We start from the raw sequence: 113,976 nt of genomic DNA on the forward strand, positions 1-113,976 counted from the left end.
GGTCCCTTCGTCGCGTGGCTCGGCGCGGACTGCGGCGTGAAGAGCTGCCCGTCGCGTGTGACCGGGCCGAAGTTCTATTTCCACTCGGTGCAGGACGGCTCGTTTTCAGCGACCGACGCCAGCGCGACCGCGGCGCTCGGCCGCGCGTGCGGCAAGAAGCCCGCGGCGATCGTCGTGACGGCCGGCAGCGGCGTGAACGTCGCTCAGACGGCGAAGAACCTCGTCTGCGCGCGCGCGCTGGGAGCCACGCGGGAGGCGATCGAGGGCGAGCTCGCGGCCAAGCGCGCGGACCTCTGCAGCGGCGCGGCGACCTGCGCGCTGTCGAGCACCTTCGAGGCCTGGCTCGACGCGGCGCTCCCGGCTGAGCTGGGGAGCGCCGTGAAGCCGTGAAGGATGCAGGTCTTTCGAGGCCGCGGCGCACGGCGACCCGGGCCGTCATCCGCCGTCCTTCTCCGTGAAGCCGAGCACGTGCATGCCGAACGAGGTCGCGAGGAGGATCGCCGCCTCGAGCGGGATGCGGGCGCCCTTCACGTTGTTCTTCGCCGGATCGATGAACAGATCCTGGGCTCGAGGGAACTGCGCGTTTCGAAGGTCGCAGTTTTCGAAGCGCGTCCCCGCGAAGCGGCACTCCTCGAACACGGCCCCGGCGAGGTCTGTCGCGGCGAACACCGATTCGGTGATCGCGCACCGCTCGAAGCGCGTTTTGCGCAGCGCGAGCGAATCCATGATAACATAACGCAAGTCGCAATCCTCGAACGACACGTCGGGGAATTTCGCGATGTTCGTCCAGTCGACGCCCATCAGCTTGCAGGAGTTGAACGCGACGCCGCGGAGCGAGAGCATGGTGAGGTCGGCCTTGGTCAGATCGCAGCTCTCGAAGACACAGTTCTCGAGCCGAACGCGCGTCCAGCGGCTCTCGCCGAGCTTCGAACGCCGGAACACACAGCCGCAGAAATCTCGGCCGCTCAGGTCCGCTCGTTCCAGGGTGAGCCCATCGAACGTCTCACCGTCAAAGGAGTCCTTCCCTTCGAACGGATTTAGCTTTGCTGGAGAGATTTCTCCACCGCCGCCAGCGCCGGGCTTGGGCTTATCTCCGCTGATCGATCGTCCTCGTCCGGCCATTCCCTGCTCCAGTCCACCAAACGATTTCAGACATGGTGTCATCGTTTGATGGTGGGCGTCAAGGCGCGCACCCGGCGCGTGACTCGGTCGCATGGTGGTTGAACAGCGGTGACCGCCGAGCGCGTCGCCTGTGGACACGCGCGCGCTCGGCGGGGCCCCGGCGCGGCTCAGGAGAAGCCGTCGATGGCCGCGTTCAGCGTGGCGCTGGGCCGCATCGCGGCGAACGTCTTCTGATCGTCGAAATGGTAGTAGCCGCCGAGGTCGACGGGCTTGCCCTGCGCGCCGATCAGCTCGCCGTCGATCTTGGACTCGTTGTCCGTCAGGGTCTGGGCGAGCTTGCCGAACTTCGCCGCCAGCTCCTTGTCCTCGGTCTGCTTGGCGAGGGACTGCGCCCAGTAGAGCGCGAGGTAGAAGTGGCTGCCGCGGTTGTCGATCTCGCCGACCTTGCGCGCCGGGCTCTTGTTGTTCTCGAGGAACAGGCCGATCGCCGTGTCCAGCGCCTTGGCGAGCACCTTGGCCTTGGCGTTGTCGGTCTTGTTGGCGAGGTCCTCGATCGAGACCTGCAGCGCAAGGAACTCACCGAGCGAGTCCCAGCGCAGGTAGTTCTCTTTCTGCAGCTGCTGGACGTGCTTCGGCGCCGAGCCGCCGGCGCCGGTCTCGTACAGACCACCACCGGCCAGCAGCGGCACGATGGAGAGCATCTTGGCGCTGGTGCCCAGCTCCAGGATCGGGAACAGGTCCGTCAGGTAGTCGCGCAGCACGTTGCCGGTGACGCTGATGGTGTCCTTGCCCTCCTTCATGCGGGCGAGCGTGAACTTGATCGCTTCCACCGGGCTCTTGATCGGGAGCTCCAGGCCCTTGGTGTCGTGCTCGGGCAGGTAAGCCTTGACCTTGGCGATCAGGTTCTTGTCGTGGGCGCGGTTCTCGTCGAGCCAGAACACCGCCGGGGCGCCGGTGGCGCGCGCGCGGGAGACGGCCAGCTTGACCCAATCCTTGATGGCGATGTCCTTCGTCTGGCAAGCGCGGAAGACGTCGCCGGCCTCGACCTTCTGCTCCAGCAGGGCGTTGCCGGCGGCGTCGACGACGCGCACCGTGCCGCTCTCGGCGATCTTGAAGGTCTTGTCGTGTGAGCCGTACTCCTCCGCGGCCTGCGCCATGAGCCCCACGTTCGGCGAGGTGCCCATCGTGCGCGGATCGAACGCCCCGTGCTGCTTGTGGAACTCGATCGTCGCCTGGTAGATGCCGGCGTAGGAGCGATCGGGGATCGTGAACTTGGCGTCGTAGAGCTTGCCATCCGTGCCGTACATCTTGCCGCTGGAGCGGATGGCCGCCGGCATCGAGGCGTCGATGATCACGTCCGAGGGCACGTGCAGGTTGGTGATGCCGCGGTCGGAGTCGACCATGGCGAGCGTCGGGCGCTGCTCGTAGAGGGCCTTGATGTCCGCCTCGATCGCCGCCTTCTCGTCTGCCGGCAAGCTCTGGATCTTCGTGTACAGGTCGCCGATGCCGTTGTTCGGGTCGAAGCCGACCTTGGCGAGCGCGGCCGCGTGCTTCTCGAGCGCCTCGGCATAAAACACGCTGACGGCGTGCCCGAAGAGGATCGGGTCGCTGACCTTCATCATCGTGGCCTTGAGGTGCAGGGAGAACAGCACTCCCTGCTTCTTCGCGTCCGCCACCTGCTCGGCGTAGAACGCGCGCAGGGCCTTGGCGCTCATCACGCTGGCGTCGACGACCTCGCCCGCCTGCACCTTGACGCTCGCCTTGAGCACGGTCGTCTTGCCGCCGGCGACGAGCTCGATCTTCAGCTCCTGCGCCTTGTCCACCACGACCGACTTCTCGCTGCCGTAGAAGTCGCCGCTCGACATGTGCGCGACGTGGCTCTTCGACTCACGGCTCCACGCGCCCATCGAGTGCGGGTGCTTCTTGGCGTAGTCCTTGACGGCCGGCGAGGCGCGGCGATCGCTGTTGCCCTCGCGCAGGACGGGGTTCACGGCGCTGCCGAGCACCTTGGCGTAACGCGCCTTGATCGCCTTCTCCTCCTCGGTCTTCGGCTCGGAGGGATAGTCCGGCACGGCGTAGCCCTGCTGCTGCAGCTCCTTGATGGCGGCCACGAGCTGCGGAATGGAGGCGCTGATGTTGGGTAGCTTGATGATGTTGGCGTCTGGCGTCTTCGCCAGCTCGCCGAGCTCCGCCAGGTGGTCGCCTAGCTTCTGGTTGTCCGTCAGGCGCTCGGGGAAGTTGGCGAGGATGCGGCCCGCCAGGGAGATGTCGCGCGTCTCGACCCGGACCCCGGCGGCCTTCGTGAACGCCTCGACGATCGGGAGGAGCGAATAGGTGGCCAAGGCCGGCGCCTCGTCCGTCTTCGTGTAGATGATGGTAGAATTTTTCGTTTCCACTGTTTTCTCGAGGGTTGAACGGGTCGGGATTATCGGGAAGGTTTCGCCGGACGCCAAGGGCCCGTCGCACCGGCAGAATGCCCGGCATCGAAATTTGCGCAAGCCGCCCCTGGCTCCGGGCCGAGTCGCCGCCGACCAGCCCCCGGATGCACGAGCGGCGGGCCGCGGCAACGCGGAACGGGCCCCAGCGGTGCGCGGCCGCGGGAGAGGGAGCCAGACCCCGGCACCGGCACGCTCTCGGCTATGCCGCAGCGCGCAAATACAAGAAGCCGAAGCGCCAAGCTCTCCGCGCGGGAATACGCTTCTCCCGCGAGCGGGTACCGAGTGTCACCACGAACGGTGACAGTCGCGCGGCATCAGGCCAGCGCTCGCCGACGATCTCGTCATTTCGCTTCTTTCGATGAGCCGAAGCTACACCCTGCGGAGCCGATGAACGTCCGTAGGCCCGCGCTCGGCCTCGACTCACCTCGCCTCGCCATGGATTCGCCCGGCCAACGTCGCCACGTGCGCCACCAGATCCGGCGGCTTCACCGGCTTGGCCAGGTGCATCTGGTATCCGGCCTTGAGCGCCCGCGCGCGATCCTCGGCGCGCGCAAACGCGGTCAACGCCAGCGCCGGCACGCTCCCCCCACGCTCCTCCGGCAACTGCCGTACCTTCTGGATCAGCTCATACCCGCCCTCGTGCGGCATGCCGATGTCGCTCACCAGGACCATCGGCTGGTCTCGCTCCAGCTCCGCCAGGGCCTCGACGACCGAGCCCGCCGTCCGCACCTCCGCCTGGCACTCCGCCAGTATCCGCAGGAGCAGCTCTCGCGTGTCCGGCTCGTCATCCACCACCAGCACCCGCACCCCCTTCAAATTCAAGAGCTCCCCGCCACGAGGCCATGATGGCCGGCGCTGCGGCGCCGAGGGCGGCTCTCCTCCGGCCAGCGCCGCCACGTGCTTCACCTCCAGCGGCAGCTTCACCGTGAAGCTCGCCCCCTGGTCCTTCCCTGCGCTGGCCGCCTCCACCGTCCCCCCGTGCAGCTCCACCAGGTGCTGCACGATCGAGAGACCCAGACCCAGCCCGCCGTACTCGCGCGTGGTCGAGGCGTCTGCTTGCCGGAATTGCTCGAAGACGTACGGCAAAAACTCCGGTGCGATGCCGATCCCCGTGTCGCTCACCGCGAGGCGCGCGTACGACCCCTCGCGGCGCAGCGACACCCTCACCTGCCCGCCCTGCCGCGTGAACTTCATCGCGTTGCTGAGCAGGTTCCACACGATCTGCTGGAGGCGATTCGGGTCCCCGATGACGTGTTCTCCTGGCGACTCGACGCTGAGCTCCAGGCGGATCCCCTTCGCCTTCGCCGCCGGCTCGGTCGACTCCAGCAGCGTTTCGAGCATCTCGGTCAGATCGACCGCCTCCACGTCGAGGCTCAGCCGCCCGCCGATGATGCGCGACATGTCCAGCAGATCGTCGATGAGCTTGGATTGCGCCCGCGCGTTCCGCTCGATCGTCCCGAGCGCCCGGCCCAGGATCTCGTCCGATGGGCCGCGCATACGGAGCAGCTGCGACCAGCCGAGGATCGCGGTGAGCGGCGTCCGCAGCTCGTGGCTCAGCAGCGCCAGGAACTCATCTTTCAGCCGCCCGGTGCGCTCGAGCTCCGCCCGCGCCGCCTGCTCGCGGGAGAGGAGCATCTCCCGCTCCGCCTCGGTCCGCTTTCGATCGCTGATGTCCGTGGAGATCCCGCAGACCGCGTACGACCGGCCCGACTCGTCGAAGAGCGGACACTTGATCGCGATGTACGTGTGGAGCCCATCGTCCTGCGGCACGATCTCTTCCATCTCCAGCGGCCCCCCGGCCGCCACCACCTGCCGATCGAAAGCGCGAAGCGCCTCGGCGCACTCCGCGGGGAACAGATCATAGTCGGTCTTGCCGGCGATCGACCGCGCGGTCACATGAAACAACTCTTCGTAGCGGCGGTTGATCATCAGATAGCGTCCTTCGAGGTCCTTGACGTAGATGACCGCCGTGGAGTTGTCGAAGATGGCCTGAAGCAGGTGCTGGCTCTCGCGCAAAGCAACCTCCGCGCGCCGCCGCTCGGCGTTCTCCGCCTCGAGGGCGGCGTTCGAGCTCGCCAGCTCGGCCGTGCGCTCTCGCACCCGCTGCTCCAGCTCCTGGTGGGCGCGCACGAGCTGCGCGTTCTTCGCTTCGAGCTCCTTCTGCGCCTCGCGCAAGCTCAGGTGCGTCCTGATCCGCGCGAGCACCTCTTCAATCTCGAACGGCTTGGTGATGTAGTCGACGCCCCCCGCCTCGAACCCCACGAGCTTGTCCGCCACTTCTCCGAGGCAGGTCATGAAGATCACCGGGATGTCTCGGGTGCCCTCGGCCGCCTTCAGGCGCCGGCAGGTCTCGAACCCGTCGATCCCGGGCATCACCACGTCCAGCAGGATCAGGTCGGGTCTCATGAGGCTGGCCCGCTTCAGGGCCGCCTCCGCGTCCTCGGCGGCGAGCGCCTGATGACCTGCGGATTCCAGATGATCCACGAGCAGGGCCAGGTTGGCGGGCATGTCATCCACGACGAGGATCGTGCCCTCACGAGCACCGGGCGCGGAGGCTCTGCTCATGACAGTTGACCGTCGGCCACCGCCGCGCCGACCGCGGCATGCTCCTCGACGAACTCCTGCAGCTTCCGCATTTGGTACGTCCGCGCCAGCGTCTGGAGCTGCTCGAGCCAGGGGCCGAGCCGCGGCTCGCTTTGCTGCATCCGCTCCGCCTCCGCCAGCACCTTCCGGATACGGCCCGACGCCACCAGTTGCGATAGCAGCGATAGCTGTTCGGCCGAGGGCGGCACCAGCGCGCTATCCCCCTTCACCGCCGCGGGGACCGTGGCGTTCACCGGTTCGTGCGTCCATTCCACGCGCAGGAAACGCGCGATCTTCTCGAAGAGCAGGTTGGCATGCACCGGCTTCGGCAAGAAGTCGTCCCAGCCGGCGTGGGCCCCCTTCGGCTGTTCGGCGGCGTTGACGTTCGCCGACGAGGCCAGGATCACCACCCCGTCGAGCTCGGGCATCTGCCGCAGGCGGCGCGTGGTCTCATAGCCGTCCAGGCCTGGCATGGCCAGGTCCATCAGGATCAGCGCCGGCCTGTGCTCCAGGGCCAGCCGCAGCGCGGATTCGCCGCCGTCGGCCTCGACGAGGTCGAAGCCTATGGGCACCAGCAGATCGCAGAACAGAGCGCGGTTGCCGGGGTTGTCGTCCACGACGAGGATCTTGCGGCGCTCGCCGCGATAACCGGTGATCGTGGCCCACGCCAGGGCCTCGTCGGCGGCCGCGGAAGAGAGCGCCTCGGCGAGCGTGAGCGTCACGGTGAACGCGCTGCCTTTGCCGAGCTCGCTCTCGACATCAATGGTCCCGCCCATATGCTCGATGATCCTCTTGCTGATGGCGAGGCCGAGCCCGGTGCCCTCGCTCTTCACCCTCTGGTCTCCCACCTGCTCGAAGGGCTCGAAGATGCGCGCGAGGTGCTCCGGGGCGATGCCCGTGCCCGTGTCCTCGATCCGGAAGCGCACGTCGCGCTGCCCATCTCCGCCCTCGCCCAGGGCGTCGACGAGCAGGGTGACCGCGCCGCGCTCCGTGAATTTGATGGCGTTGCCGAGCAGGTTCAGGAGCACCTGCGTCAAGCGCTTCTCGTCGGCGTACACGGCGGCGAGCGCCGGGCCCCGCACCTCGTGGGTGAACGCGGTGCCCCTCTGTTCGGCGCGCACGCTGCAGAGGTCCACCACGTTGTGCACGAAGGAGGGGAAGTCAAACCTCCGGGGGACGAGCTCCATCTTGCCGGCCTCGATCTTCGCGAGATCCAGGAGGTCGTTGAGCAACGCCAGGAGGTGCTCGCCCGATTTCTTCACGATCTGCACCCCTTCGCGGCTCTTCGGCGAGAGCTCGGGCGCTCGCATGAGGAACTGAGCGTAACCCAGGATGCCATTGAGGGGCGTGCGCAGCTCATGGCTCATGCTCGAGAGGAAATCGCTCTTCGCTCGATTGGCGCGGTCGGCCGCCTCCTTGGCGATCCGCAGCTGCGCCGTCCGCTCCTGGATCTTGACCTCCTGGTCCCGGTACAGCACCGCGTTCTCGACGGCGATCGCCGCCTGCGAGGCGAGCACCGACAGGAGCTCCACGCGCGCGGGAGGGAACGCCGACGGCACGTCGCGGTGCTCCAGGTACAGCACGCCCACCACGTGGCCCCGATGCGTCAAGGGCAGCGCCAGCAGCGAGAGCACCGCGTGCAACGCCAGGTACGGGTCGCCGGCGAAGCGCGCGTCGGACCTCGCGTCGCCTGTCACCACCGGCTCGCCCGTGCGGGCCGCGTATTGCACCACCGCGACGGGCACGTCGTGGCTCTGCCCGAGGGGCTCCGACAGCCCTGCCTCGATGCGGGTCCCCTCCACCCAGAGCCGAGCGACGACCGAGAGCGCGTCCCCTTCGCTGAGCACCAGGGCGCCGCGCTGCGCCCCCGCGTTCTCCAGCGTGAGCTCCATCAGCCGGCCCACCACGCGCCCCGGGTCGAGCTCGCCCGAGAGGGCCTGCGCCGCGCGCACCGCGGTCTTCACGTCGAAATGCGCGCCTGTCGACCTGCCCGTGGTCGTGGTGGTCGCCATCACGGTCGTACGCTCCGAGGCCGACTCGTGCAGGGACGCCTTCAGCAAGGCGGGATACCTCGCGTTCAGATGGGCGACAACCGCGTCAGCACCCCAGCGCGCGTAGGCGTCGCGCGCCTCGCGCAGGTACATCGCCCCGACGTGGGTCTTGCCCGCCTCCAGCCGAAACTCGGCGGAGAGCTGGGCTGCCAGGGCCTCGATGTGCAGGAAGCGGTGCTCGCGGGCCAGCTCGATGGCCTCGTCGTACCTGGCCGCCGCCTCATCGGGCTTGCTGAGGACGCGGGCGTATTCGGCCTCGGCGAGGCGCAGCTTGTGGAGGAAATTGGCCTCGCAGCCTTCGGTGAAGTAGCGCAATCGCGCGAGGCTGTGCTCGATGTGCTGCCGCAGCCGCGCCCGCTCCTCGTCCGTGACGGCGACGGGCCAGCGCTTCGCTGCTGCGAGCGCGAGGAAGAGCGCGATGTCCGTCACCATCGGGATCCCGAGGAGGTCTGCCTGGAATTGCTCCGCCTCCCGCATCCTCGACAGCGCCCGCTCCCACTTGCCAACAGCGCAGAACAGATATCCTTCCAGCGTACGAGCGAACCCTCCGGTGTACCTGTCCCCGTCGGCCAGGAGGGAGCGCGAACCTCGTGGCAATGGCTCCTCCTCCAGGAGGCGCTCGGCGCCGTCAGGAGACATCAAGACCTCGCAGAAGGACGCGACCAGCTCGAAGTGGTGTCGCCCGACGGCGTCCCCTGCGCGCTGCACCAGCTCCCAGCGCGCCTTGTGCTGCGCGTCGACCTGGCCGAGCGGCAGGCCGCGCCACAGCCGGTAGTAGAGCAAGTCGCACAGGAGCCCCCAGCTCGTGCCTTGAAACGACCCGATCTTCAGGCCGGCAGCGATGGCTTGCTCGTAAACGGGGGACGCTTCATCGATGGGCCTCGAGTGGCCCAGGTAGATCCCCTTGAGCGCGAGGCACTCGGGGAGCATCGCGGAGCCGACGCGCTCTGCGGCGCGCACCCCGGGCGTGAGCCAGCGCATGGTACGGCGATACATGCCCGTCGCCACCGACCACGCGTTGGCGAAGCTGCAGATCATGAGGGTGGCAGCAGGCGTGAGCGCGTCCCGCCGTATCGCCTCGGACACGATGCGGGCGATGACGAGCGTATACAGCATCGGCCGGCCGCCGTAGATCGCGCAGAGCTGCGCCTGCGTCATCAGGGCATCGATGAGCCGGTGCTCCAGCGACGGATCGACCTGCATTCGATCGAACCCGTCCGGGTCACGGTCCAGCCATTGATCCAGCTCGGTGGACTCTTGCAGGAGCGCGACCTGACACGCCTCATCCGTGTCGGGGAACGTGATGCCCTGCTTCGCGAGGGCGGCCATCCCGAGCCCGATTCCGCGCGCGTACTGGCCCGTGGCGACACAGCAGCGCGTGCGGATCTCCTGCGCCGACAGCCAGGCGACCTCCGGCAGAGGCCTGTCCAGCAAGGCGAGCGCCCGCGCCTCGACGTCGTCGAACTCCCGCAGCAGATAGGCGGCCTCCAGGCGCTCCAGCCCGATCTCCGCCGACAGCGCGCGCTCCCGCTCCCAGGCGCGTCCGCCGAGGAGCGCCTGCGCGCTGTCCAGCAAGTTGGCCATCAATCGGTAGGAGCTCGCCGCCTTCGCGCAGCGAGCGGCCTCCAGGTTCAGCCGCGCGAGCTCCTTGCGCTCCTCCACGGACTCGAGCCGCGCCGAGCCCAGGTTCAGGTGCCGCACGAGCTCCAGGAATTGCTGGACCGTGCCCCCTTCGGCGAGATGACGCGCCTGGAGCCGCCGGCCGATCTCCAGGTGCGCGAGCACCCGCTGCTCCGGCGAGATCCGCTCGTAGCTCGCCTGCTGAACGCGGTCGTGCAGGAACCGGTACGCCGCGTCCATCGCCGCCGCGCCAATGACGCCGAGCGCCTGCGCGGGGCGGTAAGCCCCGTCGACCGGCACCACCAGCTCCGCATCCAGCGCCGGCCATAACGCCCCCGTGACCGGGGCGCGCTCCCACCCGCTGAGCCGCTCCAGATCCTGCAGGTGGAACGTGTGGCCTGCGCAGGCCGCGAGCCCCAGGAGCTGCTGCGTCGGCTCGGGCATCTCACGCACCTTGTCTGTCAGGAGCGCGACCACGTTATCGGTGACGCCCGCCCTCTCGAGCGACGATTGATCCCACCGCCACGCCCCGCTCTCCGGATCCCTCACCACCTGCTTCTGCCGGTGCAGCGAGAGCAGCAGCTGCTCCAGGAAAAAGGGGTTTCCGCGGGTCTTGCGCGAGAGCACGCGCGCCAGCGGCTCCACCCGCGCGGGCTCGCTCTCCAGCGTCCGCGAGCACCACTTTTGCACCTGCTCTCCCGACAGCGGGCCCACCGTCATCCGCGACACCTTGGCCTCGCTCTTCTCCACCGCCTCGACGAGCTTCCACAGCGGGTGCTCGGGCGGCGCCTCGTTGTCGCGGTACGCCGCGATCACCAGCAGCGATTTGCGCTCCACGTCCGTGAGCAGCGTCTGCAGGATGATCAGCGTGGCGCTGTCGGCCCACTGCATGTCGTCCAGGAACATCACGAGCGGCGGGTTCGGCGCCGTGACGGCTCGCACGAAATTCAGCCACGTCAGCTTCTGCCGGTTGAGCACCTGCTCGCCCTCGACCGGCGGCACGGGCGGCAGCTTGCCCATGACCAGGTCGAGCTCCGGCACCACGTCCGCGATGAGCCGCGCGTTGTCCCCGACCTCGCGCCGGATCCGCTCCTGCCAGGCCTCGAGCACCGCTTCCGAGCTGGAGAGCCATTGGCGCATCAGCGCCCCGAACGCTTGCGCCAGCGCCGCGTAAGGCGTCGACCGCGCGAGCTGATCGTGCTTGCCCGCGATCAGGAGCCCGCGCCCCGCCTGCGCGATATCCCTGTAGACCGTCCGGACCAGCGCCGTCTTGCCGATGCCCGAGGGGCCGCCGACGAGCAGGAGCTCCGTCATGCCCTGCGCGGCGCGCGCAAAGGACTCGCCCACCCGCTCGACATCGCGCTCCCGTCCCACGAGCACCTGTGGCAACCGGAGCTTGCGCGAGAAGTCTTTTCTTCCCAGGCCGAACGGCTCCACCGTGCCCCGCTCGTCCCATCGACGGAGGGCCTCCTCCAGATCCTCTGCCGCGCCGCGGGCCGTCTGGTAGCGCCGCTCGGGATCCTTGGCCAGGAGCTTCGCGACGATGGCTGCCACGGTCCTTGGCACCTCCGGGGCGACGGCGTCGAGCGGAGGCGGGTCCTTGGCCAGGTGCGCGTGCACCAGCGAGAGCGGATCGCGCTCCGTGAACGGCAGCCGCCCCGACATCACCTCGAAGAGCGTCACCCCCAGCGAGTACAGGTCCGTGCGCGTATCGAGCGCGCGCGCTGTGCGCCCCGTCTGCTCCGGGGAAATATAGACAAGCGTCCCCTCCAGCGCCTCGGGGATGCTCGCCTCGGTGGCCTCCTGGGACAACAGCGAGGCGATGCCGAAGTCGAGCAGCGTGACCCTCTCGCAGGCCTCGTCCACCAGCACGTTTTGCGGCTTGATGTCCTTGTGCATCACGCCAGCGGCGTGCACCCCCTCGAGCACCCGTGACAGGAGCCGGCCGAACCGCAGCGCGGCCCCGACCGGCACGCGCCCCTGCTTGGCGAGCAGGCGATCGAGCGAGCCGAGGCCAGGATCCTCCAGCACCAGCGCCGCCGCGCCGCCCCGCTGCTCCAGCGCCCGTGCGCGCGCCACCCCGGGCACCTGTGCGAGCTGCACGAGCACCTGGTGCTCGTGGATCAGCCGCCCCATCACACGCGGACTGGCCACCTCGGCCACGGGGATCTTGATTGCCACGCGCGCCCCCGAGGGGACATGGACCGCGCGCCATACCCGTGTCTCGTTGCCGTCGTAGATTACCTTTTCCAGCGTGTAATCCCGCAGCTCCATCGTTGCCCCCCTCGCATCCTTCAGGGGCGCCGCTGTCGGATCATCATCGTAGTGCCGAGCAGGACGGAATGCGACCGGCGATCCTCCCTCCGGGGAATTTTTCGGGCAGCCTCTGCTGGACGATAAGGCCGTGGTCGTCTCAGCGCTTGCCGGCGACCGAGCGTGTTCCTACGCGAGCTGTCCCCCCGCACCAGTCAGCTTGTCAGCCACCATAAGCGCCGAGCAAAACCGGACCGAGCCAGACGGCCGAGGGCATCGTTGTTCACCAAGCTCGTTCGGTCGCGCTCAGGCCACACGGCTACTCTCGCCGCACTCCTCTTTTTTTCGTCGTTCGCCTTGCGCGTGCGCTTCGCTCGTTGCCGGCGGGAGGCTCGGCGGTCGCCGCCGCGCGCCTGCGGAACTCGGCGACGAGCATGTCGACGAAAAGGCGGACGCGCGGCGAGAGGTGGCGCTTGCTGGGGTAGACGACGCGAAGATCCTTGCGGTTGATCGACCAGTCGGCGAGCACGCGGACGAGGCGCCCCCTGCGCACGTCCTCGGCGCAGAGAATGCTGGGTACGGGCGCGATCCCGACACCGGTGCGAACGGCCTCGTGCAGCATGGCAAACGAGTTCATCGAGAGCGTTCCGCGGACGTCGGCGCGGCGCACCTCGCGCCCGCGCTCGAACGTCCAGCGCGTCACGCGCGATTCGCCGTAGACGACGCACGTGTGTTCGTCGAGATCGGCAGGCGACTTCGGCCTGCCGCGCGCCTCGAGATACGATGGGGTCGCGCACAGCCACAGATCACCTCCCGTCAGCCGCTGCGCGATGAGGCTCGAGTCGTCGTCGGAAGCGAAGAGCATGATGGCCACGTCGAAGCCGTCTTCGATCGGGTTCACGGGACGGTCCGAGGCGACGATCTCGATCTCCACGGCCGGATGGCGTTGCGTGAACGCCGCTGCCACGCTGGCGAGGAACGATTGGCCGAACAGGAGCGGCGTCGCCACCCGCAACACGCCGCGTGGGGAGGACTCGAGGTCCTTCACCGCGGCGTTGGCCTCTTCCATCTCGGACAGGATGCGCGCGCAGCGCTCGTGATAAGCGGCGCCGGCGCTCGTCGGCCGCACCACGCGCGTCGTGCGCTCGAGGAGCCGCACGCCGAGCGACGCTTCGAGGCGGGCCACACGCTCGCTGACCGTCGATCGCGGCAGCCGCAGCGCTTTCGCCGCTGCGCTGAAGCTCCCGAGCTGCGCCACCTCCACGAACGTCGCCATCGCGTCGAAGTCGAACATTGTGCAGCCTGGTCGAACAGGCTATTCGCCGGTCGCTGCCTGGTCAAGCGCAGCGGGAGAACGTACCGTGGCTCTTGACATGGCCACGGCTGGCAGCGAAGGAATGGAGAACCCCATGATCCTCATCTGACCGTGGAGGTGTGCCGTTTCGCGGGCCAAAGGCGAGCACCTTCCTGGAGTTCGCGCGCGATTCGCGAGCCGAGCTCGGCTGACAGACGCTCTACTGGCGATTGCCATCCACGAGGTACAGCGATGCAAGACGAAACGCATGTCGAGGATTGGGGAGAGCTCTTCGTCACGCGCAAGTGCTGCGGCGCCGGCACGTGCCGGAACTACGCGCCGGAGCTCCTGGGCGAGGTGGCGCCGGCCAGCGACCTCCGGGAAGGCCGCCGCCTCTCGGTGCTGCCGGGCTCCTACGAGGACGGCGCCTTCACGGGTGTGCTGCGGCAGCCGCGGAGCAAGGAAGATCTGATGGCGGCGCGGACGGCGGCCGCGGCGTGCCCGTTCGGCGCCATCAAGCTCAAGCCGGGCGCGGCGCGGGCTCGTCGGGGCGATCTCGGGTCACCTTGGCGCGGTTTTCCACGGCCCATCGAGGATCATGTCTGGGTCATCGGACAGCCATCCATCAAGAACTTCGGCGCCGTGTCCTATTTCATCGAGCGCGACGGAGGCGGGGTGCTGATCGATCCCCCGAAGCCGAGCGAGGAGGTCTTCCGATGGCTCGCGGAGCACGGCGGCGTGCGATGGCTCTTTCTGACGCACCGGGACCACACGAACCACCACGCCGAGTTCGCCAGCCGCTTCCCGGGTTGCCGCCGCATCATCGGCGCCGCAGACGTGAACCTCCGTGAGACCAAGTACATGCCCTCGACCGGCGACGTGGAGATCAAGCTCGGGAACGAGCTCGGCCCGCTCTCGATCGAGGGGCAGTCGCTCTCGAGAGAGGCGGCCAGAGAGGCCGAGATCATGATATTGCCGCAGCCCGGGCACACGCCGGGCTCGCTGTGCCTCCTCTATCGAGGGCGCTTCCTGTTCACCGGGGATCACCTGAGCTACTCGCGCTTCCTGGGTCAGCTCGTGGCGCATCGATTGCAATGCTGGGAGGATTGGGAGCGCCAGGTCCGCTCGGTGCGGTATCTGCTCGCGGCGGCCGAGGCCGGCTGGCTGAGGTTCGCGTGGGTGTTGCCGGGTCACGGGGAATGGGCCCGCCTGCCGGGCGAGGGGAGAGCGGCCGAGACGGCCACCGAGCTCCGCCGCGTCATCACGTCGATGGAGCAGAAGCCAAAGGGGTATACGCCGCTGAGCCGCTGGATCCTGTACGTTCAGAGCCGGATGGCGCCCGAGAAGACGCTCGGCCGCGCGCTACGCGCGATCGGCGGCGGGAGCGACGCCTGGGTCTTGCCGCGCGGCGCGCGGAGCTCGCTCACCGATTTCGATCCCGACAAGACGCAGGTCGCCCTGCGCCGGCTCTATCTCCTCGGCGCCGCCGCGCTCCTGGCCGCCGCCGGGACCGCATGGCTCACCGCGCGCCGGGACATGAGCGCCCTTTCTGGTCGCTCCTAGGACGCTAATCCCACGGCTTCTCCCCGTCAGCGGTTGTCCGCGCGCGCGTCCAACTTCATCGAGCCGGCGATCTGCCTCGTTGTCACGTTGAACCGATTGAAGAGGTTGACCAGCCCGATGTGCAGGGTCAGCGCCGCGAGCGCCGGCTCGTCGTAATGCCGCGCGGCCTCCTCCCAGACGGCGTCGGGCACCGGATCCGCGCGGTCGCTGAGCCTCGTCGCGGCCTCGGCGAGCGCCAGCGCGGCGCGCTCCGCGTCGGTGAAATAGGGCGCCTCGCGCCACGCCGCCACGGCGAACATGCGCTCGTCGGTCTCGCCCGTCTTCTTCATCTCGCGCGCGCCTATGTCGACGCAGAAGCCGCACCCGTTGATCTGGCTCACCCGCAGGTGGACGAGCTCGAGCGTCCGCGCCGGCACGCCGCTCTTCTTCACCGCGCCGATCAGGGCGTAGATCGGCTGCATGACGTCGGGGATGACCATCGCGGGGTTCTTCATCCGTGCTTTCAGCATGTTCGTGCTCCTCCCGAGGGGCTCGGGTGTGCTCGCCAACCGTGACAGGACGCAGAACGTCCGTTCGCGTCGTCACATCGGCTAGGGTTCGTCCGTCACAGCCATGACGAAGCACGACGAGGGAGTGTGACCGATGGATGAAAATAGTTGGCTGGCGGAGCGGTTCGAGGCCCACCGGGCCCACCTGCAGGCCGTGGCGTACCGGATGCTCGGCTCCCTGAGCGAGGCGGAGGACGCCGTACAGGAGTCCTGGCTCCACCTGAGCCGCGCCGACACGAGCGGCGTCGAGAACCTGGGCGGGTGGCTGACGACGGTCGTGGCGCGGGTGTGCCTCGACATGCTGCGCTCGCGCAAGGCGCGGCGCGAGGACCCGATGGCCGCGCCCGACCCCGCCGTGGACCGCGAGGCCGGGACCGATCCCGAGCGCGAGGCGGTGCTGGCCGACTCCGTCGGCCTCGCGCTGCTCGTGGTGCTCGACACGCTGACCCCCGCCGAGCGGCTCGCGTTCGTGCTCCACGACCTGTTCGCGGTCCCCTTCGAGGAGATCGCCTCCATCGTGGGCCGCTCCCCGGCCGCGGCGAGGCAGCTCGCGAGCCGCGCCCGCCGCCGCGTGCAGGGCGCGCCCCCGTCTCCGGACGCCGACGTCGGCCGCCAGCGCGAGGTCGTCGACGCCTTCATCGCGGCCATGCGCGGCGGCGACTTCGACGCGCTCGTGGCGATCCTCGATCCGGACGTCGTGATCCACGCCGACGCCGCGGCCGAGCCCCCGGCCGGGGGCGAGGTCCGCGGCGCGCGCGCCTGGGCCAAGCAGGCGATCCCGGCCGCGCGCGGCGCCAGGTTCGCCCGCCCCGCCCTCGTGGACGGGACGGTGGGCATCGTCTTGGCCCCGCAGGGGCGGCTCTTCCGGGTGCTCCGCTTCACGCTGGCGCAGGGGAAGATCGCCCGGATCGACGTCGTGGGCGACCGCGAGCAGCTCCGCGATCTCGACGTGTTGGTCCTCGACGGCGGACCGCACCCGGAGATCTAGGCGTGGACCCGATCCCATCTCTCGCGGTGGTCATTCACCACCTCATCCGCTCAGTAAGGTGTTCCGTCCTTGTGCGTGTAGACGTACTTGCCGCCCACCTTGCGGACGGCGAGATCCTCGTCGGGATACTCGGCCCTGTCTTCGGGATCGCGGTTGCTGATCTCGAGGTAACGCGCTGGCGCGGCGCTGCGGTTGACGAAGTGATGCCCGTTGCGCGCGCCGGCCGGAAAACCCGCGCACTGACCCGCCGTGAGCACCTGCTCGCCGTCGTCCGTGCGCAGCACCACCTCGCCCTCCAGCACGAATACGAGCTCGTCCTCGTGAGAGTGGTAGTGCCGCAGCGCCGACTCCTTGCCCGGGAAGAGCGTGGTGAGGTTGACGCCGATCGTCGTCAGGCCGAGCGCGTCGCCGAGCGCGCGCTTCTCGCGCGGCGTGACGCGCGCGCGAAGCGACTCGGGGTACGTCGAGCCGGTGCGGGGCTCGAGATCGCTGGGGTTCAGGGCAGGGCGTTTGAGGGGCATGATCATCTCCGAGCAAAGCGGCTGCGCTCAGCGGCCGCGCTGTGTGGGCATGAGCGTGGAGGCGAGCGTCGCCGGGCTCAAGGGGATCGCGGGCGCTCACGACCAGCCCCGCACCCCGATCCTCTCCCGGAGGGAGAGGGAGGAGGCTATCGGGAGCGCCGTCACGCCGGCCAGGCGCGCGCGGCCAGCAGGGCGGCGCGGCGCTCGGGAACCTGGAGCAGGACGCGATCGCGGACGCGGGCGAGCACTTCGGCGGGCGCGGTCTCGGGGGAGCCGGCGTCGAACGGCGGCTGCGGATCGTATTCAATGCTGAGCTGGATGGAACGAGCGACGTCCGCGCCGGCGACCTCCGCCACGAGGGTGAGCGCGAAATCGATGCCAGCGGTGACGCCGCCGCCCGTGATCACATTGCCGTCGCGCACGACCCGCGCCGCTTCGGTCTGGATGCCGAGCTCGGCGAGCAGCGGCCGGAACGCCCAGTGGCAGGCGGCGCGTTTGCCATCGAGCAGGCCCGCGGCGGCGAGCAGCAACGAGCCCGTGCACACCGAGGTGACGTAACGCGCGGCGCGACCGAGGCGCTGGACATGCGCGACGAGCTCCCGATCACCGAGGGCCGCCGTCAGGCCGTAGCCCCCGGGCACGCAGATCGCGTCCGCTTCGGTGATGTCGGACAGGCGGGCGAGCCCGCTGAAGGTGAGGCCGCTGTCGGCGGACAGCGAGCCGCCCTCGCGGGAGGCCACCACGAGGCGCGCGCCGGGCAGGCGCTGCAACACCTCGAACGGGCCCGTGAAGTCGAGCTGCGTGAGCCGGGGATACAGGATGAAGACGATCGTGAACGGCCTTTCCATGGCGCGCCTCTCTGCCGGAGTTGACCGAACCATCCCACGATGGCAGCTTGGCAGAAAGGACAAACAGTCCTCCTTTCCTGCCAAGCCCATGCCCCACGCGCCTACGTGGCCGAGACCGGCGTCACCCCCGCCAAGGCCGTCGAGCGCCTCCGGGTGGAAGCGGCGCGCTCCCCCCGTCCCGCCTGCCCCGATCGGATCAGCACGCGCCCCCTCTGAATCGTCCCACCCCCGCTCCAACGGCGTCGTCAGGAGCCGCTGAGACGCTCCTTGGCGCGCGCTCTCACGAACATCGCTCCGTCGCGCGCAAGCCCCGACAGCACCTCGGCGGTGGCTTGCCGGTGGTCCGCGACGGCGTAGCGGACGTGCGCGTTTTCGTCGGCGGCGCGCCGCCTCAGGATGTCGAGCGGACAGTCGGCGCGCCATACGATGTGACGGCGCACGACGAAGTCCGGGTCGTGTTCGAGGTCGAGCAGCAAGGACAGTGGACATGTCTCGTTTCTGCCAACCTGCAAGCGCACATACGAATCGGCGTCACGCGCGAGCTGCGATAACACGCGCTCGGGCGTGCTCGGATTCTGCGCGACCGCGCCGCGAACGAAGACGCCGGCGGAGTCAGCCAGCTGGGCGAGTAGCTTCTCCGGTGTGAGCGGGTGCTTTGCGATCTCCTCATGGTTGTCGGGCAGGGCGCTCGCGTTGACGAGGATGTCCGGCGTCACGCCTGGATGCGTGAACACGACGCGACGCAACCATTCGCTCGGAGCAACGCACCATCGGCGTAGCCACGCTTCCGGACAATCGGGTCGCTTCGCGAGCTCGCGCTTCACCCTGTCGTCGTCGTCGTTCGCAAGGGCTGCGAACTGTTCGGCGCTCAGCGCGCGGCGCTGCGCCACGCGTCGACGAACATCCGCGCGCGGGTCGCGCAGCAAGCGCTGCAAGTGCGCGGCATCGAGCGCTTCGTGGGTCGCGAGCACGAGGCGCACGACGGGAGGCGGATTGTCTGTGATCTGGGCGTAAAACGCGGCGGGAAAGTCCGGGCGTCGCAGGAGCGCGAGCAAGACTGGTTCGTGCGAATCGGCGAGAAGCGCGGGCATCTCCGCGTCGTCCCACGGCAGCGACGCGGCGGCGGCGACGCGATAAGAAGGGGATCGGTGGCGCGCGAAGGCACGCAGTGTGTCGAGCGAGAGACCCATGCGCGTCTCGGCGACGAGCCGCACGGCTGCGTCGGCGTCGTGACGGAAGCGTTCGAGCCAGCCGCGCGGACATTCGCGATGCGAAGCGACGGCGCAGCGTGCCTGGCCTCCGAGCTCGGCAAACTCGGCGAGCACGGAAGCGGGCACCGCCTCGTTGCGCGCGATTCGCGCGAGATCTTCGCTGAAGTGATGCGGAATCGCCGCGGCGTGTTTTGCGATCGCGCGCACGTTGCCGTCGCCGTCGGTCCAGAGCAGGCGGCGGAGCGGCTCGTCACAGCCTGGATGGGCGGCGACAGCGCACCGGACGGCGCGCGTCGGGTCACGCGCGAGTCGAGCGAGGACCTCGCGTGGAGCACCCGTGCGGCGGGCGAGGGCGCGACGAACGCCGATGGCCTGGTCGGCGGCGAGCGAGAGGAGCGTCGCGAGCGGCGTGTGCGGGTGCAGCGCCGCCTTGACGCGCAGACCTTCGTCGGGGGAGCGCGCGAGCGTTTCCAGATCATCGGCGCTGAGCTCTGCAGTCCGTCGCTTCATTCACAGGGATATTTAGCAGACCCCCCGCGCCAGCACAGGTCCGTCCCGCAGGCCCTATCCCTTCGCGCCGCGCGGCCGCAGCCAACTCAGAATCTGGCCCCCGCCGCGACACGGACCGTCGCGAGCTTTCCCTGCTCCAGACCGAACCCGAGCGGCTCGTCCAGCGCCACGAGCAGCCCGGCCCGGAAGTACAGGCCCGACGTGGGTGGCTCCACCCCGACGAAGGGCTCGGCCGCGAGCTGCAGCTTGTCGGTCTGTGTGAGCGGGAACGCAGCCTGGAGCCGCGCGCCGACCCCGAACCCGCCCACGCTGCGCAGCTCCGCCTCGTTGCTCTGCTCGATGAAGAACTCCGTGTCCCCGCCGCCCGTGGGGATGGCGAACATCGCCACGAGATCGCTCCGCACATAGAGCGCCTCGATCGGGCGCAGCTCGATGCCGCCCCGGGCCCGCAGCGGGACGTGCTCCAGGAGCGCCCGCTGCGTGTCGAAGTACCCCCGCACGGCCAGCGCCGCCGCCGCGGCCGCCTTCGTGTCGTCGGACGGATCCTGCGTGATGGGGATGGAGGCCGAGAGCCCACCGACGAGCATCAGCATGGGGGAAATGTTCGCGGCGTAGTGAAGTCCTATCGAGGGATTGCCGAAGAAGAACCCCTCGAGCTCCGGCGCGACGGTCGCCGCGTCGCCCTCCGCCGCGTCGCCCTGCCCCGGGCCGGGCGCGCTCGCGTGGCTGCTCCCGTACGCAAACGGCAGCTCGGCGTCGAGGTGGAGCCCCGCGACGAGCTTGATCTGGGCGACCGCCGCGAAGGACGCCACGAAGGACTTCCCCTCCCACGCGCCGCTCGTCCCGTCGCCGCTCACGGCTTCCCAGTCGGGGAGGTTCGCCTCGATGGTGCTGGTGAGCACGTCCGCCTCCACGCCGAGGCGGAAGCCATAGGACTTCGCCCACTGCCCTTCCGTGACGGTCTCCTCGGCGAGCGCCGGCGGGGTGAACGAGAGCAGGAGCGAGAGGGCGGCGAAGGGCGAAGCAAGCTGGCGCATGCGGACAGGGTATCTATTTTTCCGGACCGAGGCCATCCAGCCGCCTCGTCGAGCGGACCTCGGGCCGCGCGCTCCGGGCGAGCGCTACAGGCAACCGCTGGGCACGCTGCCCCAGTGGCTCTTGGCGACGACGAACCCGTCCGGACCCGACGTCGAATGCGAGCCGCACAGGCCGTCGGCGTCGGAGATCACGGAGTCGATGCCGATGCCATACTCCCAGTATTTGACCTCGAGGCTCGAATCGTGGGTCGAGCCGCTTCGCTCCGGAATGGAGGGGACGAGAATGCCGCTCGAGTCGAAGAACTCGAAGCCCGCGATGGAAATCGAGAGCGACACGTTTCGTACCTGGCCGACGCAGGTCGTCCTGCACGTGGGATAGCCGACGGAGCTCTCTTTGGTGAAGCCCGATGGGCAGCCGGCCGAATAGTTGCAGTAGCCGTTGCACGTGACGGGCAGGGGCCCCGGTAGGTCGACGCACTCGTACTCCCCGGTGCCCTGGATCGTCTTGCGCTGGGTCTCGAACCCCCCTGACGTCACCGACGTTCGGCTGCCGAGCTCTCGATACACGTAGTAATCGTTCTTGAACGACTCTTCCTGCGTACAAAGGCCGCCGTTGCAGTGCGTCGCCGCGGCCATCACGATGGGCTCCTGGCCTTGCAGGAGAAAGCGCTCCCCCGCGATCTCGACCGTATGGCGTTCGCCCCCCAGCTCGCCTATCAATTGCGCCTTCGTCAGGGCGAGCTCGTCGGGCGAGCCGATCGACACGCCGGCCACCCTGGTGATCCGGCCGTCCTCGTCCCGTTCGACCGTCGTGGTGCCCATGTCGAGCTCTTCGGCCCGCCTGGCGACCCAGCCGAGGGCGTCGTGCTGGCTCGCGAAGCGCAGCCCGTCGGCAGCCGCGGCCCGCTCGAGCGGGGAGGCGTCCTCCGCTTCGGTCGCTTCGGTCGCTTCGGCGCTGCAGCCCATCATGAACGCCGCGGCGAGCAGAGATGCGGCGCGGTAGGTTCGGCGAGAATTGTTGGTGAGGTGCCGGTGCATTGTGTCGGTCATGGTGCGATCCTCTGTGGCCCTGAGTAATCACACTCCGTGCCACGTCTCGCTTCGCTTCGAGGGCCCATGACCTGGCCAGGTGCTTCGCGGACGCGATCCCGAGGAGCGCGAGCACGGGCTGGTCCTGCGCAAGTTGCGCAGGAACCTGCGCAACTTGGGCGGCGCTGCGCGCAAGGTCAGTAAGCGAGCGTGCAGGTGTTTCCGGCTCCGCACTCTTTGGAGGTGACCGCCGCGACGACCTGGGACGCCGGCATCGGCGTGTAGCGGTACGGGATCTCGAAGACGGTGCCCCTCGAGGCGTTCAAGTCGTCGCCCGTCCCCTGGTTGCCGATCCCCTTCCAGCCTCTTGGACTGCCCATGTCCGTCCAGATCGACCTGTTCTCATCGTAGACGCAGTTCTCGGCGATGAGCGCCATGTCCTTGCCCACGCCGTGGATCTGCCCGCCGCCGGTCTTGTGATAGTTGTTGAGCATGTGCACGTTGCCGTACCGCCCGCGAGGCTGGCGTGAATCGACGCGCTCGCCCCAGTGGCTGTTCATGTACGTGATGTGCAGCTTGCCCACGCTCGCGGGCTCGTCGTCGCTGCCGGCGATCAGGTTCGAGAATCTATGCTCCTTGGCGTACGTATAGTAGAACCGCGCCCAGGAGACGGTGACGTAATCGGCTCCCTGGGTGATGTCGCAGTTGCCGTCCTGGCCGTCGGAGATATCCAGATGGTCCAGCCAGACGTGGTGGGCGCCGTTCCCCGTGTAGACGGCGTCTGCGCCGCCCTTGCACTCGTCGTAGCTGGCGCAACGCGCGCCCCGCACGGCGAGGTTGCGGATGATGATGTTGTGCACGTCGGCGCCGCTCATCCGGATGTTGCCCGCGATGGTCACCCCGGGGCCGACGCCGATGATCGTCTTGTTGGCGCCTGGCGCGAGCGTCCCGCTGTAGTTCCCGGGCTTCACGAGGATGATCGCCGGGGTCGAGCCCTTCGCCGCGTTTTGGCGCTCACTCATCGAGGCCACCGTGATGGCCGACATCAGGTCCGTGCCGCCGCCGGTCGTGCCGCCGGCGACGCTCGCGAAGCCCGGAACCGGATCCGTGATGTGGAGGTCCCCGACCGGGGTCGACGCGCCGGTGCCCTCACCACCGGCGCCCGCTCCACCCGTGTCCGCTCCACCAGCGCCCGCTCCACCCGTGTCCGCTCCACCCGTGCCGGCCGCTTCCCCGGTGACGCCGCCCGTTGCGCCGGTGGTGGCTCCGGCGCCGCCTGTGCCGGCCGTGGTGGTACCGGAACCGCCGGTGGCCGTCGTGCCACCGCCGCTGGTCGCCCCGGCCGCGCCGGGGGGTCCTCCAGAGCCCGAGCCGGGGCCGGACGCGACCTCGGGATCCGTCGAGCTGCAAGCGATCAGCAAGCCGAGAATCGAGAAGGAGGCGAGTCGATACGAGTGGGTCATGGTTCCTCTGCGGGTGCTTGAAGCCAAGCTTCTTTCCCGCAGGTTGCGGGGCGCCCCCGCCGGCCGTCACAAATCGCCGGGACGCTCTCGAACCGCGATCCGCGTCGAATCCTTGAGAGCGCCGAACAAAATCGGACCGAGCCAGGCGGATGAGGCATCGGTATTCACCAAGCTCGTTCGGTCGCGCTCACGGCACGACGCCCTCCCCCACCATCGCTCACCGTCGTGGTCGTGGTCGTGGTCGTGGTCGTGGTCGTAGTCGTGGTCGTGGTCGTGGTCGTGGTCGTCGACGGCTCGTTCGCGAACGTAAACGTCTTCCGGGAAGTGGCATCTCTCCCTCCGCGATGTTGAGCGGAACGGAAAGCGGCGCTCGATGTGGCCAGTCAGGCGGAGGCGGCGACAAGCGCCGACCGAGGGTTCGGCAGAACGTTTACGTCCACGGTCGTGTCGTCGACGACCACGACCACGACCACGACCACGACCACGACCGCGTTGGTGACCGAGGGGGCGGGGGCTGGCATTGTGCCCTCCCGCGCGCCCCGACTCCCCTCACCGCTCGACGCGGTCGAGCCAGGCGCGCGCGTCCTTCTCCAGCAGCGGATCCCCGAGCCGCACCGACAGCTCCAGCAGATCCTCGAACTCCCGCCGCGCGAGCGCGTCATTGCGCGCGTTCTTCAGCAGCATCGCCGCCGCCCAGCGCCCCTGCAGCACGTCGTGCCAGTAGCCCTGCTCCTCCGCCCGCGAGATGAGCGCCTGCAGCCGCTCCCGCGCGTCCCCCGCCCCCGCCACCCCGTCGAGGTACGCGAGATACATCCGGTTCGAGGCGGCCACCCGGTCGTACCCCGCCTCGTCCGCACGCTCCAGCGACTCCGCGAAGAGCGACCGCGCCCGCTCGTGCTCGCCCAGCCGCACGCACGCGTAGGCCAGGTTGTGAAGGTTCACAACCCCGTCGAACCGCAGCCCGAGCGCCCGGTCCAGCTCGATCGCGCGCTCACACGCCTTCGCCGCGGCCCGGAAATCCCCCGCGTAGAGCTCGATCGTCACGAGCAGCTTCGCCCGCACCGCCTCCGCGACCCGATCGCCCGGGGCGGCCGCCTCCCAGCGCGACATCGCCTCCAGCGCCCCGGGCCGATCCCCCGAGGTCGCCCGCGCCAGGGCGACCGACTTGAGCGCCCGCGGGTCGTCCGTCGGCCCGAGCGCGGCGAGGTCGAGCGCCGCCCGCCGCGCGCGCGCGAGCTGCCCCTGAAGGCACGAGACCTCCACGTCGACCGTCAGCGCCTCCTGCAGGAGCTCGCGGCGACCTACCGCCATCTCGACCACGTCGTCGAGCAGGTCGTGCGACAGCCGGAACAGGTTGGTCGCCCCGAGCGCGCGGGCGAGCTCGATGCGCAGCTTCACCCGGAGCTCCAGCGAGCCGACCGCATCGACGCGCGCAAGGATGCGGTCCGACGCCGCCGGCAGCGACGGCGCGCGGCGCGCGTGGCCGGCGGCCTTCGAGAGGATCTCCACCCACCGGCCGAGCTCGTCGGGATCGCGGCGCGCGACGTCCGAGAGCTCGAACGCCCGCGTCATCGCGCCGATCGCCGCGTCGAACTCGCCCCGGCGCACGCGGACCCCCGCCGCGCGCGCCAGGTGCCCCGCCGCGCCGTCCGCGTTCCCGAGCGAGAGCGCCCCGTCCGCCGCGCGGCCGAAGTGGCAGTCGACAAGCGCGAGCACCGCCGGATCGTCCCCGCCCACGCGCTCGAGCCACTCGGCCGCGAGCCAGTGGCCGAGCGCCCGATCCGCGTCCGTCAGCATCTCGTAGGCCGCGTCCCGCACGAGCGCGTGACGGAACGCGAACTCCGGCTCGCCGCGGAGCATCGACTCCGGCCGCGGCTCGAGCAGCTCGCGCTTCTCGAGGGTCAGGAGCCACGACTCGAGCTGCGGCACCTGCCCGCCCCCGCCGAGCATCGCCTCCAGACCCCCCCGCCAGAACACCTCGCCCATCACCGCCCCGGCCCGGAGCACCCGGCGCGCCTCGGGCTCGAGCGCCGCGATCCGCGACTGCATCATCGCGAGCACCGTCTCCGGCACCTCCCCCGCCCGCCTGTCCGCCGTCGCGCGCACGAGCTCCTCGAGGAAGAACGCGTTCCCCGCCGACCGGTCGATGAGCGCCGCGAGCTCGGCCTCCGGCGGCGCGTCGCCGAGGACCTCCCGCACGATCCGCTCGCACGCGCGGCGCGACAGCTCCCCGAGCCGCATCTCCGTCGCCTCGCGATCCTGCCACAGGCCCGGGAACGCCTCGCGCACCCCGGGGCGCGCCAGCGCCAGCACCATGAGCGGCTGGTGCCGGAGGAACCGGAGCGCCGCGTCGAGGGTGTCCACCGTGGCGCGATCGCAGAAGTGCAGGTCGTCCAGCACGATCAGCACCGGCTGCGCGTCGCACTCGGCCCGCAGGAAATCGAGCCACGCCCGCCGCGCCTGCTCCTCCATCACCGCGCGGTCCTGCCGCGCCGCGCGCAGCGCCGGGCTCTCCGGGAACGGCGCCCCGACGAGCTCGCCGAGCAGCTCCGTCACCCGCTCCCGCGAGGCCTCGCCGACGTGCCGCGCGACCCGCGCCGCGAGCTTCTCCCGCCGCGCCTCGGCGGGCTCGTCGTCGAGCAGGCCCGCCGCGCGCCGCACCGTCTGCGCGAGCAGCCCGAGCGGCGCCCCGCCCCGCATCGGATCGCCGTGCGCGCGCCACACCGTGACCGGCTCGCTGCGCGCCTCGACCCGCCGGACCAGCTCGTGCGCGAGGCGCGACTTGCCGACGCCCGCCCCCGCCGTGACCAGCACCACGCGCGCCACCCCCTCGGTGGCGCACTCGTCGAGCACATCCTCGAGCGCGCGGAGCTCCCGCTCGCGCCCCACGCAGGTCGTGGGCTTGCCGAGCACCTTGCGCCCGCCGTCCTGCGGCTCGCGCGCGCCGAGCAGCGTCGGGCCCTGGCTGCCCGCCGCGATCTCGAAGCGGTCGCCGAGCAGCGCGGCCGTCATCTGGTCGATGAGCACCGGCCGGCCCGAGGACGGATCCTCCGCGGCGTGGCGGACCCGCGCGTCGAGCAGCGCGCCCGCGCGGTCGATGACCTGCCCCACCGCCTGCGTCCCGGCGATGACGTCCCAGCCCGTCGCCAGCGCCACCCAGGCCCCGGGCAGGAGCGCGTGGATCGAGAGCGCGCAGCGGGCGGCGTTGCCGGCGAGATCGGTCGGCGAGCCCGCGCCCGCGACGACCGCCGCGACCGAGCCGTCGGCGAGCACCTCGAGGACCGCGCCGTGCGCCTGCGCGGCCTGCCGGACCTCGTGGAACGGCGTTGTCGGCGGCGGCGCGGGCCGGGGCTTCGCCGGCGGCGCCGGCGCGAGCAGGCCCTCGGGCAGCGCCTCCTTGCTGCCGGAGACGACGGTCGCGTGGTGCCCCGACAGCATCGTGTCGCTCGCCCGCTGGGGGCCCGCGATCGCCTGCGGGCGAGCGGACGGGGGGCCGCGCCTGCCGGCGCTCATCTCGGCCGCGAGGACGACGCTGACGAGCCGCCGCTCGCTCTTCGTCAGCGCGGGCGTCGGCAGGCCGTTGCCGGTGGACATGTTGCCCTCCACCACGCTCAGCATCCTGAGCTCGGCGGCGACCTCGCCCGCGTCCGCGGGGCGCTCCGCGGGGTTCTTCGCGAGCAGCCGGGCCACGAGCAGATCGAGCGGCGGCGGGATGTTCGGGCAGAAGGTGCTCGGGCGCGGCGCGGCCTCGAAGAGCACCTTGGCGAGGACGGACAGCGGGTGCTGGGCGACGAACGGCGACCGCCCGGTGAGGCACTCGAACAGGAGGCACCCGATCGAGTAGAGGTCGGCGCGCGCGTCGACGTCGACGTCGCCGCGGACGCGCTCCGGCGCCATGTAAGCGGGCGTGCCGATCGCCGAGCCGGTGAGGGTGAGCTCGTACGTCGCGTCGGCCTGGCGCGCGATGCCGAAGTCGATGAGCTTCGCGCTCCCGATGTCGCCGCCGGGCAGGAACACGTTGGTCGGCTTGAGGTCGCGGTGCACGATGCCGCGCGCGTGGACGGCGGCGAGCGCCTCGGCGACGCGGCCGACGAGCATCAGGCTGTGCTCGATCCCGAGCGGCCCGCGCGACAGCCGCGCGCCGAGGTCCTCGCCCTCGAGCCACTCCATGGCGAGGTAGTAGAGGCCGTCCGCCGTGACGCCGTGGTCGATGTAGCGGGCGACGACGGGGTGCTCGAGCTCGGCGAGCAGGCGCGCCTCCCGCTGGAAGCGCACGACGTGCTCCCTGCCCTGGTTGAAGATCACCTTGAGCGCGACCGCGTGGCCGCTCTGCCGGTCGAGCGCCCGCCACACCGCGCCCATCCCGCCGGAGCCCGCGAGGCGTTCCAGCTGGAAGCGGTTGGCGAGGACGTGACCTGAATGCATGGCGCAAGTATCGGTGTGCAGACCTCCGCGGTCCAGGCGGCCGGGCGCGCGTGGACCGCGAACCGTGGGCCCACCGCCCACGCGGAGCGCGAGGATACTCGTCCCGCGGCGCGGCTACGAGCCTCGAAGGCCCACCGCCGCCGCCGGCCCGACGGGAGCGCGGCCCTCCCTCGCCGGCCGACGGCGCCGCCCACGCCCACGCGAGCGCGCCTGTCGCGCTCGCATGGGCGCGCGCGGGGCCCCGCGCCGCCCGCGCCGCCGCGGCGGAGACGTCAGCTGGCGAGGCGCTCGAGCCGAGCGTCGACCTCGCGCTCGGCGTTCAGCCAGTCTTCAACGGGGTTGTTCCGGAAGCCGGCCCTCTCGGCATATCCATAGGCCACCTTGGCGATCAGGCCGTGGCGCTCCTCGCGCGACAGCCGCGGGCGCGGAGGCGCGGCCTTCGGGGCCTTCGGGGCATCGGCGCTCGCGCGCTCGGCGGCGAGCTTCACGGCCGCAGAGGGCCTCTCGACGGCGGCGGGAGCAGAGACCGCGCTCTCGGGCTGCGCCGAGGCGACCGGGGCGGCGACCAGGCTCTGGGCCCGGGTGGTCTTCGTGCGGGCCGGGGTCTTGCGCTTCGAGCTCATCTCGTCGTCTCTCCTTTCGGGTACACGGGTCGACTAACCCAGGTCCGCGCGTACGCACAAATTTTGAGCACGTAGTTCCTCGGCGCCCGGCCGCCGCCGGTCGGGATCTCCCTTCCAAGAGAGCGTGGTTCGCGGTAGAGTGGATGTCGCTGACCGGGTGAGATCACCCGGCATGTGTCAGCCATCATCCCTCGTTGTTCGTCGCCGCCTCGTGGCCGACGTTCATCCGCCATCGTCCATCTATCGTCCAGCCATCGTTCCCGTTTTCGCTCACGGCGGCCCATCCCCGGTCGCCGCCTGCGCTGAGGACAGCTCGGTAATCCAGAAAACGGCAGGCGCGTCGCTCGCCGTCTGCCCATGAATCGAGGAGATGCGATGTGGAAGAAAGCGCGGCCCCTTCCCGGCGCACGGAACACCTCTGCTCGTCCGGCGGCGGGATGACGCGCGTCGTCTGGGTCGAGGACGACAGCGAGGTGCGGCTCATCGGCGCCTCGGAGCGCTGGGCGCGCGCGATGGAGCAGCTGCGCCGGCTGGCGGAGCACGAGCGCGCGCCGCTGCTCATCACGGGCGAGCCTGGCACGGGCAAGGAGCTCTGCGCGCGGCTGCTTCACGCGGCGAGCCCGCGCGCGGGCGGTCCCTTCGTCGCGGTGAGCGCGGCGCGGCTGCCGGCCGAGCGCCTCCGGGAGGAGCTCTTCGGCGTGGCGGCCGGGGCCGACGGGCGGCCCGCTGCGCGCCCCGGGCTGCTCGAGCTCGCGCGGGGGGGCACGCTGTTCCTCGACGAGATCGGCGCGCTCCCGCCCGAGCTCCAGCCGCGGCTCCTGGCCGTCCTCGACGGGGAGCCGCTCTGCCGGATCGGCGGCGGGGAGGCGCTGGTCGCGGACGTGCGGGTCATCGCCGCGACGAGCCAGGATCTCGCCGCGCGCGTCCTCGAGCGGTCGTTCCACGAGGCGCTCCACCGGCGCGTCGGCGGGCTCGCGCTCTCGCTCCCCCCGCTGCGCGAGCGCGACGGCGACGTGCGCAGGCTGGTCGAGCACTTCCTCCAGCGCCAGAGCGGCGCGACGGGGCTCGCGAGCGCCGGGCTCTCCCCGCGCGCGCTCGCGCAGCTCGAGGCGTATCCCTGGCCGGGGAACGTCCGCGAGCTGCGGAGCGTCGTCGAGCGCGCGTTCCTCCGGGCGCACGGCGCGCCGCTCGATCTGGAGCACCTGCCGCTGGAGATCGGCGCGGCGACGCGTCCCTCGGCGCCGCCGCGCTCGGGCCCGCCGGGCGCGCTGCGGCCGTCGCCGCCCGCGCGCGGCAGCGCGTCGCTCGGCGAGGCCGTGCGCCGCCACATCCTCGCGGTCTACGCGGCCCAGGGCGGCAACGTGACCCACACGGCGAGCGCGCTCGGGATCACGCGGGTCTCCCTCCGCCGGCACCTGCGCCAGTACCTCGCCGCGGACGCGCGCGACAAGGAGCCGCTGAGCGATCGCTAGGGCCGCGCGCCAGGAATCCCGCCAGAGAAACCGGTCGATAGCGACCGGCAGCATCTGCTGGTTGGGCCGCTTGGATGAGAACAGCGTATCTGCGATTGAACGATGCATGCGATGCTGGCGCCGTAGGATGTCGCGATTGGTGGTATCCGTTCGTGTAACCACGTCGTGACGAGCGCTGAGCCAGGGGCGCAGAGTGCCGGGCATGGCAGAAGAGCATTCTCGGGTCCCTCGGGAGGAGTGGCGGAAACGCGTCGAGCGGTGGCGTGACAGCGGGCTGACGGCGGCCGAATTCGCCGGCGAGCTCGGCATCAACCCGCGCACGCTGATGTACTGGAAGTGGCTGCTGGCGCGCGACGACAAGGCCTCTACGCCTGCGCTCGAGCGCAGACAGTCGCCGAAGCAGGCGCGCGCGTCGAAGCAGGCCCAGCTGGCTGCCGCGGTGCCGGTGGCTGGGGATCGCGCCGGCTTGATCGAGATCCAGTCCGCGCCAGCGGACGCGCGGTTCGGCTCGCGAGCTGGGCGCGATGGGGCTCCTCTGAGTCAGCGCGCGCGCCGGTAGTGCAAAGATGTGCAGCTGCAGGGATTCCTGAGTCCCCCCCTACACTAGGTGGGACGTTTTCGGTAGCGGCCCACGGGACAAGTCGGCTCACGTTCGAGGAGACTTGGGTCTCCTGCGTCGCCAAGGTTGATGTGAGCTTGTCTACCATCAGCGCAACGTCAAACCGGGTGCCTGCAGCTGCAGTGCCAGCGCGTAGGCAAATGCAGCTCTTCGCGGGTGGCCACCTCGACGTCGAACCCTGCGCCCACCACGCAGACGTCGGCTTCGATATTCGTCGCATTCATCGCGCGAACATACAGGAAGCGCGCAGGTTTGTCCTGGCCCCCCGCCTGCGCGCTCCGAGGATGATGCGCAGGATCAGCCGCCTCCGTGCCCGACCACCACGATGGTGTTGTTGGTTCCGGTGTCGACGACGTCGGAGGCGTCGAAGACTTTCGCCGTGCAGGACTGCGAGCCAGGGCCCAGCAAGATGGGCTGCCCGCTGTAGTTGGCGAAGTTGTTCAGCGTCAGCAGGTCGTTCGTGCAGCGCAGCGGCGTGCCCACGATGATGTTCGGCGCGCCCACGCTGATGCCCAGGGGAGCGCTGCCCGACAGCACGTTGTGATCGGCCACCAGGCCTTTGCCCATCCGGTGATTTGCCGGATGCTCCCGGCTGCGGACGGGCCAAACGATGCCACTCGGCGGCGCCTGCGCCACACCACCTTCGCCGTACTTGCGGGTCGTTCGCCTCCTGCTCCGGGTGCATTCGGAGCCTGACGGGACGTCGGGATCGTCAATTCAACGCGAAATGGCTCCGTGGCACGAAAGCTCCATGTGCTCGGCGTGACGGGCAAGCACGGCTCAGGCAACGCTCCGCTCGTACCCGAACGATGGGTGCTGCCCACCCATCTCTTGGTTACGGCGTCGGATCAGCGAAGGATCCTCCGAAGATATCCGAGTTGCCGAAAGTGGGCGGACAGTCGGTGTTGGGCCTCGGCGTGGGAACCGTGCCTCCGGTGCGCAGCGACTGACGGAAGGCATCTATCGCGGGGCAGTCTGCGGCCTTACGCACGTCGTTCCAGACAGCAACGCCGAAGTCCCTCGTCGCCGCCGCGTACACGTAGTCGCCCAGAAACTCGGCCACAAGGTCGTTCTGGCTGGAGCCGCGGGGATCGCCTGGATCACCGCGATGCAACTCAGAAAGCCCTGTCGGCGCGCCTCCCACTCCGATGTCGGCGTGGAGCACCACGCCTACGAGGCTCCGCGAATCTGTCGTGTTGTTACGGAACGGGGTACGGAACGCGTTGTAGACGATATAGAGATCTGTTCCATCGGGAGAGAGGGCAGGTGCAGTATAATACCCGCGGTCGCCGGGGCTCTGGATCGTCGTCGGCCCGGACCAGGTCGCCCCACCATCGGTCGAGTGGCTCGAGCATGACACGCTCATTGTTCAAGCCATCTCGGCCGTCGACCCACGTGTCCACGATCTCGTCCGTGGCGTCGTCCCCAGTCGGCGCACCGTTCGCGATATCGACATTGGGAGCGCCAGCGAGATCATTGCGTGCGCCTGCGATGCCATCCATGACGCAGCGGCCGATCACCGGATCGATAAAGAAGCACGGATCGGTGATACGAAAGAGCTCCCGTGGCCGTGTGAAACTTCTCCCGCCGTCGAACGACTGGACCAGCATGTGCGCGCCGTGCGGAGGTAAGAATCGGAAGGGTGACTGGAGCTGTTCGTAGAATACATAAACCACGCCGATGCTATCGGTGCGGATGGTGCAGCCGGACTGCCCCCACATCGTCGGCGGGACGTTGTGCGCAGGGGTCACTTGCTTCTGCTCCCAGGTATCGCCGCCATCGGTCGAGCGTATCACTGTCAGCGGCGCCGCCGCGCCCTGTTGACCTCGGAACTGGGCAAAGCAGACGTAGACGTTGCCGAAGAACGGACTGCTCTCGGCATTGTCGGCCCAGATCTGCTCCTTGTCGGCGAACGTCGTTGAGCTCTGACGCTGCGAAGCGATGACAGGAGGCAGCCAGTTGTTCTGGTCGGCGACTATCTCGGGAGTAAGCTCCGGGTCTCCGTCGATGCGGGACACGGCGACGGCTTCGAAGCCCCTGAACGCCTGCTCGCCGCGCTCGCCACTGAAGTTGGCGGTCAGATTGGCATAGTACAGACGCGAGCCATTGTCCCACGAGAATCCGTTCGGACCTGGGCGAGGACCAAAGGCGACCGCCGGATCGCCGTCGGAGACCAGCCCGTTCTCGAAGTACTTGGGCAGCGTTCCGATTGGCCCGACATGCGGTGTACATTTCTCGGGTCCAAGACAATCTCTGGCCGTCCAGCCAGTGTAGGTCGGCTGCGTCCAGGTCTGGCCACGGTCGAAGGAGAAGTAGACCCCGGAGGAGCCGACCCCCTGGGTGAACGGGCAGGTCGTCGGATCGCCGGCGTTGCACGCCTCCATATCGATATTGTCGTTCGCCCCGGCCGCAACCACGTTCGGATGGTTGGCATCCACCGCGACTGTCGGTTCATTCTGCTTGTTCTGCGAAAAATGCGAGACCGGGCTGCCGACAGAGACGAGCGTATCACCCCCTTGCGCGAACGCGGGGGCCGCCAATCCCAGCGTCAGATGCGCGTAGAGCACCACTCCAAGATGGCGGGCTATGCATGGGTGTCGCATGACCGATCCTTTCTCTTTATAAATCGACTGTCGACGTGGACGCGAAGTCGCGTCCGCGACAAGGCGCGCTGAGAAATCCCGCCTCGACGCACCGCTATCGTGGGGTGCGGGACCTAAGAGCCGCAGATGTAAGGCGCTGCTATAGCGTACGACAATTCAGCGTCAAATTTTTACGCAGAGTCGCCAAATTCACTTCTCGCGCGCCTTCCTACTTTGGACAAGGCACGTCCGCGGCGTTGGCGCGAGCCTTTGAACCGGAGGCACCGCTCTGTCGTCCCGGCTGGGGAAGCGAGCATGCCCTCGTCACCGTCGCGGCCGTTGGAAGAGGAGCTGGGACGATCAGCGCCCGCCCACTGCGCATTCGCGCTCTCTGGCGGTGCCGACAGTGAGGCAGTCCCGGGCGTGGAGCTGCGTACGTTCGCCCCCGATATCGCCGACTCAGGGAACACCGCACGACCTCCGGCACCCGTCCGTCCGAGCCAATATGAACAGGTCTAGGGAGGCGCATGAGACCCGGCGACGGATCGGTCACGGCGAGCGCCCCAGGCCCTGGGCTTGACAATTGGGCCCGGGTTTGGGCCCACGCCTTCCGACAATGAGGCAGCCCTGAGGTCAAGGGCTTGAGCGCTCTCTTTGCGCGGCTGGCGGGCTTCGGCTCGGCAGCGGCGGCGCTCAGCGTCGTCAGTGCAGGTCGCTTCGGCATGGATGTCTCCCTTCGCCCTGGTCGGGCGTCGTTCCGCTTATGCTTGAGCGCCTCGTCGCGTCCGCAGGAGCGAGCTGTGGCTCGATCGACGATCCGCATTCACAGGCCGGCGGTCGCCCTGGTGGCCTGGATGCACACGGGGGTCCGAAACGGGACCGTGGAGGCGCATTCTAGGGGACGGCATGTTCGACCCACAGGCCGATCACCCGGAAGGCGTCCGCGCTCATCCACGTGGCCCTCTTTCACGCTCCCAGCGTGACGCGCTCGTGGCGCACGTTCCCGTCGGGGGAAAGTCAGTGCATCGAGGCCCTCCTTGAGGTCGAGACCGGCCTCGAGCGAGCCGTTGCCCGAGTGGCGCCGAGTCCCTTGTCGATCGAGCGCTGCCGGCGGCGCGCCTTGACCGAGGCCTCCTTCATGCTTTGCGCCTGCTGCTCGATTGACTGTGCTTGCAGCCGCAGGCCCTTGGCCGAAGCGACCGCTGCGCTCTGCGCATCGTAGACCGTGCCGTCGCGCCACATGGCCCACAGCACACCCGACAACCGCCGCGCCAGCGCCACGACCGCGACGTGGCGACCCCGGCGCTCGTCGATGGCGTTTGCCCATTGGCGCAGCGGGTCGTCGCCGCTCTTGTGCCGCAGGATCGTGTGCGCAGCCTGCGTCAGCAGCACGCGCAGATAGGCGTTGCCTTGCTTGGTGATCGCGCCCAGCCGCTGCTTGTTGCGTCCCCCGGAGGTGTCCTCCGAGGGGACCAAGCCCAGGTAGGAGGCGAGCTGGTGGGCGTGGTGAAAGCGCTTGGCTTCGTCCACCACCGAGACGAATGCGGCGGCGATGACCAGCCCCACGCCGGGTGCCGTGGTCAGCCGCACGATCACCGGCTCGTGGGTGCACAGCTGCTCGAGCGCGGCATCGGCCAGCGCGATCTGAGGGGTGAGCATCTCCAGCGCTGTCACCAGGGGTCCAACGAGCTGGCGAGTCTCGGCCGGCAAGGCTGCCGCGCTCAGCACCGTGAGGAATCCCTCGGTGGTGCACCTCGCGAGCTTGTGTCCGCAAGCGCGCAGGATGCCGCGCACGGTGGTGACGTACTGGGCCCGCGTCTCGACCAACGCGCGCCGGACAGCCAGCTGGTGGCGAATGGCCCGCCGGTGAGGCGACAGCACGTGAGCGAGTGGAATACCCCCGCGCTCGACGGCGTGCGCTAACGCCTCGGCATCAAGGCGGTCATTCTTGCGGCCGTGCTGGCCGATGCCGAGCTGACGAGCTCGCGTGGTGTCGACGACCAGCACGTCGTGACCCCAGTTGCGCAGCGTGTCGTGCACCGCCCAGGCCTCGCGGCAGGCCTCGATCGCCACCCGGGCCGGCGAGGACGACGGGCCGAGGAGATCCTCGAGCGAATCGAGCGAGCGGACCGTGCGTCGCAACACCACGGCCCCGCCCGCCACCTCGCAGAAGGAGATCTCATGGACCCCCAGATCCAGCGCTACACTTCGCATGGCTGACCTCTCCTGGGCCCCCGTCGTCTGCGTCTTCGAACGCGTGGGGGTGCCCGCAGGCAACCCTGCAGGCGAGAGGTCAGCCACATTGCTCGCTGCTCCGAGCGGCTCTTTCTTGCGCGCTCCTCTCCGGAGCCTGGAGCCCCCGCCGGAGGCCTCCGTCCGCCCATCGCCCGCAGCTTTGTCCGGCTGGAGCGCGCAGGGGGAGTCAAGGGCGGCGGAGCCGGCGAGCTCCGCTCGCGAACCCTTGACGCCTCCGAGCACTCCAGCACGCTTTGCTGCTGCCGATGGGCCGACCTCCACGGTGCTGCGGGCTGTCTTCGCAGGCCCCGCCGCGCGAACGCGTCGCGCAGAGGCTCGGGTCGGTGCAGTTGGCATCATGGGTCCAGGCGCCCCGTGGGCTGCCTCATCCCATCTAGGGGCTGCGATCCGTCGTCACGCCCCCCTGAAACCCCGGGGTTGCGACGGATCGCGACGGTTCGCCACCGCGGAACAGTCCCGCCAGGAGCCGAACCTGAACGCTCCACCGCGCGGCGCGCAGGGAGCGCTCAGAGACCGAGGGCGCCGATCATCTTCTCGGCGTAGCGCTTGCCCAGGGTGACCTGCGCGTCGTGGCCGAAGTGGAGGTTCCAGGTGTCGGCAGGATCGATGGCGAGCCCCTCCGCCGAAACGGCGTAGGCCTTGGGGATCAGCCCCGGGAGCTGGTTCACGAGCGAGTTGTGTTTTGCGCACGACCCCGAATGCAGGAGCTCTCCCGCAAGGAACGGCACGTCACCGATACCGAGATCGGCGCGCAAGTCCGAGACGAGCGTCTTCACCTTGCCGGGCCACGCGGGATCGCCGCAGTTCGATTCGCCTTGATGGAACAGAATCCCCTCGATCACGCCGCCGATCTCCTGCGCCGCCTTCGCGCGCGACAGGATCCAGCTGTACTTGCTCCCCCCCGCCTTCATGAACGTCTCCACCTTCTCCCCGCTGATGGCGGACGGGACGAGGCCGACGGTGTCCTGGGCGGGGTAATGATCGAGGATCGTCCTGGAGAAGTAGTCGCCGGGCCCGATCGCTCCGTTCCAGCATTCGTGGAGCGGCGGGGCAGCGACGTCCCACGCGCCTTCGACGCGCCCGGTCGCGGCGCAGGCATCGAAGCCGAGGACCTTGATGCGGGGATTCTCGGTCTTGTCTGCGGCCAGGGCCTTCGGGTACCCGGCCATGTTCGATTGCCCGAGGAGGAGGAAGACATGAAACACGGGCTCGGCCGATCCTCCGCCGCTGCTCCCGCCGACGCCCGGATCCTCCGCGCCGCCTGCCCCCGGGGTCCCTCCGCCCACCCCACCTGTGCTCGGCCCCGCGGCCCCTCCGCCCACCCCGCCTGTGCTCGGCCCCGCGGCCTCTCCGCCCACCCCGCCTGTGCTCTGCGCGCTCCCCTCTGCGGGCCCTCCGCCAGCGAGAGCCCCTGTAGACGCCGAGGACACGACGCTGGAGGGCGCGCCGCCTGCCCCGCCGGTGCCTGCGGGTCCGGGCTCTTCGACCGGAGCATCTGCTTCACTGCAGGCAAGGAGCCCGATGAGCGAGAACGCGATGCGCGAAGGCGTGAGCCCGAGAGACCATCGAAGTATGCTTTTCATGAGGACTTCTCCGACAGCTGCCGCTTGCCCACGACGAGTCGAGCTCTCGCGCCCGGCGGGAGTAGGACGCGACCGATGCCCCCACGCCGTTGCTCGCGAAAGGAGTCGGCGCTGAGCTCGATCCCGATCCCCAGGACGAAGGGCCCGGTGCGCATGACGCTATCCAGGGCAAAGCGGAAGGATGCCCAGACAAATGTGAACGCTCACATCAGCGGTGTCAACCCGAATCAGCCGGCCGGTGGCCCGCCGCCCGCCTCGACATCACATCGTTATGGCGTCTTATGGCGTCCTGGCGGTTCAAAAGACCCCACCTTCGGCCAAAGTACTCCATCCCCTCGGCTCCGCGCCGCAAGGCCCAGTTGGCACCAGGCGGCCCGCGCGCCCCTCTCCTCAGGACGGCTGCGCGAGGCCGAGCTCTCCCTCCGGCTCGACGGGCAGCTCGACGATGAACGTGGTCCCTGAGCCCAGCTGACTGCGCAGATCCACGCGCCCTCCATGCGCTCGCACGATCTCCCGGACAAGGTACAGCCCGAGGCCGAGGCTCTGCGCTTGATGAAGCCCCGTCGCGCGCTCGAACGCCTCGAACACGCGCCGCTGGTCGGCCTCGGAGATCCCGATGCCCTGATCCGAGACCGAGAGGCGAGCGACGGCCCCGTCCCCGTCGGCGACGATCCGGACCGGCTTTCCGGCGCCGTACTTCATGGCGTTCGTGAGCAGGTTCGTCGCGACCTGCTCGAGCCGCAGCCGATCCCACCGGCCCACGACGGCGCGCTCCGCCCGCACGTGGAGCGCACATCCAGCCAGCTCGGCCTGCTCGCTCAGCCGTCCGACGACGTCCCGCACGAGCGCCGCCAGATCCACCGGCTCACGCGTCAGGGCGAGCCGCCCCTTCTGGACGCGTGAGAGGTCGAGCAGGCTGTCGATCAGCAGGTTGAGCCGGCCGAGCTGGCGCTTGAACGACGTGAGGGACGACGACAGCCAGGACGCGGAGACCGCCTCTTGCTGCTTGATCGATCGCGCGAGCGCGTCGAGCTTCAGATGGAGGCCAGTCAGCGGCGTCTTCAGCTCGTGGGCGAGGAACGCCGTGCGCCGCTCCGCGGCCTCCGCCGCCGCCCGCGCCTCTCGCTCCCTGGCGAGAAGGAGCGCATTCTCGAGGGAGATGGCCGCCTGCGTGGCGAGCAGCTCGAGGGCGAGGAGCCGCTCGGGCGTGAACGCGTGCGTCGTGAGGTTGTTCTCGAGGTAGAGCAGACCGAGCACCTCGGCCTGCCGCAAGATGGGGACGCAGAGGACCGACCTCGGAGTGTGCCGGACGATGTACTCGTCCCCCGAGAACCTGCCCGCCTTCGCGGCGGCGTCATCGAGGAGCACACGCTCCTTGGTGAGCCGCACGTAGTGGAGGAGCGAGGCAGGGAGGAGCGGAGAGGACGATACCGGCAACGACTGGAGAACCCTGGTCACGGTCCCCTGTCGCTCCTCGATCGCGGCTTCCGCCTCGATCGTCAGGTCGCCGTCCCGCACGAGGATGAGGCAGCCCTTCTGGGCGCCCCCCTGCTCGAGGACGGACTCGAGCAGGGTTCGCAGGAGCTTCTCGAAGAGGATCTCGCCCGAGATCGTCTGCGATGCCTTGACGACCGCGAGCACGTCGAGCAGCTCCGTGCGGGCCGCGAAGGTGGCGGTCGGCTCGAGCGGCCGCCGCTCGAGGAGCTGCGGATAGCGCTGCTCGAGCTGCTTCACCTTGCCGTCGGCCCCCCAGCGCACGTAGCACGAGCGGGCTTCACGCAGGTACGTATCGGAGAAGCGCTCGAACCCTCGCGCTCGATAGAACTGGGACGCGAGCTCGTAGGCGAGCGCCTCGACGTGGACGAAGCCGCTCTCGCGCGCCGAGCGGATGGCCTCTTCGTAGAGGCGCATCGCGTCGAGGTCCCGGCCCTCGATGCGCGCGACCTCGGCGGAGACCAGGGCGTAGCGGCTCTGGAAGTTCTCGGGGCAGCCCGCGGCCCAGCGCCTCAGCTTCTGGAGCGGCTTCTCGAGCGCCTGAGCGAATCGCCGCCGCTGCTCGGCCGGCGCCTGCGCGTGGAGCGCCGTCACCGTGAGCGCGTGGTAGAAGTGGTGCGTCACTTCCATGGCGAGAGATGCCGCCTGCCCCTGCATCAGCGCGGCGGCGGCCGCGGACTCCAGCGCTTCGGCGTGACGCTCGTGCGTGAACGCGGCGATCTGCTTCATGATATGATAGATAGCGATTCCAAGGCCGAAGCCCGCCTTCTGGCAGATCGCGACCGAGCTCGCCTCGTCGAAGGCGCCGCTGTCGAAGCTCGTCGGCGCCCGCGTCGCTCCCTTCAGGCTCGCCGCGAGCTGCTCTTCGAGCCGGACCACGTGGTACACCACATCGTTGTGGGTCTGCCGGGCGAAGGCGGCGTATTTCCGCGCGACCTCGATCACGCGGTCGAGCGGGTCGCCGTTCTCCAGGACGAGCCACACCATGTTGTACGTCAAATAGCCGGCAAAGATGAAGTCTCCGACGTCGAGGCAATCGAGGAATGCCTTGTCCATGAGCGGGATGCTCGTCGCGTAGTGCCTGTACCAGATGCTGATGACGCCCGCGTGGTGGAAGAGCAGCCTCCCCTTCAGCATGGCCGTGACGCTCTTGAATTTCTCGTTCAGCCTGAGCGCCATCTCGGAGAACTGGAACGCGCCCGAGACGTCGCCGAGGATGGACACCATGACCGCGGCGTAACAGCTGTAAACGAAGGAGGACTCCTCGGCGTGTCCGTGCTGCAGGGACGCGTTCACCCCCTTGGCGGTGAGCAGCGGCCAGAGCGCCGGTCGCACGGAGAACATGAGGGGGGCCGATTCGGCGGCCAGGCTGATGAACGCCCGCACGTCCTCGTCGGTCGCCACGGGCGCATCGACGAGATCGGCGATGTGACGCCCGCGCAAGGCGATCGGGACCTGACGGATCTCGGCCTCGACGGCGGCCTGGATCTCCTCGTCGGCCTCCGGGAGCGTCGCCCCGTAGAGCCGCAGGGCCTCGATCATGACCGTCATGGCGTCGCGGTGTCGCCCAGCGATCTGGTAGAGCCGCATGCGCAGCCGGTGGGCCCTGGCGCGGTCGGGCCTGGAGCGGGCATTCTGGAGGATCAGATCGAACAGCCCGTCGGCCGGCTGGAAGTTGCCGGTGATGGACTCGCATTCGGCGAGCTCCAGGTAGAGCATGAGCGTGTCCTCGTACCGCGCGCTCCAGGCGTCCGCCGGCAAGAGAGACGTCGCCTGCGCCAGGTAGCTGCGCGCCGAAGCGTAGGCGACCGAGGCCTTCGCCTTGATCCCTGCCAGGAGGTTGAGCCGGCAGAGCGCCTCCTTCTCGCGTGGATCGGTGATGAGATGAGCGCCGTGATTGAGCTGGGTCGCGACGTCGAACGCCCGCTCCTCGACCGCCCCGCCTGGCAGACGAGACGCGAGGCGTCGGCCGATCTCGAGGTGCACCGCGGCCCGCCGAGCCTCCGGGATGAGCGAATAGGCTGCCTCCTGGACGCGGTCGTGGAGGAATTTGTAGGTGCCTTCGTGGCAGAGGACGAGCCCCGCGAGGATGGCCTGCCAGACATCCTCGTGCAGCGCCTCCTCCGAGCGGTCGCACGCTATCGTCAAGACGCCGACGTCCGCGGCGTTCCCGAGACAGGCGAGCTGCTTCAGCGCCTCCTGGGTGCCCGCAGGGAGCCGCGCGAGCTTGTCGACCATCAGGTCGACCACGTTGTCGGTGAAGCCTTTGGCGCGGATCTTCGCCATGTCCCACCGGAAGGCGCCCGCGCTCGGGTCGAGCTCGATCAGCCGCTCTTCGTGGAGGGCGAGGAGAAACTGGATCGCAAAGAAGGGGTTGCCGGCCGTCTTCTCGTGGACCAAGGCCGAGAGCGGCGCGGCGTCCTCGGGGCGGCATTGGAGCATATCGCTGACGAGCATGGAGAGGTGCTCGCGGGAGAGCGGGCCGAGCACGATATCCCGGACGCGCGCGCCCTCCCTCCTCACCTCGCCCAGCGCCGTCATGAGCGGGTGCGAGGGGGTCACCTCGTTGTCGCGGTACGCGCCGACGACGAGGAGGTGCCCCGTGTCGAGGTGCGTCACCAGATCTTGCAAGAGCGAGAGGCTCGCCGAGTCGGCCCACTGGAGATCGTCGAGGAAGAGCACGAGGGGGTGCTCCCTCCGGGCGAACACCCCGATGAAGTGCCGGAAGACGATGCGGAACCGGTTCTGCGCCTCGACCGGCGGCAGCTCGGGAGCCGGCGGTTGCGGGCCGATGACCAGCTCGAGCTGCGGGATCAAGTCCACGATGAGCTGCGCGTTGACCGTGAGGACCTCGAGCAACCGCTGCTTCCATGCGGCGATCCTCTCGCTGTCGGCGAGGAGCTCGAGCACGATCTCCTGAACGGCCTGCACGATGGTGGAGTAAGGGATCTCGCGCTTGTGCTGATCGAATTTTCCCGAGGCGGAGAACCCCCGCTCGCGGGCGACGGCCCTGTCCAGCTCGTGGACCAGCGTCGATTTGCCGATGCCGGAGTAGCCCGAGAGGAGCACGAGCTCGGGAGATCCGGTGTCGACCACGCGCTCGAAGGCGCGCAGCAGCGCCGCGATCGCCTCGTCGCGCCCATAGAGCTTCTGCGGCATCCGCAGGCGGCCCGACGCGTCCTGCTCGCCCAGCGGGAAGGGCGCGACGCTCCCGCCGCGGCGCCATGAGTCGAAGCACCGTTTCAGGTCATGGCCAAGGCCGCGGGCCGTCTGGTAGCGCTCCTCGGGCATCTTCGCGAGGAGCTTGATCACGATACGCTCGACCGCCTCCGGCACGTCGGGGACCACCTCGGACGGGGCCGCGAACGCGCGGGCGACGTGACAATGGATCCATTCCAGCGGGTCGCGGGCGTCGAACGGGAGCTTCCCCGTGAGCATCTGATAGAACGTGACGCCCAGGGAATACAGATCGGTGCGGCTGTCGATCCCACGGTTCATCCGCCCTGTCTGCTCGGGCGACATGTAAGGCAGGGACCCCTCGATGAGGCGTGCTGGCCCCAGGGCGTGCTGTTCGCCGGAGAGCCGTGAGGCGAGCGCGAGATCGGCGATCTTCACCTCGCCCGTGGCGGGAATGACCAGGATATTTGCGGGCTTGAGATCTCTGTGAACGACGCCTCGCTGATGGATGTCGGAGACGGCATCCGCGATGCGGACGGCGAGCTCGAGGAACCAGCCGATCGCCATCGGCGCGCCGAGCAGTCGATCCAGCGGCTCGGCGCCGGAGTCTTCCATGACGAGGGCGAGCGCCCCATCGTACATCTCCAGGGCGAGGGGCCTGACGACGGCTCCCACGTCGAGCATCTTGCCCGTCTCGTACTCCCTCTTGAGCCGGGCGAGGTCCTTCGGCCGGCAGCTCCTCGGGTCGAGCACCTTGAGGACCACCGGTTGGCCGTCGGCGTTTCGAACAGCGCGGTACACGGCGGTACCGCGGCCCTCGTGAATGGTCTCGCGAATCGTGTAGGGAAAGGGAGGGGACGGGCTCGTCATTCAGGCGCTGGGCGAGGCAGCCTCGGCAGTGGCAGCAGGAGCCCCCTCCCCGGCAAGGTATACCATTCCCCGCCCCCGCATCATGGCCAGCGTTGCGGGTGATCCAGCGCGAATTCGGATCGGCCGACGGGCTCGGCCGCGTGCGGCCCCGGGGCGCCGTCGCCAGGCCGCCTCGGCCGAGGGCCGCTACGTTCAACGCGCCTCAGGCGATCGAGCACGGCACGCTCGACGCCCTGAGCGTGCGGGCTATCTGGCTCCCGTCGTTCCAGCAGAACCCTGCCGGCGCAACCCTGGCGAGCGATCGAGTCCGCCAGGTCACCGGATATCACGGTTACCATCCGTGCATCGGCACGGTCATTTCGGTCAGCACCGCGCGCTGGCCGCCGAAATAGTCCTGGGGCGCGCAGCCGAGGGCGCGCGTGAAGACGCGGTGGCATTGCGCATAACTCCCGAACCCGACGGCGTACGCCGCGCGCGCGAAGCTCGCGCCGCGATCCACCTCGGCGACGAACTGCATCAGCTTGAGCCGCGCACGGTACTCGACGACGTTCACGCCCACGTCCTGGCGAAAACGCCGGCTGATCCCGCTCTCGCCCGTGTGCAGGCGCGCCGCGAGGGCCGCCCCGGGGAGATTCGGATCGAGGCGCAAGAGCTCGAAGATGCGGCGGCTCACCACGTGGGGGAGCGGCACGTTCGACAGCGACCGCTCGAAGAGCTCCGCGAGGCGATGCTCCACGACCGAGATGTCGCGCGCTCGGTCGAGCGCGCCGAGGAGCGCGAACTCGTCGGCGAGCACGGCCGGCGTGAGCTGCACAGCGTCGAGCGCGACCTTCGACGCGGCCCCCGCGACGCGAGCCCCCAGCTCGGGGCGGAGCGCCGCGACGTACAGAACGAAATCGCTGCTCTCCTCGAGGAGCGCGTGATCTTGCCCCGGCGCGAAATAGAGCAGCGTGCCCGCCACGAGCGGCACCACGCGCTTCCCCACGCCCATGATGCCCGTGCCGCGAGCGACGAGGTTGATCTCCGGCTCCTCGTGGAAGTGCCGGGGCCGGCGGTACTGCGGCTGGTGACGGAAGACCTGGGCGCGCCGGCCGGCGAGCATCGGAAAGGGCTGGAACAACGCGGGCCGAGCGCTCAAGGCCAGGTCAGTGTGCGGCAGCGGTGACGCGGACAGGAAGCAAAAAATGCGAAGCGCTCCCGCACCCGGCGCGCCAAGTGGAGCCCATGATGTCTTCGACGCGCTGCACGGTCGCTTTGCTTCTGTTCTACGCATTCATCGCGCTGTCCTGTGACGACGCCAGCCAGCCCTCGGGCTCTGCGACGGGGGCTGGCGGGGACGGCACCGGCGCGGGTGCTGGTGGTGGTTCCAGCGCCGGAACGGGTAGCTCCATGACGGGGGCTGGGGCTGCGGCTGGCGCCTCCAGCGCCGGAGCCGGCGCGGGCGGCGCGGGCGGCGGGGGCGGCGCGGGCGGCGCCGGCGGAACGGCGGATGGCACAGCAGCGGCAGGCACCACGGGTAACGGCGGCTCAGCGGGCGGCCCTCCCCCGGCCGAAGAGGCCTTCACCCTGCTCTTCCGCGACGATTTCGATCAGCTGGACGCAGCTCGCTGGCAGCTGATGACACATTCGTGGACGGGCAATCTGGCGCTGTTTTCGCGATCAGCCGCCACCATCGAACGTGGCCAGCTGGTGCTCCGGCTCACGCCGGCCCCCCAGGGCACCGCCGACAGCTCCGGAGCCGCCAAGACCTTCCTGGGTGCCGAGGTTCGCTCCATCGACTCGCTCACGTACGGGCGCGTGCGCGCTCGCGTCAAGTTGGCCCGAGGCTCGGCGGTCGTCTCGTCACTGGTCACGATCTACACCCCCTGGCCAGCGGACAACTGGAACGAGCTCGACATCGAGTGCCTGGGGGCCGAGCCGAATGACGTGCAGTTCAACGCCATGGTGTACACTGGCGCTCCGGTACGGCCCCCGGTGACGCAATCCGTCAGTCCGACTCAGCATCCGCAGAAGGTGGACCTCGGCTTCGACCCGAGCGCGGACTTTCACACGTACCAGATCGAATGGACACCGTCCGGCGCCCGCTTTTCCGTCGACGACGTGCTCCGGCACGAGTGGACGGAGCGCATCGACCTCATGGTGCTGCCGCAGAACGTGCTCATGACGATCTGGGCGTCGTCGAGCCCGGAGTGGGCCGGGGCCGTGACGGCCGAGACGGGCAAGGCGAGCGCGACCTACGATTGGATCGAGCTCTATCGGTACACGCCTTGATCGGGTCGCGAGACCAGGCCGCTCCGAGCGCGTGAGCTCACGCGGTTCGGCCCGACAAAGCGCCAAGCGAACGCCTGGGTGCGGGGCGGAGCCCCGACGGAAACTGCGCGGGTCTGTTAGCGACGCGACAGCATGGGCGGAGCATCGCTGTTCTCCGCAGCGGCTGCGGTGGTTCAGGGCGACGCGCGCGCTGACATGCCCCTCGCGATCGGATACTGCTCGAGGCCATGTCGCGCCGCCGTTCTGCCGTCGTGATCGCCGCTGTCTCCGCCGTCATGCTCCCTGCCGTCCCGCTCGCGTGTGGGGGTGATCGCGAGCTCGACGCGGGCCAGGGGAAGGGTACGAGCGGCGCCGGGACGGCAGGCGCCGGTGCTGCAGGCGGCGAGGCGGCTGGCGTAGGCGGTGCAGGCGGCGAGGCCGCAGGCGCTGGCGGGGCCGGCGGAGGAGCGCAGTACGGGAACGTGCTCTGTCCGACCTCGTTCACGTTCAACGCCCCTCCCGGGGCCACGGACGTCCGCGTCCCTGGGGAGTGGAACGGCTTCGATCTCGGCGCTGCCCCGCAGCTGCAGGGCGGTACGCAGGGCCGGCTCGTGGCCACCGTCGACCTGCCGCCGGGGCTGCACGGCTACAAGATCGCCTATCGGTCGGGCGGCGAGATCTCGTGGGTGCTCGACCCGGCTGAGGGGCGCCGCAAGTACGTCGACGGGATCGAGAACTCGGCCGTCAAGGTCCCTGACTGCCGCCTCCCGTCGTTCTCCGTCGCGTCCAGCCAGGCGACGCGGCCTGCCGCCGGACAGGGCGCCTTCGAGGCTCGGCTCGTGTACAAGGACGGCATCGAAGGCGCGGGCCCGGAGGCGGCCGCGTTCGAGGCGGTTCTACAGGACCAGGACGGCGAGGCGCGCCCGCTCACGGATCAGGAGCTCTCGGTCGACGCGCGCGGCGACGTGCGGATCCAGCTGGGGGGCCTCGGCGACGGCAAATACCGCGTCACCCTCCGCGGGGCGACCCGGAGCGGCCGCGCCGGTGAGCCGCTCCGGCTTGTGTTCTGGGTCGAGGCCGAGGCGTTTTCCTGGGAGGACGCGCTCATCTACATGGTCGTCACCGATCGTTACCGCGACGGCGATCCGATCTTGAACCCGCCCGCCACGTCGGGCGCCGATCCGCGGGGCGACTGGGCCGGCGGGGATCTCGAGGGGCTGAGGCAGGCCATCGAGGACGGCACGCTCGACGCCCTGGGCGTGCGGGCCATCTGGCTCACGCCGTTCCAGCAGAACCCTGCCGGCGCCTACCTGGCGAGCGATGGAGTCCACCAGGTCACCGGATATCACGGGTACTGGCCCATCAAGGCGCGCGATGTGGATCCGCGGCTCGGCGGCGCCGAGGCGCTCCGCGCGGTGGTGGCCGAGGCGCACCGCCACGGGATCCGCGTCCTCCAGGACTTCGTGGTGAACCACGTGCACGAAGATCACGAGTACGTCTCGTCTCACCCGGGCTGGTTCAGGACGGGGTGCGTCTGCGGGACCGACGGGTGCGACTGGACGTCGCACGCGCTCGATTGCATGTTCGCGAGCTACCTCCCCGACGTGGATCACACGGTGCCCGAGGCCAACGCCGCGTTCGTGGCGGACGCGATCTACTGGCTCGACGCGTTCGATCTCGACGGGCTCCGCGTGGACGCCGTGAAGCACGTGGAGGAGATCGCGACGCGCAACCTCGCCGCGGAGGTCCGGGAGGCGTTCGAGCCGGCCGGCACACGTTATTTCCTGATGGGCGAGACGGCGATGGGCTGGAGCGACTGCGCCGATCCGTGCAACGACGAGAACTACGGGACGATCGCGAGGTACATCGGCCCTCAGGGGCTCGACGGCCAGCTCGATTTCGTCCTCTATCACGGGGTCTCTTACCGGACGTTCGGCTGGGGCGAGGAGGGCATGCTGCACGCCGCGTACTGGGTCGAGCACGGGCAGCGGCGGTGGCCGGAGGGCGCGATCATGACGCCGTACCTCGGCAGCCACGACACGGCCCGCTTCGCGACGCTCGCCGACTACCGCGACGATGCGGGGCCTCGCGGCCGGGATGTCCCGGGCCGCCAGTGGTCGGACACCGCGGAAGCACCCGGGTCGCCCGAGGTGTACGCGCGGACGCGCCTCGCGATGGCGTGGCTCCTGGGCCTCCCGGGCGCGCCGCTGCTCTACTACGGGGACGAGTATGGCGCGTGGGGCGGCGCCGACCCGAACAACCGCAGCGTGTGGCGTCCGGAGGAGGAGCTCACGGCGGACGAGCTGGAGACGCTCGATTTCGTGCGCGCGCTCGGGACCGCGCGGCGGGCGATCCCCGCGCTCCGCCGCGGCGCCTACGTGAACCTCACCGCCACGGAGGACACGCTGGTCTTCGGCCGCCGGCACGGCCGGGGGGAGTCGGCCGTGGTGGCGCTGACGCGCGCGGGGACGGAGCAGCGCATCTCGGTCGAGGTCGCTCAGGCGCTCGGTCTCCCGCCCGGCACCGAGCTCAGGGACGCGCTCGGCGGCTCGAGCGAGATCGTCTCCGCGGCCGGCGTGCTCTCGATGAGCATCCCGCCGGGCGGGGCGGTCGTCTTCGCGCCGTGATCGCTGGCAGGCCCGCGGGAGCGGGCTCCGGCGGCGAGCGCAGGCGCAGCGGGAGCGGCGAAGCGGCTGGAGGAGCGCGGGAGGACGCGGCGACTCCCGCGCTGTCCGATTGAGCTCCGCTGCCTCCCCGGGTATGCCGGAGCGGTACGCCATGGAGCCCCCCAACGCGATCCAGTTGCCCGAGGAGCTCCGCGCGCCGCCCCCGCGCCCCTGGGCGGCCTTGCGGCACGTCCGGCACCAGCTGGCCGGCGTGGGGTACTCGCTGCTCTTCTGGGCGGGGCTGCTCGGGGTCGGCGCCTTCTACCGGCACGTCGATTTCGTCGCGATGCTCCTCACGGTCTCGCTCGGCGTCATGCCGTTCGTGCTCCTGTATCAGCTGCTGGGCAGCTATGCCGCGTGCCGCCTGGCGCTCCGCGGGGCGCCGTCGGCGGCGCACATCTACGAGGGAGCCGTCGTGACGAGGTACGGGACGGTGAACATCTGGCACGTCGTCGTCGCCGGCCAGCACGTGCGGATTCGCGCGAACGCGCCGCTCGACAAGAGCGTGGTCGTCCTCGTGACGCCCGAGACGCGGAGCGGCAAGCGCCGAGTCGGGGTCTATCATCCCCGGTTCGGGATCTGCACATCGCTCGTGTGAGCCGCGCTCGCGGCGCTGTTGTTGCGGGCGTGACCGCGTGAGACATTCGCTGGCATGCGAGCTGGGTCGGGTCTTCGCGTGCTGGTCATGGCCGTCCTGGTGCTGGCCGTTGTGGGATGGGTGGGCGCGCTCGGGTGCGCGGCGGGGCACGACGGCGCTGCGGCCGCGGCGCTCGTGCAGCGCCGGTTCCCGGCGCACGCCGCCGAGGTGCTCGGCAGCGGCGCTCCCGGCGCGCCGGCGGCGACCGAGGGTGGCTTCGCCCTCGGCGCGGCCGGCCCGGGCGGCGGACGGCAGCGGCTCCAGGCCGAGCTGCCGCGCGACGGCGGCGGCTGGATGCGGCTCTCGGGCGCGGGCGGCTTCGAGGTGCGGGTGCGGGAGGCCGGCGCGTCCGGCCAGGGGGCGGTGGTCGACGGTGCGGTGATCTATGGCCGCGCGGGCGGCGCGTCGTTCTGGCGGGCTGCCGCCGGGGGTATCGAGGAATGGCTCACCGTGGCGCCGGGCGCCGCGCCGGCGGGTGAGCCCGCGGCCGTCTGGGAGGTGGACGGCGCGGCGCTGCGGCAGCGCGGCGAGGCCGTCGAGGTGGTGGACGCGGCGGGGACGCCGCGGCTGCGCGTCACAGCGCCGCGAGCGTTCGCGGAAGGCGGGCGGCCGATCGCGGCGCGCCTCGAGGCGCGCGGGGCGGAGATCGCGCTGCTTGTCGAGGCGTCGGCGGAGCTCGTGCTCGTGGATCCGCTGTGGCGCCCCGTCGGGGCCATGGCCACGAGGCGGGACGGCGGGCATACGGCCACGCTGCTGGGCGGCGACGACGGGCGGGTCCTGGTCGCGGGCGGCAATGGCGGCGACGGCTATCTCGCGAGCGCGGAGCTGTTCGACCCGGCGGACGACAGCTGGGCGCCGGCTCAGCCGATGAGCGCACCGCGCCTCGAGCACGCCGCCGTGCTGCTGGACAGCGGGCGAATCCTCGTCGTGGGCGGCGCCGACGGCTCGGGCACGACGGTGGCGAGCGCGGAGCTGTACGACCCGGCGGAGGACCGCTGGACGCCGGCGCGGTCGATGAACGGCGCGCGCCAGGGCCCCACGGCGACGCGGCTGGACAGCGGGCAGATCCTCGTCGTGGGCGGCTGGAGTGACGGCAAGTACCTCGCGAGCGCGGAGCTGTTCGACCCGCGGGAGGGCATCTGGACCGCGGCGGCGCCGATGAGCACCGCGCGTTATGGGCACACCGCGACGCTGCTGGCCGATGGGCGGGTCCTGGTCGCCGGCGGCATCGGGCCGGAGGGCGAGGTCCCTACCGTGGACGTGTACAATCCGGCGACGAACACCTGGACCCCGGCGCGCTCGATGAGCACCGGGCGCCGAGGGCACACGGCGACGCGGCTCGACGGCGGGCAGGTCCTCGTCACGGGCGGCTTGACGAGCGACGGCACGTTCCTCGCGAGCGCGGAGCTGTTCGACCCGGTGAACGGCAGCTGGACGCCGGCGCCGCCGATGAGCTTCGGGCGCTTTGGCCACACGGCGACGCTGCTCGACGGCGGGCGGGTCCTGGTCACAGGCGGCCTCTACTCGTACCTCCACCTCGCGGACGCGGAGATCTACGACCCGGCGGAGCGCTCCTGGTCGAACGCACCGGCGATGGCCGTCGGCCGCAGCGATCATACGGCGACGCTGCTCCCGCGCGGCGGCGTGCTCGTGACGGGCGGCAATCAAGGATTCGAGGCGAACGCCGAGGTCTACGACCCGCCGGGCACGAGCCCGTGGGCGGAGACCGCGTCGATGCGCGACGCGCGCTACGTGCACACGGCGACGCTGCTGGACGACGGGCGGGTCCTGGTCGCGGGCGGCTACGGGGCCGAAGCCATCGACCTCAATACCGCGGAGATCTACGACCCGGCCGACGGCACCTGGACCGCGGCGAAGGAGATGCGTGACGCGCGCTACACGCACACGGCGACGCTGCTGGGCGACGGGCGGGTCCTGGTCGCGGGCGGCTACGCGAGCAGCGCGGAGGGCGCGCTCGCGACCGTGGAGATCTTCGACCCCATGACGCGCGGCTGGACAGCGGCAGCGCCGATGATCGCCGCGCGCCAGGGGCACACGGCCACGCTGCTGGACGACGGGAGGGTCCTGGTCACAGGCGGCGTCGGTGCCAACTACAGCAACCTCGCGAGCGCGGAGATCTACGACCCGGAGGAAGGCACCTGGACGGAAGCGGCAACGATGATCGCCGCGCGCCAGGGGCACACGGCCACGCTGCTGGGCGACGGGCGGGTCCTGGTCACAGGCGGCTACGGGCCCCGCGGTGAGGCCCCGAACACGGAGATCTGGAGCCCCACCGCGCGCAGCTGGACACCGGCGGCACCGATGAGCGCCGGGCGCCGGGCGCACACGGCGACGCTGCTGGACGATGGGCGGGTCCTGGTCACGGGCGGCTCCCCGGATTCGGAGGGGATCAGCGGGCTCGCGAGCGCGGAGCTGTACGACCCGGCGACCGATCGCTGGACGCCGCGAGCTCCCATGAGCACCGGGCGCCAGAACCACACGGCGACGCGGCTCCTGGACGGGCGGGTCCTGGTCGCGGGCAATGCCCCCGTCAATGGCCATGGCAGCGCGAGCGCGGAGGTGTACGACCTCGCCACGGACAGCTGGTCTCCGGCAGGGACGATGTACTCCGAGCGATCTCGACACGCAGCGACCCTGCTGCGCCATGGCAAGGTCCTGATCACCGGCGGCGTGGGCCCCGGCATGTATCTCGCCAGCGCCGAGCTCTACACCGCGGCTTTCCCCGGCGACCCTTGCGACACCGACACGGACTGCGCCGGCGCCTCCTGCGTCGACGGCGTCTGCTGCGACACCCCTTGCTCGGGCGCGTGCATGGCCTGCTCCGCCGCGAAGAAGGGCGCCGGCCCCGACGGCGCATGCGGCCCCATCCAGGCCGGCGCCGATCCGGACGACGACTGCGCCGCGGAGCCAGCCTCCTCCTGCGGCACCAACGGCCTCTGCGACGGCCGCGGCGGCTGCCAGCTGCGGGCGCAGGGCAGCCCCTGCGGCGCGGCCTCGTGCAAGGGCGCCTCCGAGCTCGTCGAGGCCCCCCTCTGCGACGGGCGCGGGGTCTGCGCCGAGGGCGACACCCTATCTTGCGCCGAGTACCGCTGCGTCGCGGGCGCCTGTCTCACGGGCTGCACCTTCGACACCCAGTGCGCCGACTCGGCCTACTGCGAGGCGACCGGCGGCGACTGCCTGCCAAAGAAGCCCGCCGGCGCCCCGTGCTCGCTCCCGAAGGAGTGCCTCAGCGGGCAGTGCAGGGCCGGCGCCTGCGAGCTCGACAGCGACGAGGACGGCATCGCCGACAGCGAGGACAACTGCCCTGCGGTCCCGAACACGCTCCAGGCCAACACCGATGGCGGCCTGCCTGCGGGCGATCTCCTCGGCGACGCCTGCGACGAGGACGACGACGCCGACGGCGTCGGCGATAGGGTGGACAACTGCCCCCTCGTCGCGAACCCCGACCAGGCCGACGTCAACCGCGATGGGGTCGGCGACGCCTGCGATTGCAGCAACCCGCGCAAGCCCGACGGCAGCCCCTGCGACGACGGCAACGCCTGCACGCAGACCGATACCTGCCAGAACGGCGCCTGCGTCGGCGGAGATCCCTTCGTGTGCCCGCAGCCCGACACCTCCACCTGCAGGCGCGCCGTCTGCGCGCCGGCCACCGGCGCCTGCGCGAGGCGCTACAAGCTCGACGGGGCGCCCTGTCCAGGCGGCGAGTGCATCGCCGGGGGCTGCTTGCTCGCGGAGGCTGCCAGCGGCTCCGGAGGCGGCGCGGGGGGCGAGGGCCAGGGCGGAGAGGGCGGCGGCGGCCAGGGCGGAGAGGGCGGCGGCGGCGGCCAGGGCGGCGGCGGCCAGGGCGGCGACGCCGCCGCGAATGGCTCCAGCGGGTCCGGCGGCACCGGCGGCAACGCCGGCGGCGCGTCTCCGGCGCCTGCACCGGAGGGGAGCGCCCCGCCGCGCGCGCACGGCAACGGCTGCGCCCTGGCGCGTGGCGCCGGTCCTGACCCGGGCGGCTCGTCCGTGCCCTGGCTCCTCCTCGCCGCGCTGCTCGCCGCGCGGTCCTGGGGTTTCCGCAAGGCAGGCTAATTTACCGCGGTTCGCCGAGTTCTCGCTGGTCGTGCCCTTCCGACAGGCTCCCGGGCGGTTCGGTCATGCCTCGCTCACGCGCAACCAGGGACGAACTTGGGCAACGATTTTGCCGTGCCGAACCGTCGCGAACCGTCGCATTTGCCGCGATTTTGGGGGCACCAGGCGATTGATCGCCCCCCTTCGGAGGGCATGGACCCAACCCGGGACCAACCAGTGAGCCCGGGGCTTGGCGTGCTCGCGCCGGCCGACCCGTCGCCTCGGGCCGCCGTGGTCGCCTCGCTCGCCGGCACTCTGAGTCGCGCCGTCGCCCTCGGGGATGAGGAGGCGGCCCGTGTAGTTCACGAGGCGATCGGGCGGCTGCTCGGGCTGCCGGTGTCACCGAAGCGGTGAGCAAGCTCGCGCGGACAAATATCCTGCCGTATCGGGAAGACCTGACTCCGCCCGTAGCAAGAAGGCGGCCATCTGGCCGCCGTGCTCGCGCGCAGGGGACAACGACGCCGGTTGTGCGCCGCAGGACACGGGCAGCCTTCCGTCGCGGATCGGCTGGCCCACATCGCCGGCAAGAGAGCGAGTGCCATAAAGACGAAGTTGCGGTGGCGAACCGGTGCGATCCGCCCGGCGCTCGGTGGGCTGCTCGCGTTGCCGGCGGCACCGGAGGGGCAAGCGCGCTCGCATCCTTAGGGTGAAGCCTCGGGCCTCCGGGAGTGGCCTTTCCGGATCCCGAACCGCGTCCTCGAGCAGTAGGCGCCGTCCCTACGGACCGTTGAGGCGCGCGATCTCGTGGAGCAGCTCCGGCTCATACGGCCCCGGGAGGGCATCGTGCTCCTCGTCGGCGGAGGCGAGCAGGTCACCCTGCTCGCCGGCTCCTGAAGCTGCCCGTCGAGACCGCGCTCTCGCGGCTCCGCCTCGGCCGCAAGGACCTCGCACATGTGCTCACGCGGCGATCTGCGAATAACCGGCAAGGTGCGAGACGGTGACGACGTGGGTCCCCGCGCCGAGCAGGTCACTGATGAAGGTGCGGCGGACGTCGTGCGGCGAGAAGCCGTTGACCCCGGCGCGCCGCGATCCGGTCGAGGATGCCGTACACGGCCCGATCGGTCAGGCCCGCCGCTCGATCTACATGGGCTTACTGATCGGGTGGAGGAACGGCCGGTACGATCGCCGTGCGAGTGCGCCAAGCGGCGCGCCTCCGAGTCCTCCACGGAACCTTCAACTCGGCGAAGGGCTAGCCCGGACCGCGGCTGCGCTCTTGAGTGCTCGGCGCTCCATGCCATTCCCCACCTGCTGAGCGTCGCGCCCACACTCCAGGGGGCGGATTCGCTGGGACCGCGCTGCCGCTGTTGCTTCGCCCCCGAGCGCGGGCCGCGCACTAGCGATGCTGCGCCACGATCCGTCTTGTACGGAACGTGAGCCGGGCTCGAATCCTCCGTCCGCCCCCTTGCGAAGCCGGTACGAGTGCCTATGCTCTCGCCCCCCTGGACAGGAGGCGATCTCATGCAGAAAGACGAACTATCCCCCGAAGAAGCCTACGATCTCATCGCGTCACAGCTTCGCGACCGAATGAGCGAGTACCTAGCCGCGATCGACGCCTTCCCGAACGTTGACCCGTTGGCGAAGGTGGACATCTGGAATGCGGTGGTCAACAAGCGCAACGAGATCGACCAACTCCAGGCTCAACTCTCCGAGACCGCAACGGAGCTGCGCGCACAAGCTCCGCAAACGGCGACTGCTGCGGCGTCTCTCCTCTACAGAGCTTGTCGTGCGGTGAGCTGGGACGTCCCGCAGCAGAACGACGAGCGCGTGCTCGCGCACTGGTGCCAGCAGCAAGCCTTAGCCATCCGGGATCCGGTGGCGCGACAGTCGGCGTTGGACTGGATTAGACGAGCACTTCGCTACGCTCAGGCTGGCCGCTCGGGTCCTACCGTGACCTGTGTGACGAACGCGAAGCAGTTGCTCAGCCGCTAGTTAGGCCTGCACCGACATCCAGCACACGCATCGCACACCACGAGTGCCTTCCCGAGCCCTGTCCGCGAGTTTTGAGATCGGGTAGTGCAGCCACGCTCCGGGGCATGTCATATTGGGGGTCATGTGGCCAGCCCGGGCCTCGGGCTCGCTCTGCGGATGGGCCGCTGCCTGTGCGAACGCAAGGCCCCGCGCGCGTGCACGAGTCCGGCGGACATCCTTGCGCGGCGGAGGCGTCGCGCGTCATCCGGGGATCGAGTACGTTAGGTAGGTAGGCATGGCTGAAATGGATCAGAAGCTTCTGGCAGGGCAACTCCTCGCCGTTCGAGAGCATGCGAAGCGCGCTGCCATCGCGGTCGTCGAGGAGGCGGGCGACAAGATGTTCGTCGGCTGCTGTACGCTCTTCAGGCGCAACAATCGCAAATTCCTCATCACCGCCGAGCACGTCGCAAGTGCAATCAGTCGTGGCGACGTCGCCCTCGCAATCAGCGAGAACCGTTCCGAGCTCTGGACGCCTGGACGCGGGCAACTTGCATCGACCACGGACCATGATGTCGCGGTGATGGAGTTGAAGGACCAGGAATTCCTTGAACGTCTGCAGAAGGCGGGCTACCGCGAGTTCCTGGATGATCGCGACGTGCAGCGTGGACCGCTTCCCCCGGACTTCCTGCTCTACGGATACCCGGCCGAGGACGTGAAGGTCAATGGCGATGATCTGAATGCGCGGCCGAGCATGATCACCACGCAGCAGTATTCCGGGACGCCGAGCGGCCTGAAACGCCCACTGAGCGGGTACGACCTCTTCCTCGCTTGGCAAGGGGCTTCGAAAGACCTCACGGGCATCAGCGGCACGCCCGTGTGGGCCGTCACGAACGGGCCTTCTGCGGGCGCCGGTGTGTGGACCCCCGACCAGGCGATGAAGGTGTGCGCCGTCGAGACCTCGGCGCTGCGGGGCGAATGGATTCGCGCCACGCGCTGGGAGATCGTCGAGGCAGTCCTGCAGCGTCTCTGATCAGTTCCCGCCGCCGCCTGCTTGCCGCCTGGCCTTATCCTGCACAGGCGCGGGCCTGTCCTTGCTCCCCCGCCCACGTCGCGGCCGTGCTCAAGCTGCACGAACTTCGCCTCGATCTCGGCTACCGACATGCCGCCGCTGGCCAGCGCCACCTCTACCTCGCGCGCGGACGCCACCTGCGCCGCCTGCTCACCCATCCGCCGGAACTCGGAGATAGTACTTGTCCCGCACCTTTCCGCCGGCGCTTCGGGCTCATCGCCCGCGCGCTCCTGCCTGCTCTGCCCCGTCAGCGTCCTGCCACCCGGCCGCAAGCTCCTTCTTGGCCTCCATGCGCTTGAGCTCGCCTGCAACACGAGCACCGCCGAGGCCGGGTCCCAGGCACCGTCCCCAACCTATCCGCGTCGTCGGCCGGACGGGCATCATCCCACAGTCCCGCTCATGTTGCCCGATCCGCCAAGCATCAGTGGATCGGTCGGGCGGGGCATCCGACCGGCAGCGGCCCCGAAGCACATCATCCGAAGCTCGCGGCCTCCGGTCGCCGCCGACGCGCCTCCGCCTTGATCCTTTCCGTCCCGCCCGCGTAACGTCGGCATCGTGCCGATGGTGCAGAAGCGAACCGTTCTCGAACACCTCACCCGCGACGAGCTGATCTCCATCGCCGACGCGTTCGACGTCCACGTCCAGGACCGGCGGAGCAAGGAGAAGCTGGTCGATGCCGTGGCGGCCTCCAGGAGCGCCACGCTGGCCGCCGTGCTGGCGTCGTACTCGCGGGACCGGCTGAAGGAGCTCTGCCGGGTGCTGCACCTCGATGACGGCGGCCGGGAGAAGGCCGTGCTGGTCGCGAGGCTCACCGGCGGGAAGGCGTCCGAGCCGCCGGCGCCTCCGAGGGCGAACGGGGCGGCGCGGGCGGCGCCCGAGCAGGTCGAGCTGGCCCTCGGGGAGAAGCTCACGATCGACCGGCTCGAACGGCATCTCTGGTCGGCCGCGGACATCCTGCGGGGGTCGATCGACTCGAGCGATTACAAGAACTTCATCTTCGGGCTGCTCTTCCTGAAGCGCCTGAGCGACCGGTTCCACGAGGAGGTCGAGGCGCTGAAGGGCGTGCCGAACGCTGATCCCGAGGACCGCGACGAGCACGACTTCTTCGTGCCGAAGCAGGCCCGGTGGTCCGAGCTGCAGAAGGTCGCGAGCCAGGTCGGCAACGCGCTCAACAAGGCCGCATCGGCGCTGGAAGACGAGAATCCGCAGCTCGAAGGGGTGCTCGCCGGGATCGATTTCAACGACGAGCGGAAGCTCGGCGACGCGAAGAACCGGGACGTGGTGCTGGGGCGGCTGGTGCAGCACTTCTCGAAGCTGTCGCTCAAGAACGCGGACCTGTCCGAGCCGGACATGCTGGGCCGGGCGTACGAGTACCTGATCGAGAAGTTCGCGGACGACGCCGGCAAGAAGGGCGGGGAGTTCTACACACCGCGCATGGTCGTGCGGCTCATCGTCGAGCTCCTGGAGCCCAGGGCGGGACTGCGGATCTGCGACCCGACCGCCGGCTCGGGCGGCATGCTGATCGAGTGCGCCCACTACCTGGAGCGGCACGGGCAGAACCCGAAGGACCTGTCGCTCTACGGCCAGGAGAAAAACCTGGGGACCTGGGCCATTTGCAAGATGAACATGCTGCTCCACGGGCTGCCCAGCGCACGGATCGAAAAGGGGGACACGATCCGCGATCCGAAGCTGCGGAACAAAGAGGGGCTGATGGTGTTCGACCGGGTGATCGCCAATCCGCCGTTCTCGCTCGACGAATGGGGGCGCGAGGTGGCCGAGAACGATCCGTACCGACGCTTCCCCTTCGGCGTGCCGCCCAAGACCAAGGGGGACCTCGCCTTCGTGCAGCACATGATCGCGACCACCGATAATAAGACGGGCAAGGTGGGGGTCGTGATGCCACACGGGGTGCTGTTCCGTGGGGCCGCGGAGGGGGAGATCCGCAAGGGCATGCTGGAGGCGGATCTCGTCGAGGCCGTGGTGGGGCTGCCGACGAACCTGTTCTATGGGACGGGGATCCCGGCAGCGGTGCTGGTGCTCAACAGGAGCAAGGCGGCCGGACGGAAGAAGAAGGTGCTGTTCGTCGAGGCGTCGCGGGAGTTCAAGGAGGGGTCAGCGCAGAACTTCCTGCGGGAGGAGGACGTCAAGAAGATCGCGGTGACGTTCAAGGCCTTCAAGGACGTGGACAAGTACGCGCGGGTCGTGGGGATCGAGGAGATCGAGAAGAACGACTTCAACCTGAACATCTCGCGATACGTGCAGACGACCGAGGCAGCGGAGAGGGTCGAGGTGGCGCATGCGCTGCAGACGCTGCGCGAGTTGGAGAAGAAGCGGGGGGAGGCCGAGGCGCGGATGAATGCCTACCTCAAGGAGCTGGGGTATGACGCCTGAAGGCTGGCGCACGGATCGGCTTGGCAGCTTGCTTGACGGCATTGACGCCGGCTGGAGCCCGCAATGTGAGGGTCGACCGGCAAACGATGATGAATGGGGAGTCCTCAAGGTCAGCGCCGTCACGTCGGGAGTTTACCGGCCCACCGAAAACAAAGCGCTCCCTAGTTCGCAGGTGCCGAAGCCAGAACTCGAAGTGCATGATGGCGATCTCCTTCTTGCCCGCGCAAACGGCGTGTTGGAACTCGTAGGACGTACTGCTATCGTTCGTCATACGCGCCCGCGGTTGATGCTTTCGGACAAGATTCTTCGCATTCGCCCAAGGAATGCCACTGCGGATGCCGCCTTTCTGCACGCCTTGCTTTCCTCCTCATCGGCCAGAGATAGGCTAACAACGGTCACCGGCGGAAGCCACATGCGAAACATCTCGCAAGGTGCGCTTCGGGATCTTCATGTATGCTGTCCTCCGCTTGGCGAGCAACGGAAGATCGCCGCCATCCTCTCCTCCGTGGACGACGCCATCGAGGCCACCCAGGCGGTCATCGACCAGCTCCAGGTCGTCAAGAAGGCGATGATGACCGAGCTGCTAACGCGAGGGCTTCCCGGCCGGCACACGCGGTTCAAGAAGACCGAGATCGGGGAGGTGCCGGAGGAGTGGCATATCGCGTCTATCGGCGAACTCGCAGAATTCTCAGGAGGCAAAGGCTTTACGCCGAGAGATTGGGCCAGCGCCGGGCTACCGATCATCCGAATCCAGAACCTCAACGGCTCGAAGGATTTCAACTATTATGCCGGACAGCCAGACGATGACTGGCTCGTGCAACCCGGAACGCTGCTCTTTGCCTGGGCGGGCAGTAGAGGAGCGTCTTTCGGGCCATGCATCTGGCCAGGTCCTCTAGGAGTTCTGAATCAACACATCCACCGCCTCGCGCCTGATCGTCGACGAGTTTCAAAGCTCTTCATGTACTACCTTCTACGCCTCGTCACCGAGGAGGTCGAGAAGCGGGCGCACGGATTCAAGGACACCTTGGTTCACCTGCGCAAGTCCGAGCTAACAGGGTGGCCGGTTGCTTTACCTCCCCTGAACGAACAAGAGAAAATCGTTGAGCTCCTTGAAGCTATAGGCTCAAGAATCTCCGTGGAGCAAGCCGCGCTCGAATCGTTGAAATCAGCAAAGACAACACTCGCCCAAGCGCTCCTCACCGGCGAAATCCGCGTCACCCCCGACGAGGCCGCGCCATGACCCCGCCCGGCAACGCCTGGAACGAGCTCTCCCTCTCCGAGGACCCCGCCGTCGCCCTCCTCCAGAAGCTCGGCTTCCGCTACGTCGCCCCCGAGATCCTCGAAGCCGAGCGCGAGAGCGTCAAGGTGCCGCTCCTCCCCTCCCGTCTCGCAAAGGCCCTCAAGAAGCTCAACCCCTGGCTCTCCGACGACAATCTGCACAAGGCCGTCCGCTCCGTCGGCGCCGTCCAGTCGGCGACGCTCATCGAGGCGAGCGAGGAGGTCTACGAGACCCTCGTCCACACCCGCTCGTTCGAGCAGGACCTCGGCGACGGCCGCAAGAGCCACGATGTCCGCTTCTTCGACTTCGACAACCCTACCAACAACGAGCTCCTCGTCACCCGCCAGTACGCGGTGAAGGGCGCCAAGAAGACCATCTACCCCGACATCGTGGTCTTCATCAACGGCATCCCCCTCGCCGTCATCGAGTGCAAAAGCCCCAAGCTCGGTGAGGCCTGGAAGCTCGAGGCGATCGACCAGTTCAGCCGCTACCAGGAGCTCGACGATAAGTACCGCGAGCTCGGCGCCCCCAGGCTGTTCGAGACCGTGCAGGTCCTCATCGCTACCTGCCGTCAAGCCGCCGTCTACGGCACGGTCACCACCCCGTATCGCTTCTTCGCCGAGTGGAAGACCACCTGGCCAATGACCCCGGAGAAGCTCCGCGCCCTCGTCGGCCGCGAGCCGACCGCACAGGACGTCACCCTGGCAGGGCTGCTCGCCCCGCAGAACCTCCTCGACCTCGTCCGGAACTTCGTTGCCTTCGACCCCGACCGCGACACGGGCCGCGTCGTCCGCAAGCTCTGCCGCTACCAGCAGTTCACCGCCGTCAACAAGGCCATCGAGCGCGCCCGCACGGCCAAGAAGCCGGACGACCGCGGCGGCGTCGTCTGGCACACGCAGGGGTCGGGCAAGAGCCTCACCATGCTGTGGCTCGCGCTCAAGCTCCGCCGCGATCCGCTGCACGAGAACCCCACCCTCGTGCTCGTCACCGATCGCAAGGACCTCGACGCGCAGATCACCGGAACCTTCCAGGCCTGCAAGTTCCCCAACCCCGAACGGGCCGAGAGCGTCCGGCACCTGCGCGAGCTGCTCTCGGGCCCTCCGGGAAAGACCGTGCTCACCACGGTGCAGAAGTTCCAGGAGCTCGCCGCCACCGGCGGGAGCTCCGGAAAGCGCGCCGCCCGGAAGGAGCACCCCGTCCTCTCCGAGGCGCACAACCTCTTCGTCCTCACCGACGAGGCCCACCGCACCCAGTACGGCGGGCTCGCCGCGAACATGCGCAAGGCGCTGCCCAACGCGGCGTTCTTCGGCTTCACGGGCACGCCGATCGACAAGAAGGACCGCTCGACCCTCTCGACCTTCGGCCCGTACATCGACACGTACACCATCGAGCAGGCCGTCGCCGACGGGGCCACCGTGCCCATCTTCTACGAGGGCCGGCTCCCCGCGCTGCGGATCATCGGCAACACGCTCGACGCCCTCTTCGACCGCGTGTTCGCCGATCGGTCGGACGAAGAGCGCGAGGCGATCAAGAAGAGATACGCGAACGAGCAGACGCTCGCCGGGGCGCCAAAACGGGTCGAGACGATCTGCCTCGACCTCCTCGACCACTATGCAAAAGCCATCCAGCCCGGCGGCTTCAAGGCCCAGGTCGTGGCCTGCACCCGCGAGAACGCCGTGCTGTACAAGGAGACGCTCGATCGCCTCCACGGACCGCAGTCGGCGATCATCATCTCGGGGTCGAACAAGGACGCCACGCACCTCGTCAAGCACCACACGAGCGAGGAGCAAAGGACGGCCCTGATCGACCGCTTCCTCGCGAAGGACGACCCGCTCAAGATCCTCGTCGTCTGCGATATGCTGCTCACCGGCTTCGACGCCCCGATCGAGCAGGTCATGTACCTCGACTCCCCGCTGAAAGAGCACACGCTGCTCCAGGCAATCGCCCGCGTGAACCGGACCGCCGACGGGAAGAGCTATGGCCTGGTCATCGACTACTGGGGCGTCTCGGAGGCGCTCACCGAGGCGCTCGAGATCTTCGCCCCCTCCGAGGTAAAGGGCGCCATGACGCCGAAGAGCGACGAGCTCCCGCGGCTCCAGGCGCGGCACGCGGCGGCCGTGCGGTTCTTCGTCCGGGTGAAGGACAAGGACGATCTCGACGCGTGTGTCGCCGTCCTGGAGCCGGAGGACGTCCGGGCCGAGTTCGACGCGGCCTTCAAGAGATTCTCGCAGAGCCTCGACATGCTGCTGCCGGATCCGAGCGCGCTGCCCTATGTCGCGGACGCGCGCTGGCTCGGAAAGATCCGGCAGGCGGCGGCCGCCAAGTTCCGCGACAAGAAGATCGATATCGCCGACTGCGGGGCCAAGGTCCGGAAGCTCATCGAAGAGGCGGTCGCGGCGGACGGGATCGAGATCCTGGTCAAGCCAATATCGCTCTTCGCGCCGGAGCTCGAGGAGAAGCTCAAGAAGCTGAAGACCCCGGAGGCGCGGGCGAGCGAGATGGAACACGCGATCCGGGACGAGATCCACGTTCGGCTCGACGATGACCCCGTGTTCTTCACGTCCTTGCGTGAGCGGCTGGAGCAGATCATCGAGGACCGCAAGGCGAAGCGCATCGACGCGGCCAGGGAGCTTCAGCGGCTCGAGGACGAGATCCGCAAGAAGATACGAGCGCGGGCGGAGACCGCTGCGACGCTGGGCCTCTCGGAGACGGGGCTCGCCATCTACGGACTCATCTCGGAGCGCAAGCCCCTGACCGCCGCGGAGAAGACGGGGAACGCGTACGGGAAGGTGGACGAGTCCAAGAAGGAGCTGGCTTCGCTGCTGGAAGAGCAGCTCGAGCCCCAGGTGTCGCTCGTCGACTGGGTGCACAAGGACGATGTGCAACGGGAGATGCGCAAACGCATCAAGCGGCAGCTGCGGGCGGCGGGGTTTGCCGACGACAAGCTCGACGCGACGGCGGACAGCATCGTCGACCTGATGAAGCGGCGCAGAGGCCGGTGATGCTTCCGGAGCGGTCCGAGGTGACGTGGGGCACAACGCACCTCGCCTACGAGATCCGGCGGAGCGCCCGGAGATCCACGGTGTCGATCGCGATCGACCCGGCCCTCGGGCTCGTCGTGACGGCGCCCCAGGCGACGCCCATCGCGCGGCTGGACTCGGTGGTTCGGTCGAAGGCCCACTGGATCGTCCCGCGGCTCAAGCGCCGGAGCGAGCGGCCCCCCACCTGCAGCGCGCGAGAGTTCGTGAGCGGAGAGTCGGTCCTTTATCTCGGGCGGCAGTTCCGGCTCCGCTTGCTCCCCGAGCAGGAGCCGCGCCCGCTGGCCCTCCGTGGCGGATGGCTAGAGCTGCCGCTCCCTCGGGGGCTCGCGCCCGAGCACCACGGCGCGTACGCGCGGGCGGCGCTGGTCGACTGGTACAGGCGGCGGGCCACGGAGCGCCTCCCCGCGTGGGCCGCGCCGTGGGCGCAGCGGCTCGACGTGTCGTTCCGGCGCCTCCTGGTGACCGACCAGGCCAAGCGCTGGGGGAGCTGCTCCCGCGGCGTTCTCCGGCTCAACTGGCGCATCGTGCAGGCGCCGAGGGCGCTTGTCGACTACGTGCTCGCCCACGAGCTCACGCACCTGATCCACGATCGCCATGGGCGGGATTTTTGGGCAGCGCTCGGCAGGGTGATGCCCGACTACGAGGCGCGGAGGGCCCGCCTGGGAGAGCTCGGGCCAGCGCTTCTGTGGTGACCCTTTCTCGCCCTACCGCCGCTCCTTCTCGCCAGGCGTGCCGCAGTCTGGCGAGGCGCGTGCGATCGAGCCTGCCGTGACCTAACCTCCGCCAGGCAACTACCCTTTCTTCGGCCGGCCGCGCTTCACCTCCGGCAGTTCCCGCCGGCGGAACAGCACCCCAGGCGGCACGCGGAGCACGTCGGCCAGCTTCACGAGGACTGCCACCCCGACGTTGGTCTTGGCGCGCTCGATCTCCTGGAGGAAGCGGAGGGCGATCCCAGCTGCTTCGGCAAGCTCTTGCTGCGTCATGCCGCGCTTCAGGCGGATCCGACGGACGTTGGCCGCGATGAAGCCGAGCACCTCCTCCAGTCGAGCATCAGGCATGGCGAAGGTGTGGCCTCCTGTCCAATCTGAAATGACGCGGCATACAGCGCATTTCTATTGCCGTGCCCTCCTGCACCACCTAAGCTTCCCAGACGCAAGTGCTGCCCGCGACGGCGCCAACCGTCCGGGCAGCGTGGCCGAACCCCGCTTGCACGAGGTCCGACATGGAAACAGTACGTCCACGCCCTGAACGGGGCCAAGAGATCGATCCGTCCTCCCGCCGCCGCCCCCGTCCAGCTGCTTGCAGCCGGCTCGCCGGTCTGCCTAGAGGCCGGCACCAGCCATCTCACCCCGCCGTCTACCTCGAAGCCACCGCGCTCCTCGAACAGCGTCCGCTCATCCGCAGCACCCTCCGCGCCCGCGGCGTTCTCCCCGCCGATCTCGACGACGTCACGCAGGACACCGTCCTCGGCGCGTGGCGCAGCATGCGCGCCGGCCGCTTCCGCCCGCCCCCGGCTCTTGCTCCCGCCGACGCCCTCCGCACCTGGCTCGCCGGTGTCGCCTCGCGACAGGCTTCGCACTACCGAGACAAGGCCTACCGCCGGCACGAAGCATCCCCGCTCGATCTTCAGCGTCTCTCCGCGTTCGCCACCCCCTCTCCGGAGGAGCGCCTCGTCGCGCGCGGTTTGCTTCGTGCCTTCAACCGCCTCCGCCCTGAGCTTCGCGAGGTCTTGGCGCTCACCGCCACCGGCCTGACGATGCTCGAGATCGCCGAATCCCTCGCAATCCCAAGGCCGACGGTGGCTACGCGGCTCCGTCTGGCGCGGCGCCTGTTCGCCCGCTCCCTCGCTCGCTGCCGGAGGTGGTCGCGATGAGCCGCGCCGTGCAGAGCGCCTGCATGAAGGCGCTCGCGGATCTCCTCCCGGCCCTCGACCCGCCGCGCTTAGCGCCCGCCAAGGGGGCGTCATGAGCGAGGCGGCCGAGAGCCCCCCTGCCGCCACGCTCGTCGACGTGCCCACCGCCCCAGAGGCCACGCTCGTCGACTTGGTGCTCGGCCTGCCCGGTGCGGCCTCGCGCGTGCTCGCCATGCACGGCCTGCTGGAACTCGGGCACCTGACGCCCTACGCGGTCGCGCAGCGGACCGAGCTTGCGCCCGAAGACGCGCTGCGGCTGCTGGCCGCCCTGGAGCTCGGGCGGCGCGTGCACGCCGCGCGCACGCGCCGCCCGAGGCGCTTGCGCTCGCCGCGAGACATCGCCCGCTTCTTCGAACCCATGCTCGCCCACCTCGTGCACGAGGAGCTCTGGATGGCGGCGCTCGACGTACACCACGGCGTGCGCGGCGTCCGCATGCTCTCGCGCGGCGGACTCATCAGCACCGTCGTCCAGCAGACGGATGTGCTGCGTGCCTCGCTCGAGATGACCGCCACCTCGTTCGTGCTCTGTCACAACCATCCAAGCGGCGACCCGAAGCCCACCGACGAGGACGTGTTCCTGACCAACGCTGTGGAGCACGCCGCGCACCTGCTCGGGGTACCCCTCGCCGATCACGTCATCGTCACGCCTGCCGGGCGCTTCTCCTCCGTGTTCCGGCGCTGACGCCGGTCCGGGGCTGCGGCCGGGCCTGCGTGACGCCAACACACGTCGGCAATTGCCGTTGTCGCCGGCATCTCCTCACGGATGGGGGGCGGACCCCCGGGCAACTTCCGAGCCACGCGGTACAACATCTCCCGTGAATCCTCCAGCAACCGAAACCCGCAAGTTGCCCGCCGCGGAGCCATGCTGCCGTTGAAGGCGAGCGCGATGGGAACGGACCTGCCCCTCATCATCGACGGATCCAGTTACCGCCAGCACCTCGCCGAGCCCGGGGACAGGTAGGCTGGCGAGCGCTCCACGCGCCGGGGCGAGTGCGCCGCGATCTGGCCTGCCCAGTTGTAAGCGGCCACTCAGTTCCGCCGGCACCTCCCCCAGCACTGGGACGGGCGCGCCGGCGAGCACTCCGCGCACGGAGCGAGCGCGCCGCGACGTCACATGCCCCTCGTCGCACCAGGATCACGATCACGCCGCTCGCGGCCAGCACGGTGTGGTGCCGGTGAATCGTCGAAGAGGTCCGGAGATGATCAGCCCGAGGGCGCCGCCGATGGTGGGTGGGGGCAGCCGAGCTGCCCTCCTTGCGGGCCTCCCCCGCCCAGCGCCCGCGACGTGAGGCGGTGCGCCACGGAGACACAGTCGTCTAAGATCGCTACCCTGGCGGCACCGAGACGCGCATGCCCACCCTCCGCCTCGCTGCAGCTCAGCTCCACTACCACCCCGCTTTCGAAGGAAACGGCCAGCAACCCCTCCGCGAGCCCACCGGCACATGAGAAGGCGCCAGCCTTTCGGCCCTGCGCGCCAACACCCCCGAGGGTGAGCGCCTTCTGCGGCAGCTCCGCGAGCGCATCGAGAAGGTGTATCTTATCGCCTATCGCCCCCGCCTCAAGGCCGTCGTCCGCTTCGCGGCCGGCCTCGCGATCGATCTGCTGGTGCTGCCCGAGTATGCCGTGCCGCTCGCGCTCTTGCCCGCGGTGGCCGAGGCCGCGGGCGAGCGCATGACCGTTATCGCGGGCACGCACACCGTGACGCCCGAGGGGGTGCGCAAGTCGGGCCTCTACGAAAAGCTCGCGTTCACGCCCAAGCCAACGATCGGATCGGCGGTGGCGCCGGTGCTGCGGGGCGGGCGCGCGGTTGCGGCGGTGCTCAAACTCAGCGCCTCGCAGTGGGAGCCGGATCTCCGGCTCGGGTCGGCGTGGGAGCCGGTGCTGATCGGGGAGGAACGGCTCGGGGTCCTCATCTGCCTCGACTTCCTCAAGCTGCGCGACGGAGACGTGGCGCCGAAGGTCGGGCCGCGTTTCGACCACTGCTCGCTGTTTGCGGTGCCGTCCCTGACGCCGATGCTGAGTGTGGGGCACTTCGCGTCCAACGGGGAAGAGGGGATCTACGGCTACGGGCGGCCGGTGGTGTATGCGAACCGGGCGCGGGAGGGCGGGACGCGGATCTTCGTGGTCGGGGCGGAGAGCGCGGAGGGTGCGGGGATCCTCGCGGCAGGGACGTCGCCGCCGGTGTTGCCGGCGGGGGTGGAGGGGGTGGTGATGGCGGAGGTGCGCTTCGGGGAGATGCGGGAGCGGTATCGGCCCGTGGTGTCGTCTCGGCCGCTGGGGGCAGCCGTGGTGCTGGACGCGGGGGCGTGGCCGGAACTGCGGGCCGCGGAGGAAGCACTGCTTTCGGCGGGGGAGGCGGAGCAGGCATTCGCGCAGGTCGAGGCGGGGGAGCAGGTGTTCCGGAAGGCGGCTGTGGAGCAGCGGTTGCCGGCGATTGCGCGGGAGCGATGGGGGTGGCTCGGGGACGGCGCACCGGGAATCACGCAGATAGATCACCTGCACGTCCTGGCACGGGATGTCTGGGTGGAAGGGGTCGCATCGGAGGCGGAGATCGAGCGGGCGCTGGTGGAGGGGGCGGCGCAGGTGCTGCGGGAAGTGGAGAAAGCGGCGCCGACGGGGTCGAAGGTCGTGACGGTCCGGGGGTTGCTGGAAGGGGAGGTGTTGAAGCGGTTCGAGGGGGTGGCGGCGGACGCGGAGGTGCTGAAGGGGGTGACAGAAGGGCTCGTGCCGGAGCCGGAGCGGGTGTCGCTGCCAGGGCCGGCGGAGGATGGGTCGTTCCAGCGGTGGGTCATGGATCCGGGACCGTTTCCGGTGAAGCTGACGAAGCGCGGGTATACGGCCTACCGCCAGACTTCCGATAAGCAGTGGCTCCGTGTGGAAGAAGTGATCGACAAGGACCGCGGCCGGTCTTACATCAGTCATCCCGTAGCCAAGCGCGCAGAAATGGCAATTGAGCGAGGCGCCGGACTCTTGGCGCTCTGGGGACACGCACCTGCATGGGTTGCGAGCGGCCCTGGGGGCTTCGAGTATATCGTCTTGACGAACGGGCGTCCGATCGTCTGTGCCAATGCAGGCATGCCTTCCGAGGAACACATGCGAGATGCGAGGACCCCCACTAGTACTACAGCCGTACTTGGTCCGAGGTGCGGCTGTAGGCATCGAAATCGTCGAGAAATCCCTGTCCGTTTGCCGTCTACAGCCGCAGATGGGCCGCAAGTACGGCTGTAGTACTAGAGCGCCAATCATATTGAAAACCGTCTCATTCCAATAGGTTACGCCGCCTCCATCAGCCGCTGGGCAGACTCGAGATTCTGGATCGCTGCTGCGCGCCGGAGGTCGAACAGGTTTCTCCTGGCGCCGATGTAGCGCGCGCTGTGTCCTTTGCGCGCCGCGATGTGGGCGAGGGCATGCTCCACAGGGATCCGCTGCCGGAGCACGGCGCGTCCTGGCCCGGTCTGCTGCAGCTTCCGGAACTTGCTCTGCAAAGCTTCGTCCTCGGCTATGGATACGGTCCGCCCTCGTCCCGACGCGGCTTGGGTGCATTTGGCTCGGAGGGGGCACGCACCACACTCCTCGGGATCGAACTCGACCGTGTCGCCCGGCTCGAACATTTCGACCTGGCCCGCGGGACACGTGATTGTCTTGGCGCGCAGGTCGATCTTGAAGTCGCGCTTGCTGAACATGTCAGGTCTGCGAGCCCGCTGCCCCCACGGCTTCGAGAACACCTGGCCGTCATCGCGGATTACATCGTCCACGACGGGACTGTTCACGTAGGCGCGATCGATGTGCAGCTCAACGAGGCGTCGCCCCTGATGCTGGATGTCCTTGGCGATCGGCGGGGGAACGGGGACGTGTGTCCTCGTGCCGCGCCGGGTGCTTCCAGATTGTAATCGAGCTCTCGGTTTCGCACCGAGGCGCCGCGCGCACCTCGTTCTCGGCAACTCGGTCCCCCTGGGAGCGAAATCTAGGCTGAGAGAGCGGCTGAGCGGGGCGCGCACGCGCGGATCGGACCGTACCCAGGCAACCACCGTGGAGTACGTTTTGTCGCGACGGGTCGGCATAGCCAAAAGCAAAGCTAGCACATCAACTCTCCACGGTAAACAGCCGCAGAGGGAGGTGTACTCGTAACCGCCCGACCATGGCCACGGGCGCGGCCCGTTGCGGCGCTCGTCAGGGTCGACGAGACTGAACGCGGGGCGGCGTCGGCCCACGGCCCGGGGCGAGCACAGGGCCGGGCCTGGAACGGTGCCCGCCGAGGCGGCCTCCGCCCGCGTCGCGCCGAGGTCTGCGTTGTTCAGGTCGCGTCGGCGTCGCCGGTGGTCGGAGCAGCGCGCGACGAGCTCGCCCAGGCGTCGGGCAGCAGTTCGTGCAGCCGCTCGCGCGGCCAGCCCGCCTGCAACTTGCCGATTACGTCCGTCGCCCAGGTGAGCGGGTTGGCTCCGTGTATCCGACACGAGCCGAAGATCGTATAGCCGATGGCCAGGCGCTTAGCTCCCTTGTCGGAGCCCGCGAACAAGTAGTTTTTCCTGTTATGTGGAGCTCCACATAAAAGAAAGAACTGGATTTTCGTCGGCAGCAACGACGGCGCCGAGTGGAATGCCACCATCCTCTCGCTCATCGCCTCCTGTGCGCTGCACGGCATCGAGCCCTGGGCTTACTTGCGCGACGTGCTCATCCTGCTGCCCACTTGGCCGCCCGAGAGTTTCATTGAGCTCGCTCCCAAGTCCTGGAAGCAGACCCTCGAGCACGCCGATGCTCGGCAGCGGCTCGCGGCCAGTCCGTGGCCCCGCGGCGCGCCGGCTGCGACGCCCAGCTGACCGCGGCTCCCCCTCGTCGGCCACTGCCGCCCCCTCGCCGGCCGCCGGGCGTGCGGCTCGCCGGCTTGGGCGTGCTGGCACGACCTCATCGACGCTCCCCCTGTCGAGGCGTGGCGTCCGGCACCTTCTCGGCCTCGGCAACGCCGGCTTCGTCGGAGCATCGGCCGCCCTCGGCTTCGTCGTGCGCCGGCGGACCACCACGCTGGCCGCGGCGCCGGGGGCCATCACGCCTTCCGCTCGCTGCCGGTCACCGCCACGCTTCTCCGTAGGCCGCTCTCGCTCTCGCATCGCGCCGCGAATCTACGGCGTCTGCCCACACCCGGCGAGAATGGGGTCTACAGCACGGATACCCCTTTCCGAGCCCGTCGAGGAGCTGAAACTACCCAGCCCCTGTCCGGCCGCGAGCGCGTGCGTTAACGCAATATGGAAGACCGCGCGCGCCATCGACGGTGGCGGTCGACGTGCCTCCGGCTCCTTCCTGTGATCACTGTGACTGCACGAACTGCGGAGGAATGCCTGGCTGCTGCGGGTAGCGCGGGCGAGGCGATCGCGGCCGCGGTGCTCGCGGGCGCGGCGCTTCTGGTCGACGAGGCGCTAAATTTGCTCGGGCTGCTCGATCTGCTGGCCTCGGTCCCACGAGCGGACGTGGGTGCCGGCGGTGAACGGTGAACGCCAGCGATCACGGGGCCGCGGTATTCACCGATCGGACGCGGGACGCGATAATCACCGACAGGAGCAAACCCAGGCCAGTGTGCTGCCCAGGCAACTCACGCAGAGAGGGGCCCCCACGCCCGTAGCACAGGCAGTTCCGCACGCCGCCATTGCGCCCACGCACAGCAACGCATCCCAATAATTGCAAGCTGCGTTGGTGGCAAGCGGATCTTCGTTGAGCGAGAGGTTTCGCTCCTCGGTCCCAGCTAGAGCCCCTGCCGATCCATTCGCGGAACCACGAACGTCTAAGGGGGCATCCGGAGCCGAGCGGTCTTCAGCAAACAGCGCGGCATTTCCAACTCCGGTCTCCTCCATCCTGATGGGCCTGGCCTCTGGTGCGGCACCGGCCGCCTCGTCGTCCAGTACCCCTGCTGGCTCTTCTGTGGCCAGTACCCCTGCTGGCTCCTCTTTGGCATCGTCCCCGGTTTCAACGGAGCAACCGGTCAATCCGGACATAACGGTGAATAGAGCAAAAATGCTCATTCTGTGCATTTTCATAGCCCTCTCCTCAATTCTGCGTGAGGGCGCGCTACTCGTCCCCACCGTGGCCCACCGTGGGCGGACGGCGCTGACTCTCGCGTTGCGAACCGACTACGTTTATGTTTATATAAATAGGACACTTCGCTGTCGTGGCAAGCAGCTCCCCCACAACTTCCAGACTGTTCTCACCGTGCAGGATTTCGGGAGCTCACGTTGTCGTGGTCTGGTGGTCGTGAAGGCCTGCTGCTGAGCGTGGCGGACTGATGCGCGTCGGCGAAGCGCCCGAGAGCCTCGCGCTGACCTTGGCGTTCGAGCAGTCACGTCCCACAGTTAGGTCCACAGAAGCCGCTGGAGCGCCAAACGAGCCTTCATAATGCACCTCCGTTCGCGTCGCGGTTGGTGAACGCACGCCGCCGTGGGCGATGGCGCTCAGTCCGCCCGCGCGCTCCTGTTTGGGGCGGTCGCCGGCGGGGCCGTACATGGTCTTTGCGCACTTGCCTCAGGTGCACGAGTGTGGCCGGGTCGAGGTGGAACCACAGAGCCCGACCACGACCGCCGCCGTCGATACTTGTGATCCAGCCGCACTTGCTCCAGTAGCGCACCTCCGACGCCGTCACGCGCAGGCGCCGAGCGACCCCGCGGATCGAGTAAGCACCATCGGCGCGGCGTTCGGGCTGGGGTACGGACGTGGGCAAGGGGCGTGGCCACCGAATCCCATGATAGCGGCAGTAGGAGTGAACTGTGGCCGGAGTCCATGAGCATCCGGTTGCGGTGGGGATCTGCGCTCCGTTGAGCGCGGCAGCGATCTGCCCAGCTCGCATCATGCGCGCCACCATGCGGCGGATCATCGTTACAGCCTCTTGGCTGGTATGTTGCCCCGGGAGCTGACGCGGCACGGCGAACTCGCTGGTGGCCCCGGTCTGCCAGAGCAACCGGATATGCGTGCCGCCGTCCGGTGAACGAATTGGAGTTAGGCAAACCTCGCTCACCATCGTCCGCAGCATCGCCTTGCGCTGTGCCATCGTGGTGGTGGAGGCGTTCCAAATCCGCGGCACATCACGGCTCAGATTTGCGATATGTGCGCGGTCGGCTGTCGTCAGACTAATCTTGTCTCGCGTGCGCACCTCGCCATATTCACGCTCCAAGCGTTCGACTTCGCGGAGCTTGGCGTCCCACTCTCGCTCGAGCGTCCTGGCCACGGTGCGATGCTCTGGCTCGACAGCCTTGTACCTTCGCTCAGCCATCTGCGCCTCGTAGCGAGCCTGCTCCAACCGAAGTGTCCATTGACGATCGAGGTCCGCAGCTTGGCGCTCCGTCTCACCGGCCACCGCCATACCGAGCGCGATAGCTTCGGGCGTAAGTGCATTGAGGACCAGCTCGGAAACTGACTTGTCAATGGCTCCTGCTGCAACTGTCCAGCAGCGCTGCGTTTCTCGCCCCTGCTGCAGCGGGCTCGCGCAGCAGTACCGCGCCCGCCGTGGGGTACCGTTGTAGGTAATGTGCATCCGGTGGCCGCAACGACCACATAGGACCAAACCCTGTAGCAGTGCCTCACCCTCCCGGGCGGCGCCGTGATGCTCGGGCGTCGGGACGTTGAGCCGATTGTTCTGGAGGATGCGCTGGTTCTCAACAAAATCTTCCCATCGGATGTACGCTGGGTGGTGGTCCCGAATAAGGATATGCCAAGCATCTGGCGAAATGCGCTTCAAACGGCGCACCATCCTTCCATCCACCATCTCGACGTTCGGTCCACGCCGGCCGTAGACATAGGCCCCGGCGTAGGTTGGGTTATGGAGCATGCTGATTATCCGACTGCTCCGCGGCGCCGACCATCGCGCGGTCGTACCGTCAGTGCTGCGCGCAGGGAGCCGCAGACCATGCTGTATGAAATAACGCGTCACTCCGTAAGCACTGCGTTCGATTCGAAATCGGTCAAAGACGAGCCGGATGGCATGCTGCACCTCCTCATCAGGGTCAAGCCGCAGCCGACTCGTGGCTCGATCCCACACATAGCCTGCAGGGGTCGTCAGGCGGTAGTCCCCACGACGCGCCTTGCTGACGCGCGCACCACGGAGTCGCAGCTGAATCCACCCGCGCTCGGCCTCGGACATCGTGCCCTTGATGCCGAGCAGTAGTCGATCATTGGGATCTGCGGGGTGGTATACCGCCTGCTCGTCGACGAGAACGACGTCGGCAACACCGCACAGGTCCAGCAGGCGATGCCAGTCGGCCGAGGAGCGCGATAAACGCGATACTTCGAGAACGAAGATTGCGCCGACACGTCCCTGCGCCACCTGCTCACTGAGTCGCTGAAAGCCGTGTCTCCGAGCGCTGTCGGCGCCGCTCTGTCCCAGATCTTCATCGATGATCTCCACGGCTGACTTGGGCCAGCCCAGCTGGATGGCGCGGTCGCGCAGAGCGTACTGCCGGCGCGCCGATTCCGGATGGTCGAGCACCTGACGTAGCGTCGACTGGCGCAGGTAGACCACGGCAAGACGTTGACGGTGGACGGCTTGAATCTTGTCGATCATGGCTTACCTCTGTCGCGGGGGCGCCCACGCGCAGCATCTGAAGCAATGCCGTGGCGAGCTGCCGGACCAGCTGCTGCTGCGCTTCGTCGTTGAGGTCGCGCCACTGCATCGGACTGGGGCACCTCGGGGCCGCTAGGATTATGCCGCGACGTGTGCCGCTTGCTGGAGGGAGGATCCTGATCTTCTGTCCATGCGTCCACTAGCTTCCTTAGAGCGAGAAGCTGAGCTCCAGCCACACACGCCTTGGAACACGGGCCGCCGGGCAGAGCACCTGGAGGCGCACGGTCAGTCCATTCGATGGGTACCTGTAGAGGCCGGCCCTCTGGATCGTCGACCTCGACATGCGTGTGTCCGGGCGTTTGGCAAGTGCCGCTAACTTGTCTTCGCACGCGTAAGTGCTGGCCCGCGTACGGATGGATCGGAAGAGTAATCGTGATGAAGTTCGAACCGCTTATAGAGGCTGTTGTAGTCTGCCGGTTCGTTCCCAAGCATGGAGGCTTCAGCATTTATACTAGCGCCTCGGTGCGCGCCACCGGCCGACATGTGACAGTTATTTATTGGCACACGATGTCGTACGCGTCGGAGAGCAGAGTATTTTGGAAACAATACTCCATTCCTGCTGTGACTGCCGCCAACTTGAAACGATAGCTGCCAGGACGGTATGCGCTGCACGCTGCGCGCCGGAGTTCCGCGTCGAGGTTGCTAATCTGATAGGACCTAATACCTCTATCCTCGTTGCACTCGGGAGGTACGAAGGGCGAAGAGGCGCTCGCCCAATGGGCTGCCATGCACGCGTGTGCACGGTCTCTGGCGGCGATCCGGCAGCTGCCGGGACGCCAATTGGAGCATTCAGCGAGCGCATAGAAATTGCCGATATTGATCGGTGTCGTGGAGCCAGCGAGAGGATCAAGGCATTAATAATCCGTGCAGTCGCGCACTATTGTCGCACGTGCATCATTGTTGGGCGATGCGGGAACAAGTGCGAGTCCACTGAGAATTGCAAAAGTACCTTTCGAGGTTCCCCTGATGCTCCTTGAAATGTTCATATTGTCGCCACTTTTACATATATTGCGCGTTGAACACGTTGATTTCTCACGGAGAGATATGCCGTCACGATACGGGGTGGTCAAGAGACCAATATGATCGTTCCCCGAACATACGCCCAGAAATTCTACGGATCGGACGAGCTTTCCTGGTGCCGTGCGAAGCCCTTGTGGCCGCGCCGGCGTCGACCTAAGAGTTTATCCCAGTAGGCCGGCCGCGCGCCAGGTGATGACCCCGCAGGCGAGGTGCAGCAGGGCGAGGTAGCTGTCCGCGCGCTTCGACCACCGAATGAGGATCCCTCGAAAGCGATTCATCCAGCTATGGGAACGCTCGACGACCCATCGGCGGGCCCTGCGGCCTGCCTCCTTCTTGATGTCGCGCGTCTCCTTGCCGCGCGAGCGAATGTGTGCCGTGAACCCGAACTCCTTCAGCAGTGCCGAGACTTCAGCGTAATTGTACCCTTTGTCCAGGCACATGCCTTGCGGCTTGCGCCCGCTCGGATGGAAGGTGATCGAACGCCTCCCACGGGGGGACCGGTCCAACGGCGCCGCCGGCACATCGTAAGCGCCCGGCCATCGCCATGGGCACGCCCCCTTGCGGCTCTCGCCGGGGTCGACGATGCTGGGCGCGGGGCGGCGTCGGCCCACGCCTCGGCCCGGGCACAGGCGGTCCTGAAAGACGGCCCGGCGAGGCGGTCTCCGCCTGCGTCGCCGACCGAGGCTTGCGTTGTTCAGGTCGCGTCGGCGTCGCCGGCGACCGGAGCGGCGCGCGGCGATTTCGCCCATGCGTCGGGCAGCAGTTCGTCGAGCCGACCGCGTGGCCAGCCCGCCTGCAACTTGCCGATCACGTCCGTCGCCCAGGCGAGCGGGTTGACTCCGTGCATCCGACACGAGCCGAAGATCGTATAGCCAATGGCCAGGCGCTCAGCCCCCTTGTCCGAGCCCGCAAACAAATAGTTCTTTCTTCCCAGCGCCACACGCCTTAGCTGCCGTTCCACTTCGCCGTTGTCGATCTCGAAGTGGCCATCCGTGAAGCAGCGCCGCCACGTAGCCTCCTGGTTGATGGCGTACTGGGTAGCGATGCAGAGCGGCGTGCCTGGTACGAGCCGAAGGTGCAGCTCGTGAATCCACTGATAGAGCTCGTCCACAACGGGGAGCGACCGCTCCTGCCGGCGCGTCAGGCGCGCCTCCGTGGACAGCGCCTCCTCCTTGCAAGCTGCCTCGATTCGGTAGATGGCCTTGAAGTACGAGAGCGCCACCGCGGCCCGCGTGTCGCCGCCCTTGGCCGCCTTCTCGAACTTGGCGCGGATGTGCATCCCGCAACCGAGCCGACGCTCCTCGGGCACGATCATCTCGCCGTCTTCGCCTCCGCGCAGCATCGCGCCATAGCCCGCGTATCCATCACCCTGCAAGTAGCCGGTGAAGCCCTGCAGCAGCGCGGCTGGATGCTTCGCCTTCCAGTCCGGTGCGTACAGGAACGCCACGAGACCCGCCCCGACGAAGGCCCAGATGTGGCCTCGCTTCACCCCCGCCGGATGATCGCGGTCGAGCACCCGCATCCCCGTGTCGTCGGCGCGCAGGTAGAACGAGCCCAGCACCCGCTCCTCGATCCGCTCAGCCACCGGAGCGAGCACGTCGAGCGCGAAGGCCGACCAGTCGCCCAGGGTCGACGGGGACAGCGACACGCCGAAGCGAGCGTATTGCTGCGACTGCCGATACAGCGGCATCGCGTCCTCGAACTTCTCGACAAGGATGCTGGCGAGCAGCCCCGGTCCCGGACGGCCTCGATCCATCACCTTCTCGCTATCGGCCGTCGTGACGCCCTGCTCCGGGCAGCGCGGGCAGGCGAGCTTCTCCCGCTGCTCCTCGATGATCTTGAACTGCGCCGGAACGAACTCGAGCACTTCGCTCGTACGATGGCCGATGCACTGCTTGTCCGCGCCGCACTGCGGGCACGTCCGCTCAGCCTGGGGGACGGGCACCACACGCGTCTCACGCGGCAGGTGCTCGGGAAGCGGCGCGCGCCCGCCCCGTCCTCGCGGCGGCTTCGGCGGCTCAGGGGGCTGCGGCACCAGCCCCTGCTCCGGCTGCGGCGGAGCGTCCGCGCCGAGCTCCGAGCCCGCCGCCCCCGGCGGCGCTTCCGCCCCGAGCTCGGCGAACATCAGCATCAGCTGCTCGGTGGAGACCTGCTGGCTCTTGCGGCCGTACAGGTCGCGCAGCGCGCTCGCGAGCCTCGCCGAGAGCGCGGTGTTCTTGTCACGCAGCTGGACCAGCAGCCCGAGCACCAGCTCGATGAGCTCCGGGATCTGCCCGGCGGCCGCCAGCTGCTCGAGCTTGCGCCGCACGTCCGCCAGATCGGCCGGCAGTTGTGCCTGGGACTGAAGAGGACTGGTCACGTGGCGCGCGAGATAGCTATCCCGCGCGCATCCATCAAGCTTTGCTTCGACGGAGCAATTTTTCTCACGCCAGGCCGCCAACGCTTGCGCCGTACGGCCTGGGACAGGTCGAGCCCTTCGAGCATCAGCGACAGCTCGGCCGCCTCGACCTCGACGTGGGTGGTCCCCTTGGGCAGGTCGCGGGCGAGATGGAATCGTCCGCGGGCCAATTTTTTCGCCACGATCATGTAGCCAGTTCGGTCCCAGAACAAAACGCGCATCTGGTCACCTCGCCGATTCCTGAACACGAACAGATGCCCACAGAGTGGGTCGGCTCCGAAGCGCTGGGAGACCAAGGCCGACAGCCCATCAAAGCTCTTGCGCAGGTCCGTGGGCTCGGCGGCGACGTACACGCGCACCGACGGCGGCAGCGTCAGCACGGCGTCTCCTCGGCCGCGAGCGCCAGTACCCGCTCGAGCGTGGCCGGGTCGAACCCCGGCCGGACCCGCACCACCCGCCCGTTGGGTAAGGCGATCTCGATCGGCTCCGGCGCGGCGACCGATGCGTCCGTCACCACGTGGACCGGCAGAAAGCGCGGTGCTTCGGTCAACGACGAGGGCGAGGGGTGCGAGGGCCGGTCAGCGCGCAGCTTCCAACGCCACCAGTAGAGCTGCTTCGGCTTGTACCCTTCGCGCCGCGCGAACTTCTCCGCGCTCAGCCCGCTGCGCTCCCATCGCTCCACCCGATCGGCCCACTCCACCCTCGTCGCCATCGCTTCCTCCTTCGTCGCGATGGGGACTGGTAACCGGCCCCGACGGGCTGGTCACGATGGCGTTGGTCGGGTGGTTACGGCACATCGCCCGCAGGCAGTCGAGTGAAGGCGGGCCCCTTCGATGCGTGGATAAGCTATTGATATAGCACCGGTTTCCTGAGAGAGGTCGGATCGCATAAGGAATCTTTGTCAGCTTAGACGAGCGGCGCTTCGATCTTGACCTCCTCGAATCGTTTTCCTTTCCCTCATCCTTCCAGAAGCGTATCTCGAGGCGTGCGTGCTCCGCGACTGGCAGCTTCAGGATTCGATTTTTCCAGCTCAGACATTCGTGGTCGAGCGGCATAGTCGCATTTTTGTGGAATGGGAACTGCGATTCCCAGACATGTCAAGCTTTGGATGCCTCCGCGGCAAATCCAGGGGATCCCACAAAAATTGATCCGATCTCAGGCCGGGCGAAGATTCAAGTATATTCCGGGTCTTCTGCCTCAACATGTATCATCTATCGCAAAGACACGTCTCTCTTGGCTTGACGCAGACGACTCCCGCAAGCACGTTTCCATTAACGAATGGAGGCTCCCGATGGCCAGAGGGTGGGCGATCCGCGTGGTTGGATTCGTGTTCGGAGCATCGGTGACAGCATGCGGCGGTGTTGATAAATCTATCACTAAAATGGTTCAACAACGACCCAAGCAGGATTCATCCCGGACAATAGTCGAATTTTACTCCCACAGCTCCGCGGGCGAAGCAACGCTCGGGGGAATCAGCTTGAGCGGTTGCCCCGCCGGCACAGAGCGCCGTTGTGCGTATGATAGTGACATTCGTACTGTTCGATGCGAATGCGAATGCAAGGATGAAGTCTCCTGCGGATCGGATGGTGGCATCGATCTTTCGGACACGCGCGGCCGGGTCAATCGTCCCTGCATGGACGGCATGTGCCACTCCACGCTTCGCTGCGTCGACGGCATCTGCCGAGAAAGCTGGTGTGGCGCACGCGGACAGATGTGCTGCCTACCTGAGCCGCCACGCTGCTGGGATGGATCAAGGTGTGATGGTGGTGAATGCAAGGAGGGCTTCGGCCGCACGCGTGTTTTTCGCGACAACGACTGCGTGTCCATTCATCAGGAGGTGTTAACGCCTTTTGGCGATTACATCTGGCGGTCGCAGTTTAACGCGGACTTCCACGGCTCATCTTACGCGCAGCCGTACTGGCGCGGCGCTTGCGGAATGGGCAGTGGCAGCGCCGTTATCGTGAAGTATTGGGAGTGCGAGTCACCCAGTTTGTGGAACGGATTCGATCACAACAGGAACTGCATCTCCAAGGTCCACAGGGCGTTCGTCGCCCTGAATGAGCTTGCGTTCGTCGGCGACTTTGAGAGCTACCCGGACCTGCGACAGTGGATGCTTGAGGGTCCCGACCCCAAGGGCGTCGACTCCGGCGAACTCGCCATGTTCGGGCGGCGCAATGGCTGGCTCGTATCGAGCGGTCGGAACTGGAACGCAATTACCCGCAAGGTGCGCGTCGAGACCAACAAAACATATCGCCTCACGGGCTACTTTGAAGGCTCTTCTGATCTCACTGAAGGCTATTTCGGCCTCCGGTTCGCATCAGATAATTCGATCATCGGTGAGCTTAGGTTCGGCGCGCAATCGGGTGATTACACACCGCGGAACCAGTACCGTCGCCTGAGTCAATGGATCACGGTTCCCGATCGTACTAACGAACGCTATCGCGACGTGATCGTTTTCATCGGCTATTGGAGCAAAGGTACACCTTCATGGCTGCGCGTCGATCATCTCTTTCTTGGCCGAGGCGAAGTGAGCGACGGAACACTCATGTACTCTCCACATCAATGGGAACACTCGGACCCGCGCCCGGCCTGCCACGTGCTCTGGTATGTTCGCGGTTGCGAGCATTGGGACGTCTGGAAAGATCCCGCTGATGTTCACCGTGTTATCGCCCGCCCCACCGTACGCCCCTGAGGGTCGCCCCCTTCCAGGAGGGATGCGGCTCGCGTAGTGCGACCAGGCGAGGCTGGTCCGAAAGGAATGTGTGGTGCGATAACTCATGAAATTCGGTTCATCGTCCAGCGGGTGCGATCCCCGCCCGGCGAAGGGTGAGCCGGCTCAGCCGGTAGCGAGCCTTGCGACGGTTGCGGCAACGCGGCCGGCGATGCGTAGGCACGCGAGTGGTCCTCCTCCGGTTCCGCGGACAGTCTCGCTATGCCGCGCGCGCGGTCACGTAGGTCTTGAATTCGAATTCGATCGCCCTGCTGGCGGACATCTACTTGCACTACGTCTTCGACCTCTGGATCCAGCAGTGGAGGCGTCGGCATGCGCAGAGCGACGTGATCGTTGTGCGCTATGCCGATGATTTTTTCGTGGGGTCCCAGTCGGAGTCGGACGCCACTCGGTTCCTCGTCGAACTCCGCGAGCGATTGCGGAAGTTCTCGTTGGAACTGCACCCCGACAAGACGCGCGTGCTCCGGTTCGGGCGGTTCGCCGCCGATAACCGGGCGCGATGCGTTCGGGGAGCGGAGACAGGCTTTGAGGTGAGAGAGTACTCAGAATCCTTCAAAAGAAAAATCGTCCAACGGCTGCTGGCCCCAGGAGGACCGACGGCGGTGGCGCTGTCCGTCGAGACGGGGGTGCATCAGACGACGCTCTCGCGCTGGCTTCGCGATGCTCGTAGCCTCGCGCCCATGTCCGACGACGCTCGCCGCTCCGCGCCCCCGCCTCCTGCCGCCGCTCGCCGCCCGGAGGACTGGACCCCGGAGCAGAAGCTGCGCGCGGTGACGGAAGCCGCTGCGCTCTCTGAGCGGGAGCTGGGGGAGTTCCTCCGCCGCGAGGGGCTGCACGAGGCGCAGCTGGCCGAGTGGCGCAAGGCCGCGCTGGAGGCGCTGGGCGGGCCGGCAAAGCCAGGTGTTGATGATCGCGGCAATCCGCGGGGGTTCGGTGAAGTTCACCGGTGAAACCCGCATCCGACGCCGGTGAAGTTCACCGGTGAAGAGGCGGCTCAGTGCTTCTTGGCGCGGCGCTGCTTGATGCGGGAGGCGCTCAGCTCCTTGGCTTCCTTGAGCCGGTAGCTCTCGGCCTCGATCTCGATCACCTCGGCCCGGTGCACGAGCCGGTCGACGAGCGTGACGACGCAGGCGGCGTGCGGGAAGACCTGGCCCCAGTCGGAGAAGGCCTTGTTCGTGCTGAGCAGGATCGGCTTCTGCGCGTCGTAGCGACGAGTGACGACCTCGAACAGCAGGTCGGCGTAGCGGCCGTCGTAGGAGAGATGTCGGGTCGGGAGGGGGCGCGGTGGCCGGGTCTCCCCGGCTCCGTTTCCCCCTCCCGCCCGCCAAACCGGACGTGCACGTCTCCGCGCATCCGGCTTTCCACAAGCACCCGATGCCAGGTCAGGTCACGGCGAGATCCTCCTGGAGCGCCCCGAGGGAGGAAGGATCGTCGTACGCGCTGTTCGCGAAGCGGCCGACGTTGCCCAGCTCATCCGGATCCATCCACGGCAGGAGAATACGTGTGCCGCGATAGCGGTATCGCTCCACCCTCACGCGCGACGGCCGGAAGAGCTCGAGCCCTCCCTCCTGAAGCGTCCAGCCCCCACCACAATACCGGCCCTTGAGATACTTCCACGTTCGCTTGGGGTGCTTCTTCCGCAGCCACCGGAAGACGCGCCACCAGGCGAAGTAATCGACGTAGGCCAGCGTGCGCTTGCTCGCGTCGTAGCGGAAGTACGTGGCCCAGCCCCTTAACACAGGGTTAAGGGCATACAGGACCTCCTTCAGGGCCAGGTAGGTGGTCGAGCGGGTCGTAAGGCTTCTCACCTTGTGTTTGATCGCCTCTAGGCTCTTCTTGCTCGGGTAGGTCCAACCCACGAGCTTGCCCTTCCACGGCACCCGGCGAATACGGTGGCCGAGGAAGTCGAAACCCTCGTCGACATGCGTGACGAGAGTCTTCTCCGGGGACAGCTCCATCTTCAGCTCGTCTCGAAGAATACGAGCTGCTTCGTCTCGGATGGCCTCCGCCTGCTCCCGACTGCCGCGGACAAGGATCACGAGTCGAGTAGCCCGGGGGGATCGCACCCCCGGGCCCTCTCAGAACCGGACGTGAGACTCTCGCCTCATCCGGCTCCTACGACCCAGCCTCCGGCCGGACGCCGAGCTTCCACAGGACGAACAGGTTCGGCTCCCGCCGCGCGATGCGCCCCAGCCAGTGCACCGACGCGCGCTCTCGACGTCGCAGCCGCTTGTACTTCCGTCGCGCCCATGCTGCGAGGGCCTCGTTGAGATGCCGAAGGACTTGGACGCACTTCGAGCGGTAGAACCGCCCGTAGTAGTTCATCCAGCCCCGCACCACCGGGTTGGCGAGCTGCGCGAGGTCTTCCAGGCGCTGGTTGTTCCTGGTCGACGCCATCCGCCATTCACGGATGATCTTGCGGATCGCCTTGGCGGCCTTGGTACTCATCGCTGGCAGGAAGCTCACGAAGTACTTCCCCCAGCGATTCTTCGCCCGTCGAGGTTGGAAGGTGTAGCCCAGGAAGTCGAACGCAACGTGCTCGTACTCCCCGCGCCGATCGTCGTCCTTGCAGTATACGATCCGGGTCTTCGTAGGATGAAGCTCCAGACCGCATTGCTCGAACCGACGACGGATGGCCTCCAGCACCATGCGGGCCTGCCGCTCGCTTCTGCAATGGACGATAACATCGTCCGCGTACCGCTCGAACAGGACGCTCGGGAAGGTCCTCCGCATCCAATGATCGAACGCATAGTGCAGGAACTGATTGGCCAGCAGCGGACTGACGACCCCGCCTTGCGGCGTGCCTCTCGTACGCTGCTCCACCGTGCCATCCGGCTTCTGCACGGGGGCACGGAGCCACCGGGCGATGTACAGCCGGATCCAGGGGTTGTCCGTGTGGTGCGCCACGGAGCGCTCGACCAGTTCGTGGACCAGCGCATCAAAGAAGCCTTTGATGTCGAGGTCGATGATCCAGTCGGCGTCCCAGCATCGCTTCCTCGCCACCGCCACCGCGTCGAGCGCCGACCGGCCGGGCCGATAGCCATACGAATCCGGGTGGAACACAGGCTCCACGAGCGGCTCGAGGACCATCTTTACGACCGTCTGCGCCACGCGGTCCCCAACCGTGGGGATGCCCTACGCATACTGCTTCTTCTCCTGCACGCGGGTTTGGGAATGTCTTCGCGGTCGCGGGCCGTAGCCGCAGGCCTTGGCCTCGTTCAGACGTTTGATCGTTGCCCGGTCGAGCTTGAACCACAAAGTGCGACCGAGGCCGCCCCCCTCGACGCTTTTCAGCCAGCCTTTTGCGACCCAGTAGCGCACGACGTGCTCGGTGACCTGAAAGCGCGCAGCGACGCCGTGGATGGAATACAGGCCGTCGGCGCGCTGGTCCGGCCGACGTACGGAGGGGGGCGGGAGGCCCGGGCGCCGCAGGCCGCGGCGCCAGCGGATCCAGCGGACAGACATCGCGCTCCACCGCGCGCTGCGTCCCGTGCGCAGGCCGCGACGGTTGAGCTCATCGGCGATCACCCAGTCGGGCTTCTGAGCAAAGACAAGCTCTTGGATAAGCTCGATCGCTTCGGGAGGCGTTGCCACAGCCATGTCCTTGCTGCGTCGCGGAACGGTGAAGTCGCTGACCACGCCCGTCTTCCAGAGCAGTTGCACGCGGGTCATGCGCGCAGGAACCTCGATGGGGCTCAAGGTCACTTGCTGGACGAGCATGCGGAGAAGATTCTTCCGCTCGGCGTGCGTGGTGGATGGCGCGTTCCAGACCTGAGTGAGGTCTCTGGTAAGCGACAAGATGCGGAGACGGTCCTCGTCGGTGATATTGACCTTTTCGCGTCGGCAGATCTCCTGGTGCTCTCGTTCCAACGCCTCGACCTCGCGAAGCTTTTCATTCCAATCGCGTTCAAGCGTGCGCGCGACGACGCGATTGTCCGGGTCGACTGCCTTATACCGACGCTCCGCCAGCCGCGCCTCATACCGCGCCCGCTCCAGTCGCAGCTTCCACTGGCGGTTCACCTCGCTTGACTGTCGCTCTGCTTCGCGGACGACAGCCAGACCAATTTCGATATCAGGCGGATGGGCCGCCTCCAGAAAGAGCCTCGCGACCGCCTCATCGATGGCCCGCGCCGAAACGGTCCAGCACACATGCCGACCGCCGGCATATGTGATCGGGGCTCGGCATTCATAGTGTGCGCGTCGCAGCGTGCCTTGATAATTCGTGGCCATGCGGTGACCACACTTGCCACACAACGCGAGGCCTTGGAGCAAGGCCGGTCCTTCACGAGCGGCCCCGTGCTGATCCGGCGATGTTTGATGGGTCCGGTTGTTATGCAGCTTTCGTTGGTTGGCCATGAATTCCTCCCATGGAATGTAGGCCGGATGGCGATCGCGAATGCATGTCTTCCATGCCTCTTGCGTCAGACGGGTCACGCGGCGGCGACGCAGTTGACCGTCAACAAGGGCGATGCGTTCCTCATGTCGACCAAAGACGTACGCACCGGCGTACGTCGGATTATGAAGCATGCGAAGGATCGTACTATGCCGCGGAGGCACCCAGCTTAGCTCGCGTGTCGCGATGCTGCGCGCCGGCATCTTGAGTCCACGGTCGGCGAAGTACCGCATCACAGCGTAGGCGCTCCCATCGAGGCGGAAGCGTTCGAAGACGAGGCGGACAGCACGCTGGATGTGCTCGTCCGGATCGAATCGGAAGCGGCACGCAGCTTCATCCCATTCATAGCCGGTTGCAGCGTGAAGAAAGAGCTCTCCGCGACGCGCCTTGCTGAGCTTTCCGCCGTGCAGTCGCAAGCGCATCCACATTTGCTCTGCCTCGCTCATCGTACCCTTAAGTCCAAGGAGCAGCCGATCGTTGGAATCGCGTGGAGTGTAGACGCTGTGCTCATCAGCGAGAATCACATCGGCGAAACCGCACAAGTCGAGCAGCCGGTACCAGTCCGCAGAGCAGCGGGCGAGCCGTGAGACTTCCAGCGCGAAAATGGCGCCGATGCGTCCGTGCGCTACATCATCGGCCAGCCGCTGGAAGCCGGTGCGCCACTGGGCGCTTGTGGCGCTCTGACCAACGTCCTCGTCGATCACGTCGATACGGTCGGCAGGCCAGCCAAGCGCGATCGCACGCTGTTGCAGCGCGTATTGCCGGGACGTAGACTCAGGATGCTCGTAGACTTGGCGGAGCGTGGACTGGCGCATGTAGACGATCGCACGACGCTCCAGATGCTGCGGCTGGATCTTGTCGCTCATGGCCGGCCTCGACGGGTGTGGGCTCGACGCGGAGGATCTTGAGGACGAGCGTGGCCCACGCGCCCAGCAGATCTCGCTGCATTGTTGCGGGGAGCGTCGACCACGGAGGGGTCTTCGGCCGATGCATGGGCGGGTTGGCTCGCTTTGGCGGATGCCACTGTCTGTGTATTGGGCTCCTCTCGGTGGAGGTCCAGGGCGGTCCTCACGGCGCGAGCGAGCTCAAGCAAACCGCGAGCATCCAGACGGACTTCGCGGCCGTGCCACCGCGGGGTCACCCCTGGACCAGCTCGATCGGTCCACTCGATGGGAAGCCGGATCGTCCAGCCCTGCGGATGCTCGGCGTCGACGTACCGCCGCCCATCCTGGCCTCGCACGGACGAGACCACAGGAAGCCGCTGTCCCTTCAGAGGGTGGATGGGCAGCGTGACGGTGACGTAGTCCGAAGGGGGTGCTGCACGTGGCGCAGTTTGTCGATGGTGTCGGGATCCCGATAGGCCGCGTCTGCAACCCATCGCTCTTCGGGATGCGGACGCGCCGGACGGGCGGCGCTCGGTAGGTCCCGGCCTTGGCCCGGAGGAGCAGGTCCTGGAGGTTGCCCTCCAGGGCCTGCGCATACTCCGCGGCCGTTTGGCCGTCGATCCCCGTGGCCCCGTCCTTCCGCGTGCGGCGAAACGCCTCACGCATCCACTCCATGTCGATGTGGTGGGCGAGCGTCGTGAGCGGTCGCCCGCGATAGACCCGCGCCATCTCTGCTACCCGGCGCAGTTTTGGGGAGATGGTGCTGGGGCACGGAGTCCCCGCCATCGTGCCCTGCACCGGTTCCTCGTCGCGGCGCCCCCTTCCCTCCGCGGGGTTCTTGCGGCTCGGTTCCCCCGCTTCGTCGGTACTATGAGGCGCTCCGACGCCTCTCGCCACCTCCCGGCGCGCTTCGTTTCCTTCGCTTGCCGGTACCGTCGCTGCGCCTCGTATTCGCTCTCGATCGCGCGAGCGCTCCGCGAAAGAGCCTGGGGATTGCTTGGACGGGTCCCCGACCGTCTCCGACGACGGATGACGAGAGGCCTCCCAGGTTCCTGGAAGACCCTTGGTTCGCGTGCCCTGGTCTCCGACCCCGGCGGGGTCAACGGACTCGACCATCTCCTGTCCGTCGATGCTGCCTTCCGCCTTCTTTACGGCGTCGGCCCCCGCACCAATAGTCCTTTCGGGGCTCAATCCCACGGCCCGCTCCCTTGCTGTCTACGCTTCGCAGCCGAGGTCACCCTCGATCCACGCAAGACTCGCTTCCGGCTGCTGGTCTGCTCTACCGGGCGGGCGTTGCACGCCCGCTGGGTCTCGAATGAGGTTTCCGCTCGTTCACATGGCTTCCTCCTCAACCAGGCTTGTCCTGGCGCACAAAGAACTATCTATTCGCGGGCTCCGACAAGGGTGCTCAGCGCCTGGCCGTCGGCTACACGATCTTCGGCTCGTGTCGGATGCACGGAGTCAACCCGCTCGCCTGGGCGACAGACGTCATCGGCAAGTTGCAGGCGGGCTGGCCGCGCGACCGGCTGGACGAGTTGCTGCCCGACGCCTGGGCGAAATCGTCGCGCGTTACTCCGAGCGCCGGCGACGCCGACGCGATCTGAACAACGCGAGCCTCGGCCAGCGACGCAGGTGGATGCCGCCTCCCCGGGCCGTCTTTCAGGACCGCCTGTGCCCGCGCCGACTCGTCGGCCGACGCCGCGCCGCGTCCAGCATCTCCCACCCCGGCGAGAGCCGCAAGGGGCCGTGCCCATGGCGATGGCCGGGTGGTTACCGCGCACCAACTCGCCGAACTCTGCCCCGGCGGCTTCGTCCTCCGCCCGTCTCCGGAGCTCGGCTGTCATCACCTCACCGGGGATTCCCGGCCAGTCCTCACCATCCTGCATCGCCGCGCGCTCCTCGTCCGTCACCGGTTCGTCGTAGATGGGCGCTCGCAGAACGGCAACGGCCTGCCAGACTGGGTCGTCGTCGGGGATGGCCGGCCGCGGCGCGGGTGCGGAGCCGTCTCGCGGCACGCTCATGGCCGGTAAGGTCGCGCAGGGCTGGTAGGGGCCGAGAGCGCCCGCTCCCACTGCTCCTGCTCGGCGGTCGCGTCGTCGGCAGCGCGGCCCCGCCCGCCCTGGCTGTGACCGCCGTATAACTGACTGCCGAGAGAGCTCGTAGACGTAGTCGAGGGGCGCAATGTCCTGCGTGTTTCCATCGTCCGGGGCGGCGCATGCGTATGCGACTGACCTCCCTTGCCACGCGGAACGCGACGGAGTAGCATAAGCCCTTGTTGTCGAGTCGAGCGAGTATAACGACAACACAATCAAGGAGAGGCGTAATGGGCACCATCCAGATTGCGGCTGCCGAAAGTCAAATCAACGCCGGCGAAGCCGTGTTGGACAACAACCTCCTGGCGAACGCATTGGTTCAAAATGCGGGTGAGTCCGTGCGTTGCTTGGGCGATCAGGCCGACGCCAAGGTTTATCTATCGGACCTCAGCATCGATAAGCGTGGGCGCGTCGTGGTGAAGAACAGCAATTGTACGAACGCGCTCAGTCAGAAGCTCGCCGGTCAGGCGGCGGCGGGGCAGCCGTGGAGGGATATCATGGGGACCAATAGCGTCTGCGGCTATAGATGTTAGTCCGATGGCGCTCGCTCAGTGTCTCAGGAGAATCGCGATCTCCGTGCCGTGGCAGGGGGTGAGATCCCGCCACAGCAAGGGGTGAGACTCCGGTCATGATAGTCGCGCGGCATCCAGACGGAGACGAATAATCGATGATTATCGATGATCCTCGGGTCCTCAGCTCCCTCAGCCCGCGACGGCTGCACCTCATCCTGTTGCCGACTGAGCAGTGCAACTTCCGTTGCACGTACTGCTACGAGCAGTTCCTGCTCGGCCAGATGACCCCCACGGTCACCGAGGCCATCCGGAAGCTGGTACGCGATCGTGTTGACGAGCTCGACGAACTAACGATCAGTTGGTTCGGTGGCGAACCGCTGCTGGCCAAGGGTGTCGTGCTTGACCTTGCGTCTTTCTTCTACGGGCTCGCCTCCGAGCGCCCCTCGCTTCAATACCGCGCCAACATGACGACCAATGGCTACTTCCTCGATCTAGCCACAGCAACCGAGCTGACGGCGTTGGGCGTACGAGAGTACCAGATCAGCCTCGACGGCGACGAGGACTTGCACAACGCGATCCGTCGAAGCCGAAGCGGCGAGCCTACTTTTGCGCGCATTTACCAGCACCTGCTGGCGTTACGGGCGAGCGACCTGGCGATCCAGATCATCGTGCGCGTGCATTTCTCGCCACAGACCCACGAGGCCCTCGACCCGCTAATCGAGCGACTCGACCGCGACCTCGGTGGCGACGTTCGGTTTCAGTTCTACTTTAAGGCCATCGAGCCATTGGGCGGGCCGCACAACCATCAGATTGAGCGCATCCCATACGAGCGTCAAATGGCGATGCGAGCGGCGCTCGCTGCGAAGGTCCGGAACCGGCGACAGGTCCACGAGCCGGTTGGGCACGAGGTCTGCTACGCGTCACGCGCGAACTCCTTCTTGATCCGCCCCAACGGCGCAATCGGTAAGTGTACCGTTGCGCTTGAGGAACCCGGCAACGCGGTCGGACGGCTGCTCGCCGATGGCTCGATCGATGTGCAGCTGGAGCGCTTCGTTCCGTGGCTCATAGGGTTGCAGTCCGGACGAGAAGATGACCTCGCCTGCCCGTGGCGCAGTTTACGCGGAAATCCCGCTACGGGTCTGGCCCGGAGTGGGCGTCGACTTCCTGTCGTGAGGTGAGAAGCGGAATCGTGCTCTACGTCCTGCCAGGTCAACCTGCTCTCGCGAGGATCGCCGACCAAGGGCGCGTTGGCTGATACGGCCACCATGGTAGCGCCTCGCGAGGGGGGAACGAGCAGCCGCGGCCAGCGTCCCGCCGCCGCGCTTTCACACCGTCAAGTACGCGGGCGTGCTCGCCTCGGCGAGTCCATGGCGCAAGCGCATCGGACCGCGCCCTGCAAAGCCAGAAGAGCCTACCAAGGCGGACGATGGCGCCGCTCCGAAACGCAAGCGTGGCGGCTATCGGCCGTGGGCCGAGCTCTTGCGCCGCACATTTGCGATCGACATCCTGCGAACGCAAAGCATGAAAACCTGCTGAGGCTGGTGCTGCACCGGCGTGTTTTCAAGATCCGCAGGAATTCCGGGAAGGGTGGGAATGAGGCTGCGGATGGGTCGCTCCCGTCAACGGGCTGGGGTCGTGAGGGGGTCCCCGAAAGGATGGCGGGGATCCATGACCCAGCGTGCGTGGAGGATCGAGTGGAGAGCGCGGCCCCAGCCCGACGGTTCATCTCGGCTCAGCCTGGCGGTCGGCCTCGTGATCGACGCCGCGGAAAGCCCCCCGATCGGGCTGCGCAGGAGCGGGGACGACGGCGCCAAGAGGAGCAACGAACCCAACGCCAGCAACAGCAACGAAAGGAGAGACCATGAGCCAACGAGCCGCCCTCTATGCGCGCGTCTCGACGGCGCGGCAGGAACAGGAGCAAACGGTGGCGTCGCAGCTCGAAGCGCTCGAGAACGCAGCGACCGCCATGGGGCTCACGGTGCCGGCAGAGCGACGGTACATCGATGACGGCATCAGTGGCGCTCGCCTCGATCGGCCGGGATTGGACGCGTTGCGCGACGCAGCGGCCGATGGGCTGATCGACGTGGTGCTCGTACATGCTCCCGATCGGCTCGCGCGCAACTACGTGCATCAGGTTGTGCTGGTCGAGGAGCTGACGAACCGCGGAGTCCACGTGCACTTCGTCGAATGCCCCGCGACCGAGCGTGCCGAGGACCGCCTGCTCGTGCAGATGCAGGGCATCATCGCCGAGTATGAGCGCGCGAAGATCATGGAGCGCACGCGCCGCGGTCGTATTCACAAACTGCGTGCCGGGCAGATGCTGCCTTACAGCTCTGTCGCACGCTATGGCTATGCCATCGAACGCTCTGCCGATGGGCTGCGGCGCACGGTCGTCATCGACGAGGTCGAAGCCCAGCATGTACGGGCGATGTACCGGTGGGTGCGCGAGGAGGATCTCAGCTCACGCGCCGTCGCCAGGCGACTGAACGCACAGGGGATACGTCCTCGCAGGGCGGCGCGGTGGACCGAGGGCCGCGTCTATGGGGTGCTGACCGACCCCACCTATACTGGCATGGCGACCTACGGTCGTCGGATGTCGGTCGAACCGGCACGACCGAAAAAGCCGGGTTCCTACCGAAAGCACCTCAAGAGCTCCAGCCGCTTCCGTCCCAAGCAGGAGTGGCTCATCATTCCGGTCCCTTCGATCGTTGACGAAAAGGAGCAAGCCGAGGTCCGCGCGATCCTCGCGAAGCACCGGTGGCAGGCGCCGCGGCACCTCAAGCACGACTACCTTCTCCGGTCGCTCGTCGTCTGCGGTGAATGCGGGTGGCGCATGGAGGGCCATCGACAGGCCCCGCGGTCCGGCGTGCCCTACGAGTACTTCTATTATGGATGCCGACGCCGCCTCGCCGAAGTGCGCGGCCATGACAAGCGGTGCAAAGCCAAGTACATCCGTCGCGACGAGCTCGATGCGGTGGTATGGGACGCGCTGGTATCGTGGATTCAGTCCCCGGAGATGCTGCTGCAAGAGGTTGAGGCATGGCGTTCGAGCCGCGCGGGAGAGGACCAGAGTCGCCGTGACCGTGCCCGTCTCGAGAGCGCCGAGCGCAAGCTCCAGACTCAAGTCGAACGGCTGGTCGACGCCTATCAGGCCGGCGCGATATCCGTCGAGGAGCTCAAGGCGCGGCGCGATCGCCTCGATGCCGAGCAGCGCGCGGTGCGCGTTCGCATCGAGGAGATCGCGGCCCAGGACCAGGACCGAACTCGGCTCAATCAGCTGGCCGACGACCTGACGGCCTTTGCGGCGACGCTGCGGGAAGGACTGGATAAGCTGGACTTTGCAGGGCGGCAACGCCTCGTCCGGCTGCTGATCGAGCGTGTCGTCGTGACAGGCGACCACGTCGCTATCGAGCACGCGATCCCGCTCTCCGGCCGGTTTTCGGCTTTACGTTCGCAGGATCGATGTCCTCGAGTGCCCAACTTGCAAGGGGCGGATGAAGCTCGTCGCCATGGTGACCGAGCCCCGGAACATCGCCCGCTTCCTCTCCGCGCTCGGCGAGCCGACCGATGTTCCAGCACGCTCTCCCAACCGGGGGCCACCGTACTGGAAAAGCACCGTTCTGCGCCGCAAGGCGCCCGGTGACGCCGCATAGCGTCTCGCGACGCGCCTCCCGGGCCAGACCAACGCCCGGACGGACACGATCGGTCAGCTGCTCGACCTGTCGGCCGCACCGGAGGGGCGAGCAAGATCCAGTCGATAGTCCTGCCGAGTGCCCGCCCTGGTCGCCCGCTATTCCAGGAAGCTCCTCACCGCCCGCTGGCCCGGCTGAACGCGGGAGGGCTGGGTGAAGAACCCGCGGTGGGGGCCAAGCGCCCGCCCGCCGCACCGAAACGACCGCCGCGGATCACGATCCCGCCCGAGGCGATCCTCGCTGAGAGCGGGCTGATCCGCGCCATGCTCGCCAGGTCCGGCGTGCCCGCCGCCGATCGCGACGACGTGCTCCAGGAGTGCCTCATCGGCGCCGTCGTGGCCGTTCGCGAGGGGAGGTACCGCCCGGAGCCCGGGCTGCATCCGCGGCGCGTCCTCCAGCGCTGGCTGATCGGCATCGCCGGCCACCAGGCTAGTACGACAGCCGCACATCGGTGAGCGCCGAACGAGCAGGGCTTCACCAGTGTGCGGACGAGCCATGCGTCACGATCGTCCGCCAGCTCACCGAAATCCGCGGAAATTCCGCGACGTCCGCCGGGAGGTCGCTGTCCCGGACCCGCTGGCCCACGTCGTCGGCCGGGTGCCGTCCCCTCATGAGGAGATCGAGGCGCGCGCCCTTCTGAAGTACCTCTTGCTGGTCGAGCCCCGGGAGCGCCGCGTGCTGATCCTCGTGGGGGCGGCCGAAACGGCCAGCGACATCGCCCGGCGCCTCAGATTGCCGGTCGGCACCGCGTTCTCCCGACTACGCCGGGGCCGTCTCCGCCTCGCGACGGTGCTCAAGAAGTGGCGTCGCTTCCGGTAGACCCCACTTTCCTTTCCATGTCGGGCGGGGGCGAGCAGGCAAGCGAGGTCGCTCAGAACCTCGGGATGCCCGTCGCGACGGCGTTCTCACGGCTCCGCCGGGGGCGGATACGCCTCGCCACTGTGCTGAAGCGGCGGCGTTGCTTGCGCTGAGCCTCGCCTTCCCCGCCAGATCGGCGACGGCGAGCAGGTGAGCGGAGTCGCCAGCGGAACCACCTCTGCAGGGCTACATTTCGCCATCATCAAGTCGGCTGGGCCGCGCCGACCGTGTTTGGATCCTGCCATACGGTGGTGTGGCGGCCGTGTTGATGCGTCACTACCCGTCGTCGACAGAAGCATCTCGAAATGCAGCGATTAATGGGCGGTCGAATTCGCGGCTATCCGGTATTCCAACCAAGTAAAACTTAGAAGGGTCGCCTTCGATGCCTGCCATTAGCTTCATTCCATGCCGTTCAACGAAAGGGCTGATGCCGTGGTGGTCGGCCAGCCATTCGTTGTACCCAGCAATAGATGGGCCGCCGGTGTTAATTACATACTCAACGCCATAGAGGCAGAACACAAAGAATGTTTCGCGTCGCTTGGTTAGAAATAGGTCATAGCCGAATCCTGCCTGAACCCATTCGCCGCTAATCGGATGGCGCATCAGTGTTTCTTCCGGAAATATGCGTCGTCGACCATATGGCCACTCGTCGAAGTTGTCGCCGCGACGCGCAAAATGTCGTATTCGGTCAAAGTGAGGCGAGTCGATCAGGTTGTCGAGTCCGGTCGGACTGTCGTGGACCCATAGCGCGAGAGCCTCTAGGGCCATTTTTGCTAGGAATCGAGCCATCTCTCGCTGAGGTGGATCCCTATCGATTGGGAATGCGAACAGGCTTGGCTCACCCCTTGAGTCGTTGTGTTGAAGAGCTTTTTCGTATCTATCTATGTCCCGTCCTCGCTCGGGACGAATATCCAGTTCATCGTGCGGCGTCACGCGCAAGGATATGTCGATATCAGGTCCGATTAGTACGCCTGTGAGCGATGGGTGGTCGCCATTTTTGTTAGGAACCCGGTACCATGCACGCAAGTTTCGCATGGATTGATGCGACAGTATGGGGCCTTCTATTTTGCGAGAAAAGTAGTTATTGCATCCGTCGCAGACCAGGCCGCGAGGTAGTACATGTCGTTTGTTTCCAATAGATTCTGGAATGATGTGTTCTACGCTTCGCGAGGTGCCAGATGGCTGCTTGCAAAATATGCATCGCATGCGGTTTCTGTAGCAGGTCTGAGGTGCTCCCGCACGGGACCGCCTGGCCGCCGTGCTCCCGGCGGGGGGCTCCTGAGCCGTTCCGCTATAGCTGTACGTGGTGTCCCCAGATCCCGCCTGCAACGAGGAACGCCTGCCGCGAGGCACGCGAGGCACGCCTGCCGCGAGGCATCACGCCTCCCCGATCTCGAGCGCCCGCCTCCATGACCCAGCCCGCCAGGTCGCGGCGAACAGGCCGCAGCCGTCGTATGCGAGCTCCAGGACGAGACCAGGAGCGACGGGCAGGGAGAGGGTCTCGTCCTCCTCCGCGAGAACAGCTTCGGCGATGGCGGCGAGGCTGTCAGGGTCGATCATGCCCGAAACATCGATGGGGCGGGGACGCCGGTTGCGTGGCGTGGGACCGGGGGGCAGACCCCTGTCGCGGCCCCGAGCGCTCCGTTCGTGGTATCCACCGAAGCCTCACTCGTCTACGTCATGAGCGTCTTTTGGGCTTCGTGCGCGACGGCTTCGCCTTCCCCGCTGCATCACTGATAGATTCCGGTCTCGACGGAGCGGACTTTGCAGCTGCGCGCAGATCAGGCAACTTTCGGCCGCTCTTGTATCGATTGATTCGAAGTGCGATTTTTTGGTCGATTTTCTTTAGAAAATTGGGCGAGCGCAAGGCGGCGCGGACACTGCGGTGGTCATTAGGATCGAATGTGTCAATCGCCAGCTCTGTAAAGAGCTGCAGCCCCTCGATCGCATATTTTCTCAGGGCGTTCTGAAATTCGGGGGGTGGCCATGGTTTCAAGGTCGATCCCGTGCGGCATACGATTCAGCTCTTCCACAAGTCTGGCTGCGCAATGCAACCCCCAGTATGTGCCACTGATTCCCAGCAGCCCGGCGAGAGCCTTGTCGTCGTCGTCGTTGGGATGAAGCACGCTGAGTTTCGCCTGACGCTCCTCGTCAGTTTGATTCCCAAGCAGCCAAAAAAGGTAGACATGTTCGGGGGCAATGGTGTGAGGAAATAGTCTTTGGTAGTGCCGATCGAATAGCTCTTGCTTTTCCTTTACGGCATCAATGATCGCTTCCGAGTCGCCCGATGCTAAGTACTGCGCGATTTTGTCCAGTTCTATTATTGATTCTGAATCTCGCTTCCGTCGACTGCCCTCTTGCTTGGGTGCGTACTGAATTCCAATCCGCTCGAATGCGCTTCGGAGCCTCTCTTGGATGGGATCGACTGAGCGTACCGCCCAGATCTTTACAGGATTCTGGGTGTTGTTGTAGCGAACTATGTCGGTTACAATTGCTGGCTTCGCTGCGACAACTCTGGTGAGCACGCGAGCGTTAGGGGGTGCGCCAGCATTCCAAACTGAAACCGTCGTCTGGCATCCGTTGACAATACTAAAGCGCCGGAGGCGAAACGTGCGTGGTCTATCGATTATCGGCTCGACCGTGTTGGCAACAATTGTAATCCCATTGTTAAGGGCCCAGAAGGTTCCGGGGATTGTTTTGGCGGTTTCGATCATCCGCTCATTGATGCCTCCTTTTCTGGATCCAATAAATAGCCGCACATTTCCTTCGAACAGAGTTTTTCCGTGCTTTTGATAAAGACGTCCCAGTTCTGCGCCACTTACGCTGCCGACGATGGCGTTTCCAAAGTCGCCGCTATCGTGGAATATTTCACTCGAAAATTCGAGTTCATCTTCGAGTACCATTTTCTCGGAAGAGCGCAGTGTTGCAAACTTCTCGATAATTTCATCTATGGAATCATAGAAAAATCGAATATTGGAAAACTGCTTCGATTTGTTGGTGACGGCGCATGCGCGTTCGATTTGATCGGACTTCGGTCCAAGGCTTACAAGGCCCATTTCGATAGAGTAAGCTGAGCCGTCGTCACCCTGTAGAACGTTTTGGACCTCCTGCAGCAGGTCCGCTGCGTCTACTCGTCCTGCATCGCGGAACGCCCGTGGATCGAGAATGGCTGGAGTTGAGGCGACGAGCGCGTCCCATTTGGATTTGGGAGCTAGTTTGTCTGGATTTGTCGGCTTGTGGGCCTGGAGCACGATTACCCGTGCGTTGGGATGATCGATAAGTATGACGTCTACCCCTTGGTCCTCGCCGCCGTCGAGAGATGCGCCCTCAAGAGCAGAATCCTCGTCGATATCGAGAATATCAATTGCGTACCAGGCGCCGAATGCTCGATCGGTTGAAATTCTTGCTCTACGCGCTAGTTCTGCTACAGACGCATCTATGTGATTTCGGAGATCGGGCAGTCTGCGGGACGTCATACGGCTCCGTGATCGGGTGATGATGGCAGCTCACAACATGAGTGGTATTCACTTGGAGTGACCATGGTCATGTGTCTATATTGATAATGTACAAGCATGCGTTCCAACTGCGTCGCTGGCGGGCTACAGCGGGCTCCCTCTGCCTCGTGGACGCGTCCGGCGGTATCTCTCTGATCCTCGCTGTCACTACGGCTATCCCATGGCTACCCCGATCCGCAAGGCCATCCGAGATACCGTTCCGTGTCAAGAGGAGCCCGTCCGGCAGGGGGCTGCGGCCGGGGCAGGCGGCCGGCCGGCAGGGCAGGACCTATCCCGTTGCCCGCATCCCAGACCTGCCGCGTCCGTTCGCAGGCCTTGCTGGCGGGATCTGGCGCCGCAGACTCGGACCCGGGATCCATCCCGCTGCCCTGGTGCCCGCCGTGGAATTCCGTGGAGCCCCGTACCCTGGCGTCACCTACCGCGCCCGCTCCCGGTGGTCCCGCTCACCCAGGGCCCGCCTAAAATCCAAAGTCGCCAAAATTTATCAGGTCACACGCAGGGCACACAAAAGCAAAGCAAGAAGACACGGCTCTCGCCGTGTCTTCTTGGTGGAGGCGCCGGGAATCGAACCCGGTGCAAGACGTGCCGGACGCGGGGGCTACAAGGGTCGCCCTCGGCGCTGGGTCCGGGGCTCCGGGGCGATGCGGAACGAGCCCTCGGCGGGCGGTCAGGATGCGAGGTCTGGGCCGCGCCGGCGATCGATGCGCTGCCGCAGTTAACGGAACGGGCGGCCCTCAGCCCAGCCGCTCCCGCTCCCACCGCACCTGGTCCGCGATGGCGTCGTCCGCGGCACGCACGCCCTCGACGAAGAACTCCGCGTGGGCGGGGTTGTCCAGGTTGAGGCCAAGCTTGAGTAGCAGGGTGCGGTCCCGCTGCGGAACGGAACGGAGGATCTCGGCAGCAGAGCAGGGATAGCGAGCGGGACGCACGCTGCGAATGTACCAGAGGAGCGGTCGGACGGTGCGGCCGAGCGGCCGGCTCTCGCATGAGCCGCGAACTTCGTGCGGCCAGTGTCGAGGCGACCGTCGATGTCCCTCCGGTCCCCTTCCTCAGACGCCGGCATCGCTGTGAAGGCGACCCCGATGGAGTGTGCCCACCGCTACCTCCGCCACCCGTTCTACCGGGGCTGCGGCCGCGACGTGGTGCCGCGGAGGGCCAGATCCGCCGTGTGGTGCACGGAGCTCGGCGGGCGCGCTGCGGGGTCGTCAAAGGTGAGAGATACTGTGCGTGATGTTCGAAAATGTGCCTTTTCGGGCGTCCGTTGCTCCGCAAGCCAACGGAGCCGCCCGAACTCTTCCTGGACGCTGCGGCCAGCCTGCCGAGCGGAGCCGAGGGATCTCCCGGTGGCGCCCCCTGAGCGCGCCCATGCCACCTCGAGCGCAAGGTCGGTGCGCCCCGCAGTGACGGGGACGCGGAGGCTGAGGCACGGGTCGGCGGGCTCGGTGGCACCCCTGGCCCTGACTCCCTCGGACCCGGGTTCGCCAGCGTCGAATTCGACGTCTATTCGTCGTCCAGAAGCGAGAGCAGCTTGTCGCGCAGCTCTCGCTTGACCCGCTGCCGGTTCACGTCGTCCTCGTAACCGACTGCGATAGGTGACACCTTGCTAACCCCTTTGATCATCACGAGAGCGTCGATTGTTCGCTCGGCCTCGTGATCGTCCGAGTCGCGCCGGAAGTGAACAACCAGGCCTTTGATGGTCATTGCGGCCCCACTCTCCGGGCGAAGTCCTCCGCGTTTTCCCGAAGTCCGATGATGTCGCGCAGCGCACCGATCGCCTTGGTGCGTCGCTTGTAAATCACAGAGAGTGGTAGCCCTGCTTCTTCGGCGATCTGGGCCATCGAGACTCCGTTGAGATCATGTGCCACGAGAACAAAGCGCAGCTTCGGATCAAGCGCGTTCACCGCGTCGATGGTACCGGTCCTGATGCTGTCGAATTCCATCGCTGCAGCGGCATCCGGCGCTGGATCGGCCACATCGATCCGCTCGACGAGCTCCTCCCTGCGGTGCCGCATACGCTCGTGATAGTGCGAGGCAGCGTGTACAGTGATCGCGTTCAACCAGCGTTCCGGCCTGCCGCGCTTCGGATCGAACCTGGGCCAGCTCTCCCAGGCGTTGAGCCAGACTTGGCCTGCGACGTCGGTACGATGGCACCGTGGGACCCCCAGCCTCCTCAGCCAGCCCAGCACGGCACGAACCTGCGCCGGGCAAAACAAGCGCGCGTGCGCGGCGGCTCGCTCGTCTTCATTCGACAGACGACCCATGGATCTACCCTCCCCCGCAAGCGATCGCCCGTGCGCTAATGATGCCCCGTGTCCGCACTCATCCGGCACCGGTTCGCGGTGTTCGCTGTCCGCTACCAAAGGAAGACGTCAGCCGTAGCTGCTCAGTTCCCGCAGCGGCGGCATGCTCGCCAGCAGGCTCCTGAGGGCGTGTAGCTGCGAAGCGCGGCGGCGCTCATCCATGGCTCCCTACACCCGGAAGTGTCGTGTTCAGCGGAGAGCGCTCTGCGTCTTCCCAATCGGACCCGTTGGCGGAGCTCGCCCCCCCTTCGTCACGCCGTACCGGGAAGCTCGTCAGCGTCCCAGCGCGCCGGGCGAGCTCCGCCCCCGTGGCAGCGCGGGCAGGGAGCGGCGACCGAAGCCGCGGCAGTGGAGGCGGCGGCAGCTTCGCCCGCGGGCTCCTGGCCGCAAGCTCGGGAGACGGCACCACCGGCGGAGGAACGTCGAGCGCGCGGGGAGATATCGTCGGCGGAGTCGACGGCGCCGAGCTCGGCGCCCGCGACGACGCGGGACGCGCCGAGCTCTCGCGCTTGGTCACGGGCTCGCCGACCGGGATCACCACGGTCTCCTCTGCGTCCGTTCGGTAGTCGTCGTGTAGCCGCCACAGGCGCTCCCAGTACCGCGCGGGCGTGCCGGTGAAGGCTTCAAGCTGGCGCGCGAGGCCGGGCGTCATCGGGAGGTCGCTCCTCAGCAACCGCTCCACCTCCCTCGGCTCCAACCCGGTGCTCTCGGCCAGCTTTCTCCTCCACGAAGGCATCGTCGCGCAGAACGACTCGAGGACCCTTCCTGGCCAGGGGACGGGGCGCGCGCGGGCGTCTATCAGCTCGGCGAGCGCCGCATCGACGTGACAGTCCAGAAGGCGCCGGTATCGGTCTCGCTCCCCCGCTGCCTGCTCCTTCGCATCGGTGAGGGCGGCCTCCTCGTCATCGTGCGCGTGCTCGCGCGCCTCGCGAAGCCCGCGCTCTCGTCCCAGCGCTTCGCGCGCGGTGACCGCGAAGCCGATCGCGACGCACGCGATCATCGCGAGCCCGAGCGGCGACACGAGCCACATCGCCCCCAACATGTCTTCCATGAACTTTCGCCTCCTGGACCTGAGCGTTGTTGTCCGACGCAAGGCGGATCTCGGCGTTGCGCTGCGCGAAAGCAGCACCGCTGTCCCCGCCTGCCTAGCTGTTGATGGGTAGCCGACGATTCAGCGAAGCTGCCTGAACAGCGCTTCGCGCTCGGCGGCGAGCCGCCCTCGCGGGAACTGCCGCGCGTGGGCCTCGAGCAGCCGGCGAGCCTCGACGTCGGCCATGACGTCGCCGGCCTCAATGGCTCTCCGCGCCTGGTTGACCAGGCTCCTCTCGACCTCGCTGGCGGTCGGTCGAACGGCGCTCGTCGGAGGCGCGGCCCGGTGACTTGTCGTCTTCGCGTTCGAGGGAGCGGGCGTGCCGCTCGCCATCGCCTCGCCGTGCGCGCTTCCGTGTTCCGTGCGCGACGAGATCTCGTGCGCTGTTGCCGCGGCGGGCGCCGCGGCGTCGGGCGCCCCGTCTCCGCTGGCGGGCCCCGCGGCGCTGTGGGCGCCCTCTCGCACGGGGGGCGCCATGGCGTGCTGCACCGCGGGCGCGGTGGCAGGGGCGCGGACCGCCGCCGCCCTGATCCACGATTCCAGGTCGGGCAAGGGCGGCACCGCGGAGACGAGCGCGCCCGTCAGCAGGACGAGCGCTGCCTGAACGAGGATCCTTATGCCCAGACGGCGCAGGGAGGCCACCCACGCGCGACGGCGGAACCCCAACGCGAGCGGCACGCAGGCGCTGTCGTCCCATCCATGAGAGCGCTGCCGCGCCCGCCACCGTCCGCCCTGCACTTCGAGTTCCTTGAGCGCCCGCCGGTGTCGCGTCTTCACCGTGTCGAGCGGGACCCCCTGCTCGGCGGCGATCTGGGCGAGCGGGATGTCCTCGAAGTCGTGCTTGATCACGAGCTCCCGGTCCTTGGGCTCGAGTTGGTCGAGTAGCTCCCGGGTGAGCTTTTCCCGCTGCCATCTCCGGAGCAACTCTTCCGGCGTGGGGCACTCATCTCGGATCTCGCACTCATCGAACGACGTGAGCACCTCGCCGCGGCAGCGCGCGTCCCGGACGTGATTGCGCGCCTGGTTGACGGCGATCGTGACGCGGTAGGGCCCCGGATCTCCGCCCGGCTCGATCCGTTGGTCCGCGTCGAGCCCCCGCAGCAGCGCTTCCTGGGCGATATCCTCGGCGTTTCGCGCCGGTACACCGTGGCGCCTGGCCAGGCGCCGGAAGAGCTCGAAGCCGGGGGAGACGGTCGCTGGCTTGGCCACGATAAGCAGCACACGTGAGGCGGCCCAAAAGGTTCAGAAAAATGAGGCGAGGAGCAACTTCGGTCGGAGAGTGTGCCGCCGTGTAGTCGCTTAGGCTACGGTTGGCCATGTCTGACGGATGATTGAACGCATTCCCTCATCCGACCGCCAATTCCCACCGAAGCCGCCGAGACGTGGCGGTTTCTGCCGGTTGACGCCAAGCAGCCGGCGTCGGTACCGTCGCGGCATGCGTTGCATTGCGCATTCGCTCTCGATTCTTCTTGCGCTCGGGGTCACAACAGGCTTCCCGAACTCGTCCAGTGCGGACGATATCCATCCGAAGGCGGAACCGAGCGACGGGTCGACGGTGAAGGAGCATGTTCGCCGTGGTCGGAGGGCGCGCAAAGCCGGGCTGTGGACCGAGGCATACGCAGCCTACAAGGCGGCTTTCGAGGCCGCAGACGCGGCGACCAGCACCGAGGTAGAGCGCGCGGAGCTCGCAGGCGAGCTCGGTCTTTGCGAGCTCGCGTTGCACAAGTACCGCGACGCGGCCGAGCACCTGGCCAGGAGCCTCGAACAGCGCGAAGAGTTGCCAGAAGCGCTCCAGCAGCGATTCGAGGCAGGGCAGCGCAACGCAGCGCCGCACATCGCGCGGCTCGTGCTCGGCGTCGATCCGCCCGACGCCGAGGTGCTCATCGACGGCAAGCGCATCGGCCGAACCGCGCGGACCTACACGCTGTTCTTGGAGCCGGGCCAACACATGGTGCGGGGCCGTGCACCGGGCTGCAAGGACGGGCTTCATTCGCTGCGCGCCGTGGCGGGCGCGGAGCACGAGTTCACGATGCCGTTGCTGTGTGCAGCGGCGAGCGGCACCAAGGAGGCGAGCAGCGCCAAGGGGACCGCGACCGCGACGCCGACTCCCGTGCGCGCTTTGCCCGCTCCGCGCGCGCAGGCCCCCAGCCCGTGGGCTTCCTGGCCAGGGACGCTGCGTGTCGTGGGAATCACGCTCGCGACGGGCACCGTGTCGACAGGCGCCATCCTCATGATCAGCGCCAGCAAGCTCGACCAGGATATGAGCGCTCGGCGGGACCAGCTCAAGAGCGACCCAAGATCGAGCTCGTCCATGTGCTGGCAAGCGCCAGAGCGCTCGCCGTGCGGCGAGCTGCGGCGCCTGCGCGATGCGCGCAACCTGTCCGACCGGGTGGGTACGGCCCTGGTCATCACGGGCGGTGTGATCGGCGCGGCCACGACCGCGTCCTTCTTCACCGACTTCTCCTTCCTGGGAAGCACGCCAGCTCTGGATCGGGTCAATGTATCGCCCGTCGTGACCGGGCACGAGACGGGCGTGAGGATCGAGGGGGTGTGGTGACCATGCCGGGTACCGAGGGGATGCGGCCACGGGAAGGCCGAAGAGCGTTGGCCGCCGCCGTTGCTGGCGTGGTCTGTGCGTGGGGAGCGAGCAGCACGCTGCTAGCTTGCACTTCGTACCGCGACGATTGCTGGGAAGTGATGGAGTGCGCCCCCGCGCCTGAGCCGACTTTCTGTGACGGCGACCCAGCGACGACAATGGCGCTCGACGAGTGCGGCGTATTCGTCAGCCCGTTGTCGGGTGACGACAGGAGCCCTGGCACGAAGGACGCACCGGTGAAGACCCTGCAACACGCGATCGGGATCGCCGCGGGCGGACGAGGCAACGGCGAGGCGCCGACCCGGCGCGTGTATGCGTGCAGCGGGTTGTTCGAGGAGCAGGTCACGCTGCCTTCCGGGGTCGACCTCTGGGGCAGCCGCTTCTGTGACGACGGCGGCGATTGGTCGTATGAGGGGTCGTTTGGAGGACCGGATCACCCGACGATCATCGCTCCGCCGGGGGGGATCCCGCTGCGGGTCCTCGGAGTGGAGGATGCGGAACTCGCGGAGGACGACGCGGAGTCTGTGATCTTCGGCGTGCGCGTCGAGGCGGCCGATGCGTCCGCGGACGATGGCAAGTCGTCGATCGCGATGCTCCTGAGCTCCAGGGCCAGGGCGATCGTGCGGGACAGCCAGGTCATCGCGGGCAACGGCAAGGATGGGGAGCCGGGAGAGGACGCGCGCAGCGAACCGGCCAACGGCGGCGTACGGGGGAATGACGGCGCGGACGCCTGCACCGCGGACTTCGCGAAAGGTGCTGACCCCGTCATGACGGTGTGCGACGACGGCATCGAGTCGACGGGCGGACCTGGGGGCTACGGCGACATTGAATCGGGGGGCGATGGCGCTGCGGGGCAGCCGGTGCCCGCGGAGAATCCAGAAGGCTACGGCCTTGGAGGCACTGGCGCGGGGAGCGCGCATTGCAGTGCTGGCGCAGACGGGATGGACGGCCTTGACGGCGGTCGCGCGGCCGGCGCGGTGGGCATAGGCCAGCTCAGCATCGTTGGCTGGATCGGCGTCCGGGGTGAGGACGGGAAAAAGGGCGGCGTCGGCCAGGCGGGCGGCGGCGGTGGCGGCAGCAAATCGCGAGGCGAGATGACGGCGTGCCCGGCGAGCCGACCTCAGGCCGGGGCGGCCGGCGGCTCGGGAGGAAGCGGGGGCTGCGGCGGCCAGGGAGGCAAGGGCGGCGGCTATGGCGGGGCGAGTATCGGCATCATGGCGTTGCAGGAGAGCGCGCTGACGCTCGATCGGACGGAGGTGTTTGCGGGCGACGGCGGCAGCGGTGGGGTCGGCGGGACGGGCCAACCGGGCGGCGTTGGGCGTCAGGGCGGTTGGGGTGGGGTCGGATTTGGAACCGAGATGTGGGTCGCTTGCCGAGGTGGCGGGGGAGGCAACGGCGGCCGCGGAGGCGATGCCGGAGGTGGCCTCGGCGGCCCTTCGTACGGCGTGGCGTCCATCGCTGCCTCCGTGACCTTCGGGCCGGACGCGCCCGCGAAGGCCGGAACGGGCGGTGACGGGGGTCTGGCCGGCAATGCAGCGCCTGATGACCACGTCGGGAGGGGCCTGCAAGGCGACTCCATGCCTTACCGTCAATTCGACGTCCCCGATCCCCCACCGCCCCATTGAATGTCCCCCCATGCACGACACGACATCGAGGGAGAACGATGCGAACCACAAGAGCGATCTATCTGTCCCCCGCGCTGCTCCTCGTCGCGGCCGGCTGCGGTACCGCACCGGGCCCCAATGAGCCGGGCGGAACGGGCTGCGACGGCACCTCGTCGTGTCAGGGTGACGCGCCGCCAGAGTCGTTCTGTCTCGAGCGCCTCGCCGCGGACGTGTGGGAGGATGGCTGCGGGGTGTTCGTGGCCGGCGTTTGGGGCGACGGCCACGACGCGAACCCGGGTACGAAGGAGCGGCCCGTGCGCACGTTGCAGCGCGCCGTGGAGCTCGCGCGTGCCGCACGAGGGCGCGTGTTCGCATGCGCCGACGGCTTCTTCGGGCCCCTCACGCTGCCTTCCGGCGTGGATCTCATCGGCGGCTTCAGCTGCATCAGCTGGAAGCGCATGCTCGACACGCGCTCGCTGATTCAGATCGCAGCTACCGACGGGATCGCTCTGACCGTCGTACCGGCGAGCGCCGGAGATACGGGAGCCGCGGACGGGGTATCGACGATCGTCGACTTGCGGTTCCAGTCGGGCGGCCCGATCGGAATGCTCGTGCAATCCGGCACGGCCGTGGAGCTCATCCGGAGCAAGGTTCGCACGTCGTACGGATGGGCAGGTCACGATGGCGAGAAATGGGGCGGGCTAAATCACGCAGCGATCGGACCGGATGGCGTGTACGGCGGCGATGCGTGCTCGGCAGACACCGTGCCCGGCGGCTCGGCGGTGGTGAATCGGTGCGACGGCGGAATTCCGAGCGTTGGCGGCAAGGGAGGCGACGGGCTCCCCGACGGCGCGGAGGACGGGGACGACGGGGAGCCGTCGCAAACTCCAAACTCCGGGCATGATGGGCGGGGAGGCGGCGGGGACGTGCCAGGCACCCATTGCAGCGGTGGACACCACGGGATCTCCGGCCTGTACGGCACCGTCGGCGCCGCGGGTCAGGGCATCGGGCGTATCACCGAGACAGGGTGGGAGGGCGACTGGGCAGGCGACGGCGGCAGGGGCATGCCGGGCCAAGGTGGCGGCGGGGGCGGCGGCCGTCGAGGCGAACTCGCCGTGTGCGGCGTGGGCTCCAAGGGAGGCGCCGGCGGTGGCTCCGGCGGCGCTGGCGGCTGCGGTGGCAGGGGCGGCCGAGCGGGCGAAAACGGGCACCCGACCATCGGCATCGTCGCGCTTCATGCCAAGCTGACGCTGCGCGATAGCGTCATCACGACCATCGACGCGGGTCCAGGCGGCGACGGCGGAAAGCCCGAGGAAGGCGGCGAAGGGGGCCGAGGCGAACTAGGCGGCGCCGTGGGGGACGGCTCGTGGTCCTGCAAGGGTGGCGATGGCGGGCGAGGGGGCGACGGCGGTTACGGCGGCCCCGGGCGCGGCGGCGACTCGATCGGCATCGCCTACCTCGACGAGGACCAGCTCACGCTGGAGGGCGTCACCTACGAGCTCGGTCCGCCGGGTAAGGGCGGCATCAGCTGGGACTGGTCGGGCGAGACGATCATGGGGGAGGACGGCATCAAGGTCGAGACGCTTCGGTTTCCCGAATAGCCTGTTGTGCTGCCGTCGACCGGCGGCGCCGCCGCGCCGACCTCCACGGCCTCACGCGAACCCTCTCCTTGGTTGGGCGCTTTTCTAAGGCCCATGCTTGGATGCGCTCGTGGCAGTCGTCGAGGAAGGTGCCTTGGCGAGCAGGAATGGTCTCGCATTCCTGGGACTACATGCCTGATACGGATCGGCATGAAAAGTCCAGTGCACATAGACCTTGCCGCCCGGGGACGAGATCGAAGGTGGTGGCACGTCGAAGGGGGCTGCGCGTCGCAATGCCGAGAGCGCGACCACATCGAAGACGACGGATCCACTGGATTTGGCGACGCCCAGCTTCGCGAGGCGGCCATCCGCCTGATTGACGACGATTTCGATCAACACCGCGAGATCTGCCGCGTCGCGGAGCTCGGGGTTCGCCTCGCGCGCGGCTGTCAACTCCTCCCCATATACCTCGTGGAGGCGCTCGTGCATGGAAACGATATAGAGGGCAAAGGGAACACGTGCCCCGCCGAGCGCGGCGGTGTTCCCTGCCTTGACGTCGGGGACATAAACATCGTCCAGCGCTTGTGTGGCTCGCCACTCTTCGACGGTCAGTCGGTGATGGGAGACAGTGTGTCTTGTCGAAGGCGCTGTCGTGGAGCATGACATCCCGAGCGCTGCCATCGTCAAGAGGTTCAGTGCGACGCATGGCTTGCTGCGTGACCATGGCAAAACGCTTGGGCGCAAGGCCCTCCGGTCAAGCCATCGAGCATACGAACAATCTCGCTTCACGTACTTCTCGGCCAAGACCGGCGGGAGCGTAGCGCGCGCTTTCGGGCGGAACCGCGACGGCGCACGCAGCCCCTGGGCGAACTCAGAGGCAAGGGAGGGCACCTCGACGTAGAGCAGGCCAACGGGCGCGTTGCGCAGCATCGGGCCGACGACCTGGAGCTGGTCGGCTTGCTCGCGACGAGCCGATTCATTCGCGCAATCCACCCACCGGCAGGTGCTGGGGATCGATGAACGCGTCATGTCGCGCATAATGCAGAACTGCTGCGAGCCGCTCTTCTGCCGACGTCTCGCGTCGAAGCTGGGCCTCGAGCCCGACGATGGCGTCCCCGACTTGCTCAAAGCTCAAGACGTATTCGAGACCTTCGAACATCCGAGGACGATGTCGATCGAACGGAAGAATGGTAACGATGGTGTCCAAGGTAACGTCTATTCCGGATGGAACATAAATATCCTCATCGGGCTCGTACTTTTGCCAGTTTTGAAGAATTTCTTTTAGTAGAGGTGTCCCCATTCACTCATCCCTCCCTGTCCGTTTGGGTGAAGTAGATGCTGCCAGGCCGAACCCGACGCGTGTTGCTCGCTCGGAACCAGCTGAAGTACGCCAGGTCTACCGGGAACATGATGCCATGTCCACCCCGTGGGTGATCTTCCAAGAACGCGGCCTGTTGGACTCAGGATCGTGCTCTCAAACTGTTGCCCTATGGTCTGACGAATCATTGGCGCAAGCTGTGGATCAGCCATCGCTCGAAGCAAATTCTCATTCGCTGCCGCGAAGTGCGCAGGGTATCGGCCGATCCCGGCCTTCGGGATAGCGGTCTCGAACGCGACCGAGTACGCTCTCGGTGTTACCGTTGCGGCTCCCGCCGCAGCCGTCGACTCCTCCGCGAGCGCTCCCAGCCCCCTCCCCGCGCCGAACACCGTCGCCGCGCCGAGGAGGATCGTCTTCACCCCCGCCGCACCCGCTGCCCGATAATCCTCCCGGTCGATGGCGAGGGCCGTGTCGACCCCATTGCGCCCAATTTCGTAGAGCGGGTTGACGGCATTGAGCGCGCCGAGAACGCCGTCGTCCTGGTAGCCGTCCCACATCGCGCGGCCGAGCGCGTAGGTGCCGTAGCCGCCCAGCGTAACCGCATTCAGGACCAGCGATCGCGCGAGACCGAGCGCCAGTTCGCCCGTCCCCTCGGCAGCGCCGAGCAAGCTCTCGCCGACCAGACTGGCGGGGCTCGTGGTCTCCGTCCACGACAGCGCTGGCTGGGGCACGAAGCCCGCGCTCGTCCCGAGCACGCTGACGTCGATCGGCGGCACGGCGCCGCCCGTCTCGGCAGCCATGGTATTGGTATCGGTGTCGGCGCGCGGCTCGTTCTCCGGCCATTGGCCGCCCACGTCGATGACGATCGGGTCGAGGCCGAGCTCTTCCATCGTGAAGTCCGCGCGGACCGGCGGGGGCCCAGCCTGCGGGAGCGCTTGCTGAAAGCCACCTGGGTCGACGTACGCGAGCGGGTTGTTCAGCACGTAGCTGTACGGATTCCAGCTCTGCCCGAAGGACGGGATCGACACGATCGGGTCCGTCGTCAAAAACCGCCCGATCCTGGGATCGTAGATCCTGCCCTTCATGTTCACAAGCCCGAGCTCGTCGTCGCTCTCGTGCCCTGTGAACCCCTGCGTTGTCTCGCTCGGGAACGACGCAGGCGGGCGCTCTCCCCAGACGGGGTTCTTGCGCTGTCCGAACGGGTCGTAGCTCCGCCGCTCGATCACGTCGCCGTCCTCGTCGGTGAGCGCATCGACGGAGCCGAGGTGATCGACATGCACGTAACGGGTGCCGTCGTCCGAGCCTCCCCGGGTCACGATCGCTACCACACGCTCCGGCGAATGGACATGGTACCGATGCTCTACGGCGCCCGATACCGCCTCTGTGACCCGCTCGTACAGGTCGCCGAAGTAGAGCGTCTCCTTTTCCGGGGTGGTCTTGCGGATCCGCTGCTGGTCGCCGTCGTAGCCGAACGTGATGGTGCTCGCGCCCTGCGTGATGCGCTCCGGCAGATCGAACGGCGTATAGCGCACCGTCGTGCCACCGGGCCGCGCGGTCTGATTGCCGACAGCGTCATGCGCGAAGGTGTCCGTACCCGCGCCGGTGACCGCGTGCGGGTGCAGCGGGTCGTCATACAAGAGGTCACCGACGTCCGACTTGAAGGTGAGATTGCCGTTCGGGCGGTAGTCGTAGCGGAGCGCGCAGGGCGCCGCCGAGCTCTCGATATCGCTGAAGTACGCGCACGTCAGCCGATGGAGCGAATCGTACCGGAAGCGCTCCGTCGTGTTCTCGGGCTGGAGCGCATCGGTGCGGCGCGTGAGATCCAGGAGATCGTCGAACCCGTAGTCCAGGTCCTGCACCTCCCCAGCGCCGCTCTGCGTCGCCATGTGCCTCAGGCGCTGCTTGTCGGCGAAGTAGGTCCGCTCCGTGACGGCTCCGTTGCCGAACACCTCCTCCCGGAAGCGCCCCGCGTTGTCCACGTCGGCCAAGCGCCAGTAGACGAGGTTCGTTCCGCTGTCGCGCACAGCAAGCACATGGCCGTGCGCGTCGCGATCGTGGGCCACGACGAACGGCGCCGCGCCGGCCGGCGCCGGGTACGTGACCGTCTCGACGCGGCCGAGCTCGTCGTAACCCAGCCTGGCCTCCAGGGGAGAGCGCTCGCCGTCAATGCGGAGCGCGATCGTGTCGAGCTGGCCACGGCCCGTGTACCCGTACGTCTTCTCCCCGTCCGGGCTCGCGAGCGTATGGAGCTTGCCGACGCCATGCGCCGCGGTGTCCCAGGTCCACGTGGTCGTCAGGCTCTCGGCACCGTCCTGGTCCACGCGCGAGCGGGGTCGACCGAGCGCGTCGTACGTCCAGGTGGCCTTTCGCTCGAGCGCATCGGTCGACCAAATCAGCTCGCCGAAGCCGTCATGGATCGAGACCGTCGTGCCCCGATCGGGATCGTCGAGCTGACGGACGCGGCCGAATGCGTCGCGCGTCGCGCGCGTCACTGCCTCGCCCGGATCGGTGACCGTATGCAGCAGTCCGAAGGGGCCGTACGCGTAACGGGTGATCCCGTCGGCCGCGTCGGTGATGGTCTTGATGCGCCCCAGCGGGTCCTGCTCGGTCACCGTCACATGATCGAGCGGGTCGGTGACGCGCACCTGCAGGCCATCGTATGCCGTCGTCGTGGTCGCGTTCCAAGGCGTCGTATGCCGCACTTCGCGGCCTACGGCATCGTACTCATAGCGATCGTACAGGATCCCGCTCTCGGGCGTGTCCTCCCTGACCGGCACCGAGCGCCGCGCGATGTGCTCGCCCAGCGCGTCGTACACGACTTCCTGCATGATGCGCTTCGCATCGCCCGAGCCCTCCGACGGCTCCGGTTCGGGCCCATACCCTAGCCATCGGATCGGGCGGCCGAGGCTGTCGAACTCCACCGTATCGTCGGCACCGCCGGTCGTGATCCTCCGCTGCCTCACCCGCCACGCATCCTGCGCCGGGCCGCCGTCATTGATGCGGGAGAGCGCGACCGTCGTCGTCGTGCCATCCGGGCGCGTCTCGCGGCCGGGCCGTCCGAAACCGTCATGCGCCCACGTCGTCACGAGCTGATTCGGATCGACCCGCTTGAGGAGCACGCCGAGCGCGTCGTCGAACTCCACGAGGGTGGTGTGCCCGGCCGCGTTCACGTACTTCTCGGGGAGCATGCCCTCCTCGTCGAAGTCCGTGCTGGATGTGCGCTTGTGCCCGAAGGCGTCCTCCGCCGTGACGCCGGTGATGTTCCCGAAGTCGTCGCGCGCATAGCTGAGGGTCAGCTTCGTGTCCGGAAGGCCGTCGTCGCTCTCGGTGGACTCGGTCTCCACCTCGCCGTAGATCGTGGTCGTTCGCGAGAGGGTCCGGCACTGCGACATCCCGGCCGCCGCGCTGCACTCCTTCTGCGTTTCGAGCTGGCCGAGGACCCAGCGCTCGGTGTCGTTCTTGAACGTCCGCGTGACCTTGAGCGTCAGGTCGACGCCATCCGTCGAGACCTCCTCGGCGCGCACGTTGCCGAACCTGTCGAAGTCCGTCACCTTCGATACCGAGTCGCGCAGCAGGGTCGCGCCGTCGCCGCCTCGCCCGATCTCCCGCACGTACGCCTCGACGGAGGGCACCGCGCCGCCCGGGGGCGGATAGACCCCTTGCGCTCGCCTCACCCGGCGCTCGGTGGGCAGCGTGAAGTACGTCGCGCCGTCGTTCGTCGGTACGAGCGTCCGCGTCACGTCGCTGAACGAGAGCTCGATCTGCTCCGGTCTGGGCTGGCTGGGCAGCCCCGGAGCGCCGTGCCACGTCCGCTGGACGCTCCCCGCGAAGGGAAAGACCTGCAGCTCGTCGTCGAAGGTGACGTGGTCGTAGACGTCGATCGTCACGGCACCCGTATCCAGGTCGGTGACGATCCGCTCGCCGAACCCGAGAAATCCGCGGCCCAGCCGGTGGTAGCGCCCGTCGCGGTAGCCGACCTCGAAGCGCCTTGCTCGATCCCCGCCGTTGTTGAGCGCGTACGCGCTGACCACCCGGCGGGGGCCCACGACGCAGCGCCGCGGATAGCCGCAGTCGTCCGCCGCGCCGGAACGCGCGACGTAGAGCGCGCTCCTCCGGTCCGGATCCTCCTCCGCGCCTCCGCTCGTGACCGGCGCATCGGTCAGGTGGCCGTACGAGATGCTCACGTTGGGCACGAAGCCCGGCTCGGTCGGCTCGTGCGCGTTCATCCCGTCAGAGACCGCGACCAGGAGATCCTGGTCGGCCGAGAGGTTCTGGAAGACGTTGAACACACCGCCGAGCGGCAGGATCACATCCTGGGCCCCGTCCCCGTTGAGATCGCCGGTGCGCGGCCCGCGCGGATCGGCGAGCGTGATCGCGTCACCGAGTTTGGCCTCGAAAGGAACCCCTGCGTCGACGAGCTTGAACGGCGGCCCCGCCAGGTCGCCCGTCGCTTGCAGGACGGCCCAGGAGGGGAGGACATTGGAGCCACTCAGCAGCATGCCTGGCGGGACGGGCATGAGGAGATCCTGCCGTCCATCGCCGTTGAAGTCGAGCGGCACCGCGAGGCGGAAAAGCGCGTCCTGGTCCGGGACCCCCAGCAGATCGCCGAAGCTGAACGCGTCGACGGTCCGGAACGGCGATATCACGAACGTCGACCCCGTGTTGACGTAGGTGTAGAGCTGGCCGCTAAAGCCGGATTCGACGGCATCGGGCAGGCCGTCGCCGTTGACGTCGAGAAAGACAACGCGGCCCCCCCGCGGCACGACAGGGAGCTTGGTGTCGATGACCCCCCAGCGTCCCTCGCCCCGGCGCATGATCGCCTCGTAGCTTTCTCCGATGAGGGCCGTCCCGTCACCAAACAACCTCACGGAGGGCACGATGAGATCGATCGTGCTGTCGGCGTCGATGTCGAGCGTGTGGAGCTCCATCGGGCAGGGATAGCCGGTGAGCAGCTCGATCGACTCGCCCGTGCGGTCGAATCCCGCGGGCGTCGCACCACGCGCGGGCCTCCAGAGGTGGACGGACCACACCGCGGAGAGCGGGTTCGGTACCAGCTCCTCGGCGTGGTCCTGGCACTGGATCAGATCCGGCACCGAGTCGCCGTCGAGATCGGCGAGGTGCACCGAGGCGCCGGGGCTGATCAGGCTCGGGGGCGTAGGCGTGACCCCGAGCGGGAACGGCCGGCGGATGCCCGTGTCATGGAGCGCGAAGGTCCGGTCCGGCTGGGACAGGAGCACGTGCCATGTGGTCTTGGTGTCGAAGACGTCGTGGAGCAAGACGTCCATCTGCCCATCGTCGTTGTAATCGAGCACCGTCCCGAGCTCGGGCTGAAGAAGGGCCGGGTCGGACGGTCCATCCGGATCGGCGACGAACAGCCAATCCTGGAGGAAGGCGAGCTCCGGCGCCGCGAGAAAGGATGGCGAGGCGCGGGGCCCGAGGTTGCGCGCCACCCCCCACGCGGTGATCGGATGCGACGGCGTGCTAGACCCCGCGACGATGTCCGGAATCACGAGATCGTCGAGGCCGTCGGCGTCGATGTCGAACACCATCGGGCTCGCCTTCTCGGAGACCGGCTTGTCGATGTCCGTCGTGAGCCGCTCGAATCCGGGTTTTCCGCGGCTGTACTGAAACCGTGTCGGGGGCTTGCAGACCCCGTCGCTCGCGCACTCCTCGACCTGGGTGAGGAGCGTCCGGCTCGTCGTCGGGCTCAGCTCGTAGCGGAAACCGTAGCTCCGGACCAGCGCGTCGCCCGGACCGAGCATCTGGATCTCCTCCAGGCGAAGCGAGCGCTGGAGCGCCATGCCGCCCGAGTAGCCCGTGCGAACCGCGGCCGAGTCCTTGTTCCCGTAGACGAACCGCACCGCCCGGGAAGGCTCCAGCGACGGCGCGCCCTCGAAGCTCGTGTAGCGGATCTCGTCCACCGCATATTCGGCCGCATGGCCGTCCTCGGCCTCTGCGAGGCAGTACGCGTACGTCATGGCGTTGCCGCGGCCGTCACGGGCCTCGTTCGCGAGCCACGCGCGCGGGACGCTGCCACGCGCGAGCGGCTTGCTGCCCTCGGTGCGCCCGTACTCGACGACGCGGCCGGTGGGCAGATAGGCCTCGAAGAAGAGCGCCTCGGCGGGCGCACCGCCTTCCGGAGGGTAGTGACCGACCACCTTGACGAAGGTATCCGGGAACGTGCGGTACTCGATGGTTCCCGGGGCCTGTCCCACGGGGACGAGGCGCTGGCCGTCGAGGCAGAGCCCGTCGTCTCCGTCGTAGCGCACGCCGCGGATCCGCGTCAAGCGCTGCGCTCATGCCGAACCGCGGCAACCATGCCGAGGTCGAGGCATTCGTGACTGCATCTATGCCTGTTCGACGTGCACGCGGCGGGCACCACAGCTGCCCTCGTCGAGGCGCGATTGGCCGTCCATGACGAAGCCGCAGCGAGGAGAGCGTAGTCCGAGCGTGAAAGCGTGCGTGACGGTGCGCACACTTCCTCCACGGCCAAGCACGCTGTTATCAGCGGCGCCTCGTACAGCCCGAGATTGAGTGGATTGACCCAGTAGGGGAGATCAGCGCGCACGACAGCGATCGCGACGCCCGACAGTAGCCCAGGCGCGCGGTGGGGGGACGAGGAGCTCGAGGACATCGTGCAGCGCGTCCGAGAGCGCACGCTCCGCTGGCTCCGAAAGCGCGGCCTGCTCGACGAGCGCCCGAACGAAGAGCGCTCGAACGAAGCGCCGGAACGGAGTGCGCTTGACGCTTGCGCTGAGGTCGCGCTCCGCAGGGGCGAGTTCGTGAGGATTGAGGACGAGACCGTCGTGCCGCCGGACGATGGAGGTGAAGCGCGGTTCGAGCCGAAGCGCCATGGGCCGCTCACGGTGGAGCTCGATGGTTTCAACGTCGAGGCGGCGGTGCGCATCGAGGGCTACGACGACCAGGGGCGCGAGCGGCTCGTCCTGTATCGCGCGCGTCCCTGCTTCGCTTTGGGGCAGCTCAGTATCCTCCGCAACGGTCGGGTGGCCTATCAGGTGAAGTACCCGCGGCGAAAAGGAACGCATCGGGTGATGATGCCGATTGTGTTTCTCGCGAGGCTCGCCGCGCTGGTGCCGCCGCCGCGCCATCCGCTGGTGCGCTACCACGGTGTGCTCGCGCCGCATGCGAAGCAACGCAGCGTCGTGGTACCGAAGGCGACGGGGAAGGCGTGTAAGGGCGACCAGCGCGCCGGAGCTGATAGCGCGGGCAGCGATGACAAGAAGACGACGATCACGCCCATGCCGACGAGTTAGGCGTCGAAGGGGCGGGCGAGAGGCATGGCGAAGCCGTTGCGCAAAGGAGACGAGCGAAGCGACGCGGCGCCGTCGGCAGTGTCGGAGCGAGGCGCTCGGGACGTGGTGGTTGGGGCGCTGCTGACGATGGTGCATGGCGAGGTCGAGCGCGAGCGGGTGTCGACTGCGCTGGGCGCTGTGCTGCCGTCGGCCGATGTTGGGTTCGTGTCGGAGGGGATCTCGGTCCGGCACCTTGATCGGCTGCTGCATGGCTCCTTCTGGCGACGTCGCCTCGCGTCGAATGGTCGAAGCTTTCGCGGCGGACTTACGCCGTAGATGTTCTCGCGTGCCCGCGATGCAGCGGACGGATGCGACTCATGGCCGCGATCACGGATAAGGCGACGGCGAGGAAGATTTTGAGCCACCTCGGTCTGCTCGCCGAGCCGCTGGAGTGCCGCGCGCGGTACCCGGCGGACCCCGCGTGACGAAACCGACAGGGCGGGACGCTGTGTTGCCGCCCAGGCTAGCTGATGGGTTTCCGTACGGACTGGATAATGGCCATCAGTTGTGCCAGGCCTCGGCAATCCGTTGCCGGACGCGGGCAGGCAGGATCGCGTTTTCGACGAGGAAGCCCAGCAGATCGTCGACGCGCCTCCAGAACGCAGCGTCGTCCCCTATCCGGGCCATCTGTCTAGATCCTTCACCGTGTTGGCGTACTCGTAATTGCTGAGACGGCGGAGCGGCGCGGTACCGGGCCTCGGCGTCTGGCAGAACGCCGAATCCAGCACGTCTTCCGGGGGTTCGACGATCCCAGGCTCGTCCCCGCCGGGGCCTGTGCCAGCGCCCGTGGACTGGCCGGGCCCGCCGATCTGGCCGTTGCAAGCCGCGACGAACGCGAGCAGGAGCGGCGCAGCGTACCTGAGGTGTGAGCCGAAAAGCTCGAGAGGCCAGCGATGCGTGTGTTGCTCGGGGTTCACCGTGTTCTCCACGCCGCGCCCGAAGAAAGGCACGAGTTGGTGCGAGCGCCGACCACATGGATTGGCACCTGCACGGGTTCCCGACGCTGCGACTCAACAGCGCCGATTTGATATGATGTACCAGAACCTGTCCCGTCCGGCTCACGGCAGAGGTCGATCGCGAACATTTTTGTGCCCCAACGACCCACCAACCCACCCATTTTATCTACCGCCGTCGCGTTTTTTGAATCCCGACGGTATCAGCGCGCGGCGTCTCGCTGCACATCACTGCTGAGAGCAGATACTTCAACCACCAACGATTTCGATGCCTGGACGTCGAGACGTCGGGATCGCGCTGGAGGAGAAGGCGCCTTCCTTCCGTCGTGAGGTCGTGGCACCATCGCCGCGCCAGGCGCCGTTCGAATCGACAGACGCTCGCGGAGGTGCAGCCGATGGGGGTCAAGGTTCTCTTCATCGTCAAGGAGATAGAGGGGGCCGAGCCGCTCGGCGCCCTGTACGTGGCGGGCTGTCTCGAGCAAGCGGGCCACGAGTGCAAGTTCATCGGCACGCGCGGCAACGACGTCCTCGCCGAGGTGCGGCGGTACGGGCCGGACGTCATCGCCTTCGGGGCGACGACCGGGCTCCATCGCTATTATCTCGGCCTCAATCACCACATCAAGCAGCATTACCCGAAGGTGGTGTCGCTGATGGGCGGGCCGCACGCGACCTACTATCCGGAGGTGATCCAGACGCCGGGGCTCGACGTGGTGTGCCAGGGCGAGGGCGAGGACGCCGCCGTCGAGCTGTGCGACGCGCTGGCGCGAGGCGACGATCACCGCGGTATCCGGGACCTCTGGGTCAAATCGGAGGGGAAGATCTACAGGAATCCAGCGCGCGGGCTGCGCCGCGACCTCGACGCGATCCCCTTCCCTCCGCGGCATCTGCTCTACGAGTACGACGACAGCCTGCGGCGGCGCCCCCTCAAGTCGTTCACCACCAACCGGGGGTGCCCCTTCCCCTGCAGCTACTGCTTCAACCCGTCGCTGGTCGAGCACTACGGCTCGAGCTGGAAGAAGGTGCGCGTCCGGAGCCCCGAGAACGTCGTGGCCGAGCTCGT

Annotated in this window: 78 protein-coding genes and 5 pseudogenes (1 of these 83 only partly in view); 34 read left to right on the plus strand and 49 right to left on the minus strand. The window is 67.9% G+C overall.

Annotation, left to right across the window (positions count from 1 at the left end):
- Nucleotides 1-390, plus strand: the end of a protein-coding gene (locus POL72_RS14500; RefSeq protein ID WP_272095812.1) for a hypothetical protein. Its footprint begins 1,155 nt before the window's first position; 390 of the gene's 1,545 nt are visible here — the last part of the coding sequence; its start codon lies beyond the left edge, outside the window; it ends in the stop codon at nucleotides 388-390.
- A 45-nt stretch (nucleotides 391-435) separates the two neighbouring features.
- On the opposite strand, the gene POL72_RS14505 is transcribed toward POL72_RS14500, so the two are convergent.
- From POL72_RS14505 to POL72_RS14525, 5 genes are all read right to left on the minus strand, one after another.
- The gene (locus tag POL72_RS14505) at nucleotides 436-942 is read right to left on the minus strand and encodes a pentapeptide repeat-containing protein (RefSeq protein WP_373372174.1); all 507 of its coding nucleotides are present in this window, start codon (nucleotides 940-942) and stop codon (nucleotides 436-438) included.
- Nucleotides 943-1,289: 347 nt separating this feature from the next.
- Nucleotides 1,290-3,518 (minus strand): NADP-dependent isocitrate dehydrogenase, encoded by a 2,229-nt coding sequence (locus POL72_RS14510; protein WP_272095814.1) that lies wholly within the window; start codon nucleotides 3,516-3,518, stop codon nucleotides 1,290-1,292.
- Nucleotides 3,519-3,980: 462 nt separating this feature from the next.
- Nucleotides 3,981-6,125, minus strand: a complete 2,145-nt coding sequence (locus POL72_RS14515) for a response regulator (RefSeq protein WP_272095815.1) — start codon at nucleotides 6,123-6,125, stop codon at nucleotides 3,981-3,983.
- Nucleotides 6,122-12,088, minus strand: a complete 5,967-nt coding sequence (locus tag POL72_RS14520; RefSeq protein ID WP_272095816.1) for an AAA family ATPase — start codon at nucleotides 12,086-12,088, stop codon at nucleotides 6,122-6,124. The genes POL72_RS14515 and POL72_RS14520 overlap by 4 nt, the downstream gene beginning before the upstream one ends.
- Nucleotides 12,089-12,386: 298 nt before the next feature.
- Nucleotides 12,387-13,361 carry a LysR family transcriptional regulator gene (locus POL72_RS14525; RefSeq protein ID WP_272095817.1) on the minus strand — a complete coding sequence of 325 codons (975 nt, stop codon included), beginning with the start codon at nucleotides 13,359-13,361 and terminating at the stop codon, nucleotides 12,387-12,389.
- A gap of 252 nt (nucleotides 13,362-13,613) precedes the next feature.
- On the opposite strand from POL72_RS14525, the gene POL72_RS14530 reads away from it, so the two are divergent.
- Nucleotides 13,614-14,924 carry an MBL fold metallo-hydrolase gene (locus POL72_RS14530; RefSeq protein WP_272095818.1) on the plus strand — a complete coding sequence of 437 codons (1,311 nt, stop codon included), beginning with the start codon at nucleotides 13,614-13,616 and terminating at the stop codon, nucleotides 14,922-14,924.
- A gap of 26 nt (nucleotides 14,925-14,950) precedes the next feature.
- Here POL72_RS14530 and POL72_RS14535 read toward each other — a convergent pair whose 3' ends face one another.
- Nucleotides 14,951-15,433, minus strand: a complete 483-nt coding sequence (locus tag POL72_RS14535; RefSeq protein ID WP_272095819.1) for a carboxymuconolactone decarboxylase family protein — start codon at nucleotides 15,431-15,433, stop codon at nucleotides 14,951-14,953.
- A 133-nt stretch (nucleotides 15,434-15,566) separates the two neighbouring features.
- Here POL72_RS14535 and POL72_RS14540 point away from each other — a divergent pair, with 133 nt between their 5' ends.
- On the plus strand, nucleotides 15,567-16,460 hold the full coding sequence (locus POL72_RS14540) for a sigma-70 family RNA polymerase sigma factor (protein ID WP_272095820.1): 894 nt from the start codon (nucleotides 15,567-15,569) through the stop codon (nucleotides 16,458-16,460).
- Between the two features lie 50 nt (nucleotides 16,461-16,510).
- On the opposite strand, the gene POL72_RS14545 is transcribed toward POL72_RS14540, so the two are convergent.
- The 9 genes from POL72_RS14545 to POL72_RS14585 all read right to left on the minus strand — a co-directional run bounded on the left by POL72_RS14545 (nucleotide 16,511) and on the right by POL72_RS14585 (nucleotide 28,127).
- Nucleotides 16,511-16,981, minus strand: a complete 471-nt coding sequence (locus tag POL72_RS14545) for a cupin domain-containing protein (protein ID WP_272095821.1) — start codon at nucleotides 16,979-16,981, stop codon at nucleotides 16,511-16,513.
- 161 nt (nucleotides 16,982-17,142) lie between these two features.
- Entirely contained in the window at nucleotides 17,143-17,829 is a 687-nt protein-coding gene (locus tag POL72_RS14550; protein ID WP_272095822.1) for a DJ-1/PfpI family protein, read from the minus strand.
- 245 nt (nucleotides 17,830-18,074) lie between these two features.
- Nucleotides 18,075-19,550: a hypothetical protein gene (locus POL72_RS14555; protein WP_272095823.1), complete on the minus strand. Its 1,476-nt coding sequence runs from the start codon at nucleotides 19,548-19,550 to the stop codon at nucleotides 18,075-18,077.
- Between the two features lie 86 nt (nucleotides 19,551-19,636).
- Complete coding sequence (locus POL72_RS14560) at nucleotides 19,637-20,587, minus strand: hypothetical protein (protein ID WP_272095824.1); 951 nt, start codon at nucleotides 20,585-20,587, stop codon at nucleotides 19,637-19,639.
- Between the two features lie 84 nt (nucleotides 20,588-20,671).
- Nucleotides 20,672-21,637 carry a hypothetical protein gene (locus tag POL72_RS14565; protein WP_272095825.1) on the minus strand — a complete coding sequence of 322 codons (966 nt, stop codon included), beginning with the start codon at nucleotides 21,635-21,637 and terminating at the stop codon, nucleotides 20,672-20,674.
- 176 nt (nucleotides 21,638-21,813) lie between these two features.
- Entirely contained in the window at nucleotides 21,814-23,079 is a 1,266-nt protein-coding gene (locus tag POL72_RS14570; protein ID WP_272095826.1) for a pectate lyase family protein, read from the minus strand.
- A 383-nt stretch (nucleotides 23,080-23,462) separates the two neighbouring features.
- Nucleotides 23,463-23,600 (minus strand): hypothetical protein, encoded by a 138-nt coding sequence (locus tag POL72_RS14575; protein WP_272095827.1) that lies wholly within the window; start codon nucleotides 23,598-23,600, stop codon nucleotides 23,463-23,465.
- Nucleotides 23,601-23,628: 28 nt separating this feature from the next.
- On the minus strand, nucleotides 23,629-27,504 hold the full coding sequence (locus tag POL72_RS14580) for a serine/threonine-protein kinase (protein WP_272095828.1): 3,876 nt from the start codon (nucleotides 27,502-27,504) through the stop codon (nucleotides 23,629-23,631).
- Between the two features lie 272 nt (nucleotides 27,505-27,776).
- Nucleotides 27,777-28,127: a DUF2934 domain-containing protein gene (locus POL72_RS14585; RefSeq protein ID WP_272095829.1), complete on the minus strand. Its 351-nt coding sequence runs from the start codon at nucleotides 28,125-28,127 to the stop codon at nucleotides 27,777-27,779.
- Between the two features lie 377 nt (nucleotides 28,128-28,504).
- On the opposite strand from POL72_RS14585, the gene POL72_RS14590 reads away from it, so the two are divergent.
- A complete protein-coding gene (locus tag POL72_RS14590) occupies nucleotides 28,505-29,599 on the plus strand; it encodes a sigma 54-interacting transcriptional regulator (protein WP_272095830.1) in 1,095 nt (364 codons plus the stop codon).
- Nucleotides 29,600-29,801: 202 nt separating this feature from the next.
- Nucleotides 29,802-30,158 (plus strand): IS66 family insertion sequence element accessory protein TnpA, encoded by a 357-nt coding sequence (gene tnpA / locus POL72_RS14595; protein WP_444547639.1) that lies wholly within the window; start codon nucleotides 29,802-29,804, stop codon nucleotides 30,156-30,158.
- Nucleotides 30,159-30,515: 357 nt separating this feature from the next.
- Here tnpA (POL72_RS14595) and POL72_RS14600 read toward each other — a convergent pair whose 3' ends face one another.
- From POL72_RS14600 to POL72_RS14625, 6 genes are all read right to left on the minus strand, one after another.
- Nucleotides 30,516-30,785 carry a hypothetical protein gene (locus POL72_RS14600; protein WP_272095833.1) on the minus strand — a complete coding sequence of 90 codons (270 nt, stop codon included), beginning with the start codon at nucleotides 30,783-30,785 and terminating at the stop codon, nucleotides 30,516-30,518.
- Between the two features lie 632 nt (nucleotides 30,786-31,417).
- Complete coding sequence (locus POL72_RS14605; RefSeq protein ID WP_272095834.1) at nucleotides 31,418-32,785, minus strand: sialidase family protein; 1,368 nt, start codon at nucleotides 32,783-32,785, stop codon at nucleotides 31,418-31,420.
- 1,032 nt (nucleotides 32,786-33,817) lie between these two features.
- Complete coding sequence (locus POL72_RS14610; RefSeq protein WP_272095835.1) at nucleotides 33,818-35,014, minus strand: IS110 family RNA-guided transposase; 1,197 nt, start codon at nucleotides 35,012-35,014, stop codon at nucleotides 33,818-33,820.
- A 548-nt stretch (nucleotides 35,015-35,562) separates the two neighbouring features.
- Nucleotides 35,563-36,639, minus strand: coding sequence for a sialate O-acetylesterase (locus tag POL72_RS14615; protein ID WP_272095836.1), 1,077 nt, complete (start codon nucleotides 36,637-36,639; stop codon nucleotides 35,563-35,565).
- A gap of 390 nt (nucleotides 36,640-37,029) precedes the next feature.
- Entirely contained in the window at nucleotides 37,030-42,180 is a 5,151-nt protein-coding gene (locus tag POL72_RS14620) for an ATP-binding sensor histidine kinase (protein WP_272095837.1), read from the minus strand.
- A gap of 331 nt (nucleotides 42,181-42,511) precedes the next feature.
- The gene (locus tag POL72_RS14625; protein ID WP_272095838.1) at nucleotides 42,512-43,300 is read right to left on the minus strand and encodes an AraC family transcriptional regulator; all 789 of its coding nucleotides are present in this window, start codon (nucleotides 43,298-43,300) and stop codon (nucleotides 42,512-42,514) included.
- A gap of 104 nt (nucleotides 43,301-43,404) precedes the next feature.
- On the opposite strand from POL72_RS14625, the gene POL72_RS14630 reads away from it, so the two are divergent.
- From POL72_RS14630 to POL72_RS14675, 10 genes are all read left to right on the plus strand, one after another.
- Nucleotides 43,405-44,451, plus strand: coding sequence for a glycoside hydrolase family 16 protein (locus POL72_RS14630; protein WP_272095839.1), 1,047 nt, complete (start codon nucleotides 43,405-43,407; stop codon nucleotides 44,449-44,451).
- A gap of 227 nt (nucleotides 44,452-44,678) precedes the next feature.
- Complete coding sequence (locus POL72_RS14635; protein ID WP_272095840.1) at nucleotides 44,679-47,057, plus strand: alpha-amylase family glycosyl hydrolase; 2,379 nt, start codon at nucleotides 44,679-44,681, stop codon at nucleotides 47,055-47,057.
- A 151-nt stretch (nucleotides 47,058-47,208) separates the two neighbouring features.
- A complete protein-coding gene (locus POL72_RS14640) occupies nucleotides 47,209-47,694 on the plus strand; it encodes a hypothetical protein (protein ID WP_272095841.1) in 486 nt (161 codons plus the stop codon).
- Nucleotides 47,695-47,748: 54 nt separating this feature from the next.
- A complete protein-coding gene (locus tag POL72_RS14645; protein ID WP_272095843.1) occupies nucleotides 47,749-51,828 on the plus strand; it encodes a Kelch repeat-containing protein in 4,080 nt (1,359 codons plus the stop codon).
- A 1,497-nt stretch (nucleotides 51,829-53,325) separates the two neighbouring features.
- Nucleotides 53,326-53,796 (plus strand): hypothetical protein, encoded by a 471-nt coding sequence (locus POL72_RS14650; RefSeq protein WP_272095844.1) that lies wholly within the window; start codon nucleotides 53,326-53,328, stop codon nucleotides 53,794-53,796.
- 274 nt (nucleotides 53,797-54,070) lie between these two features.
- Nucleotides 54,071-54,805, plus strand: a complete 735-nt coding sequence (locus tag POL72_RS14655; protein ID WP_272095845.1) for a hypothetical protein — start codon at nucleotides 54,071-54,073, stop codon at nucleotides 54,803-54,805.
- 600 nt (nucleotides 54,806-55,405) lie between these two features.
- Nucleotides 55,406-57,235: a class I SAM-dependent DNA methyltransferase gene (locus tag POL72_RS14660; RefSeq protein WP_272095846.1), complete on the plus strand. Its 1,830-nt coding sequence runs from the start codon at nucleotides 55,406-55,408 to the stop codon at nucleotides 57,233-57,235.
- Nucleotides 57,225-58,475 (plus strand): restriction endonuclease subunit S, encoded by a 1,251-nt coding sequence (locus POL72_RS14665; protein ID WP_272095847.1) that lies wholly within the window; start codon nucleotides 57,225-57,227, stop codon nucleotides 58,473-58,475. The genes POL72_RS14660 and POL72_RS14665 overlap by 11 nt, the downstream gene beginning before the upstream one ends.
- The gene (locus POL72_RS14670; RefSeq protein WP_272095848.1) at nucleotides 58,472-61,516 is read left to right on the plus strand and encodes a type I restriction endonuclease subunit R; all 3,045 of its coding nucleotides are present in this window, start codon (nucleotides 58,472-58,474) and stop codon (nucleotides 61,514-61,516) included. Before POL72_RS14665 ends, POL72_RS14670 begins: the two co-directional genes overlap by 4 nt.
- Nucleotides 61,516-62,247: a M48 family metallopeptidase gene (locus POL72_RS14675; protein WP_272095849.1), complete on the plus strand. Its 732-nt coding sequence runs from the start codon at nucleotides 61,516-61,518 to the stop codon at nucleotides 62,245-62,247. Before POL72_RS14670 ends, POL72_RS14675 begins: the two co-directional genes overlap by 1 nt.
- Nucleotides 62,248-62,346: 99 nt before the next feature.
- Here the strand turns inward: POL72_RS14675 and POL72_RS14680 are convergent, their stop codons facing one another.
- Entirely contained in the window at nucleotides 62,347-62,613 is a 267-nt protein-coding gene (locus POL72_RS14680) for a helix-turn-helix domain-containing protein (protein ID WP_272095851.1), read from the minus strand.
- 164 nt (nucleotides 62,614-62,777) lie between these two features.
- Here POL72_RS14680 and POL72_RS14685 point away from each other — a divergent pair, with 164 nt between their 5' ends.
- From POL72_RS14685 to POL72_RS14695, 3 genes are all read left to right on the plus strand, one after another.
- Nucleotides 62,778-63,428: a sigma-70 family RNA polymerase sigma factor gene (locus POL72_RS14685; protein WP_272095952.1), complete on the plus strand. Its 651-nt coding sequence runs from the start codon at nucleotides 62,778-62,780 to the stop codon at nucleotides 63,426-63,428.
- 91 nt (nucleotides 63,429-63,519) lie between these two features.
- Nucleotides 63,520-64,149 (plus strand): JAB domain-containing protein, encoded by a 630-nt coding sequence (locus POL72_RS14690; RefSeq protein WP_272095852.1) that lies wholly within the window; start codon nucleotides 63,520-63,522, stop codon nucleotides 64,147-64,149.
- 848 nt (nucleotides 64,150-64,997) lie between these two features.
- Nucleotides 64,998-66,695: a hypothetical protein gene (locus POL72_RS14695; protein WP_272095854.1), complete on the plus strand. Its 1,698-nt coding sequence runs from the start codon at nucleotides 64,998-65,000 to the stop codon at nucleotides 66,693-66,695.
- Between the two features lie 44 nt (nucleotides 66,696-66,739).
- On the opposite strand, the pseudogene POL72_RS14700 reads toward POL72_RS14695, so the two are convergent.
- Nucleotides 66,740-67,150, minus strand: a pseudogene (locus tag POL72_RS14700) (transposase); the annotation flags it as partial.
- A gap of 611 nt (nucleotides 67,151-67,761) precedes the next feature.
- Nucleotides 67,762-67,995, minus strand: a pseudogene (locus tag POL72_RS14705) (transposase domain-containing protein); the annotation flags it as partial.
- Between the two features lie 130 nt (nucleotides 67,996-68,125).
- Here POL72_RS14705 and POL72_RS14710 point away from each other — a divergent pair.
- Entirely contained in the window at nucleotides 68,126-68,284 is a 159-nt protein-coding gene (locus tag POL72_RS14710) for a hypothetical protein (protein WP_272095856.1), read from the plus strand.
- Nucleotides 68,285-68,764: 480 nt separating this feature from the next.
- Complete coding sequence (locus tag POL72_RS14715; RefSeq protein WP_272095857.1) at nucleotides 68,765-68,953, plus strand: hypothetical protein; 189 nt, start codon at nucleotides 68,765-68,767, stop codon at nucleotides 68,951-68,953.
- Nucleotides 68,954-69,843: 890 nt separating this feature from the next.
- Here POL72_RS14715 and POL72_RS14720 read toward each other — a convergent pair.
- From POL72_RS14720 to tnpA (POL72_RS14740), 6 genes and pseudogenes are all read right to left on the minus strand, one after another.
- Complete coding sequence (locus tag POL72_RS14720; RefSeq protein ID WP_272095858.1) at nucleotides 69,844-72,006, minus strand: recombinase family protein; 2,163 nt, start codon at nucleotides 72,004-72,006, stop codon at nucleotides 69,844-69,846.
- On the minus strand, nucleotides 72,003-72,512 hold the full coding sequence (locus POL72_RS52235; RefSeq protein WP_506377471.1) for a DUF5372 family protein: 510 nt from the start codon (nucleotides 72,510-72,512) through the stop codon (nucleotides 72,003-72,005). The genes POL72_RS14720 and POL72_RS52235 overlap by 4 nt, the downstream gene beginning before the upstream one ends.
- Before the next feature lie 735 nt (nucleotides 72,513-73,247).
- Nucleotides 73,248-73,535: pseudogene (locus POL72_RS14725) on the minus strand (transposase); the annotation flags it as partial.
- A gap of 245 nt (nucleotides 73,536-73,780) precedes the next feature.
- The gene (gene tnpC, locus POL72_RS14730) at nucleotides 73,781-75,445 is read right to left on the minus strand and encodes an IS66 family transposase (protein ID WP_272095859.1); all 1,665 of its coding nucleotides are present in this window, start codon (nucleotides 75,443-75,445) and stop codon (nucleotides 73,781-73,783) included.
- Nucleotides 75,442-75,864 (minus strand): IS66 family insertion sequence element accessory protein TnpB, encoded by a 423-nt coding sequence (gene tnpB / locus POL72_RS14735; protein ID WP_272095860.1) that lies wholly within the window; start codon nucleotides 75,862-75,864, stop codon nucleotides 75,442-75,444. The genes tnpC and tnpB overlap by 4 nt, the downstream gene beginning before the upstream one ends.
- Complete coding sequence (gene tnpA, locus POL72_RS14740) at nucleotides 75,858-76,196, minus strand: IS66 family insertion sequence element accessory protein TnpA (RefSeq protein WP_272095861.1); 339 nt, start codon at nucleotides 76,194-76,196, stop codon at nucleotides 75,858-75,860. Before tnpA (POL72_RS14740) ends, tnpB begins: the two co-directional genes overlap by 7 nt.
- A gap of 579 nt (nucleotides 76,197-76,775) precedes the next feature.
- On the opposite strand from tnpA (POL72_RS14740), the gene POL72_RS14745 reads away from it, so the two are divergent.
- Both POL72_RS14745 and POL72_RS51680 read left to right on the plus strand, forming a co-directional pair.
- A complete protein-coding gene (locus tag POL72_RS14745) occupies nucleotides 76,776-78,176 on the plus strand; it encodes a hypothetical protein (protein WP_272095862.1) in 1,401 nt (466 codons plus the stop codon).
- Between the two features lie 266 nt (nucleotides 78,177-78,442).
- The gene (locus POL72_RS51680; RefSeq protein WP_373372175.1) at nucleotides 78,443-79,165 is read left to right on the plus strand and encodes a transposase; all 723 of its coding nucleotides are present in this window, start codon (nucleotides 78,443-78,445) and stop codon (nucleotides 79,163-79,165) included.
- A 44-nt stretch (nucleotides 79,166-79,209) separates the two neighbouring features.
- On the opposite strand, the gene POL72_RS14760 is transcribed toward POL72_RS51680, so the two are convergent.
- The 5 genes from POL72_RS14760 to POL72_RS51685 form a co-directional block, all read right to left on the minus strand.
- Complete coding sequence (locus POL72_RS14760; protein WP_272095954.1) at nucleotides 79,210-79,596, minus strand: ATP-binding protein; 387 nt, start codon at nucleotides 79,594-79,596, stop codon at nucleotides 79,210-79,212.
- Nucleotide 79,597: 1 nt separating this feature from the next.
- Nucleotides 79,598-80,173 carry a group II intron maturase-specific domain-containing protein gene (locus POL72_RS14765; protein WP_272095863.1) on the minus strand — a complete coding sequence of 192 codons (576 nt, stop codon included), beginning with the start codon at nucleotides 80,171-80,173 and terminating at the stop codon, nucleotides 79,598-79,600.
- A gap of 157 nt (nucleotides 80,174-80,330) precedes the next feature.
- Nucleotides 80,331-81,347 carry a group II intron reverse transcriptase/maturase gene (gene ltrA, locus POL72_RS14770; protein ID WP_272095955.1) on the minus strand — a complete coding sequence of 339 codons (1,017 nt, stop codon included), beginning with the start codon at nucleotides 81,345-81,347 and terminating at the stop codon, nucleotides 80,331-80,333.
- A gap of 3 nt (nucleotides 81,348-81,350) precedes the next feature.
- Entirely contained in the window at nucleotides 81,351-83,474 is a 2,124-nt protein-coding gene (locus POL72_RS14775) for a recombinase family protein (protein ID WP_272095864.1), read from the minus strand.
- Nucleotides 83,471-84,088: a DUF5372 family protein gene (locus POL72_RS51685; RefSeq protein WP_373372177.1), complete on the minus strand. Its 618-nt coding sequence runs from the start codon at nucleotides 84,086-84,088 to the stop codon at nucleotides 83,471-83,473. Before POL72_RS51685 ends, POL72_RS14775 begins: the two co-directional genes overlap by 4 nt.
- Before the next feature lie 777 nt (nucleotides 84,089-84,865).
- Here POL72_RS51685 and POL72_RS14780 point away from each other — a divergent pair.
- The 6 genes and pseudogenes from POL72_RS14780 to POL72_RS14805 form a co-directional block, all read left to right on the plus strand.
- Nucleotides 84,866-85,096 (plus strand): annotated as a pseudogene (locus POL72_RS14780) (transposase domain-containing protein); the annotation flags it as partial.
- Between the two features lie 719 nt (nucleotides 85,097-85,815).
- Nucleotides 85,816-86,118, plus strand: a complete 303-nt coding sequence (locus POL72_RS14785; protein ID WP_272095866.1) for a hypothetical protein — start codon at nucleotides 85,816-85,818, stop codon at nucleotides 86,116-86,118.
- A 134-nt stretch (nucleotides 86,119-86,252) separates the two neighbouring features.
- Entirely contained in the window at nucleotides 86,253-87,275 is a 1,023-nt protein-coding gene (locus tag POL72_RS14790) for a radical SAM protein (RefSeq protein ID WP_272095867.1), read from the plus strand.
- Nucleotides 87,276-87,958: 683 nt separating this feature from the next.
- Complete coding sequence (locus POL72_RS14795) at nucleotides 87,959-89,740, plus strand: recombinase family protein (RefSeq protein WP_272095868.1); 1,782 nt, start codon at nucleotides 87,959-87,961, stop codon at nucleotides 89,738-89,740.
- 216 nt (nucleotides 89,741-89,956) lie between these two features.
- The gene (locus POL72_RS14800; protein ID WP_272095869.1) at nucleotides 89,957-90,244 is read left to right on the plus strand and encodes a hypothetical protein; all 288 of its coding nucleotides are present in this window, start codon (nucleotides 89,957-89,959) and stop codon (nucleotides 90,242-90,244) included.
- A 40-nt stretch (nucleotides 90,245-90,284) separates the two neighbouring features.
- Nucleotides 90,285-90,608: a hypothetical protein gene (locus tag POL72_RS14805; protein WP_272095870.1), complete on the plus strand. Its 324-nt coding sequence runs from the start codon at nucleotides 90,285-90,287 to the stop codon at nucleotides 90,606-90,608.
- A 315-nt stretch (nucleotides 90,609-90,923) separates the two neighbouring features.
- On the opposite strand, the gene POL72_RS14810 is transcribed toward POL72_RS14805, so the two are convergent.
- The 9 genes and pseudogenes from POL72_RS14810 to POL72_RS14845 all read right to left on the minus strand — a co-directional run bounded on the left by POL72_RS14810 (nucleotide 90,924) and on the right by POL72_RS14845 (nucleotide 98,761).
- Nucleotides 90,924-91,682: a hypothetical protein gene (locus tag POL72_RS14810; RefSeq protein WP_272095871.1), complete on the minus strand. Its 759-nt coding sequence runs from the start codon at nucleotides 91,680-91,682 to the stop codon at nucleotides 90,924-90,926.
- Between the two features lie 18 nt (nucleotides 91,683-91,700).
- A pseudogene (locus POL72_RS51690) lies at nucleotides 91,701-91,853 on the minus strand (HNH endonuclease); the annotation flags it as partial.
- 171 nt (nucleotides 91,854-92,024) lie between these two features.
- On the minus strand, nucleotides 92,025-92,207 hold the full coding sequence (locus tag POL72_RS14815; RefSeq protein ID WP_272095872.1) for a hypothetical protein: 183 nt from the start codon (nucleotides 92,205-92,207) through the stop codon (nucleotides 92,025-92,027).
- 347 nt (nucleotides 92,208-92,554) lie between these two features.
- Entirely contained in the window at nucleotides 92,555-94,123 is a 1,569-nt protein-coding gene (locus POL72_RS14820) for an AIPR family protein (protein WP_272095873.1), read from the minus strand.
- Between the two features lie 773 nt (nucleotides 94,124-94,896).
- Entirely contained in the window at nucleotides 94,897-95,091 is a 195-nt protein-coding gene (locus tag POL72_RS14825; RefSeq protein WP_272095874.1) for a hypothetical protein, read from the minus strand.
- 571 nt (nucleotides 95,092-95,662) lie between these two features.
- Nucleotides 95,663-95,863: a hypothetical protein gene (locus POL72_RS14830; RefSeq protein WP_272095876.1), complete on the minus strand. Its 201-nt coding sequence runs from the start codon at nucleotides 95,861-95,863 to the stop codon at nucleotides 95,663-95,665.
- On the minus strand, nucleotides 95,860-96,423 hold the full coding sequence (locus POL72_RS14835; protein WP_272095877.1) for a sigma-70 family RNA polymerase sigma factor: 564 nt from the start codon (nucleotides 96,421-96,423) through the stop codon (nucleotides 95,860-95,862). Before POL72_RS14835 ends, POL72_RS14830 begins: the two co-directional genes overlap by 4 nt.
- 193 nt (nucleotides 96,424-96,616) lie before the next feature.
- Nucleotides 96,617-97,513, minus strand: a complete 897-nt coding sequence (locus POL72_RS14840; RefSeq protein WP_272095878.1) for a helix-turn-helix transcriptional regulator — start codon at nucleotides 97,511-97,513, stop codon at nucleotides 96,617-96,619.
- 120 nt (nucleotides 97,514-97,633) lie between these two features.
- Nucleotides 97,634-98,761 (minus strand): RNA polymerase sigma factor, encoded by a 1,128-nt coding sequence (locus POL72_RS14845; protein WP_272095879.1) that lies wholly within the window; start codon nucleotides 98,759-98,761, stop codon nucleotides 97,634-97,636.
- Between the two features lie 346 nt (nucleotides 98,762-99,107).
- On the opposite strand from POL72_RS14845, the gene POL72_RS14850 reads away from it, so the two are divergent.
- From POL72_RS14850 to POL72_RS14860, 3 genes are read left to right on the plus strand one after another with little or no spacing between them, the layout of a single operon-like run.
- Nucleotides 99,108-100,109: a peptidase associated/transthyretin-like domain-containing protein gene (locus tag POL72_RS14850; RefSeq protein ID WP_272095880.1), complete on the plus strand. Its 1,002-nt coding sequence runs from the start codon at nucleotides 99,108-99,110 to the stop codon at nucleotides 100,107-100,109.
- Nucleotides 100,110-100,129: 20 nt separating this feature from the next.
- On the plus strand, nucleotides 100,130-101,773 hold the full coding sequence (locus POL72_RS14855; RefSeq protein ID WP_272095956.1) for a hypothetical protein: 1,644 nt from the start codon (nucleotides 100,130-100,132) through the stop codon (nucleotides 101,771-101,773).
- A 38-nt stretch (nucleotides 101,774-101,811) separates the two neighbouring features.
- The gene (locus POL72_RS14860; RefSeq protein WP_272095881.1) at nucleotides 101,812-103,353 is read left to right on the plus strand and encodes a hypothetical protein; all 1,542 of its coding nucleotides are present in this window, start codon (nucleotides 101,812-101,814) and stop codon (nucleotides 103,351-103,353) included.
- 84 nt (nucleotides 103,354-103,437) lie between these two features.
- Here the strand turns inward: POL72_RS14860 and POL72_RS14865 are convergent, their stop codons facing one another.
- The 3 genes from POL72_RS14865 to POL72_RS14875 are packed head-to-tail and all read right to left on the minus strand — an operon-like array spanning nucleotide 103,438 to nucleotide 110,628.
- On the minus strand, nucleotides 103,438-104,370 hold the full coding sequence (locus POL72_RS14865) for an energy transducer TonB family protein (protein WP_272095882.1): 933 nt from the start codon (nucleotides 104,368-104,370) through the stop codon (nucleotides 103,438-103,440).
- Nucleotides 104,309-104,632: a DUF7716 domain-containing protein gene (locus POL72_RS14870; RefSeq protein ID WP_272095883.1), complete on the minus strand. Its 324-nt coding sequence runs from the start codon at nucleotides 104,630-104,632 to the stop codon at nucleotides 104,309-104,311. Before POL72_RS14870 ends, POL72_RS14865 begins: the two co-directional genes overlap by 62 nt.
- Entirely contained in the window at nucleotides 104,614-110,628 is a 6,015-nt protein-coding gene (locus POL72_RS14875; RefSeq protein WP_272095958.1) for an RHS repeat-associated core domain-containing protein, read from the minus strand. Before POL72_RS14875 ends, POL72_RS14870 begins: the two co-directional genes overlap by 19 nt.
- 828 nt (nucleotides 110,629-111,456) lie before the next feature.
- On the opposite strand from POL72_RS14875, the gene POL72_RS14880 reads away from it, so the two are divergent.
- Nucleotides 111,457-111,924: a transposase gene (locus tag POL72_RS14880; RefSeq protein WP_373372178.1), complete on the plus strand. Its 468-nt coding sequence runs from the start codon at nucleotides 111,457-111,459 to the stop codon at nucleotides 111,922-111,924.
- A 24-nt stretch (nucleotides 111,925-111,948) separates the two neighbouring features.
- Nucleotides 111,949-112,239, plus strand: coding sequence for a hypothetical protein (locus POL72_RS14885; protein ID WP_272095885.1), 291 nt, complete (start codon nucleotides 111,949-111,951; stop codon nucleotides 112,237-112,239).
- 225 nt (nucleotides 112,240-112,464) lie between these two features.
- Here the strand turns inward: POL72_RS14885 and POL72_RS14890 are convergent, their stop codons facing one another.
- Both POL72_RS14890 and POL72_RS14895 read right to left on the minus strand, forming a co-directional pair.
- Entirely contained in the window at nucleotides 112,465-112,590 is a 126-nt protein-coding gene (locus POL72_RS14890; RefSeq protein ID WP_272095886.1) for a hypothetical protein, read from the minus strand.
- Nucleotides 112,578-112,880: a hypothetical protein gene (locus POL72_RS14895; RefSeq protein WP_272095887.1), complete on the minus strand. Its 303-nt coding sequence runs from the start codon at nucleotides 112,878-112,880 to the stop codon at nucleotides 112,578-112,580. The genes POL72_RS14890 and POL72_RS14895 overlap by 13 nt, the downstream gene beginning before the upstream one ends.
- Nucleotides 112,881-113,311: 431 nt before the next feature.
- Here POL72_RS14895 and POL72_RS14900 point away from each other — a divergent pair.
- Nucleotides 113,312-113,976 (plus strand): B12-binding domain-containing radical SAM protein (locus POL72_RS14900; protein WP_272095889.1); only part of this gene is annotated, 665 nt, incomplete at its 3' end.

It is taken from the genome of Sorangium aterium, assembly GCF_028368935.1.
GTDB lineage: Bacteria > Myxococcota_A > Polyangia > Polyangiales > Polyangiaceae > Sorangium > Sorangium atrum.

Bases quoted from the DNA above. Each gene is read 5' to 3' on its own strand.
- POL72_RS14645 (WP_272095843.1), top strand. From the start codon at position 47,749: ATGCGAGCTGGGTCGGGTCTTCGCGTGCTGGTCATGGCCGTCCTGGTG.
- POL72_RS14660 (WP_272095846.1), top strand. From the start codon at position 55,406: ATGGTGCAGAAGCGAACCGTTCTCGAACACCTCACCCGCGACGAGCTG.
- POL72_RS14795 (WP_272095868.1), top strand. From the start codon at position 87,959: ATGAGCCAACGAGCCGCCCTCTATGCGCGCGTCTCGACGGCGCGGCAG.
- POL72_RS14640 (WP_272095841.1), top strand. From the start codon at position 47,209: ATGGAGCCCCCCAACGCGATCCAGTTGCCCGAGGAGCTCCGCGCGCCG.
- POL72_RS14600 (WP_272095833.1), bottom strand. From the start codon at position 30,785: ATGGGCAAAGGCCTGGTGGCCGATCACAACGTGCTGTCGGGCAGCGCT.
- POL72_RS14570 (WP_272095826.1), bottom strand. From the start codon at position 23,079: ATGACCCACTCGTATCGACTCGCCTCCTTCTCGATTCTCGGCTTGCTG.
- POL72_RS14745 (WP_272095862.1), top strand. From the start codon at position 76,776: ATGGCCAGAGGGTGGGCGATCCGCGTGGTTGGATTCGTGTTCGGAGCA.
- POL72_RS14675 (WP_272095849.1), top strand. From the start codon at position 61,516: ATGCTTCCGGAGCGGTCCGAGGTGACGTGGGGCACAACGCACCTCGCC.
- POL72_RS14690 (WP_272095852.1), top strand. From the start codon at position 63,520: ATGAGCGAGGCGGCCGAGAGCCCCCCTGCCGCCACGCTCGTCGACGTG.
- POL72_RS14555 (WP_272095823.1), bottom strand. From the start codon at position 19,550: ATGAAGCGACGGACTGCAGAGCTCAGCGCCGATGATCTGGAAACGCTC.
- POL72_RS14720 (WP_272095858.1), bottom strand. From the start codon at position 72,006: ATGATCGACAAGATTCAAGCCGTCCACCGTCAACGTCTTGCCGTGGTC.
- POL72_RS14840 (WP_272095878.1), bottom strand. From the start codon at position 97,513: ATGGAAGACATGTTGGGGGCGATGTGGCTCGTGTCGCCGCTCGGGCTC.
- tnpA (WP_444547639.1), top strand. From the start codon at position 29,802: ATGGCAGAAGAGCATTCTCGGGTCCCTCGGGAGGAGTGGCGGAAACGC.
- POL72_RS14565 (WP_272095825.1), bottom strand. From the start codon at position 21,637: ATGACCGACACAATGCACCGGCACCTCACCAACAATTCTCGCCGAACC.
- POL72_RS14835 (WP_272095877.1), bottom strand. From the start codon at position 96,423: ATGGGTCGTCTGTCGAATGAAGACGAGCGAGCCGCCGCGCACGCGCGC.
- POL72_RS14670 (WP_272095848.1), top strand. From the start codon at position 58,472: ATGACCCCGCCCGGCAACGCCTGGAACGAGCTCTCCCTCTCCGAGGAC.
- POL72_RS14630 (WP_272095839.1), top strand. From the start codon at position 43,405: ATGATGTCTTCGACGCGCTGCACGGTCGCTTTGCTTCTGTTCTACGCA.
- POL72_RS51685 (WP_373372177.1), bottom strand. From the start codon at position 84,088: ATGCGCAGGCCCTGGAGGGCAACCTCCAGGACCTGCTCCTCCGGGCCA.
- POL72_RS14620 (WP_272095837.1), bottom strand. From the start codon at position 42,180: ATGACGAGCCCGTCCCCTCCCTTTCCCTACACGATTCGCGAGACCATT.
- POL72_RS14775 (WP_272095864.1), bottom strand. From the start codon at position 83,474: ATGAGCGACAAGATCCAGCCGCAGCATCTGGAGCGTCGTGCGATCGTC.
- POL72_RS14515 (WP_272095815.1), bottom strand. From the start codon at position 6,125: ATGAGCAGAGCCTCCGCGCCCGGTGCTCGTGAGGGCACGATCCTCGTC.
- POL72_RS14765 (WP_272095863.1), bottom strand. From the start codon at position 80,173: ATGGAGCTGTCCCCGGAGAAGACTCTCGTCACGCATGTCGACGAGGGT.
- POL72_RS14615 (WP_272095836.1), bottom strand. From the start codon at position 36,639: ATGAAAAGCATACTTCGATGGTCTCTCGGGCTCACGCCTTCGCGCATC.
- POL72_RS14805 (WP_272095870.1), top strand. From the start codon at position 90,285: ATGCGTCACGATCGTCCGCCAGCTCACCGAAATCCGCGGAAATTCCGC.
- POL72_RS14890 (WP_272095886.1), bottom strand. From the start codon at position 112,590: ATGGCCCGGATAGGGGACGACGCTGCGTTCTGGAGGCGCGTCGACGAT.
- POL72_RS14650 (WP_272095844.1), top strand. From the start codon at position 53,326: ATGCAGAAAGACGAACTATCCCCCGAAGAAGCCTACGATCTCATCGCG.
- POL72_RS14810 (WP_272095871.1), bottom strand. From the start codon at position 91,682: ATGCGAAACTTGCGTGCATGGTACCGGGTTCCTAACAAAAATGGCGAC.
- POL72_RS14790 (WP_272095867.1), top strand. From the start codon at position 86,253: ATGATTATCGATGATCCTCGGGTCCTCAGCTCCCTCAGCCCGCGACGG.
- POL72_RS14585 (WP_272095829.1), bottom strand. From the start codon at position 28,127: ATGAGCTCGAAGCGCAAGACCCCGGCCCGCACGAAGACCACCCGGGCC.
- POL72_RS14655 (WP_272095845.1), top strand. From the start codon at position 54,071: ATGGCTGAAATGGATCAGAAGCTTCTGGCAGGGCAACTCCTCGCCGTT.
- POL72_RS14550 (WP_272095822.1), bottom strand. From the start codon at position 17,829: ATGGAAAGGCCGTTCACGATCGTCTTCATCCTGTATCCCCGGCTCACG.
- POL72_RS14875 (WP_272095958.1), bottom strand. From the start codon at position 110,628: ATGACGTACGCGTACTGCCTCGCAGAGGCCGAGGACGGCCATGCGGCC.
- POL72_RS14540 (WP_272095820.1), top strand. From the start codon at position 15,567: ATGGATGAAAATAGTTGGCTGGCGGAGCGGTTCGAGGCCCACCGGGCC.
- POL72_RS14525 (WP_272095817.1), bottom strand. From the start codon at position 13,361: ATGTTCGACTTCGACGCGATGGCGACGTTCGTGGAGGTGGCGCAGCTC.
- POL72_RS14580 (WP_272095828.1), bottom strand. From the start codon at position 27,504: ATGCATTCAGGTCACGTCCTCGCCAACCGCTTCCAGCTGGAACGCCTC.
- POL72_RS14865 (WP_272095882.1), bottom strand. From the start codon at position 104,370: ATGCGCGACATGACGCGTTCATCGATCCCCAGCACCTGCCGGTGGGTG.
- POL72_RS14520 (WP_272095816.1), bottom strand. From the start codon at position 12,088: ATGGAGCTGCGGGATTACACGCTGGAAAAGGTAATCTACGACGGCAAC.
- POL72_RS14575 (WP_272095827.1), bottom strand. From the start codon at position 23,600: ATGCCAGCCCCCGCCCCCTCGGTCACCAACGCGGTCGTGGTCGTGGTC.
- POL72_RS14860 (WP_272095881.1), top strand. From the start codon at position 101,812: ATGCGAACCACAAGAGCGATCTATCTGTCCCCCGCGCTGCTCCTCGTC.
- POL72_RS14855 (WP_272095956.1), top strand. From the start codon at position 100,130: ATGCGGCCACGGGAAGGCCGAAGAGCGTTGGCCGCCGCCGTTGCTGGC.
- POL72_RS14830 (WP_272095876.1), bottom strand. From the start codon at position 95,863: ATGACCATCAAAGGCCTGGTTGTTCACTTCCGGCGCGACTCGGACGAT.
- tnpA (WP_272095861.1), bottom strand. From the start codon at position 76,196: ATGGCGACGAGGGTGGAGTGGGCCGATCGGGTGGAGCGATGGGAGCGC.
- POL72_RS14685 (WP_272095952.1), top strand. From the start codon at position 62,778: ATGGAAACAGTACGTCCACGCCCTGAACGGGGCCAAGAGATCGATCCG.
- POL72_RS52235 (WP_506377471.1), bottom strand. From the start codon at position 72,512: ATGCTGAAGCCTCCATGCTTGGGAACGAACCGGCAGACTACAACAGCC.
- POL72_RS14870 (WP_272095883.1), bottom strand. From the start codon at position 104,632: ATGGGGACACCTCTACTAAAAGAAATTCTTCAAAACTGGCAAAAGTAC.
- POL72_RS14635 (WP_272095840.1), top strand. From the start codon at position 44,679: ATGTCGCGCCGCCGTTCTGCCGTCGTGATCGCCGCTGTCTCCGCCGTC.
- POL72_RS14885 (WP_272095885.1), top strand. From the start codon at position 111,949: ATGGCGAAGCCGTTGCGCAAAGGAGACGAGCGAAGCGACGCGGCGCCG.
- POL72_RS14680 (WP_272095851.1), bottom strand. From the start codon at position 62,613: ATGCCTGATGCTCGACTGGAGGAGGTGCTCGGCTTCATCGCGGCCAAC.
- POL72_RS14785 (WP_272095866.1), top strand. From the start codon at position 85,816: ATGGGCACCATCCAGATTGCGGCTGCCGAAAGTCAAATCAACGCCGGC.
- POL72_RS14530 (WP_272095818.1), top strand. From the start codon at position 13,614: ATGCAAGACGAAACGCATGTCGAGGATTGGGGAGAGCTCTTCGTCACG.
- POL72_RS14610 (WP_272095835.1), bottom strand. From the start codon at position 35,014: ATGCGAAGTGTAGCGCTGGATCTGGGGGTCCATGAGATCTCCTTCTGC.
- POL72_RS14820 (WP_272095873.1), bottom strand. From the start codon at position 94,123: ATGACGTCCCGCAGACTGCCCGATCTCCGAAATCACATAGATGCGTCT.
- POL72_RS14535 (WP_272095819.1), bottom strand. From the start codon at position 15,433: ATGCTGAAAGCACGGATGAAGAACCCCGCGATGGTCATCCCCGACGTC.
- POL72_RS14545 (WP_272095821.1), bottom strand. From the start codon at position 16,981: ATGCCCCTCAAACGCCCTGCCCTGAACCCCAGCGATCTCGAGCCCCGC.
- POL72_RS14665 (WP_272095847.1), top strand. From the start codon at position 57,225: ATGACGCCTGAAGGCTGGCGCACGGATCGGCTTGGCAGCTTGCTTGAC.
- POL72_RS14815 (WP_272095872.1), bottom strand. From the start codon at position 92,207: ATGATCGACCCTGACAGCCTCGCCGCCATCGCCGAAGCTGTTCTCGCG.
- POL72_RS14560 (WP_272095824.1), bottom strand. From the start codon at position 20,587: ATGCGCCAGCTTGCTTCGCCCTTCGCCGCCCTCTCGCTCCTGCTCTCG.